This is a genomic window from Pseudomonas sp. IT-P258 (assembly GCF_949767825.1).
GTDB classification, from domain to species: domain Bacteria; phylum Pseudomonadota; class Gammaproteobacteria; order Pseudomonadales; family Pseudomonadaceae; genus Aquipseudomonas; species Aquipseudomonas monachiensis.
Map to the genome: position 1 here is coordinate 173,015 of NZ_CATKPU010000054.1, position 113,703 is coordinate 286,717.

A 113,703-nucleotide genomic window follows, 5' to 3' on the forward strand; every position below is an offset into this window, starting at 1 on the left:
GCGCCTGATCCGCTGGAGTTGTCTGATGCAGAGTACAAGAGTATTCGCCTGGTCTCGGCATATGAAAAAAATCCATTGCCAGAAGTCGGTGAGGGTGGCGTACCAGAGGGGGGGAAATGGTATGTCACTGAAACTGAAAATGGTTATAGGCCTCACCCGGATCTTGTCACCGCTCAACCAACGGGTGCAGGGCAAACGCGCGAGGCAAATATGTACATCAAAGAGTTCTTTGTCCAATGCCATAAAGTCGAGAACCTGATGGTCTCGGCCACCATTCGCAGTGATTCCAGAGAGACCTTTTATTCCAATCCCAGCAAGGATGATGGAGAACATAATCATAAGACACGCAACCTCATTGCAGTCGCACCGCCGGACGGAGGAGTTGGCGGTCAGGTCGTATTAACATTCGGAGATAATCCGGCGACTCGTGTGGAGGGTGGTGCAGACGAAGATGATATGAACACCACCGATTACTATTACTTGAAGTTGATGATCAAGGGTGTACAGGAAAAAATAAAAGACATTCAGTTTGTCGGTAATTCCAGCATGATCAAATGGGAAAGTGATACTCAGCTTGAGGATATTTACAGCATCACCGGCTATGCGTTACCCGATGTCAAAAATGCGCAGGGTCAGCAGATCCTGCACATTGACGATATTCTGTTGCGCCGATTGGGCGACAAGACACAAAGTCCACTTCCCTTTGTGAACCCAGGGTATCCGGTACCTGAAGGCCAGGTGTTGTTCAGCCTGCATCGCCGTGAATATTACCAATATGATCGTTATGCCAAAGCCGATTTCGATGCAGCCCTGCATGTGATTGTCATCGATGTTTATGGCAACAAGCACAGCGTGCGAATCGGCTTCGATGGTACTAATCGAAATAAGCTGAAAATCATCGGCTCATAACGCCGGCAGTTGATCAACAGTGCGGTCCGTTGCGGATCGCACTCGTTACTGAATTTTTTAAGGATGTGAGTCATGTCGACATCAACTTCCGTGCATTCCAACGCCTTCAATTTCATGAGTTTCATTCTCAGCCAGGTCGATCCGCGCACTGGGCAATACACCTGTGCCATTTCACTGCCTGAATTGAAAGCCAACAACCTGTGCGGCCCGGTCGTTCCGCTGCAACTGAACTTCAACCCGCTCAATGCCGCCGACAGCGGTTTCGGCAAGGGCTGGAACTTGCAACTGTCGCAGTTCAACCCCACCAACGGCGTGCTGTCGTTGTATACCGGTGAAACCTTCAAGGTCATCCTCGGCGGGCCCAATGGCCCGGTGATTCCGGAACAGAAAATCGACTCCTTTCATTTCCATGACCTGGGCAACAAGCGTTATCGCGTCGAGCACAAGGCCGGGCTGGTGGAGATCCTCGAGATCGGCCAGGGCGAGGTCGCGCTGCCGGTGCAGATGTTCTCGCCCCAGGGCCACGGTGTCACGCTCGAGTATGTGGCCTTCGGCACCGAACCGCTGCTCAGTCGTATCACCAACGCTACCGACAGCACCGCGTTGCTCAGCCTGGCGCGCACCACCAACCTGTTGAAGATCACGCTGCACCCCGGCAGTGCTTTCGAAGCGCTGTTCCAGATGAGCATTATCGATGGCGAGAGCAAGACCCTGGTCCTGCCGACCGACGACAAAGCCTCGTGGCGTTTCGACTACGTTGCCCAGAGCGGCCTGACCTGCCTCAAAGACGTCTACACCCCCACCGGCGGCCATGAAACCGTCACCTATGCCAGCCGCGCGCATTATTTTCCCGGCCAGGCCGGGCGCACCCTGCCGCGGGTGGCGAGCCACAAGCGCGACCCCGGTTTTGGCCAGCCCGCCATCGAAACCCGCTACGAGTACGATGCCCGGGACCATAACTTCCTGGGCTTCGGCAGCGGCCTGTCGTGGAGCGACGATGGCCTGGACAACCTGTACAAAGTGCGCTCGGCGTACGAGTACGAAACCCGGGAAATCCTCTGGGACGCCTTGGCGGGCAAGGCGGTCCGTGAAACCCGGCGGGTGTTCAATCGCTTTCACCTGATGACGCTGGAGCAAACCACCCAGTACAGCAGCGACCCGGCGAAAAACACCCTGCAGACCACCGACACCGAATACCACATCGATTCCGCCCTGGACTTCAAGGACCAGAAACCTTACTGCCAACTGCCGAAAAAGGTCACCCAGACCTGGCGCCTCGCCAGCGCCACGCTGCCCCGGCATGCGGAAATCGTCACCACCACCTTCGACGACTTCGGCAACCTGCTGACCCAGGTCAACGCCAATGGCGTGACCGAAACCAGCGAGTGGTACAAGGCCGAAGGCGAGGGTGATGACTGCCCGGCTGACCCGCAAGGGTTTGTGCGCACCCTCAAGAGCAAGACGGTCACCCCCGCCCGGTCCGCTTACGGCCAGGCCCCGACCCTGCAAACCCGCTACACCTACACGGCTGAACCGGGTTTGACCGGTTCCGGGCCATGGCTGGCGATCAGGGACGAGACCCTGGTGCCACTTGGTAGCGGTCAGGAGCAGTCATTACAACTGACGTCCTACAAATACTACAACGACCCGACAGATCCCTTCATTCACGGGCGCAAGTTGCAGGATGCGGTAACGCTCAACGACCTGACCACGACCACGGACTACAGCTACAGCATGACGCGCAACGCGCGCAACGGCGAAACGGTCCAGCACACCGTCAGCACATTGACTGGCTTCGACGGGGAGAAAAAAATCATCACGTTGCAGCACTCGCTGCTCAATGGCGAGCCTTTGCTCAATCGTGACGACAACGATGTTGAAATCGAATATGAGTATGACCTGCTCGGGCGTGTGACCAGGGAAACCGTGGCACCGAACACGCCTTATGTCGCTAGCCGCAACTACACCTATACGCTGAACAGTGCATCGGGCCAGCAGGCCATGCAAAGCGCCAGGGACGTCAAGGGCGTTGAAACCATCACCTACCTGGACGGGCACAACCGGGTCATCAGGGAAACCCGGCGTGATGCCGATGCCCTCGGTGGCGATGATATGCAGTACCGTGAGATTTACCGTGCGACTTACAACAACCGGGAGCAGATGACCAGCGAGACGGATATCGACTGGGAACGAGCAAAAGACGTAGCCTTGACCCGCTTTTTCAACTACGACGATTGGGGCGAGCAGCGCAGCGTTGTGCGGCCCGATGGTGTCGAGGAGTACGAGGTCAATGACCCGATCGCCCGCACAACCACGCATTGGCTGGAAGGCATGGGTAAAACCATCACCGTCAATAACCTGTTTGACAAGCCCGACAGCGTCAAGCGTATCGACCTGGGTGGCCGGCAGATCAGCGAGCATGTTTATCAGTATGACGGGCTAGGGCGTACCGCCGAGGAACAGGATGCGGCGGGCAATTGGACGCGTTATGAGTACGACGGTTTCGACCGGATGACCAAAACCGTGTTGCCGGACAGCAACGTCGTCGAGCGCCAATATGCCAGGCACAGTAGCGAAGACCTGCCGATTGAAATCAGCGTCAACGGCGTTGTATTGGGGAAGCAGGGCTTCGATGGGCTCGATCGCATGGTCCTTTCGACCACTGGCGGGCGGGAAAGTGTCTATACCTTCGACCCGGGTCAAAGCCAGCCGAAAAGCGTCAAGCGTCCCAGTGGGGTGGAAATCGGTTACGTTTATCGGCCGGAACTGGGTGAGGATCCAGAGCAACGCAGAGCGCTAGAGAGTACTGCGGTTTATACCTATGACGCCCAGAATGCGCGCCTGCGGACCACTGAAGAGGTGGATCCGTCGGGCATCACGCACAGTCTTGAACGCGAGTATTTCAGCACTGGCGAACTGAAAAGCGAAAGCCGCGGGCAGACCGGCGAAGTCACGCGCATCATGTATTACGAGTACAGCCGGCAAGCACGCTTGATGCGCTACACCGATGTCCTCGGGCAAACCCAGGAGTATGAATACAACCCCCGTGCGCAACTGACTGCAACCCGTCTGGGGGATACGCGCTCGACATTCACTTATGACGACCTGGCGCAACTCAAGACGATTGAAACCATCGACGGAGCGCAGCGGCTGCAGATCGATCTTGAATACGATGATTTCGGGCGGGAGGTGCTGCGTACGTTCGATCTGGGCAATCAGATAAAACAGACACTGAGCCAGACCTACGATGAGGTCGACCGGTTGACCCAGCGGACGTTGATGCAAGGCAGCGAGGAGCTGCGCGTCGAAACCTATACGTATGACGAGCGTGGGCGCCTGGTCGACTACAGATGCACTGGCAGTCAACGGCCGGAGGACCCTTATGGAAAAATCATCAAATGTCAGGTTTTCGGTTTTGATGCGCAGGACAACCTGGACTTCGTGGAGACGACCTTCGAGGGTGGGCGTCATGCGATCTATTTCGAATACACCAACGAGAAAGACCCGTGTCAATTGACCGGGCTCACCAATACGTTGATACCTGAGCGGCCGGACGATCCGCTTTATCCACCCAGAATTGATTTTACTTATGACGCGGACGGTAATCTGCTGCAGGACGAAGTGGGGCGTATTTTGCGGTATGACAGTCTGGGTCGTCTGATCAGTGTCAGTGCCCAGGCAGGCGAAAAAGCGACTGGCTATCACTATGACTCGCTGGACACCCTGAGTGGACTCGGCACCGCTGGCGGCAATGAACAGCGCTTTTATCAGGACGGTAATCTGGCCAATCTGATCACGGGTGCCAATAGCAGTACTTTCCTGCGAGCTGATGGCAAAGTGCTCGCCGAGCATCAGGCAGGTGCCGACCCAAAGTCCCTACTCCTTGTCAGCGATGACAAGAGCAGCGTGTTGTGTGAGGTGAGCCAGGACGGGCGCAATGAAGTCACGTATTCGGCGTATGGCCATCGTGCGGATGACGCGGCGCTCAGTGGGCATTTGGGCTACAACGGCGAACGACGGGAAGCGCAAACCGGATGGTATCTGTTGGGCAACGGGTATCGGGCGTTCAATCCGTTGTTGATGCGGTTTCACAGTCCGGATAGTTGGAGCCCGTTTGGGGATGGGGGGATGAATGGGTATGCGTATGTGTCGGGGAATCCGATTGGTTATACGGATCCGACGGGGCATTCGATGTTTAAGCTCTTCTTTGCAGCACTCATGGTTGGGGGTGATGACGTGCTAGAAACGGTAGCCAAACAGATTCCGAGATCGGTAGCTGGCTCTGCTGCAGGTACAAGTACAGGTAATTTGATTGACCTTGGCGCTAGAACCCGGTTCACACGTCCTTCAACAGCAGTTGGTGCGGTTGCGTCCGGCAATGCGCCAAAAATAAAACCCACAGCTCCAGCGGAAGTAGCGAGCACATCTGTAAGTCGATCCTCGAGACCTTCGACCGTATCCGCAGTGAAGCCACCGAAATTGAGAAAAGGGGCTTATGAGCAAAATAGAATTAACTTTCCCGATATGTACAAGAAAATCCAAGCCGAAAATGAGCCAGGTGTAGTGGTATCCAAAAAGCTGGAAAATGGTTTGGAGACTTTTAATCTAAAGGCAGTCGCAGGCGAGGATCCGTATTTTGGAGTGCAAACACGCATGAAAGGAATGCGCGAACCGAAGAAAAGAGAGCGAGTTGGTGGTCGCTTTCATTGGGAGCAAGAATAACGAATAGCCGGTCGATTCGTTTACCCGCACATGCGGGTATACGAATTTTTATTCGTCAACCCAATCCACTCACCCGCGCAAACTCCACCAACCCACCGTCATGGCCAAGCCCCAACTTGTCCATGGCGGTGCGTTTCTGTCGGCTGATGGTTTTTTCACTGCGGTTCAGTTGCGCCGCAATCTGCCGGCCTGACAAGCCCTGGACAAACAACCTGACCACCTCCAGCTCCCGCTCGGACAGTTTCATCGACGGCATGTCTGTACGGCTGGACGGCACGCTCCGGGCTTGCAGGATTTCTGCAATCGTCGGGCACAGGTGGCGCCGGCCTTTGATCACCGTCCGCACTGCCGATTTCAGCTCGGTCATGGGGCTGCGCTTGTCGAACAGGCCCCTGACGCCAATATTGAGCAACGCTTGCAGTAGCGAAGGGTTGCGCAACACGGTCATCACCATCAGCGGTATGTGGCTGAAATGACGCTGCAGGTAACCCATCAATGCCAGGCCATCGGGAAAGCGTCCGTCAGGCATCGAGTAGTCGCTGATCAGCAAATCACAGGGGGTGTTCTGCAAATGGGCGATCAGTTCATCCGCGTTATGTGCCAGGGCAACAATCCTGAATGCTGAACCGGGTTGCGCGCACAGGGTCATCTTGGCCCCGGTCAGCACCACGGGATGGTCATCGGCGAGGATAATGCGTAGCGCGTTGTCCGGGCGGTGCCTGCACGATACGGGCGTATCGTCACAGGCACGGGGGCGGGGGAAGGCATGAAGTGTCTGGTCCGGAATCATTGGGTGTCCCTAGGGCGCGATGACACGCGGCCCCTTGGGGACGGACTGGCTCAAGGCAATTGAATCAATCCCTGTTCCAGCGCCATGACCAAGGCGATCCAGCGTGATCTCACGCCGAATTTTCGGCGAATGTTGCAAAAGTGGTAATTCACACCGGCCTCGGAACAACTGACGATCTGGCCAATTTCCCAGGAAGACTTGCCCGCGGCGCTCCACTGCAAGACTTCTTTTTCCCGGGAGGTAAGCCTGATTTCTTTTGCCTGCCTACTCTCCACAGGTGGCAAATTGAGCGAGGCTGGCGATGAGCGAACTGAGGGGGTAGCGGACTGATGCATTTTGGATCTCCCATTCATCATCATTGACGGCGTGGGCGCGGCGGAATCCTCCTACTTCACAAAGGCATGGTTCGCGCGGCCGTCCTACAAAGCCCGGTGCAGGGCTGTAGGCGAGGTGTCGTTATAGCGCGAATCAACCGACTTGGAACCTGTCAGAAATTACAGGTGAGGAACTTTAATCAAGTGTTATGGAAAAGGCTGTCAGCCGAAGACTTCGGTGGTTGTAGGATGGATCTTTGAGTCATGACGTCCTGAGGAATGCGCGTTAATTTTTTGATTAGGCGAGATTTTGCGTGTTGAACGCAGGCGAGTGATTACGCAGATCTCCACCGGAAAAATGCCCGCGCAAGGGGCGGATTTCGATCAACACCGATATACCCGTTCGTCGCTTGAAAACGCCGGTGGCGCGCTTCTCGACGTAAGACAGGGTTGTGGCTGGGAATCCGCGCGACGGGAGAAGGATATGCGCTGTTCAGCCTTGACCCAACGCATCACCGGAGAAAGGGCGGCGGCCATGCAGATTCAAGGTCGAGTGCTGCTATTGCGCGAACAATAGAAACCGGCCGATCGCCACTATCAGTTCTGTCAGTGGTGCTGCACCCGCAAACGGTATTTAAATGAAAGCAGTCAAACCGTTGCTGGAGGCGTCTGAATGAGCGGGCATGAAAACGAATCCCCCCTGCCTGGGACGGCTTATGTGGTTCCGCCGATTACCATTACCGCGTCCGCTCAGTCGACCTCGGCCATACGCGTGATCTGGGGCTACCTGGCCGGAGGCGGGCATACCGGTTCGCGGGTGAAGTGGGGAGTGGCGGGTGGCGCCACGGAGGGCGAGTTCGATGTCCCCATCAGTTCCTTGACCTATATCGTCAGCGGGCTCAATCCGAACACGGAATATCTCATCCAGATTTTCGGGCTCAAGGGTGGCGAGGTGTCGCCAATCAGCAAGGACGCGCAAGCCAAGACCCATCCGGCGGCCGCTGTTCCGTCAAGCCCGACAAATCTCAGCGCCACACCCAGCAAAAACACCATGGCCTTGAGCTGGTCCGGACCCGCCGATGCTTCGAGCTACAAGATCAGCTACGGGCTTGCCCCCAGTGGAGCGGTGATCGGCTCCGCGACATCGGTGGCGGCGGCTCACACGGTCAGCGGCCTGAATGCCGGAACCCACTATTATTTCGATGTGCGCTCGTCCAATAATGTCGGCGATTCGGCACCGACACGTATCACCAGACAGACCTTGCAAGTGCCCGCGACGCCCGTTGGCTTGCGAGCGACGCCGACAATCTCCACGCTGGAGATTCAATGGTTTGCCGCCACGGCGGCCGACGATTATGTCATCCGTTACGGTATCGAACCCGGTGGGGCGGTCAATACGCTGACCACGCGACTACTGCGCGAGGCGCTGACCAACCTCAACAAAAATACCCTTTATTTCGTCGAAGTCAGCGCCCGCAATGCCAACGGCGAATCTTCTCCGTCGCGCATCACTCAACGAACACTGGATGGCCCACCGTTGCCACCCAAGCCAGGCCCGTTGGTTGTGCTGGACACCTTTGATACGGTGCGTGTCAGTTGGGCCACGATCAATCAGCCTGGATACGAGGTGGCCTATGGCGTGCTCAGTCAGTACCCGCAAGTCATCGCACGATATGAAACCGAGCACCTGACCTGGCTGTTGAGGTACCTGTCTCCTGATGTGACCTATTTCATCGAAGTGCGAGCCTTCAACGAGACTGGATATTCAGCACCGGCATATGCGACCGTCACCATCGGCCCGGACCGGACACAACCCAGAAACCTGAGCAATCCCGGCAGGACGTTCAACGAGGCGAGTCTGACCTGGGATGCGCCGCAGGACGCCTCTTATCTGATCGATTACGAAATCACCTGCCAGGGACGGCCGGTCGTTCGCACCAGTGTGCGTGAATACCTCGCCACGGGGTTGATAGCCGAACAGGAGTATCGGTTCACCGTTCAGCCCCGTCGGCCCGAAGGCCCCGTACCGGCCCTGTCGGCTGTGATTGGCGTGGTGACCCATGACTTCGTGCCGCCGATTCGCGTGACGGCCCTCAAGCTGACGCCCTCGACGCCTGGCAATGCACTGCTGAGCTGGAGCGCGTCGCAAGACAATGTCGGGGTCACCGGCTACGAGGTGCGGCGTAACGCAGGTAGCTGGATTTCGGTGAGCGGTACCAGTTACCCGGTTTCAGGCTTGGGGAGCTCGGACGTTTTTGACGTAAGGGCCAAAGATGCCGCAGGAAACCGTTCCTTGTCTGTAACGACGACGTTTACCAACGGCGCTGCAGCCGCGACGTCATCCTGATGGCGGTTGAAACTCGTTATGCACCGATGGGGCACATGGGGCATTCAGATCCAGACGCTTATCCACGTCGAACCCAGCAGCAAAAGCGCCATGCAACGATTGAAGCGTTGCATGGCGCGCGGCGTCCGCAGCCAGCGGCTCGAACCGGCGCCCAGCATTGCCCATGCGCCGAGGCATGGCAGGGACACCAGAAAAAACACCAACGACAGTAATGCCACCCGCAACCCACGCTGTTCGCCGCCTTCGGCGAACACACTGACCACCGCCAGCGCCATCATCCAGGTTTTCGGGTTGATCCATTGCAGGCTGGCGGCGCCCCACATTCCGAGGCGGCCTTCTCTAGTCTGAGTGCTGATGGCTTCGGCGGGGGTGCTGAAAATCTGCCAGGCCAGATAGCTCAGCCACCCTACACCGACCCATTGCATGACGGTTTGCAAGACCGGCCAAGCGGTCAACGTTGACCCGGCTCCGGTACCCACCAACAGCACAAGGATCGCCGCGCTGGCGCAGGCGCCGAAAATGATGGGCACGGCCGCCGCCACGCCAAACCGTGCGCTGTTGCTCAGCACCAGAATGTTGGTCGGGCCCGGTGTAATCGAGGCGACAAAGGCAAACAGCAAGAAGGGCAGCAAGGTCGGGAAAGTGGACAGCATCGCAGGCAGACTCCGGTGAAGATCAGTACGTTGATCTTCACCATCGCCGGTATTACCTGTCTGGAAGATTTGAGCAGCGCTTGCGGTACAACGCCGGCGTCAGGCCGTAGGCGCGCATGAACCAGCGGCCCAGATGGCTCTGATCGGAAAAGCCCAGCGCCATCGCCACCGCAGCCGGTTGTTCGCCACGGGCCAGCATCCGCCGCGCCGTGGCCAGGCGCAATTGCACCAGATAGGCGTGGGGCGCCATGCCATAGGCCGCCTTGAACGCGCGGGTCAGGCGGAAGCGGTCGACGCCGGTGACGGCGGCCAGTTGATCGAGGCCGATGTCGTATTGCGCGTTGGCATGCAGGTATTCCCGGGCCTTCTGCGCCACCTGTGGCAAACGCGGGTCCTGGCCATCGCGGGCGCGCCATTGCAAGTGGCTGGTCAGGCGTTCGAGCAAACCGTCGAGGGCGGTCTGGCGGACGATCTTCAGTTCACCGCGATGCAGGGTCTCAAACGCCAGGCTGGTGGCCTGGGCCAGGCGCGCATCGCTGGCCAGGGTGGCGGCGAAGCTCAGCTGGCTGTTGTCGGGGGCATGATCAAACACGGCGCTGAGTTCGCGCTGCAACCACTGCGGGTCGAGGTACAGCATGCGGTAGGTGAAGCCGTCGGCGGTTGGCGCGTCGCCATCATGGATGTCACCGGGCTCCAGCAGAAACACCTTGCCCGGCGTGCTCTGGTGCCTGGCCCGTCGGCAATTGAATTGCTGCACCCCTTGCTCGGTGACGCCCACCAGATAGCTGTCATGCCAGTGCGGGTCGTAGGCGTGACCTTCGAAATGCGCGCGCAGGGTCTCGATGCCGGTGTCGGCATCCTGGGCCAGGTCGATCCAGTTGTGAGCGCTCATGGGGCACCTGCGAAACGGTTTGCCGGGCTATTTAACGCCTTGACCGAGGGCCATGCCTAGAACGTTTGTGCAGTCATCAACCGAACAGGCCGGCGGCGATGTTGATCGAGAACCCGAGAATAGCGGTATTGAACAGAAAACCGATCAACGACTGCGCCAGCACGATCTTGCGCATGCCCCGCGTGGCCACGCCGACATCCGAGGTTTGCACCGCCACGCCGATGGTGAACGAGAAGTACAGGAAGTCCCAGTAGTTGGGGGTCGTCAGACCTTCGGCAAAACGCAGCGCCGGCTCCTTGCCGTCCCATATGTAATACAGCCGGGCGTAATGCAGGCTGAAGATGACCCCGATCAACAGCCATGAGCCGATGACGGTCAGGGCGGTGAAGCCGTAATGCAAAAGCTTGCGCGTGGTTTCCAGGTCTTTGCTGCCGGCCAGTTCGAAGGTGATGGTCGCCAGGCTGGCCAGCGCCGCAATGCATACGAGCGCCAGCACCAGCCCGGCGTTTTCGTCTTCGATTTCGGCGATGCGTTTCACGTCAGGCGCTTTCGAACGCACGGTGAGCCAAAGCATCAGCGACAGATAGATCCAGACGCCGGCATTCCAGCCGATGAGGATCTTGCTGATCGGCGAATCTGCTGGAGCCAGAAAGCCCGCCGCGATGCCCAGCAGGATGGCGGCGGACAGGCGAGGGTGGGTGCGTGCGAGGAAAATCATGGAGGCTCGAGGGGTTGGGGCTGTGCAATCACCTTAGCCCAGTTGACCCCGATCTTGAAGTCACCGAGATCCCCTTGTGGGAGCGGGCTTGCTCGCGAAGGCGCACGGTCAATCAACACGGATGTTGAATGTGACGGCCTCTTCGCGAGCAAGCCCGCTCCCACATTGGGACAGTGGTGTTGATCAGGTGTTTTTGTGTCGCTTGCGCACCAACTTCATTACCACCACAAAAAACACCGGCACGAACACCACGGCCAGGGTCGCCGTGATCATCCCGCCAATCACCCCGGTGCCGATGGCCTGCTGGCTCGCCGAGCTGGCGCCGGTCGCGATCGCCAAAGGCACCACGCCAAGGATGAACGCCAGGGAGGTCATGACAATCGGCCGCAACCGCAGGCGTGCCGCTTGCAGGGTGGCGTCGATCAGGTCGTGGCCTTCGTCGTACAGGCTCTTGGCGAATTCGATGATCAGGATCGCGTTCTTCGCCGACAGGCCGATGATGGTGATCAACCCGACCTTGAAGAACACGTCGTTGGGCATCCCGCGCAAGGTCACCGCCAGCACCGCACCGAGCACGCCCAGCGGCACCACCAGCAGCACCGAGGTCGGGATCGACCAGCTCTCGTACAACGCCGCCAGGCACAGGAACACGATCAACAACGACAGCCCCAGCAGGATCGGCGCCTGGCTGCCGGACAACCGTTCCTGCAACGACAACCCGGTCCATTCCTGGCCCAGGCCCGCCGGGCCTTGTGCCACCAGCCGCTCGATCTCGGCCATGGCCTCACCGGTGCTGTGGCCCGGGGTCGGTTCACCGGAAATACTGATCGCCGGATAGCCGTTGTAGCGGGTCAACTGCGCCGGTCCCTGGGTCCACTTGGCCTGCACGAAGGCCGACAGGGGCACCATTTTTTCGTGGGTGTTGCGCACGTGGATCTTCAGCAGGTCTTCCACCTGGCTGCGCTGGTCGCCCTCGGCCTGCACCACCACGCGCTGCATCCGCCCCTGATTGGGGAAGTCGTTGATGTAGGCCGAGCCCACGGCCGTGGACAGCACGTTGCCGACGTCGGCGAAGGACACCCCCAGCGCGTTGGCCTGCTTGCGGTCGACCACCAGTTGCACCTGCGGTGCCTCGGCCAGGGCGCTTTCGCGCACGTTCATCAGGATCGGGCTTTTTTGCGCCGCCGCGAGTAACTCGGTGCGGGCTTCCATCAACTTCTCATGGCCGAGACCACCACGATCCTGCAGGCGGAACTCGAATCCGCTGGACGTACCCAGGCCATCCACGGGCGGCGGCAGTACGGCAAAGGTCACCGCGTCCTTGATCTGGCTGAGGGCAACGTTGGCCCGGTCGGCAATCGACGCCGCCGAGTCTTCACTGCCGCGCTCGGACCAGTCTTTGAGCGTGCTGAACGCCAGCGCCGCGTTCTGCCCGCTGCCGGAGAAGCTGAAGCCGAGAATCACCACGCTGTCGCGAATGCCTGGCTCGCCAGCGTTGTGCGCTTCAACCTGCTCGGCGACCTGCACCGTGCGGTTCTTGCTTGCACCCGGCGGCAGCTGGATGTCGGTGATGGTGTAACCCTGGTCTTCCACCGGCAGGAACGAGGAGGGCAGGCGACTGAAGGCCAGGCCCAGACCGATCAACAGCACGCCGTAGATCAGCAAGTAGCGCCCGGTACGTTTCAACGCGTAGGCCACCCAGCCCTGGTAACGGTCGGTCAGTTGCTCGAAGCGACGGTTGAACCAGCCGAAGAACCCGGTCTTTTCATGGTGCTCGCCTTTGGCAATCGGCTTGAGCAACGTCGCGCACAGGGCCGGGGTCAAGGTCAGGGCGAGGAAGGCCGAGAACAGGATCGAGGTGGCCATCGACAGTGAGAACTGCTGGTAGATCACCCCGACCGAGCCCTGCATGAACGCCATCGGAATGAATACCGCGACCAGCACCAGGGTGATGCCGATGATGGCCCCGGTGATCTGTTGCATGGCCTTGCGCGTGGCTTCCTTGGGCGAAAGGCCTTCGGTGGCCATGATCCGCTCGACGTTCTCCACCACCACGATGGCGTCGTCCACCAGAATGCCGATGGCCAGCACCATGCCGAACATGGTCAGCACGTTGATCGAAAACCCGAGCGCCAGCATCGTCGCAAAGGTGCCCATCAACGCCACCGGCACCACCAGGGTCGGAATCAGCGTGTAGCGGATGTTCTGCAGGAACAGGAACATCACCGCGAACACCAGCAGCATCGCCTCAAAGAGGGTGTAGACCACCTTGGTGATCGAAACCTTGACGAAAGGCGAGGTGTCGTACGGTATCGAATACTCGACGTTCGCCGGGAAGTAGCGCTTGAGTTCATCCATCTTCGCCCGCACCAGGGTCGCGGTGTTCAGTGCGTTGGCGCCGGGCGACAGCTGCACGGCAACGGCAGTGGACGGCTTGCCGTTCAGGCGCGTGGAAAACTGGTATTCCTGGCTGCCGATCTCGACCCGCGCCACATCGCTGATGCGCACGGTCGAGCCGTCCGGGTTGGCCTTGAGGACGATGTCGGCAAACTCTTCGGGGGTCGACAACTGCCCCTTGACCAGAATGGTCGCGGTGATTTCCTGGGTGGTGCGGGTCGGCAGGTCGCCGATGCTGCCCGCCGACACCTGGGCGTTTTGCGCGACGATGGCGGTGTTGACGTCCGCCGGCGTCAGGTTGAAGGCGAGCAGTTTCCGCGGGTCGATCCAGATCCGCATCGCCCGCTCGGCGCCGTACAGCTGAGCCTTGCCGACGCCATCCAGACGCTTGACCTCGTTCATCACGTTGCGCGCCAGGTAATCGCTGAGCGCCACGTCGTCGAGTTTGCCGTCGCTGGACGTCAGGGTGATCAACAGCAAGAAGCCGGAGGAGACTTTCTCCACCTGCAAACCCTGCTGGATCACCGCTTGCGGCAGCCGTGATTCCACGGCTTTGAGGCGATTCTGCACATCCACCTGGGCCAGTTCCGGGTTGGTGCCCGGCTGGAAGGTGGCCTTGATGGTGGCGCTGCCCAGGCTGCTCTGGGATTCGAAATACAACAGGTGATCGGCGCCGTTGAGTTCTTCCTCGATCAGGCTGACCACGCTTTCGTCCACGGTTTGCGCCGAAGCGCCCGGGTACACGGCGTAGATTTCGATTTGTGGCGGCGCAACATCCGGGTATTGCGCCACCGGCAGTTGCGGAATGGCCAGCGCACCGGCCAGCAGGATGAACAGGGCAACCACCCAGGCGAACACCGGGCGGTCGATAAAGAACTGCGGCATAAAGAAGCGTCCTGCTTACTGACCAGTCGCCTGGGCAAGGGGAAGAGGGGTGTCGTCGATCTGCACTTTCTCGCCGGGGCGGGCGTGCTGCAGGCCCTCGATGACGATGCGGTCGCCTGCCTTCAGGCCGCCGGTGACGATCCAGCGATCGTTCTGCACGGTGCCCAGTTCGACCGATTGCTGCCCGACCCGCTGTTCGGCGTCGAGCAGCAGCACCTGGGCGATGCCGGCGCTGTCGCGCTGGATGGCCCGTTGCGGCACGCTGATGCCTTGCTGGTTGACCGCTTGTTCCAGGCGTACGCGCACGAAACTGCCGGGCAGCAAGTCGAGGTCGGGGTTGGGGAACTCGCTGCGCAGGATGATCTGGCCGGTGCCCGGGTCGACGGTGATGTCGCTGAACAGCAGTTTGCCTGGCAGCGGATAGAGGCTGCCGTCATCCTGAATCAACGTGACCTTGGCCTGGTCCTGGCCGACCTGCTGCAACTGGCCGGAACGGAAGGCGCGGCGCAGTTCGTTGAGTTCGCGGGTGGACTGGGTCAGGTCGGCATGAATCGGGTTCAGTTGCTGGATCAGCGCCAGCGGCGTGGTTTCGTTCTGCCCGACCAGCGCGCCTTCGGTGACCAATGCACGGCCGATACGCCCGGAGATAGGCGCGGTGACGGTGGCGTAGCCGAGGTTCAGTTTCGCCCGCTCCACAGCGGCTTTACTGGCGGCGACTTCGGCGGCGGTCTGCCGGGCGTTGGCGCGTGCGTTGTCATACTCCTGACCGCTGATGGCCTTGTCATCGATCAACTGGGCGTAGCGTTGTTCCTGCAACCGGGCCTGGAACGCATTGGCCTCGGCCTTGCGCAGTACGGCTTCGGCGCTGTCCAGGTCGGCCTTGAACGGCGCCGGGTCGATGCGGAACAACACATCGCCCTGTTTCACGTCGCTGCCTTCACGGAAGGTGCGCTGCAAGACCACGCCAGCCACGCGGGCACGCACTTCGGCCATGCGCGGCGCGGCAATCCGTCCGCTCAGTTCACTGCTGATGGTCAGTGGCCGCGCCTCGATGGTTTCGACGCGAACCGTGGCCAGCGGCGCCTGTTCCTCGGCATTCGAGGACTTGTCACACGCGGCCAGTGTCAACGCCAGTGCAATGAGGCTGAGCCTGGCAAGCAGATTTTTCGACATGTAATACCCCAATAAAGACACCCAGCATCCTACTGGGCGAAGGCGAGGGTAGCGGTGAAGCTTTGTTGGTGCTGTGTGAAATTGTGTAAGGGTTTTACTCAGGGACGAGTGAGGGCGTATATCCTTCAGTCCTTGATTTCTATTGCGCCTGATAGATTGCTATCGCGAGCAAGCTCGCTCCCACAGTGGTCGGTGGTGTTCATATCATTTGTGTTCACCTCAAATCTCTGTGGGAGCGGGCTTGCCCGCGAAGAGGCCGGAACAGACGCTAAAGCACTTTCTGGAAACACCCCATGCCCAACATCCTCCTGGTCGAAGACGACACCGCCCTCGCCGAACTGATTGCCAGCTACCTGGAACGCAACGGTTATTCCGTCAGCGTGATCGGTCGCGGTGACCATGTGCGCGAACGTGCGCGGCTCAATCCGCCGGACCTGGTGATCCTCGACCTGATGCTGCCCGGCCTCGACGGCTTGCAAGTCTGTCGCCTGCTGCGCGCCGATTCGGCGACCTTGCCGATCCTGATGCTCACCGCCCGCGACGACAGCCACGACCAGGTCCTGGGCCTGGAAATGGGGGCCGACGACTACGTCACCAAACCTTGCGAGCCGCGGGTGCTGCTGGCCCGGGTGCGGACCTTGCTGCGCCGCAGCAGCCTCAGCGAACCGCAGACCGCCAACGACCGCATTCTGATGGGCAACCTGTGCATCGACTTGTCCGAGCGCACCGTGACCTGGCGCGAGCAGTTGGTGGAACTGTCCAGCGGCGAGTACAACCTGCTGGTGGTGCTGGCCCGGCACGCCGGCGAAGTGTTGAGCCGCGACCAGATCCTGCAACGCCTGCGCGGTATCGAATTCAACGGCACCGACCGTTCGGTGGACGTGGCGATTTCCAAGCTGCGACGCAAGTTCGACGACCACGCCGGCGAGGCGCGCAAGATCAAGACCGTGTGGGGCAAGGGCTACCTGTTCAGCCGTTCCGAGTGGGAATGCTGAGTCGATGTTCAGAATCCTCTTTCGTTTGTACCTGGTGACTATCGTCTCGTTCAGCGCGGCGATCTATCTGGTGCCGGACCTGGTGGTCAAGGTGTTCCAGGAGCGCTTTGTCACCTACAACCTCGATTATTCCCGTGGGCTGCAAACGCTGATCGTCAAACAGTTTCACGGGGTCCCGGCCGAACAGTGGCCGGCCCTGGCCGCTGAAATGGACAAGGACTTCTCTCCTCTGCACATCGTGCTCAGCGGCAATGACGACGGCAGCCTGACCCCTGATGAACAGCAGCGCTTGCGCCGCGGCGAGAACATCGTGCGCGTGGGCGACTGGGGCTGGCGCACGCTGGCGGTCGCGCCGCTCAATGAGCGCACCGTGGTGCAAATGGTCGTGCCACCGGACCCGCTGGACGTCAACCTGTTGTACTGGAGCATCAACGTCCTGATCGGCGCGACCATGCTCGCGTGCCTGTTACTGTGGTTGCGCCCGCACTGGCGTGACCTGGAACGCCTCAAGGGCGCCGCCGAACGCTTTGGCAAGGGCCACTTGGGCGAGCGCACGCAAATCTCCCCAAGTTCCAACATCGGCAGCCTGGCCAGTGTGTTCGACACCATGGCCGGCGACATCGAGAACTTGCTCAACCAACAGCGGGACTTGCTCAATGCGGTGTCTCACGAATTGCGCACGCCGCTGACGCGCCTGGATTTCGGCCTGGCGCTGGCGCTGTCCGACGACTTGCCGGCGGCCAGTCGCGAGCGCCTGCAAAGCCTGGTGGCGCATATTCGAGAACTCGATGAATTGGTGCTGGAGCTGCTGTCCTACAGCCGCCTGCAAAACCCGGCGCGGCTACCGGAGCAGGTCGAAGTCTCGCTGGATGAATTCATCGACAGCATTCTCGGCAGCGTCGACGAAGAACAGCAATCTCCGGAAATCGTCATCGACGTGCTGCTCCACGGCCAGTTCGAACGCTTCAGCCTGGACCCGCGCCTGACTGCCCGTGCCTTGCAAAACCTGCTGCGCAATGCCATGCGCTATTGCGAGAAGCGTATTCAGATCGGTGTGCAGGCCTATGCCGGCGGTTGTGAAATCTGGGTCGACGATGACGGCATCGGCATTCCGGATGACGAGCGCGAGCGGATCTTCGAACCCTTCTACCGTCTCGACCGCAGCCGCGACCGCGCCACGGGTGGTTTCGGCCTGGGACTGGCGATCAGCCGCCGCGCACTGGAAGCCCAGGGCGGGACGCTGACGGTGGAAGCCTCGCCCCTGGGCGGAGCGCGGTTTCGCTTGTGGTTGCCGGCGTCGGCCTGACGCGCTTGGCAGGCGCTGGCGCAGCGCCTGCGTTGAACCGGGGTTTCTCAGGTACTCAGGCGCTCGCGCAACGTCTTCGCCATCTCCTCCAGGTCCGCCATCGGCTGATGCCCGATCAGCATCCAGGCGTGTTCCATATCGGCCCAATACACGATATTCAGCTCGCGTCGCTGTTCCCGGGCGAAATGGCGGCTGCCGCTGTTGGAGCGGGTGACGCACAGGGCCATGGGGCCGTGCGCCGGATCGAGGTAGGTGATCTGGGCAATGGGCGCACCGTCGTACTCGAGGATCTGTGCGCGCTTGAACTCGGCACGGGGCAGGCTCAGTTTTGCCGGCGCGAGGTTGAGGCCCAGGCGCGCATCGATGGTGCGCAGTTGTGCCCGTTGCGCGGCTTCATCGCCGGGCAAGTGATCCAGGGTTTCCGGTACGTAGAGCGCCATGTAATCGGCCACCAGGTCGCGCCAGTTATGTGTCTGCCGGCTCGCTTGCCAGCCGAGGAACAAACGGTCCGCCAATACACCGCCGGCCAACAGCCCGGCCGCGGCGGCCAGGAACCAGCGTCGACTGAGCCCGGGGCGGGCGGGTGAGGGCAGCGTGGCGAGCATGGCTTGCAGGCGATCCACCGGCGCCTGTCGGGCCAGTTCATCATAGGCGTCCTTGAACGGCAGGCTGCTGCGATCCAGCCATTGCAGGCGCAGGCCGAGCATCGGGTCGGCATTGATGGCCGCGTCGATGCGCGCGCGCTGCTCGGTATCGAGTTGGTTATCGAGGTAAGCCACCAGTTGTTCGTCCGAGGGTATCGTGTTCATCAATGTTCTCCTCGGTTAGGGGTGGGCACCGTGTGCAACGGTGGGTATTCGGCCAGTTTCGCCCGAGCGGTGGCCAGGCGGCTCATGACCGTGCCGATGGGCACTTGCAGCACCTCGGCGACTTCGCGGTAGGACAAGCCTTCGACATAGGCGAGAAACACCGTTTCGCGCTGGGCCTCGGGCAACGCATCGACTCGGCGGATGACCTGTGCCGCCAACACATGGGTCTGGGCCACGGATTCACCATCGAACGACAAAGCCTGATCGGCGTCTACCTGGCCCTGACCCTGGCGCACCCGCCGGGCACGGACTTCGTTGAGCCAGATCGAATGCAGAATGCTCAGCAGCCACCGGTCCATGCGCGTTCCCGGCACGTATTGCCCGGCCCGTTCCAGCGCCCGCACGCAGGTGGCTTGCACCAGGTCATCGGCGACATGCCGTTGCCGGGACAACAGCAGGCCGTAACGCCATAAACGCGCCAGATGCCGGTTCAGTTCCGTTCGTATTGCCTGATCGCTGGCGATGGCGACCTCCGTCCGCTCGGGTTGTCAGGTTTTCGATGAGCCGTTGATGGCTTCGGCCAGGTCCTGATACTCCTCGCATTGAGTGCTGCCACAGATGGATTCGATCTGTCGCAGTTGCTCCTGGGCAAGATCCAGCCGGCCTTTGATCACATAGGCCTCACCGAGATACTCGCGGACTTGCGCGTACTGCGGGTCGAGTTTTACCGATTGCAGGTAATAGCCGATGCCTTCGTCGGTACGTCCCAGTTTACGCGTGGCGTAGCCGCGATAGTTCAAAGCTTTTGCGGTATTTGGCTGTTTCAGTGTGTCGAGCAGGGCCAGGGCTTCTTCATAACGCCCGTCCTTGGCCAGTCGATAGGCATAGTTGGTGCGGTCTTCGTCCGGTACCAGGCTGCTGGTCTGCCGCACGCAACGCTGGGATTTGCTATCGAACACCTGGCCTTTGGGGCAGTTGGGCCTGATGGGTGCGTCGTCGTCGCCGCCACCGCCGTTGGCCAGGGCGAGGGAGCCGGACAACCCAATGGCCAGCAACAGAGGGGGCATCAGAACAGCAAAGCGAATATTCATGGGCATTGCTCCACAGGTTCACGGGGTTCGGATCAGATCGCGCCTGGCCAGGCGCAGTGCAAGGTTGATGTGATGAGAACACCGCAGCATGAACAATTATTCGTTGTGGGAGCCTTTCCTCTTCAACGCACGGGGTTGGTCTTGTTCAGCCAAGCGAGCAGGGCCTGGTGGAATTGTGCCGGTTCTTCCATCTGTGGCGCGTGGCCCATGCCAGGGAACTCGACCAGCGTGGACCGGGGAATCATCTTGGCCACTTGTTTGCCGAGGACGTCGTAGTGCCCGATCTTCGCCTTGACTTCGGGCGGGGCGATGTCACTGCCGATGGCGGTGGTGTCGGACGTACCGATCAACAGCAGGGTCGGCATCTTCAGATTGTGGAATTCGTAGTACACCGGTTGGGTGAAGATCATGTCGTAGATCAGCGCCGAGTTCCACGCGACTTGGGTATGCCCCGGGCCTTTGTTCAGGCCGGCGAGCATGTCGACCCAGCGATCGAATTCCGGCTTCCAGCGGCCGCCGTAATAGGTGGTGCGTTCGTAGTTGCGGATACCCTCGGCGCTGAGCTTGAGTTCGCGCTCGTACCATTGATCCACCGTGCGATAGGGTACGCCGAGGGCTTTCCAGTCTTCCAGGCCGATGGGGTTGACCAGCGCCAGTTGCTCGACCTGTTCGGGGTATTGCAAGGCATAGCGAGTGGCGAGCATGCCGCCGGTGGAATGCCCCAGCAGGGTGGCTTGCTGGATGCCCAGGGCCTTGAGCAATTGCTGGGTGTTCGTCGCCAGTTGCTGGAAGCTGTACTGATAGTGCGCCGGTTTGCTGGAGGTGCAGAAGCCGATCTGGTCCGGGGCGATGACCCGGTAGCCAGCGTCGCTGAGGGCTTTGATCGAACTGCCCCAGGTGGCGCCGCAGAAATTCTTGCCGTGCATCAGCACCACGCTGCGACCATTGGCCTTGCCGTGGGCGGAGACATCCATGTAACCCATTTGCAGGGATTGGCCCTGGGATTCAAAGGCGAAGTGCTTGAGCGTGTAGGGATAGTCGAAACCTTGCAGCTCGGGACCGTATCCCGGTCCTTCGGCGTGGGCGATGACGGGCAGGGCGGCGGTCAGTAAAAGGCTGGGCAACCAGCAGGAGAAGGGGCGTGACATGAAAGGGCTCCATGGTAAATCCGCCGATGCTGGATCGATTCGATTAGGGCGGCATTAAACACAGGCAACCGCCGCCCTTGATGGTTCAACCCATCCAGCCCAAAGTCGCCATGGCCAGCACGCCGTAGCGGGCACCCTTGGCCAGGGTGACGATCAACAGGAAACGCCCCGGCGGCTCGCGCATGACCCCGGCGACCAGCGTCAGCGGATCGCCGATCACCGGCAGCCAACTGAGCAGCAATGACCAATGGCCGTAGCGTTGGTAATGAAGCCGGGCTTTCTCCAGGTGCCGGGGGCTCACCGGAAACCAGCGTCGGTCACGGAACCGCTCGATCCCGCGCCCCAGCCACCAGTTAAGCAGCGAGCCCAGAACGTTGCCGAACGTTGCCACCGCCAGCAGTGCCCAGGGCCAGTACCGATCGCTGAGCAGCAGGCCGACCAGCACCGCTTCGGATTGCAACGGCAGCAGCGTGGCGGCACCGAATGCCGCGAAAAACAGCCCGAGGTACGCGCCCGACATCAATGGGCGGGGTAGTCCGCAACCACCACGTCAGTGCCGTCTTTTTTCAGGCCAATGACCTGATAGGCATCGCTCATGTCGTCCATTTCCATGCCGGGCGAGCCCATGGGCATGCCGGGGGCCGCGACGCCCAGCAGATCGTCGCGCTTGCTCAAGGCCAGGACCTGGTCGGCCGGGACATGACCTTCAACGAATTTGCCGTTGATCAACGCGGTGTGGCACGACGCCAGGCGCGGCGGCACGCCGTGCTGTTGCTTGAACTCGCTCATATTGGCTTCGACGTGGTCTTCGACCTTGAAGCCATTGGCCTCCAGGTGGGTGATCCATTTTTTGCAGCAACCACAATTGGCGTCGCGGTGAACCTCGATTGGAATGAGGTCGGCGGCCTGGGCCAGTGAAGACATCAACAGGGCGCTCAGGGCGATCAGGCGCAGAGGGTTTCGCATGGGATTCGCCTCGGGTAACGGGCAAAAAAACGCATTCTGACCATTTTATCCGGCCAGGCATTCAAGGAGTGTTTCCAATTACTACAAAGATCTGCCGTTCGATGATGGTAGATCAATGCTGTCAGGCAGATGAGGGGCACATTACAAAATCGTCAGGTTGAGATTCGAGGGTAAGTTTCGATGCTGATGAAAACCAACTAGCCGACATGTAAGAAAAGTCTGAAAGAGCATTCGTCAGGGCGATAAGTTCAAATAAACAAGAGGTTTTACAGCATGTATCTTAATTGTATGAGAGTTGTTAATGCTCTGAATTAAAGTTTGGTTGCCTCAGTGCTTCGGTCGATACTTCTGGCCACCCAACTTGGTCAAACAAGGAGTTTTCAATGACTATCGGATATACCGGCAACTGGACCGCGAAAGCGGGTCTATTGGTTCGAGATGCCGCCAGCAGATCAAAGCCTGTTCCCCAGAGCGTCAAGGTCAGGCAGATGCTTGACCTGGTGGGCAACAATCCGGTTGAGCTGGATACAGTCAAGATGGACAAGATGAAATTGCGCAAACAGATGAAGGGTTTTGACCCCACTGATATTTCTGTCAAGTCCATGGGGGCTCTCAGTGTCATGCTGAAAGAGCGTGGTCTGATCAGCGATGTAACAGCGGTCACACTGAGCAATGCCGGTGACAAGTTCGACCGGTTTGGCATCAAGGACCCTGACGCCAAGTTCAATGCGCTGGAATATTTCGCCACGCAACTGGAGAACATTCAGAACAACAATCTGAAGGGTAACAAGTACGCCAACTACCTGGTTCCCGAGTTCAAAAAAGCGATCTATGTGCTGCAAAACCTGGAAACCTACGGCAAGAACAACGGGCCCATGGTGAGGCCAGGCAGAATTCTCTCGGACGAGGCCTGACGCCATGTTGCACGGCCCGCCCGGTTCATCGAACGGGCCGGCAACCCTTAGCGGTCGAGCAGTTTCATGACTTCTTCCGGATAACGCAGGCCTGCGGTGGCATTGGCCGCAAAGATCGCTTCCAGCGCGTGCAGTTCTTCGCCACTCAGCGTCACCTCCAGTGCGGCCACGTTTTCTTCCAGGTATTTACGTTGCTTGGTACCCGGAATCGGAATCAGGTAGTCACCCTGGGCCAGCACCCACGCCAGCGCCAGTTGGCCCGCCGTCACGCCTTTTTCTGCCGCCAGCGCTTGTACCTGTTGCACCAGCAGCAGGTTTTTCGCGAAGTTTTCGCCCTGGAAGCGCGGGCTGAAACGACGATAATCGTCGGCCGCGAAATCATCCGGGCTTTTTAATGCGCCGGTCAGAAACCCTCGGCCCAACGGGCTATAAGGCACAAAGGCGACGCCCAGGCGCTGGCAGGTTGCCAGGCAAGCGTTTTCTTCCTGATCACGGCTCCACAACGAATACTCACTTTGCAACGCACTGATCGGGTGAACCTTGTGCGCTCGTTCCAGGGTCGCCGCCGAGGCCTCGCTCAATCCCAGGTAACGCACCTTGCCGGCACTGACCAGTTCGGCCATGGCACCGACGGTTTCTTCGATGGCCACCTGCGGGTCGATTCGGTGTTGGTAATACAGATCGAGGGTGTCCACGCCCAGGCGCTTCAAGCTGCCATCGATGGACTGGCGAATGTATTCCGGTCGGCCGTTGACGCCCCGGGCAGTGGGGTTGGCCGGGTCGCGGACGATCCCGAACTTGCTGGCCAGGAACACCTGGTCACGCTTGCCGGCGATGGCCTTGCCGATCAGTTCTTCATTGGTGTGCGGACCGTACATGTCGGCGGTATCGAGCAGGTTGACCCCCAGTTCCAGCGCGCGATGCAAGGTGGCCGTTGCTTCGCGGGTGTCCGTGCCGGTGGTGTAGAAGTCGGTCATGCCCATGCAGCCCAGGCCGATGGCCGATACCTGCGGACCGTTTTTTCCCAATTGACGTGTGTGCATGAAATCAGCTCCCTGTGAAGTGAATCGCCATTGTTCGCCTCGACAGAAACAAGATAAACCGGCTAAAACGGCTATCACTATTCGTAAAATCTAAATAATCAGCCGGTGGAGCCAGCAATGGACCGTTTCAACGCCATGCGCGTTTTTACCCGGATCGTCGAGTTGGGCGGCTTTGCCAAGGCCGCCGACAGCCTGCAATTGCCCCGGGCCTCGGTCACCATCCTGATCAAACAACTGGAGGCGCATCTTGGGGTGCAACTGCTGCAACGCACCACGCGGCAGATCAGCCTGACGCTCGATGGCGCGGCTTATTACCCGCGTTGCGTGCGCTTGCTGGCAGACCTGGAAGAGACCGAAGCGGTGCTCAGCGCCGCGCGCCACAATCCCAAGGGCTTGTTACGGGTGGATATGCCGGCGGGCGTGGGGCGCCTGATTGTGATTCCGGCACTGCCGCAGTTCACCGCCCGCTATCCGTTGATCGAGCTGGAAATCGGCCTGAATGACCGCCCGGTGGACCTGATACGCGAAGGTGTCGATTGTGTGCTGCGCGGTGGTTCGCCGCTGGACGAGTCGCTGGTGGCGCGGCCCCTGGTGGTGTTGGATCAGGTAACCTGTGCCAGCCCCGACTATCTGCAGCGGCACGCAGCGCCCCATACGCTGGATGACCTGCGCGGCCACCGGATGGTCGAGTACGTCTCCAGTAACAGTGGCAAACGCTATGGACTGGAGTTTGTCGTGGATGGCCAAGTGCGGTCGGTCGACCTGCCCAAGCAGGTGGCGGTCAACAGTGCCGATGGCTATCTGGCTGCGTGCGAGGCCGGATATGGCCTGGTGCAGACGCCGTACTATCACGTGGCGCGGCAACTGCAGGAGGGGCGTTTGTGTGAAGTACTGAGGGAAGTGCCGCCACCGGGCATGCCGATGACGGCGCTTTATCCGCCGCACCGCCAGTTGTCCCGGCGGGTGCGTGTGTTTGTCGATTGGCTGGTGGAACTGTGTACCCAGCCGGGCAATGACTTTTACCGCAAGGATTCAGGGCATTGAGTAGTGGTTAACGATGCTGGTAGTAACCTGGTCCGCCATGGTTGTCATAGGGTCAAGATGGCAAGCAGGGGAATCAGCAGTGTGATTCGACGCAACATTTGAAAGCCCTCATGGTTATCGCCGCAATGAAGCTAAAACTCTTCATCGGCTGTAACATGGGACCCCGCTTGTAGCGGCTTATCCCCGAAACCGGGTAAGCGCTTGGCATGCATGTCGATACAAACCGGATACAATTTCAGATTCAGGAACCCGCAATGACTCAGTCGCAACGTTTGAAATACTCGATTCTGATCTCCCTGGTGGTACTGGGGATCATGTTTGGCCTTTCCTGGTTGCAGAATACCGGCGTCATCAGCGAAAAACTGTTCCAGTACATCGCCATTGGCGTGGCGGTGGTCGTGGTGGTCATCAATGGCGTGATGCGCCGCAAGGTCAAGCCCTGATCAGTCGATCATCGGTTGCGCAAAATGGCGGCAGCCTGGGGATGCAGGCTGTAGCTTTTGTCGGGGTTGAGGACAATCACGCCTTCGCTGCACAAGCGCTTTAGCACTTCACGCACGCTGAGAAAGGACAGGGGAATATCCAGGTCCAGCAATTGGCTGTGCACGCCGCGCACGCCAAGGCTGCGGTCGTTTTCGGCGGCCGTCAGCAGGGCGTCGATGACTTTCAGGCGGATCAGGCTGGTTCGAAGGCCAAAGTTTTTGAGCAGGATCCGGATCCGCTCGTTGCCGTGACGATCGGTACGCGGCTCGAATACGCCGACTCCCATGGAAGTACCCTTTGGCGCGTTGCTACCGTCCGTTGGCAGTTGCGAGTTGTACATTGCAAAACTCCTTTCAGAGCCTGATCAAGAAAAAAATGGGCGCTCTTACAGGACTAGACGTATGAGCAGCCCGAATCATGAAGGTTCGAATGTAGAAATTTTGTCGCCATCGCGTGATCAACCTGTCAGACCATGGGTCGTTGCACAGTAAATCCCTAAATTTTTGTGGTGAGCTTCGTCCCTACAGGGAGGCACGGCGTGCGTGGATATGCGCAACCGTGGCCATCGTTTTTTCGATCAGGAGCGAGCGTGATTATTTCCAGCCAGTTAACCAGGTTGAGCCTGGCGGGTGTGGCTCTGGGGTTGAGCCTGGGGTTGAGCCTTGCGGCAAGCGCGAGCGCTACGCCCGCGCAAACGAGCGCGGATATCCGCCGAACCGGTTTCGGCGTGCCGCACATCCGCGCCGACAACGAGCGCGGGCTCGGCTACGGCATCGGCTATGCCTACGCCCAGGACAACCTGTGCCTGCTGGCCAACGAAATCACGACCGTCAACGGCGAACGTTCGCGGTACTTCGGGCCGGATCAGTTCACCGTCGAAGAGCGGGAGAACCTGGTCAGCGATGTGTTTTTCACCTGGCTGAACACTCCGCAAGCTGTCGCCGGTTTCTGGCAGGCCCAAACCCCCGAAGTGCGTGAACTGGTCGAAGGCTATGTGGCGGGGTACAACCGCTCCTTGAGCGAGCGTCGGGCCCAGGGTTTACCGCTGCAGTGTCAGGGCGATTGGGTGCGCGAGATCACCCCCTCGGATCTGGTCAAGCTGACCCGGCGCCTGTTGGTCGAAGGTGGCGTCGGCCAGTTTGCCGAAGCCCTGGCCGGTGCCACGCCACCCAACGCAGTGGCCCAGGCGTCGAGTGCACAGGAAGCGTTCCAGGTGGCCGCCACGCGGATGCAGCGCTTCGCTCTGGAGCGGGGCAGCAATGCCGTCGCGGTCGGCAGCGAGCGCTCCTTCAACGGACGCGGCATGTTGCTGGCCAATCCGCACTTTCCGTGGGTGGGCGGCATGCGCTTTTACCAGATGCACCTGACCATACCCGGCAAACTGGACGTGATGGGCGCGGCGTTACCCGGTCTGCCGGTGATCAACATCGGTTTCAATCAACATCTGGCCTGGACCCACACCGTGGATTCTTCCCGGCATTTCACGCTGTATCGCCTGCAACTGGACCCCAAGGATTCGACCCGTTACCTGCTCGACGGCCAGTCCTTGCCGATGGACAAGCAGACCGTGACCGTCAACATCAGGCAGGCGGATGGGCAGATCCGGGCGATTCCCCACGAGGTCTACAGCTCGAAATTCGGTCCGGTGGTGCAATGGCCGGGAAAACTGGATTGGGACCACCAGTACGCCTACAGCCTGCGTGACGCCAATCTGGACAACGACCGCGTTCTGCAGCAGTGGTACGCAATGAATCGCGCTGAAAGCCTCAAGGATTTCCAGGCCTCGGTGCACAAGATCCAGGGCATTCCGTGGGTCAACACCCTGGCGGCGGACGATCAGGGGCAGACGCTGTACATGAACCTCTCGGTGGTGCCCAACGTCAGCGTCGACAAGCTGGCGCAGTGCAGCGATCCGCGCGTTGGCTTGCAAATGATCACTCTCGACGGCTCCAACGGCGCCTGTGCCTGGGACATCGACCCGCAGGCGCCACAGCAGGGCATCTATGCAGCGGACAAGTTACCGCAATTGCTGCGCAAGGATTTTGTCCAGCACTCCAACGACTCGGCATGGCTGGCCAACCCGGCGCAACCGCTGACCGGCTATTCGCCGTTGATCAGCCAGGACAGCCAGCCATTGGGGCTGCGTTCACGCTTTGCCCTCGATAGTTTGAGCGCGCTGGCCAAGGCCGGCAAGGTCGGGGCAGCGGACTTGCAACGCATGGTCATGGACGATCAGGTTTATCAGGCGGATCAGGTGATGGCGGACCTGCTGCAATTCTGCGTGGCGGATCTCGGTGCCGATGCCAAAACCCTCGCGCCACTGTGCGCCAGCCTCAAGGCCTGGGACCGCAAGGCCAACCTGGGCAGCGGCCTGGGCTTTGTGCACTTCCAGAATGTCATGGCGGCATTGGAGCCAGTGCCGGACCTATGGCGCGTGGCATTCGATCCGCAGGATCCACAACATACCCCGCGCGGCTTGGCGGTTGAACGGCCACCAGTTGCACAGGCACTGCGCGACGCGATGCGGGCATCTGTCGATCAGGTCAAGGCGGCAGGCCTGAAAGCCGACAGCCGTTGGGGCGATATCCAGGTGGTCAGCAGCGGCGGGCAACAGACGCCAATCCACGGCGGACCGGGTGCACTGGGGGTCTACAACGCCATCCAGAGCGTGCCGCGCAGCGATGGCAAGCGTGAGGTGGTCAGCGGTACGAGTTACCTGCAGGTGGTGACCTTCGACGAAAACGGACCGCAGGCCAAAGGGCTGCTGGCGTTCTCGTTGTCCAGCGACCCGGCGTCGAAATATTCACGGGACCAGACGCAGGCCTTTTCGAGAAAGCAATGGAGCGTGCTGCCTTTCACCGAGCAACAGATCCTGTCCGATCCGGACTATCAGGTGCAGACGATCCGTCGGCAGGATGCGAAGGTGGCCGGGCAGTAAGGAACAGAAGTTCTGCATGAACACTGAAGGCCGCACCCCGCAAGGGGTGGCGGCCTTTTCAGCTTTTCGGAGAGGTTTGCGGAATCGCGTTGACCACCAGATTGCCGTTCTGATTGCGGGTCAGGTAGACCGGCAGGACCCGCGGCAAGGATTTCACCAGGCCGTTGATCTCGTTGATGTTGTAGATGCCGCCGATATGGATCGAGCCGGTGCTGTTGTCGGCCACCATCAGCGGTTTGTCGAGGTAGCGATTGATCAAGGGCAGCGCATCGCTCAGGGACAGATCGTCGAGCACCAGTTTGCCCTGGCGCCAGGCCAGCGAACTGTCATTGTCATAGGTCTGGCTGATGCGGGGGGTGAAGTCGCCGTGGCGATAACTGGCCTGCATCGCCGGGCTGAGGTGCAAACCGTCGCCATTCAGGTTGGCGTTGCTGCTGACCAGTACCGAACCCTCGATCAGGTTGACCTTGACCTGGTCTTCATACATCCAGACGTTGAATTGGGTGCCGGTCACGCGAATCCGGCCTTCGGCGGCCTTGACCACGAAGGGGTGACGGGTGTCATGGCTGACCCTGAAGAAGGCTTCGCCTTTTTCCAGCGTGACTTGCCGCTGATCCTTGTAGTTGCTGTACGTCAGCTCGCTGCCCAGGTTCAGTTCCACCTGGCTGCCGTCTTTCAAGGTGACCGTTCGGACATTGTCGGTCGCTTCGAAATGCTGGTACGCGTTTGGCACCCAGCCCAGATGCCAGCCGCCATAACCGGCCACCGGCAACGCCAGGGCGCAGACCGCCGCTGCGATCGCCAGGCGGCGCCACGGATTTTCCACTTTGGGGCGAACCAGCGGCACGACGGGCTCGGGACGGGGCAGGTCGCCAGCGACATCCCAGATCTCCAGCATCGCTTCGTACTCGATGGCATGGAGCGGATGCGCGTTACGCCATTGCTCGAACGCCTGACGCTCTTGCTCGGTGCAGTCATTGGCGTGCAGACGCATGCACCAATGCGCAGCGGCATCGGTGATGGCGTCGTATTCGGCTTCCGAGATCGTGTGGTCGGTCATTGGCCCTTCCTGATTTCCTGCATTCTAACCTTGGGGGGGAGTCTGCGAGAACATCAGTCATGGCATTTAACTATCAATGTGTGGTTTTTTTTCAACGCTTCGCCTCTGGAACATCTGCTCTCGGGTAGCAGTATCCATGGGATGCGTAAAAAAAAGATCAAATCAAACACCGCGATAGCGCACAGATCCGGGGATCTGCGCGTTATTTCGCCAGGATCAGGGTGTAGGGGGCGTAGCGACCGGTACCGGGTCCAGTTGCCGGCCCATTTCGCAGATCAAAAACGCGACCGAGTCGGCATTGTGCAAAATGACATTGGTTCGGAACTTCGAGTCCCGCACGTTAAAAAAAGCTTCCCGTGCCTTAGCCATGGTCTCGCTGCCCGTCAGTTGCAGAATTTTCTTGCCGATGTGGGAAGTGCTCGGTATGGAGTCCAGGTTGACCCATAATTGCCGCCCACTGTTCCAGCGTGCGAACAGTTCGTCCTTTGGCGTTTTCATCGACAAGGCTTCTCGCTGGAAATCCACTTGAGACTGTTTCTTTGCTGCGCCATAGCCGGTGACCGACGCGACCAGATCGCTGAACGGTAGCCTGGCCTCAAGGTAGGCGATGTCCACGGCCCCTGAAAACAAATGAGCGAACTCGTGTATCAGGGTCGCGGCCTGACTGTGGCCGTCGACATCGAAGGGCTGAGTCAGGCTGGATTTGTACCAGTCCAGTTGTTGATCGAAGAAGTTTTCCGTGAAATGCACATTGCGCTGTTGATCCTTGTCCACGACAAACGCGACAAGGTTGTCCTCCGGGTCCCGGCTTGAACCCACGATAAAACGTTGCGAGTTCATCCAGTCTTCATCGGGATCGACCAGCGCGTTGCAAATGGGAACGACGGCCTGCCTGATTTTGTCGAGCAGTGCTTTGTCGATCAGGTCAACATCAAAGAACTGTTTGAGGAAGGTATCGAGCCGTGTGCCCGGGACGAGTTCCCTGAGTTGCACCAGGTTGTGCAGGCTGTTGAACGCGTAATAGCGAGCCATGTCGATGGCCTGCACGATCATGCGGGCTTTTTCGGGATGTCTTGCGCGGATTTCCTCCATTCCCCGGGCCTCGATGTTCAGCACCTGCCTGGCAACATAGGCGTTGACATACTGATTGCGCATTTTCGAGACGGCTTTGCCGAAGTGAACGGTGTGGGCATCCGGGTCGATGACCAGTTGCTTGCCGGGTGTAGCCAGCAACACCGGGCCTTCTTGCTCGCCTTTGACCATTCGCCAGACCGCTCCGGTCTTGTTCACGCCGTACACTTTGCCGGCAATGGCGGCGAAGGTTTTCTTGCTGCCCGCTTCCAGATAGGTGCCGTCGGTGCTGCTTTTCGTCAGGTCCTTGAGTTCGGTGGTGGTTTCGAACCGTCGCAGCCGGGTACGCAGTTGCGCTGTCGACCGGACTTGCGACCAGGGTTGCGCGATCACGGCGGGGACGGCCGGTTGAGCAGCGGCTTCGCTGGTTGCCTGGGCGCTTTCGGCCCACCCTTCAAGCGACAAACGGCCCAATGACACGATTTGTGCCGCGCCGGCAATAAACTCGCGCAAGGCGGTCGTCCAGTGATGGTCCTGTAGGGCTTCGGCTGAGTTTTTGGCGTCCTTGTAGGCCCTCCAAAGAAACTGCACATACGCGAGTTTGCCCGGCAGCAGGCCTGAAATGCGCTCTATGCCGGAGCTGAACAGATGTTTGACAGCCTCCCAGTCAGACTGAGCGGTTGCGTTTGCCTGGCTGCCGAGCATCTTCTCCAGCAGCCTGGTGTTGTCATGGAACAAGTGGGTCAGCAGGTTGCCATTGATGGGGCTGGACGCCAGGGTGATTTCGCTAGACTGGCCAATGGTGGATTTGAGCAGGTTGCGAAACACTGTTTGCTGACTGGTCGGCAGGCGACGAAGCAGCATCTCCTGCAATGGCCCCGGTGTGTTGAGCGCCGCGACAACGCTGGCCTCATTGTCGAACTCAACGAACGGTGAGCCACTGGGGTGGTAAGGGGCATAGAGGATTTGCGGGCCTGCCTTGCCTTCGCCGGGACCGATCAGGTGCAGGCCCATTGCCTTGACGGCGGCGGCACCGGTTGTCTTGATCAGTTCCAGTGGTCGGGCAATGGCGTGCGCACCTGCTACGGTAGCCCGGGCGATGGCGTCCGGCATGTCGAATACTTGTCGAAGCAAATCGAAAGCGCTGTCGGACAGCCGTTGCTGCAGTTTCAGTTCGTGTGCGTGTTGCAGCAATTGCCAGGGCAGTTGCTTGACGAAGCGCAGGATCCGTTGTTCCACGTCCGCCGAATTGTTCGACAAGTTGTCGGTGATATGTTTGGTGTAGTTCTGCGCAATTTTCAGTAATAGCAGCAACTGGCGAACAGCCGCCTGGTCCAGCCCCGCGGGCAGGGTTTGCGTGGTTGCCGACCCGACCTTGAACCCGGTGCCTTGCGTAATGTTGACGTGGTGCAAGGCGAACTCGGTGAGGCTCCGGGCAGGGCCGACCAACGCCAGGTCCGGGGTGATTTGAATATTGTCGGGGTCCAGTGTTGTTGCCGGGAAGCGGTCGGCGAGCAACGATTTCAGTGTTTCATGCACATACGACTTGAGGGGCTTGATCCCGTGCAAATAGTCTTTGTCCTCAACAACGCTGTTGCGGTATTGCTCCAGCAGTTCAAGGTGCAGTCGCAGGTCTTGCAGCGGAGCCATTCCCAGCCAGGCGGGCAGGGATTGCTGCTGGCCGATCGCCAGGGCAATCGACCTGGCTCGTTGCAGGTTGGTGTCAAGCACCGTTGTGGTCAGGTCTTTAAGGGCTTTTTTGCGCTTTGTGTCGCTCAGCTTGAAAATGCGTACGTGTTCGCAGCGAGCCAGAAAGTGCTCGATGGATGATTGCGCGACCCGTTCCAATACAGACCCTTCGATCAGCCGCAACGGTCCCAGTGAGTAGCGTTGGTGAAGGAAGCGTTGGGCCGGGGTCAGGTTTTCCAGCAGCGCCAGGCGTTGTTGCGGTTCGAGCAGGCGTCTGTTCAGCTCCAGCCTTGCGCGACTGATATTGTCAAAGACTTCCAGGCCCTCGGCGGGTGTCCAAAGGATTGTCCGGCCGGAATGCGAGGGGTCGAGTCCGCCACGCTCGGTCAAAAGCAGACAATAGGCCAGGGGCAGGACATCGCGCTGACCGGAGCACTCCAGTGTCAATGAGTAGGCGTCGGGTCGGAAGCCGTTGAGGGCCGGACGGTTCTGCCGATCGGCCCGGTCCGGATTGAATACCGTTTCGACAATGGCCCGATCCGCATCCCGCAGTGTCGCGCCGAGCACTCGCATATTGGCCTCGCCACGCAGGCCAACGGATAGTGCATGGGCCAGGCGGGGTTTCATGTTTTCCAGATAGACCCGTTGCAGGGCCAGAGCAGCGACCGGTTGTGCTGCGAAATCCGTCTTGAACGGTGTCTCGATGTCGTTGAAGGACTTGGCGAAAGTGGCCGCCGTGTGGGCCAGCACCGTGGAGGGATGCTGAGCACCGGATAGCACGGGCCGCGTGCTCCAGCGCCCGTCGGTAGCCAGCGTCAGCAGGCGCTCGTTGATCATCGAGCGGATATCCAGCGCTTTGTCGAACAGGGCGTGGATGTCCACGGTGCCGTCACTGTGACGGAACACCTGCAGGGCATATTGCATGTTCTGCCGTTGCTTGCCGATGATCCCGTCGAAGAGCTTGGGGAAGATCTCGCCGGAAATTGCTTCCCCGGTCACATTCGGCTGGTCAAAGCCAATGAAACGCTGACGCTCGTCCAGGCTCAGCAGGCCATAGAGTTCATCCTCGCGACCGGCAGCGCTGAACTTGCTGCGCACCGTATCGCACAAGTCCTTATAGTCCTTGAGTACCTGCAGGCCTGCGGTGGGCGTGTAGAGAAACGCATTGCCGGTGCTGACCATCAGTGAGCCGGCCAGCTCCACATAATTGGCCTTGTACTCCCACAGGCGCACGGTTTCGACCGTCATTGCCTGGTTCGTCCGGCTGGCCGTAGAGATCAACGCGTGCAAATCCTGGCTTTGCTCCGGGGTGATGATCTCGGCTTCTCGCTTGAGCAGCAGTTGCACTCGCGCCTGATCGGCGATGGCCTGGCCGAAGAACTCTCGACGGGATGCGCCGTCGGCGCTCGGTGCAGCCCAGAAGCCTTCGAGCTGCCCGACCAGCAGGCTGATCAGTTGGCGCGAGATGGTCGTGACTGCGGCTTCCCACAGTGGCTGGTCGGCGTTTGCCGGGGACTTTTCCGGATGCAAAAATTCGTGGGACTGTCCGGCCGGCCAAAGCTGATGGCGATAATGCAGGAGGACGGCCTCACTCAAGGAAAGGGAGTTGACCCAGCGTCGCGCCGGATGGCTTTCGTCAGCATTCTCTGGCGTTGTTGCCTGGTAGAAATTCACTTGGGTCTGGCTCTGATCCAGACCGGGAAAGGACGCCGCCAGCTTCTGATTCAGCAATGTGTCGAGCAGCGAGGTCAGGGACGGCAGCACTTTCAATTCGTCGAGCAGGGCCTGGTCGTTGAGTTGCTGATGGGTGGAGAGGGTCATGCGCTGGTCTTCGAACACGTCGCCGTCGATGGGTTGAAAGTCCAACACGATTTCGTCGGCGTCCACCATGGCCTTGCGTTGAGACATCGCCATGAAGGCCAGCAGGTCGTCGTCTTCACTGGCGGCCTTGAGTTGCGTCACCAGATGGTCGGTCAGGGCCGTACGGTTGGCGAACTTTTTTATCCCGGCGTACGGGGTGTAGAGAATCAGGCCATTGTCATCGGGTGTCGCGGTCAACACAAAGCTGCCGGCCAGCGCCACAGGCTCCAGCCCCGGGATTTTCAGCAGCACGTTCTTCACCAGCATGGGCGGCGTCTGCTTATCGCGCAGTGCCTGGGTGGCCAGTTCGATATGGCTGAACCATTCGAAGTCCTTTTGCCTCAGTCCATGGGTTTTGCCAAGTTCTTTCCAGCGGCCGCGCAATGTCAGCGCCTCGGGGAAAAACAGCGGAGTTACGGGTGTAGACATCGTCGAGTCTCGTTCAAGGTGCCACTCACAGGCGCCTGTGGATTGAGTTTCGACACTAAAAGCCGGTGCGCTGGCACGGGTGGTAAATAGATAACGCACGGGGCCTGGGCATTCGTGAGAGGGATATCTCTGATCGACCCAGAGCGAAAGGTTGACAGGTCGCTCGCCGCGCGTTGTTAATCGGCGGGTCTTTGTACGCTGTTGTTCTCTCCAATAATCAGTCTGGAGCTTCAGATGTCTGCGCCACACGATCACGCCTCTACTGCTGTCCCGTCCCACCTTTCATTCGATGCGCTGAGCGCTTTGCTGGAGAAGATTTTTTTGCGTCACGGCACCTCGGCCGACGTTGCCCGGGTGCTGGCGCAAAACTGCGCCGGGGCCGAACGCGACGGCGCGCACAGTCACGGGGTATTCCGGATTCCAGGTTATGTTTCGACGCTGCAAAGCGGCTGGGTCAATGGCCAGGCGGTTCCGGTGGTCGAAGATGTGGCTTCAGGTTTTGTGCGGGTCGACGCCAATAACGGTTTTGCGCAACCGGCCCTGGCGGCGGCACGCGAACTACTGGTGCAAAAGGCCCGAAGTGCCGGCATCGCGGCACTGGCGATCCGTAACTCACATCATTTCGCGGCCTTGTGGCCGGATGTCGAACCCTTCGCGGATGAAGGCCTGGTGGCATTGAGCGTGGTCAACAGCATGACCTGCGTGGTGCCCCACGGTGCCGACCGGCCGTTGTTCGGCACCAACCCGATTGCCTTCGCTGCGCCACGGGCCGGTGGCGCACCGATTGTCTTCGACCTGGCCACCAGTGTCATTGCCCATGGCGATGTGCAAATTGCCGCTCGCGAGGGTGAACGCTTGCCGGAAGGGATGGGCGTGGACAGCCTCGGCCAGCCGACCACGGACCCGAAGGCGATTCTCGACGGCGGTGCGTTGCTGCCTTTCGGCGGGCACAAGGGCTCGGCGTTGTCGATGATGGTCGAGTTGCTCGCGGCGGCACTGACCGGCGGCAATTTTTCCTTCGAGTTCGACTGGAAGAACCACCCTGGCGCCAAGACACCCTGGACTGGCCAATTGCTTATCGTGATCGATCCGGGCAAAGCGGCGGGGCAGAGTTTTGCCGAGCGCAGCCAGGAACTGGTGCGGCAAATGCACGGGGTCGGCCTGAAGCGTTTGCCGGGGGATCGGCGTCATCATCAACGCGCCAGGTCGCAGGTCGATGGCATTGAACTGGATGCCCGGACGCTGGCGAATCTTCGGGAATTGGCGGGGGAGTGATCCTTTAGATACGCCGCAACCCCCTGTGGGAGCAAGCCCGCTCCCACAGGGTTCAGTGTTTGCCAGTGTTTATCGACGCCCCAACAACAATCCCACCACCAAACCAAACCCGGCGGAAATCGCCACGGTTTGCCATGGATGCCCGCCGATATAGGTTTCAGTGGCCTCGACCGCGGGCAGGGTGCGCTCGCGCACGCTGCTCACCGAATCCCTGGCCTGCTGGAGTTTCAGGGCGATCTGTCCACGAAGGGTTTCCGCTTCTTCCCCGACCAGCGAGGCGCTGCTTTTCAGCAGTTTTTCCGATTCTTCGATCAGCGTTTGAAGTTCGCTGAAGGCTTGATCCTTGATTTGATCTTCGGCGGCTTGCGCGGCGGTTTTGCGGGCCATTGAAGTACTCCTTGCAGGTAAGTGGACAGTGAACAATGGAGTCTGCCGCCGTCGGAAAAGTTGCAGCTATTTTGCCCGGGGAGGTCATCTTGCTGAAAAACCGGCGCAGGACCTTTCGTCCTACAGTGTAAGATGTCGCCTATTTTACGCAGCAGGAAATTCCCATGAGCTTCAATCTGGCCGACAAACCCCTCGCCGAGCGCGCTGCGCTTGAAGACGAGAAATCCCGTCTGTTCGAACTCTGGCAAAACAACCTGGGCAAGGCCAAGGGTGAGGCCGCGCGGTTGTTCGGCGAACGGGCCAAGCGCAAAGGCAAGTGGGCCGAATGGGTGCGCGCCGAGTTGGATGGCATGTCGCCACCGGAATACGCCAACATGGTGCGCAGTGAAGTCAATCGCCTGATGGCGGCCAACAAATAACATCGGTCGTCAGGCGAAGCTCGTGACGATCGCCTCGCGCACTTTCAATAGCACCGGGTCGAGCTGGGTGCTGGTCCGCCAGCCCAGTTCGATCGGGTAGCGCGGCAAGGCCAGGGGGCAGGGCAGCAGCGCCAGCCCGCTGAGCGTAGCGATGCTTTGGGCGGCATGGGCCGGAATGGTCGCCACCGCCCGGCTGCCTTTGAGCAAATGGGGCAACGCGGCAAAATGCGTGGTCGAGGCGCACACCCGTCGACTGAGCCCCAGCGCCGCCAAACCCTCGTCGGTAATCCCGATAAAACCGCCGGACGACACCAGAATGTGTTCGCGTGCCACAAACTCCTCAAGACCGATGCTCTGCTGACCCTCGACCAGGCTCGACGGGTCCGCCAGGCACAGATAACCACCTTCCCCCAGCACCTGACGGCTGAGCAGTCGCTCGGCAAACCCGCCCGCGCTAATCGCCAGGTCAATGCTGCGCTCCATCAACGCCTGGGCGACGATCTGGCTGTGGGTCTGGCGGAAAATCAGCCGCAGTTTCGGTGCAGTACGGGCGATCTCTTCGATCAGCCGCCGGCCGTAGGCAATCTCGAAATCATCCGACATTCCCACGGTGACCGAACGACCTTCGTACTGTTGCGCAGCCGGGTCGACCATCGCCAGGCTCTGCCGGCATTTGTTCAGGGCATCGCTGACCACCGGTTTGAGCTGATTGGCCTTGAGCGAGGGGGCCAGGCCGCGTCCGGTGCGTACGAACAGCTGATCGCCATACAGCTCGCGCAAGCGACGCAAGGCCGCGCTGACGGCCGATTGCGTCACGCCCAGGCGCAAGGCGGCACGGCTGGCGCTGGACTCTTCATGCAGCGCCTCGAAGACTTTGAGCAGGTTGAGGTCGACGTCGGTGATATTCATTTGGTTCATATCATTCAGCATTGAATCGGTCTTTATTGATGATTGCCTGGCGCCGGAGAATGAGCAACACCTGATGCGAATGGAGTTTCCAAGATGCCCAAATCAATCGTTGCGGCGCTGCAGATCGGCGCCTTGCCCGGCGGCAAGGCTGAAACCCTGGAACAGATCCTGTCCTATGAAAACGCAATCATCGAATCCGGCGCCGGGTTGGTGGTGATGCCGGAAGCGCTGCTGGGCGGTTATCCCAAGGGCGAGGGCTTTGGTACGCAATTGGGCTATCGCCTGCCGCAAGGGCGCGAAGCCTTTGCCCGCTATTTTGCCAATGCCATTGATGTACCCGGCGTGGAAACCGAGGCGCTGGCGGCGCTGTCCGCACGCACCGCAGCCAATCTGGTGATCGGCGTGATCGAGCGCGCCGGCAGCACCTTGTACTGCACCGCGCTGTACTTCGATCCGCAGGCCGGGCTGGTGGCCAAACACCGCAAGCTGATGCCCACCGGCACCGAGCGGCTGATCTGGGGCAAGGGCGATGGCTCGACCTTGCCGGTGATCGACAGTCAGGTCGGGCGCGTGGGGGCGCTGGTGTGTTGGGAAAACATGATGCCGCTGCTGCGCACGGCGATGTACGCCAAGGGTGTGGAGGTGTGGTGCGCGCCCACCGTGGACGAGCGGGAGATGTGGCAGGTCAGCATGCGCCACATTGCCCATGAAGGGCGCTGCTTCGTGGTCAGCGCCTGCCAGGTCCAGGCATCGCCCCAGGCCTTGGGCCTGGATATCGCCAACTGGCCGGCGGATCGGCCGTTGATTGCCGGTGGCAGTGTAATCGTAGGCCCCATGGGCGACATTCTTGCCGGACCGTTGCGCGACAGTGCCGGGCTACTCACCGCACAGATCGACACCGACGACCTGGTACGCGCCCGCTACGATTACGACGTGGTCGGCCACTACGCCCGGCCGGATGTGTTCGAGCTGACCGTGGACGAGCGGGCCAAACCCGGGGTGCGCTTCACTTCCTGATGACCCGCGGGCTTTGGCCAAAGCAGTCAGACAACTTGATAACTTTGACCATTGCCCGGTAACCCGCGCAGAGCGAGTATTTCCCTGTTGATTACGGTTCCCCCCAACCTTATAAAAAACACAGTGGGATTCTGGCAATGCGCGATTACTTGTCTGCTACTTCTCAGTTCAATTATCAGCACACCGTCGATGCCGCGCTCGCGGGCGATCTGACGGCCCTCAACGCCTGTGTCGAATGCTGTGACCGGCATGCCTTGCCGGGTCGCATCGCGCTGTTCTGGGAAGGACGCGACGGCACCGGTGCGACGTACACCTTCACCGACTTGCAGGACAAGGCCGCGCGTTTCGCCAACTACCTGCTGGCCCAGGGCGTGAAGAAAGGCGACAAGGTCGCCGGCCTGTTGCCGCGCAATATCGAACTGTTGATCACCGTGTTCGCCACCTGGCGCATCGGCGCGGTGTATCAACCGCTGTTTACCGCATTCGGCCCCAAGGCCATCGAGCACCGCCTGGTCTGCTCTGGCGCCAAAGTGGTGGTGACCGATGCAGTGAACCGGCCGAAACTCGCCGAAGTCGCCGATTGCCCGACCATCGTGACCGTCACCGGTGCCAAAGGGCAGGGCCTGGTGCATGGCGATTTCAGTTTCTGGGCCGAACTGGCCAACTACTCCGCCGACTGTGAACCGGTGCTGCTGACCGGCGAAGATCCGTTCCTGCTGATGTTCACCTCGGGCACCACCGGCCCGTCGAAAGCGTTGTCGGTGCCGCTCAAGGCCATCGTTGCATTCCAGAGCTACACCCGCGACGCGGTGGATCTGCGCCCGGAAGACGCCTTCTGGAACGTCGCCGACCCGGGTTGGGCCTACGGCATTTATTTCGGTGTCACGGGGCCGATGTCCATGGGCCATCCGATCACCTTTTACGATGGCCCGTTCACCCTCGAAAGCACCTGCCGGGTCATCAACAAGTACGGGATCAGCAACCTCACGGGTTCGCCGACGGCCTACCGCTTGCTGATTGCCGGCGGCGATGAATTCGCCAAGTCGATCAAGGGCAAGCTGCGTATCGTCAGCAGCGCCGGCGAGCCGCTGAACCCGGAAGTGATCCGCTGGTTCGCCGACAACCTCGACGTGGTCATCCACGATCACTACGGCCAGACCGAACTGGGCATGGTGCTGTGCAACCACCACGGCCTTGAGCACCCGATTCACATGGGCGCCGCCGGTTTTGCCTCGCCGGGCCACCGCATCGTGGTACTGGACGACCAGTACAAGGAGCTGGGTATCGGGCAGCCGGGCATCCTGGCGATCGACCGCAGCCAATCGCCGATGTGCTGGTTCGCCGGCTACGAAGGCGGGCCGACCAAGGCCTTTGTCGGCAACTATTACCTGAGTGGCGACACCGTCGAGTGGAACCCGGACGGCAGCATCAGCTTCGTCGGTCGCAGTGATGACGTGATCACCACTTCCGGCTACCGGGTTGGCCCGTTCGACGTGGAAAGTGCGCTGATCGAACACCCGGCCGTGGTCGAGGCCGCCGTGGTCGGCAAGCCCGATCCGGAGCGCACCGAACTGGTCAAGGCGTTCGTCGTGCTCAGCGCGCAATACCGCGCCGCCCCCGAGCTGGCCGAAGAGCTGCGCCAGCACGTGCGCAAGCGTCTGGCGGCGCACTCGTACCCCCGCGAAATCGAATTTGTCAGCGAATTGCCGAAAACCCCAAGCGGCAAATTGCAGCGCTTTATCTTGCGCAACCAGGAAATCGCCAAGGCTCAAGAGGCTGCGGCGAAGAACCTTCCAGCTTGAATCCAGGGAAACAATGATGCAGATCGAGAACAAGATTTTTATCGTCACCGGTGGCGCTTCCGGCCTCGGTGCAGCGACGGCCGAGGTGCTGGTCGCCGCTGGCGCGAAAGTGATGCTGGTGGACATGAACGCCGAAGCCGTTGCGGCCCAGGCCCAGCGCCTTGGTGCGCAGAGTGTTGTCGCCGACATCAGCAACGAAGCGGCGGCCGAAGCAGCGGTTCAAGCCACGGTCAAAGCCTTCGGTGGCCTCAACGGCCTGGTCAACTGCGCCGGTATCGTGCGCGGGGAGAAGATCCTCGGCAAAAACGGCCCGCATGCGCTGTCCAGTTTCAGCCAGGTGATCAACGTCAACCTGATCGGCAGCTTCAACATGCTGCGCCTTGCGGCAGCGGCGATTGCCGAGACCGAAGCGGATGCCAACGGCGAGCGCGGCGTGATCATCAACACCGCGTCTGCGGCTGCTTACGACGGCCAGATCGGCCAGGCGGCCTACTCGGCGTCCAAGGGTGCGATTGTCAGCCTGACCTTGCCGGCGGCCCGTGAACTGGCGCGTTTCGGCATCCGTGTCATGACGATCGCCCCCGGCATTTTCGAGACGCCGATGATGGCCGGCATGACCCAGGAAGTCCGTGATTCCCTGGCCGCTGGCGTGCCATTCCCGCCGCGCTTGGGCAAACCGGGCGAGTATGCCGGGCTGGTCAAGCATATTATTGAAAACAGCATGCTCAATGGCGAGGTGATCCGTCTCGACGGAGCCTTGCGCATGGCCGCCAAGTAAGGAGGATTTGTCATGACAATGTCCAACGATCCAATTGTTATCGTCAGCGCCGTCCGCACCCCGATGGGCGGTTTCCAGGGCGAGCTGAAAAGCCTGACCGCGCCGCAACTCGGTGCGGCCGCCATCAAGGCCGCCGTCGAACGTGCCGGTGTTGCCAGTGATGCCGTCGACGAGGTGTTGTTCGGTTGCGTACTGCCGGCCGGCCTTGGCCAGGCCCCTGCGCGTCAGGCGGCGCTGGGTGCGGGGCTGGATAAATCGACTCGCTGCACCACCCTGAACAAGATGTGCGGTTCCGGCATGGAAGCGGCGATCCTGGCCCATGACATGCTGGTGGCGGGCAGTGCCGATGTGGTGGTCGCCGGTGGCATGGAAAGCATGTCCAACGCGCCTTACCTGCTGGACCGCGCCCGTGCCGGCTACCGCATGGGCCATGGCCGGGTGCAGGACTCGATGTTCCTCGACGGCCTCGAAGACGCCTACGACAAAGGCCGCCTGATGGGCACTTTCGCCGAAGAGTGCGCCGAAACCAACAGCTTCAGCCGTGAAGCCCAGGACGCCTTCGCCATTGCCTCGACCACCCGCGCGCAGCAGGCGATCAAGGACGGCAGCTTCAAGGATGAAATCGTCCCGCTGACGGTGATGGTCGGCAAAGAGCAGGTGGTGATCAGCAATGACGAGCAGCCGCCAAAAGCCCGGCTGGACAAGATCGCTTCGTTGAAACCGGCGTTCCGCGAAGGCGGTACAGTGACGGCGGCCAACTCCAGTTCGATCTCCGACGGTGCGGCGGCATTGGTGCTGATGCGCCAGTCCCAGGCACAGAAGCAAGGCCTGAAGCCGCTGGCGGTGATTCATGGCCACGCTGCGTTCGCCGACACCCCGGGCCTGTTCCCGGTGGCGCCAATCGGTGCAATCAAGAAATTGATGAAGAAAACCGGCTGGTCGCTCAATGACGTCGATCTGGTGGAAGTCAACGAAGCCTTCGCCGTGGTCGGCATGGCCGCGATGACTCATCTGGAGATCCCCCACGAGAAGCTCAATGTGCACGGCGGCGCTTGCGCCCTCGGTCACCCGATCGGGGCTTCCGGTGCGCGGATTCTGGTGACCCTGCTTTCGGCCCTGCGCCAGAAAGGCCTGAAACGCGGGGTTGCGGCGATTTGTATCGGCGGCGGTGAAGCGACGGCCATGGCCGTGGAATGCCTCTATTAAGACCTGCGGCAGTTCCTGTAGGAGCTGCCGCAGGCTGCGATCTTTTGACCTTGATTTTTTAGCGATTTCAAGACTGCCAAAAATCAAAAGATCGCAGGCTTCGCCAGCTCCTACAGGGGGCGATTACATTTTTAAGGATTCACCATGATCCCCAATGACGACCAACAACAAATCCGCGACATGGCCCGGGACTTTGCCCAGGAACGGCTCAAACCGTTCGCCGCCGAGTGGGACCGTGAGCATCGCTTTCCCAAGGAAGCCATCGGCGAGATGGCCGGGCTGGGCTTCTTCGGCATGCTGGTGCCGGAGCAGTGGGGCGGATGCGATACCGGTTACCTGGCCTACGCCATGGCGCTGGAAGAAATCGCCGCCGGCGATGGTGCCTGCTCGACCATCATGAGCGTGCACAACTCCGTGGGCTGTGTGCCGATCCTCAACTACGGCACCGATGAGCAGAAAGAGCGCTTCCTCAAACCGCTGGCCAGCGGTGCGATGCTCGGCGCTTTCGCCCTGACCGAACCCCAGGCCGGTTCCGACGCCAGCGGCCTGAAAACCCGTGCGCGCCTGGAAGGCGATCACTATGTGCTCAACGGCTGCAAGCAGTTCATCACCTCCGGGCAGAATGCCGGGGTGGTGATCGTGTTTGCGGTGACCGATCCGAGCGCGGGCAAACGCGGCATCAGCGCTTTTATCGTGCCGACCGATTCGCCGGGCTACACCGTTGCGCGGGTCGAAGACAAGCTCGGCCAGCATGCGTCCGACACCTGCCAGATCCTCTTCGAAGACGTGAAGGTGCCGGTGGCCAACCGTTTGGGCGAGGAGGGCGAAGGCTACAGGATTGCCCTGGCCAACCTTGAAGGCGGTCGCGTCGGCATCGCTTCGCAATCGGTGGGCATGGCCCGTGCCGCCTTCGAAGCGGCGCGCGACTACGCCCGTGAGCGCCAGAGCTTCGGCAAGCCGATCATCGAGCACCAGGCCGTGGCCTTTCGCCTGGCGGACATGGCGACCCAGATCGCCGTGGCGCGGCAAATGGTTCACTACGCCGCCGCCCTGCGCGACAGCGGCAAACCGGCCCTGGTCGAAGCGTCGATGGCCAAACTGTTCGCCTCGGAAATGGCCGAGAAGGTATGCTCCTCGGCGCTGCAAACCCTGGGCGGTTACGGTTACCTCAACGATTTCCCGCTGGAGCGGATCTACCGCGACGTGCGGGTCTGCCAGATCTACGAAGGCACCAGCGATATTCAGCGCATGGTCATTTCGCGCAATTTATAAGAAGGAGAGAATCTGTGAACTACGAAACGATTTTGCTGGAAACCCACGGCCGCGTTGGCCTGATCACCCTCAACCGTCCACAGGCGCTGAACGCGTTGAACGCGCAGATCGTCAGCGAGCTGAACCAGGCCCTCGATGGCTTCGAGGCGGACTCGAACATCGGCTGCATCGTCCTGACCGGTTCGAAAAAAGCCTTCGCCGCCGGTGCCGACATCAAGGAAATGGCCGAGCTGACCTATCCGCAGATCTACATCGACGACCTGTTCAGCGACAGCGATCGCGTGGCCAACCGCCGCAAGCCGATCATCGCGGCGGTCAACGGTTTTGCTTTGGGCGGCGGCTGTGAGCTGGCGTTGATGTGCGACTTCATTCTGGCCGGCGACAACGCCCGGTTCGGTCAGCCGGAAATCAACCTCGGCGTGTTGCCGGGCATGGGCGGCACCCAGCGCCTGACCCGTGCGGTGGGCAAGGCCAAGGCCATGGAAATGTGCCTGAGCGGTCGTCTGATCGATGCCGTGGAAGCGGAGCGTTGCGGGATTGTGGCGCGGATCGTGCCGAGTGATGAGTTGCTGGACGAAGCGCTGAAAGTCGCGGCGCTGATCGCCAAAAAGTCGTTGCCGATTGCGATGATGGTCAAGGAAAGCGTCAACCGTGCCTTTGAAGTGAGCCTGGCCGAAGGCGTGCGCTTTGAGCGCCGGGTGTTCCATGCGGCGTTTGCGACGCAGGATCAGAAGGAAGGGATGGCGGCGTTTATTGCCAAGCGTGAGGCTGAGTTCCAAGGCAAGTAATAGGGTTGCATCAAAAGATCGCAGCCTTCGGCAGCTCCTACAGGTGTATGCAAAACTCTGTAGGAGCTGCCGAAGGCTGCGATCTTTTGCTTTTACACCAGGTAGTTTTTCAGTTCGCGGGCAATCACCATCCGCTGAATCTCGCTCGACCCTTCGTAGATCTGCGTAATCCGCGCATCCCGGTAGTACTTCTCCACCGGATAGTCTTCCAGATAGCCATAGCCGCCATGAATCTGAATGGCGGACGAGCAGACCTTTTCCGCCATTTCCGAGGCAAACAGCTTGGCTTGTGATGCCTCCGACAGGCAGGGTTTGCCGGCCGTGCGCAGGCGTGCGGCATGCAGGATCAGCAGTCGAGCGGCGTTCAACTGCATGTGCATGTCGGCCAGCAAATTGGCGATGCTCTGGTGCTCGTTGATCGTCTTGCCAAACTGCACACGATCACGGGAATAAGCCAGTGCCGCTTCGAACGCCGCGCGGGCGATGCCCAGCGCCTGGGCGGCGATGCCGATGCGGCCGCCTTCGAGGTTGGACAAGGCAATGGCCAGGCCCTTGCCGCGTTCGCCCAGCAGATTGGCTTCGGCGATGGTGCAGTTGTTCAGGGTCACCGCGCAGGTGTCGGACGCCCGGATGCCCATCTTGTGTTCAGTGCGATCAACGATAAAACCGGCAGTGTCGGTCGGTACCAGGAACGCCGAGATGCCACGTTTGCCCAGGTCCGGATCGGTCACGGCAAACACAATCGCCAGCTTGGCGCGTTTGCCGTTGCTGACGAACTGCTTGGCGCCGTTGATCACCCACTGGCCGTCGCGCAGTTCGGCGCGGGTGCGCAGGTTGTGCGCCTCGGAACCGGCCTGGGGTTCGGTCAGGCAAAAGCAGCCGATGACCTTCCCGCTGGCAAGGTCCGCCAGCCAGGTCTGTTTCTGTTCTTCGCTGCCGTAGTTCATCACCGGCCCGCAGCCCACGGAGTTGTGGATGCTCATGAAGGCGCCGGTAGCACCGTCGCCGGCGGAAATCTCTTCCACCGCCAGTGCGTAGGCCACGTAGTCGACATAGGTGCCGCCCCATTCTTCGGGGACCACCATGCCCAGCAGGCCCAGTTCGCCCATCTTCGCCACCAGACCGTCATCGATCCAGCCGGCCTTTTCCCAGGCCTGGGCATGGGGCGCGATTTCGCCGCGGGCAAAATCCCGGGCCATGTCGCGGATCATGACTTGCTCTTCGCTCAATTCGATATCGTGCATGGTTCAGCTCTCGCTCTGGTCAAACTCGCTGAAGAAGCTCGCCACGTGTTCGGCGTCCAGCGCCTGGAGGGTGGGCGGGTTCCAGCGCGGTGTCTTGTCTTTGTCGATCAGCAAGGCGCGCACGCCTTCGATCAGGTCGCCGCGCTCGAACCACTGGCGGTCCAGGTGCAGCTCCAGGGCAAAACATTGCTCCAGCGGCAGCTCGCGTCCGCGACGGAGCATTTCCAGGGTCACGGCCATGGCCAGCGGCGAGCGGGTTTCCAGCAGGTTGGCGGTGGTGACGGCCCACTCATGGCTGTCGGCGACCGTTACCTGACGCAGTTGCTCCACAATACTCGGCACGTCGGCTTGGGCGAAGAAGTGGTCGATGGCCGGGCGCAAAGCCGCCAATGGTGCATCGGGCAGTTGCTGCACGGCGTATTTCGCCAGCAGGCCTTGCAGGTCCTTGAGCGGCGTGTCGTGCCATTCGAGCTGATCGAGTTTTTCGTCCAGCGTGCCCAGCTTGTCGCTTTCGAGGTACCAGTCGGCCAGCCCGCAATACAGCGCATCGGCGGCGCGAATCTGTACGCCGCTGACGCCGAGGTAAATCCCCAGTTCACCGGGGATGCGTGGCAGGAAGTAACTGCCGCCGACGTCCGGGAAGTAGCCGATGCCGACTTCCGGCATGGCCAGGCGGCTTTTCTCGGTGACCACGCGCAGGTCTGCGCCTTGCACCAGGCCCATGCCGCCGCCGAGGACAAAACCGTCCATCAGGGCCAGCACCGGTTTGCGGTAGTGGTGGATCGCGAGGTCGAGGGCGTATTCCTCGACGAAGAAATCTTCGTGCAGGGTGTCACCGCTTTTGAAACTGTCATGCAGCGAGCGAATGTCGCCGCCGGCGCAGAAGGCTTTTTCCCCGGCACCGCGCAAGACCACGGCATGGACGTGCGGATCCTGGGCCCAGGCGTCGAGCTGGCGGTGCAGATTGCGCACCATGTCCAGGGTGAGGGCATTGAGGCCGGCGGGGCGGTTGAGGGTCAGGTGACCAATGTGGTTGCGAACCTCGGCCAGCACTTCGTTTTGCATGGCATCCATGGACTGGGTCCCGGGAGAAAAAACCTGAGCAGTCATCACTAACTCCCTGCTTTTATTGTTCTTTATCGAGATGCTCGCGCGCGAGCGATGGCGGATCGTATCAGCGCAAATTTGCCTTGTACAACCCGGATAAGTGCAGGTTGTCTGTGCATTTTTGCATGTTTGTGTCCGGTATTGTTACAGCGTAGACCAAGGCGATTTCAGGCAAACGCTGCGAGCAGATCCTCTTCGAACGCCTTCTGCGCCTCGCCGGCCACCTGCGCGCGGTGCCGGGCCAGATGAAACGCGACATCGAAACTCATGTCGCTTCGGCGCACGGCCCTGAGCAAACCCTTGTCCTCCCAGCCACGGGCGAAGTGGCTGGGCAAGTAACCGACATGCTTGCCGGAAAGGATGAAGGCGAGGGTGCCTTCGACTTGCTCCGAGCGCGCCGAACACAACTTGCCCTGGAAGGGTTCGTCGCTGCGCAGGAAACGGTAGGGGTGATCGACCCGGTCGCAGGCCTGCAGATCCTGATCCTTTGGGGCCGGGTTGGTGAACAGCGGATGGCCGGGGGCGCAATACAGATGCTGGGTTTCAATGAACAACTGGCGGTAGTCAAACGCGCTTTGCACTTGCGAGAAATAGCCGATGGCCAGGTCCAGCCGCTGTTGCAGCAGCAAACGCTCCATTTCACCAGGCATGGCGCTGATCAGTTCGATGCGCACGGACTCGTCCCGCTCACGGAAGCGCCGGATCGCCTCGGCCACCCGTTGCAGCACCGATTGATCCAGGGCTTCGGACAGGCCCAGGCGCACTTCGCCGATCAAGCGCCCGGCCACGCCGTTGGATTGATGACGGAAGGTTTCGATGGACTGGAACAATCCACGGGTGGCGTTGAGCAGCTGTTCACCCTTGGGCGTGACCCTGAACCCGCCCTTGCCGCGACTGCATAGCCGATAGCCCAGGCGGGTTTCCAGTTTGGCCATTTGCTGGCTGATGCTCGACTGGCTCAACCCCAACTCGCCCTGTGCGGCGCTGAAGCCGCCGCACTCCACCACGCTGACAAACAGACGCAACAATTGCAGATCCAGATCGTGGAGTTGGCCGAGCATCAAACATTACTCCGTTATAAAGTCAGGTTAATTAACTTGATATTTTACCAATGTATCCGACGACGCATCCTGCCACCACTTCCCCTGGTCAGGTGTTCGTCATGGCTCCCATGCTCAAGCTGTGTTTACCCGCGCTGTTCCTTGCCATGGCCGCATCGGCCCAGGCCGAAGACAAGGTGGTCAATCTGTACAGTTGGGCCGATTACGTGGCCCCCGAAACCCTGCAACGGTTCGAGCAGGAGACGGGTATCCATGTGCGCTATGACACCTTCGACTCTTCGGAAGTACTGGAGACCAAGTTGCTCACCGGCGGCAGCGGTTATGACGTGGTGGTGCCGTCCTCCAGCGTACTGGCCCGGGGGCTTGCGGCCGGGGCGTTGAAACCGATTCCCCACGAAGGACTCAAGGGTTACGCCAACCTCGATCCTGACTTGCTGGAAAAACTCGCCGCTGTCGATCCGGGCAACCGTTACGGCGTGCCTTACACCTGGGGCACCCTGGGTTTGGGCATGAACGTCGAGGCGCTCAGGCAGCGCTTGCCGGATGCGCCGCTCAACAGCCTGGATCTGCTGTTCAAACCCGAGTACGCGAGCAAGTTGAAAGACTGCGGCATCGCCATTCTCGACTCGCCCCAGGAGGTAATCGGACTGGCGTTGCATTACCTGGGTAAAGATCCCTGCAGCACGGACAAGAACGATCTGTCAGCCGCCGAGGCGTTGCTGCATCAGTTACAGCCGAATGTGCTGTACGTTGCCACCGGGCGGCAGATCAGCGACCTGGCCAATGGCAGCGTGTGCCTGGCGCTGACCTACAACGGCGACGCGAGCATGGCCGCCGACCAGGCACGCAAGGCCAACAAACCCTATGAAGTCGCCTACCGGATTCCCCGGGAAGGCACCCTCGTGTGGCAGGACAACCTGGCGATTCCCAAGGACGCGCCGCACCCCGAAGCCGCCCGCGCCTTTATCGAGTTCATGTTGCGCCCCGAGTCCGTCGCGGCACTGACCAACACCTTGTTCTTCGCCACCGCCAACCAGGCCGCCACGCCGCTGGTGGATGAAGCGGTGCGCACCGATCCGGACATCTACCCGCTGGCCGACGTGCGGGAGCGGCTGTACGCCGACCGCAGCATGAACCTCAAGGACATGCGCCAGCGCACCCGCCTGTGGACCACTTTCCGTAGCCGCCAATAAGAAAAGAGAAGGAGCCTTCAATGGACGTCCCGATGCAGAACGATCAAGCCCTTACCCGTGACAGCCTTTACGGCACGGCCGCCGAAAGTACCTACGCCGGTATCACCAGTTTCATGCGCCGGCGCTACAGTCGCGACCTGCGCGGCGTAGATGTGGCGGTCAGTGGCGTGCCGTTCGACACCGCGACCAGCAACCGCCCCGGCGCCCGCTTCGGACCACGGGGCATTCGTGCAGCCTCTGCCGGCATCGCCTGGGAACGCCACTGGCCGTGGACGTTTGATCCGTTCGATCACCTGGCGGTCATCGACTACGGCGATTGCGATTTCGATTACGGCTCGCCGCAGTCGACGCCGGAAATGATCGAGGCCCACGCCGAGCACATCCTCAATGCTGGCACGGCAATGCTGACCTTTGGCGGCGACCATTTCATCACCTATCCGCTGCTCAAGGCCCATGCCCGCAAGCACGGGGCGCTGTCGCTGATCCACTTCGACGCCCACAGTGACACTTGGCCGGACGAAGAGGGCAAGCGCATCGACCACGGCACCATGTTCTGGCACGCAGCCAAAGAAGGACTGGTGGATCCGTCGCGCTCGGTGCAAATCGGCTTGCGCACCACCAACGACGATCACCAGGGTTTTCAAGTGCTCGACGCGCGGCAGGTGCATCGACGTGGCTGCGAAGCGATTGTCGAGGCGATTCGGGCGCGGGTCGGCGACAACCCGGTGTACCTGACCTTCGACATCGACTGCCTCGATCCGGCGTTCGCTCCGGGCACCGGAACACCGGTGTGCGGCGGCTTGAGCACGGTTCAGGCGCTGGAGATTCTCGGTGGTCTGCGCGGGATCAACCTGGTGGGCATGGACGTGGTGGAAGTGGCCCCGGCCTATGACAGCGCGGAGATCACGTCATTGGCGGCGGCGACGCTGGCGATGGAGATGCTGTGTCTGTATGCGGCCAGACATAAGGTTGATAAGTAATACAAAACCCAATGTGGGAGCGAGCAAGTCGGATCGCCGCACCGCCGCTCCCACAATTATGATTTGTGTCAGGCCACTGGAACGATTGGCAGGTCGAGGACCTGGCCACCGCTGAACCGCGCGGACGAACCGGCAATGGATTCGTGCGGCACGCCCTTGGCCACGTCACTGACGCCGTCCAGTCGCGCCAGTTGCTCGGTGCTCAACTGCACATTCAGCGCGCCCAACGTCGCATCCAACTGTTCACGGGTCCGGGAGCCGAGGATCGGAATCAGCGCCGTGGTCGAGCGCCGGGACTTTTCCCGCAACCAGGCGATGGCCACGTGGGTCGGGCTGGCGCCCAGTTCTGCGGCGACATCGATCAAGGTGTCGAGCAGGGCGGTTTCCCGGGCGCTTTTTTCGGCGTGAATCAGCACGCCGAGCTTGTTCGCGCGATTGTCGCCCTCACTGTTGCGATATTTGCCAGTCAGGAAGCCGCCACCCAGCGGCGACCACAGGGTCGCGGCCAGACCCAGGGCTTCGGCCATCGGCAGTTGTTCACGCTCGGCGCTGCGTTCGGCGAGGCTGTACTCGACCTGGATCGCAGCAATCGGCGCAAAGCCACGCACCTCGGCCAGCAGGTCGGCGCGGGCGATGCGCCACGCGGGGAAGTTCGACAGCCCGGCATAATGAATCTTGCCGGCACTGACCAGATCGTCGAAGCCGCGCAGGATCTCTTCCATCGGCGTGACACCGTCACTCATGTGCGCCCAGAACAGGTCGATATGCTCGGTCTTCAGCCGTTTCAGGCTTTCTTCGACGGCACGCACCATATTCTTGCGGCTGTTGCCAGTGTGGGAAATGCCGGCCGCCGGCGTAGTCCCCAGGGTGTATTTGGTGGCGATGACCAGGCGATCCCGTTCTGCGGCGATGAATTCGCTGAGCATGGCCTCGGACTGCCCGCCCTGATAGCCATTGGCGGTATCGATGAAGTTGCCGCCGGCTTCCAGGTAGCCATCAAAAATCCGTATGGCTTCGTCACGCTCGGCGCCATGCCCCCAACCGGTACCGAAGTTACCGGCGCCCAGCGCCAGTTCGGAAACACGCAAGCCGGTTTTACGACCGAAAACTTTGTAATGCATGGGATGACTCCAGAGGGGGTGACGACAAGGCTTAATAGATTACATGAAACATGTATTAAATATGATGCTGGTAATCTAATTGGTCAAGGCGCTTTTCCTCGCAGCATAAAATCGCCGACCACTGGTCGCGTTATCCGTGCGCAATGGCATACTGCCGCCCATGACTATCGATTCCCCCTTAAGCGCCTGGCAGCATGCCATCGAGCAAAAGGGCTTCGTCCAGGACGAGGCCCAGGAACATGCCGTGTGGGCCCTGCAAAAATGCCACGAGGCTCTGCACGAAGGCCGCGCGCCCATTTCCGGCGTGTACCTGTGGGGGCCGGTGGGGCGGGGCAAGACCTGGTTGATGGACCAGTTCTACCAAAGCCTGCGGGTACCGGCGCGGCGCCAGCACTTTCACCACTTCATGGGCTGGGTGCACCAGCGCTCGTTTCGACTGACCGGCACCGCCGACCCGCTCAAGGCGCTGGCCCGTGAGCTGGCCGAAGAAGTGCGGGTGCTGTGTTTCGACGAACTGTTCGTCAACGACATCGGCGATGCGATCATTCTCGGGCGCCTGTTCCAGGTGATGTTCGAACAGGGCGTGGTAGTGGTCTGCACGTCCAATCTGCCGCCGGACCAGTTGTACGCCGACGGCTTCAATCGCGACCGTTTCATGCCCGCCATCGCGGCGATCAAGCAGCACATGCAGGTGATTGCGGTGGATGGTGGGGAAGACCATCGCCTGCATCCGGGGGCCGGTTCGCAACGCTATTGGGTGGCCGAGCCCGGCAGGCCTGGCGCGCTGGTTGAAGTGTTCCAGGTGTTGAGCGTCGGCCAGTCAGTATCGAGCGAGTCGATCCAGGTCGGTTACCGCACCCTTGAGGTGGTCAAGGCCAGCCCGAGCGTGCTCTGGACCCGTTACGCCGCGCTGTGCGAGCAACCCTTCGCCGCCATGGATTTCATCGCCCTGTGCGATACCTACGGCGCTATTCTGTTGAGTGACGTGCCCAACCTCAGCGCACAGAAACGCGCCGGGCGCATTGCCCGGGGCACCGAGGACGGTGTCGAGCGGGTGGACGCGGGGGATCGCGAGTTGCCGCAGTTGTCGGTGCATGACGACGGTGTGCGACGGTTCATTGCCCTGGTGGACGAATGCTACGACCGCAAGGTGCCGCTGTACCTTGAAGCGCAAGTGCCCATGGCGTCGCTTTACACCGAGGGTTATCTGGAATTCCCGTTCCGCCGCACCCTCAGTCGATTGCAGGAAATGCAACTGCAGCGGTTTGCCGAAGTTTGATCGGGATTTGATCGGGAGCAGCGAAGATGAATCAGCCCCTGGCGCACCATTTGCTGACCATGGCCTATCAGAACGCCTGGGCCAATCACCGGCTGGCCAAGGCCTGGCGTCAGTTGAGCCCGCAGGAACTGAGCGCACCCCGGGTCAGCTTCTTCCCGACGATCCGCGCCACCCTCAACCACATCCTCACCTGTGACTGGTTTTACGTGGACGCCCTGGAGCGCGAACTGCGCGGCGACGATCCGCATCCCGATTGCCGGGTGTTTTTCAAGGAAGACGAGCCCTGCCTCATGGCAACGGACCTGGTTGGCGAACAGGCCCACGTCGACCGCCGGCTGATCGCCTATTGCGAGCAGATGCGTGACGCCGACCTCGGCAAAATCGTGACCATCGCCCGTGACACCCCGCAACACGACAGTCGCTTGCGCCTGCTGTCTCACTTGTTTGAACACCAGATCCATCACCGCGGCCAGGTTCACGCCATGCTCAGCGGCACCTCGGTCCAGCCACCGCAACTCGACGAGTTTTTCTGCGCCGGTGAGTCGCACTTGCGGGCCGAGGATTTCGCCGAGCTGGGGTGGACGGAGGCGTTGATCTGGGGCGCTTGAACGCCAAAGATTTTCTCGGTTGCGATTGTCGGTACCACGGTGCTCGCGCTATGGTCTGCCGGCACTTCAGCGTGACTGCATGCTGGGGGCTACTTCATGTGTGATCGAGGATGGAAATGGACTCCGCAGAAATTCTTGTGCTTCAGGCCAGTTACACCAATCCGGTGCATGCCGAGGCTATTTGTCTGGTGTTGAACCACTACGCCGAGGACCCGATGGGGGGCGGCCAGCCATTACCGGCCAATGTACTGGAGCAACTTCCGGCAGAGCTTGCCCGGCGTCCCCACGCTTTCAGTGTGCTGGCCTTTGTCGGTGGCGAGCCGGCCGGGCTGGTCAATTGCTTCGAGGGGTTCTCGACCTTCGCCTGCCGGCCGTTGGTCAATGTGCACGATGTGGCGGTGGTGAAAAAATTTCGCAGCCTGGGCTTGAGCCAGAAAATGCTGCAAAAGGTCGAGGATATTGCCCGTCAGCGCGGCTGCTGCAAGCTCACCCTGGAGGTGCTGGAAGGCAACGCGGTGGCCCAGGGGGCCTATGAAAAAGCCGGTTTCGCTCCCGGCATGTTCGACCCTGCCCATGGGCGGATGCTATTCTGGACCAAGAGTCTCTGATTCGACAGGCCAAAAAAAGGGCGTCCATCAGGACGCCCGACAGTCTTGTGCAACCCAGGATCATTTTGGTCTGTAGGTTTCTGTCATTTGTGCGGTTTGATCGTCCGGAACCCGCAGCTCGGTGCTTTGGATAGGGTGGCCGAGGGCTTCTTGCTGGGCCAGTCGCAGGCTTTCGTAGTAATAGCGCATGCGTTCGGCTCCACCTTCGGCAAAAGCGCTGGTTGAGCCCAAGGCCATCAGGCCGGCGAGAATCATTGCGGTGCGTTTCATGGTTTGCCTCCCACTACAGATGTCGGATGCCTTTCGTCCATGAATCAATGAAGCAGTGTCGAAATGGCATTATCCGCCGATTCGGTTAAATGGGAATCAACTTCACCAGCATGAAAAAAGGGGCCGGAAGCGGCCCCTGAAAGGATTACTGCTGGACGACAGCCGGTGGCGTCCTCGGCTTCATCAGGCTGAAGTCGATCAACGCCCGTTGCTCACGCTCATACGGGTTGCCGATCATCAATGGCCGGGCCTTGAAGCTGTCGCTGACCAGGCTCTTGCTGCGATCGAGTTCGTCGAAACTCAGGCCTGCCAGGTCCGCCCAGGTGTGAATCAGGTGCGAGCTGCTGTAAGGCCGCGAGAGATCACCGGCGAGGTTCCAGTCATGGGCTGCGCGCCATTTCGGCGAAGCCCAGGCCATGAACGGAATGGTGTACATCGGTGCAGTCGGCTTGTTCTCGTTGCGCCCCAGGGTGGCGTGGCCCACGGAATCGAACACGTCTTCGCCATGGTCGGACAGGTACAGCAGGAAACCGTTGGGATCGGTCCGGGCGTAGTCCTTGATCAGGCTGGACACCACGAAATCGTTGTACAGCACGGCGTTGTCGTAGCTGTTGTACGTCGGCAACTGGTCATCGCGAATACCGGCAGGTACGCCTTCGCGGTCCTGGAATTTGTCGAAGGTCGACGGGTAGCGGTACTGGTAGCTCATGTGCGTGCCGAGCAAGTGCACGACGATGAGTTTGCGCGGTGCCCCGTCGGCCAGGGCCTTGTTGAACGGCTCGATCACGTCGCCATCGTACTGGGCAGCGTTCTGGTTGCGGTTGTTGTTCAGGTACACCTGCTCGTCGGCCTGTTCAGAGAAGGTCGTGAGCATGGTGTTGCGCTTGGTCATGGTCTGTTGGTTGGTGATCCAGAACGTCTTGTAACCCGCCTGTTTCATCATGCTGACCAGCGATGGCGTCGACAGGTACAGGTCGGGGTTTTCTTCGTCGGCGAAGGTCAGGACCTGCTGCAGCGCCTCAATGGTATAGGGGCGCGGGGTGATGACGTTGTCGAAAACGTCCAGTTGATCCTTGAGCTTGTCCAGTTCCGGCGTGGTTGGCCGGGGATAGCCGTACAGGCTCATGCGCTGGCGGTTGGTGGACTCGCCGATCACCAGTACCAGGGTAGCAGGCGTGTTGGCCATGGCGTCCTTGAGGTTGTGCAGCGGTGGAATCTTGCTGGCGCTTTCCAGCATGTCCTGCATTCCGGCCAGGGTGTCGAGGTATCGGTGATAGGCCACGGCCATCTGCCATGGCACCGCGGGTTCGATGCGGGTTTCGAACTTCTCGAAACCGGCGGCGAAACTGCCGGTGCGCTGGGTCTGCTTGATCAGCGGATAGGCGACCACGGCGAACAGGAGGGCTGTTGCCGCGACCAGCGCCTTGCCACGGGACAGGTACACCGGGCGCAGGCGTGTCCACAGGAACCAGGAAAAAGCGCTGTGGGCCAGGAACGCCGGGACCATCCACCAGGCAAAGTACTGGGTCATGTACTCGCCGGCTTCAGCCACGTTCGACTCGAACATGATGAAGATGACGCTCTGGGAAAATTCCTGCTGATAGATGAAGAAATAGCCCAGGCTCGCCATGGAGCAGGCCCACAGCACGACGCCGATCACGGCAGCCATGACACGGGTGTGCCGGGGGAACAGCAACATCGGCGCCAGCCAGATGGCGCTCATGACGAAGGCCTGGCGGAACCCGGTAAAGCCGGAGGTGCCAGTCAGCTGGATCAATAGTTGGGTAATGCCGGAAAAGTACCAGAAGAATACAAACAGCCAGACGAATCCGGCCCAATCGAAACCTGCCGCAGTGGTTTTACTGCGTTTAAACCAAGACATTCAGCGCTCCAGCCGAGAATTCACTACCACCGCCGGGACTTGGATATCGCGGACGACGAACGATGGCCGCGCGGAATCGGGCGACCTAAACGAGTAATTATCGTGGGGCAATTGTGAAAATTTTGTGAGATGCCAAAGGCGGCAGGGCGTGAGCCGGTGCGGAAGCAGTGCAGACTGCTCCCGCTTGAAAGGAGGGGGTCAGGCGAGTGGGGCGCGTTGCGTCACAGCCAGGGGCTGCGTCTGGCCGGTTTGCAGCAACAGCCGCAAGTGTGCCAGTTCCTGCTTCAACTGATCGCGTTCGTCTTTCAACTGGCGCAATTCATCGCGACGGATTGTGACGTAAAGGGTTTGTGCTGGCAGTGCGGTATGTACTGTGCCCATTGCTCACCTCGCAAATGGCGTGTCTCAACTGTAGGTACGCCTCGAAATCCGGGGCTGACCTACTATCGGCGCCAATTTTGATTTCTTTTGCCCCCAAAGGGAACTTTTTTATTTTTCATGGTCGTTGTGTCTTCGGTTTGATTCCCGACGTTAACCATCAGGATCGGGCACAATGCCCGGAAACTTCACGCCAACGCTCTGGACTAACCTCATGAGTCGCGTTGGGCTATAACCTTTGACACACTTTTATTTGTAGTAGGGAGCATCAGCACATGCAACTCGGGATTATTGGACTGGGCCGCATGGGCGGCAATATTGCGCGGCGCCTGATGCTCAACGGGCACACCACCGTTGTTTATGACCGCAATACCGCCTTTGTCGAAGCCCTGGCCACAGAGGGCTCCACCGGCGTCACCGACCTGCCAGCACTGGTCGCTGGCCTGGCCAAACCGCGTGCGGTCTGGGTCATGCTGCCGGCCGGCGCGCCGACCGAAGAAACTATCGACACCCTGAGCACCTTGCTCGAAGCCGGCGACACCATCATCGACGGCGGCAACACCTTCTATAAGGACGATATCCGCCGGGCGAAGACCCTGTCGGAAAAAGGCCTGCACTACATCGACGTCGGTACGTCCGGCGGCGTCTGGGGCCTGGAACGCGGTTACTGCATGATGATCGGCGGTGATGCCGAGACCGTTAAACGCCTCGACCCGCTGTTCGCAACCCTGGCCCCGGGCATGGGCGACATCCCGCGCACCAAGGACCGCAAGTCCGACGACGATCGTGCCGAGCGTGGTTACATTCACGCCGGTCCCGCTGGTGCCGGGCACTTCGTGAAGATGATCCACAACGGCATCGAATACGGGATGATGCAGGCGTTTGCAGAAGGCTTCGACATCCTCAAGACCAAAAACAGCGAGAGCCTGCCGCAAGACCAGCGTTTTGACCTGAACGTCGCCGATATCGCCGAAGTGTGGCGCCGTGGCAGCGTGGTGTCCTCGTGGTTGCTGGACCTGACAGCCGACGCCCTGGCCAGCGATCCGAAACTTGACGGTTTCTCCGGGTCCGTGGCCGACAGCGGTGAAGGTCAATGGACCATCGAAGCTGCCATGGAGCAAGCGGTGCCGGTGCCGGTGCTGTCGAACTCGCTGTTCTCCCGCTACCGTTCCCGTGGGCAAGGTACCTTTGGCGACAAGGTTCTCTCGGCCCAGCGCTTCGGCTTCGGCGGCCACGTGGAGACCTCGAAAAAATGACCCACGCGATCCGCAGAAAATCCAAGGCTGAACCCGCGCCGCCGACCACGCTGTTTCTGTTTGGCGCCCACGGTGACCTGGTCAAGCGTCTGTTGGTACCGGCGTTGTATAACCTCAAGCGCAACGGGTTACTCGGGGATGGACTGCGGATCATCGGCGTTGACCACAACGCCATCAGCGATGAAGGCTTTGCGCAAAAGCTCGAAGAATTCATTCGAAACGAGATGGCTGGCAAGGGTGACCACACCCTTGATCCAGCGGTCTGGTCCAGACTCGCCAAAGGCATCAGCTACGTCCAGGGCGATTTCCTGGACGACAGCACTTATCAAGCACTGGCGGCGAAAATCGCCGACAGTGGTACCGGCAATGCGGTGTTCTATCTGGCCACCGCACCGCGTTTCTTCAGTGAAGTGGCGCGTCGCCTCGGTTCGGCCGGCTTGCTGGAAGAAACCCCCGAGGCCTTCAGAAGGGTGGTGATCGAAAAACCCTTCGGCTCCGACCTGCATACGGCCGAAGCCTTGAACGCTTGCCTGCTCAAGGTGATGACGGAAAAGCAGATCTATCGCATTGACCATTACCTGGGCAAGGAGACCGTGCAGAACATCCTGGTCAGCCGGTTCTCCAATAGCCTGTTCGAAGCGTTCTGGAACAATCACTACATCGACCACGTGCAGATCACCGCCGCGGAAACCGTCGGCGTGGAAACCCGTGGCAGTTTCTACGAGCACACCGGCGCACTGCGGGACATGGTGCCCAATCACCTGTTCCAGTTGCTGGCGATGGTGGCGATGGAACCGCCCGCGGCGTTTGGTGCCGATGCGGTGCGCGGCGAGAAAGCCAAGGTCGTTGGCGCGATCCGTCCCTGGACGGTGGAGGAGGCCCGCGCCAACTCGGTGCGCGGCCAATACGCCGCGGGTGAGATCGACGGCAATGCACTGCCGGGCTACCGCGAGGAAAACAACGTCGCCCCCGACAGCAATACCGAAACCTATGTGGCCCTCAAGGTCATGATCGATAACTGGCGCTGGGTCGGCGTGCCGTTCTACCTGCGCACCGGCAAGCGCATGAGCGTGCGTGACACCGAGATCGTGATCTGTTTCAAGCCGGCGCCCTATGCACAGTTCCGCGATACTGAGGTCGATGAGCTGCAGCCGACCTATCTGCGCATTCAGATCCAGCCGAACGAAGGCATGTGGTTCGACCTGCTGGCCAAGCGTCCCGGTCAGGCCCTGAAAATGGACAACATCGAGCTGGGGTTCGCCTACAAGGACTTCTTCGAGATGCAGCCGTCCACCGGCTACGAGACCCTGATCTACGATTGCCTGACGGGCGACCAGACGCTGTTCCAGCGCGCCGACAACATCGAAAATGGTTGGCGCGCAGTGCAACCGTTCCTGGATGCCTGGCAGCAGGATTCCACCGTGCAGCAATATGCCGCCGGGGAAAACGGCCCCAAGGCCGGCGAAGAACTGCTGACTCGCGACGGCCGCGTCTGGCACCGTCTCGGATGAGCGAGCGTCAGTCTCATTGAGTCATGCAAAAAACTAATGAAATGGCTACCCCGCTGTCCCCTGTGTTCGCCCACTAAGCTTTCACAGGGGACCCCACCGGAGACCGTTGCCATGAAAAAAACAACTAATCTATTTGGATCAGTACGCCTTCCACCTGCATGCGCCCGATGATGTTTAGTATTCTGCTCAAATACCTTAGCCCGTCGGCTACGTAGCACTCAGAAATAGATGTTCACCTGCGTCGCAAGTAATTTTTGTTAGCCTCATTGTTATCTCGTGCATGATTAACAGAGGCGCTGAATAGATGTCGATCTTCGAACGAAATATTCATGGTGCGGGCCAGTGGAAAGACTGGCGCTGGCAGCAGAAGAATGCCGTGCGTGATGAACTTGCACTTCGCGTGGCATGCGGCGGCTGGAGTGAAGATATCACCGCTCATATTGAGCGAAACTTGCAAGACCGTAAGATGCAAATTACACCCTACTATATTGATCTGATCATGCGCTCGCTCGATAGCGGCCCGGTGACGGAACATCCACTGTGGAAACAGGTGGTGCCCTACTGGAATGAACATGTGCCGGGTGACTACGACGGCACTTCGGAGAATTGGGAGTTGCATCATGAGATGAAGACTCCTATCTGCCAACACAAGTACGATAATCGCGTCATCTTGCGGATGACTAATACCTGCAATGCGTATTGCCAGTTCTGCTTTGAAGCCTTGCGTACCTTGCAGGTCGACACCGAGAAGGCCAATGCCAATACCAACTCATTCCTGGAGTCGGTGGAGTACGTGCGCGACAACCCTGCCATCGAAGAGGTGATTCTCAGCGGTGGCGATCCCTTGATGTTGGCTGACCGCAGGCTGGAAGAGAACCTGGCGACGCTGCGCTCAATCAGCAACGACCTGCTTATCCGTATTCATTCGCGAGCCCCAAGCTTTAACCCGTTTCGCATCACCGATGAACTGGTCGCAATGCTGGAGAAGTACAACGTCAACGCCTTTGGTGTGCATGTATGCCACCCGCTTGAACTGAGTGCCGACTTTGCCGCCGCGATTAAACGCATTCAGAGTGTGGTGCCGATTGTCTTCTCTAACATGCCATTGTTGCGTGGCGTGAACGACGATGAAAAAACATTACATAAACTGTTCATCGATCTTTATCGCATGGGTGTAAAACCATATTACTTGTACCACTTCATGCCGTTCTCACCGGGTGCATCGGAATACAAGGCCTCAATCAGTCAGGTCATCGCTATTATGGACCGCCTGAAACGGCGTGTGTCCAACATTGCCATGCCCGAATATGTTCTGCCGCACGCACAAGGCAAGTTCACCGTGCCCTTGTTGGATTTTGAAAAACCTGAAAATTTACCGCATTTTGAAGTTCGCGATGGGCAGCGCCATTACCGTTTTCGTAACTGGGAAGGTCAATGGTGCAGTTGGCACGACGCGTGAATCCATTTACCGAATCAGGTAGTATCCATCATGAAACGAGATGCAATTATTTTTATTGATGTCGATGACAGTACTTCTGTTCGCTATAGTTATCGTGAGCCGCACTTTGCGGCTGCCCGCGAACAAGGTTTACTTTGTTTGACGGCGGGTGTGTTGGGGCGTCATCACCTGCAACGACTTCGGGATGATAGTGATGAAGTTTTCCTGCTTGATACGTTAAGCGAAGTATCAATTTTGAAACTGGTTGGCCAACTTGATGGGCAGTACAACATTCGCGCGATTTTCTGCCACGCAGGGCATCCGTCTGCTCAAGGGGAGGTGGGTTGTATTGTTGCACGGGCCTGTAAGCGGCTCGGCCTGGTTTACAGCTGCCCTGAGGCCATTGCCGCCTGCAATAACAAGTTCCTGATGCGTCGAGTACTGGATAAGCATGAGCTTCGCTCCGTGCCGTTCGCACTTTGCAATAATGAACAAGCCCTCAAGGAGGGTGCCGATCGAGTAGGTTATCCGCTCATTGCCAAACCCCCCTTTGGCGGTGCTTCTGTGTTTATCAAGAAGTGTTCCAGCTGGGAAGAGTTGCACAGCCATTACGCGCATTTTCTCAGTAATCACGGCACTGCCGCTTGCTCGGATTTCTATGGCTGCGCGCACACCCTACCTGACGAAAACGGGCGGCAGCACGAGAATATTCCAGGGCGCAGCATGCTGCTGGAGGGCTATATCTCAGGCATTGAAGGTAGTGTGGAATGTGCGATTGTCGGCAAGTTGATCCATCCGCTGCTGATCAACGAAAAATTGATGCTGACAGAGCGCAATGGCACCGTACTCGAAAACCTGCTGATTTCGCCACCGACGTCCTTTACTGAGGACCAGTGTGAGCAGATTCGCCAATACGCCGTGGATTGCCTGCGCGCGGTTGGCCTGACCAATGCAGTGGTGCATTTCGAGTTTCGGATGACCGATGAGGGGCCTGTGGTCATTGAGATCAACCCGCGTTTGGGTGGTCTCTACGTCAACGCAGCCTTCCGTGATCTGGCCGCCATCAATCCTTATCAGTTGTATATCTCGTTGCTGCTGGGCGGGCCGGGGATAAACGCCCAGCTCGATGCTGGAGCGCAAAAGATCGCCGACGCAGGGCAAAGCTACTCGATGTTGGCGATCTATCCGGAACACAGCGGCTATTTCAAGGGCATTGAAGGCATGCACTACCTGGATGATAACGAGTGTGTGCTGGAATATGCCCAGCAGGAAGCCGGTAGCTATATCGATGCGGATATCGAAGAGCACTACTTGCTCAAGTGCTGGACCAAGGTCGACGATGCCGAACACGCCCATGCCCTGCATGATGCGATCAGGCAAAACCTGCGTGTCATCCTCGATAACCCGGTTGCAGGATAGCGTTATGGGCATCTCACGGATTTCGGCGCATTTGCGCGAGCATCACTACTGCCACGTCCGGGACTTTCGGGAGTTGATCCCGATTGAGCCGGGTGAAGAGGAGAGCTTTCGAGCGTACTGGTCAAACCTGGTGCAAGACGAGGCGTTCATGGAGTACACCCACCGTAAACGCCGCATCCTGCGCTATCGTTTGTTGCCTTCGCGGCAGCTGCGGCTCGACAGGAATGCGGAGTTCAAATCATCCGTGACCTATGCCATCAAGTATCGCAAGGGCGTGAATCACTTGAGCTATTGCGAGGATGGCTTTATCAGGCATTCGCTCATGCAGAAACTACTGGCCACGGACCTTGCGGTGATCGGCCCGCACCTCGGAAAGCAGACTTATACGATTGATATCCACCAGTTTCGGGTCAGGGCTGATGCGCATTCCAGCAGTCCGACCACCTCGGGGATTCACCAGGATGGCTTGGACTGGGTATTTATGCACTTCATTGGCGAGTGCAATACAGTGCCGGTGGTCTCGGAGGTCTTTGCCAGTGAAACGGAGCAAAGTCGGGTATTGAACCTGGCGATGGAGCAATTTCTCGAAACCATCGTGATCAACGACCGTAGGATTTACCACCGGGCCAGCGATGTGCGCCCGCAGGCCGATTCGGCGCCGGCCTGGCGCGATTTGTTGCTGGTGAGCCTTCGCAGCCTGCCACCTGACGTAGAGGCGCAGCTTTCATGAGCCACGATCCGCAGTTGGCGCGCTCGACCCGAAACGCGCACCTGATCATCTTTGCCAGAGGCGTTTCGGACTTTGGCGCGTTCCTCAACATGGTGGCGCTGTCCACCTACGTTTACTGGCTCAGCGAAAGCGTGGTGTTCGTCAGTATCTTCCTGGCGTGCCGCGTCATCGGCGGGATTGTCGCCAGCGCGTTTGGCATTTCGTTTTTCCGGCGCTTTGCGGGGCGTGGCGCGTTGGCCGGGCTGGATTTGGCCAGGGCGCTATTATTGATGCCCCTGCTAGTGCTGATACCGACACATCAGCTGAGCATCCTACCCTTCATCGCTTTTGGGATCGGCGTGTGCAATTCGCTGTTTGCCATTGGCCTTAACAGTCAGTTACCCACCTGGGTAGCGCTTGAACAGCGGGTGAGTACCAATGCGTGGATCACCTCTGCCGCAGCCACCGGTGCGGTCTTTGGCAGTTTGCTGTCAGGGTTGCTGATCGCAACAGGGGGATTTGAAGCGGTGTTTACCGTCAACATCGGCACCTATGTCGTGGCCGCCAGTCTGATCCTGCCGTTGCGCGCGTTGTATTCAGTAGCCATTGTTGCGCATCGGGGGCTCTCTGCTGAGTGGCACGAACTGAGGAAAGGACTGCGCGGCGCGCCAGTGCTGGCCGCCATGTTGCTGATCAGCATGCTCGATACCCTCGGTAGCGCTGCCCATAACGTCGGTTGGCCTGTGCTGTCCCAGTACATTTCGCCGGACACGGCAAAAACGGTGATGGGTTATCTGCTGGCGGTCTGGGCCTGTGGCAAGTTCGTCGGTGCGCGCCTGGCCAGTGCGGTTTTGAAAGACCGTCGCACGCAAAGCATGGAACTCTTATTCATGATAGGTGTGGCGCTGATGTCCAGCGGCTTTATTCTGACCTTTCAACAAACCGAGTTGTGGCTGGCACTGGTGTTGGTCGTGTGGGCCGGCATAGGGGATGGTTTATCTGAGGTGGCCTTGATCTCCCGCGCGCAAGGTGAGCCCGATAGCTTGCGTCTGCCGCTGTTCAGTTTATTGACACTGATTCAGATGGCCGGCTTCGGAGTGGGGATGCTGGTGGTAGGACCATTCTATTTGGCGTGGACCCCGGCCCAAGTGATTGTTTTATTCCATGGCTTACCTTTAACCGCACTGGTCGTCATGGGGCTATGGATGAAAAAACTGCCGATCGACGTTGGCGCATGGAGGAAATATTGAGTTCAACGAAGGGGATGTATTTAGTGGGTGGCCCAACTGGCGGCACACCTCAGAGAGCCAGGCATTGTATAAATGATTTGCTCTCTGGGATCAGTTCTAGTTGGGGTGAATGGTACCCCGAGCGGAAAACCATTAGGGTGTTAGATCGAGCATTTACTAGTGAGGAATCGCTCCCTCGTCTTCCGCGGCCACGAGCACCTTCCTCCCAAAGTTCGTTCCGGGGTTACAGCCAGTAACTCACCGCATACCACCCGAGCAAGCCCATCACCACGGTGTACGGCAACGCCATCCAGACCATTCGCCCATAGGACAGGCGCACCAGCGGGGCAATCGCCGAGGTCAGCAGGAACAGGAACGCTGCCTGGCCGTTGGGCGTCGCCACGCTCGGCAGGTTGGTGCCGGTATTGATCGCGATGGCCAGGGTTTCGAAATGTTCGCGGGTCATCTCGCCCGCCATGAACGCGCGCTTCACTTCGGTGATGTAGATGGTTGCCACGAACACGTTGTCGCTGATGGCGGACAGCAGGCCGTTGGCGATGAACAGCATGCCCGGTTGCTGGTCTGCCGGCAGCGTCAGCACCCAGTGGATCAGCGGGGCGAACAGTTGCTGGTCGTGGATCACCGCGACCACGGCGAAAAACACCACCAGCAATGAGGTGAACGGCATGGCGTCCTTGAACGCTGTGCCCAGGCGGTGCTCGTCGGTGATGCCGGTAAAGGCGGTGATCAACACGATCACCATCAAGCCGATCAAACCCACTTCGGCAATGTGGAACGCCAGCCCGGCAATCAGAATCAATGCGGCAAAGCCTTGCACCAGAAGCGCTGCGCGTTGGCGCGTGGTGCGCTCGGCATTGTCTTCGGCGGCGTAGTTGGCCAGCACCGCACGGACGTTATCCGGCAGCAGCGTGCCGTATCCGAACCAGCGCAGCTTTTCCAGCAGGACGCAGGTTGTCAGCCCGGCAACCAGTACCGGCAGTGATACCGGCGCAACCCGGGTAAAGAACTCGGCGAAGTGCCAGCCCATTTCATGGCCAATCAGCAGGTTCTGCGGTTCGCCGACCAGCGTACAGACACCGCCCAGCGCGGTGCCGACGGCGCCGTGCATCAGCAGGCTACGCAGGAAGGCACGGAACTGTTCCAGATCGCCCTGATGCAGGGTCGGCAGATGTTGGTCGTCGCTGAACTCGCTGTCCTGGCGCGGATCGTTACCCGAGGCGACGCGGTGATACACCGAGTAAAAGCCTACGGCGGCACTGATGATCACGGCGGTCACGGTCAAGGCATCGAGGAACGCCGACAGAAAGGCCGACAGAAAGCAGAACATCAGGGCCAGCAGGGCCTTGGAGCGGACCCCGAGCAGCAGGCGCGAGAACAGGTACAGCAACAGGTCCTTCATGAAATAGATACCGGCCACCATGAACATCAGCAGCAGGATCACCGGGAAGTTGTGCAGCAACTCGTCATACAGCGCCTGGGGCGTGGTCATCTTCAGCAGCAGGGCTTCAATCATCAGCAGGCCGCCGGGCATCAGCGGATAGCATTTGAGCGCCATGGCCAGGGTGAAGATGAACTCCAGCACCATCAGCCAGCCTGCAGCCACCGGGCCTGCGGTCCACAGCACCAGGGCATTGAGAATCAGAAAGCCGACGATGCAGGCCTTGTACCAACGGGGCGAGTGCCCGAGAAAGTTGTGCGCGAACGCCTGGGCCATTGAACCGGACATCGGCTGCTCCTTGTCTTGAGAAGCGCGCAACTTGCCGCAAGCGCGCCAGAAGATCAAGCGAAGGAAAAATGCCGGTGGTTATCCCTGGAATCGAGCGATGATCGCCTTGTAGTTTCCGTGCAGCGAATAGCCTCCCACGACGATGTTGCCATCGGCTTGCGCGGCGACACAGGTGGCGGTATCCAGGCTGGGGCCGAGGCGGGTACGCGTATAGCCGCTGCCTTTGCCAAAACGGCGATCGGGAAGGCCGTTGGGCAGGCATCGCCCGAGAATGAAGTCTGCTTCGACACCGCCGATGGTAGCGCCCGCCGTGAGCACACTGCCATCAGGCTGTAACTGCGCGGCGGTCCACTGGCATCCGCTGTAACCGATTTCCCGCCGCTGCGGGTGTCCTCCATTGCAATGACTGTCGGGTCGTCCGTTGCTGTGCATTTTAAATGTCAGGCAGTGCATCGGCTCGCGACTGCAGCCAAAACACAGGATTTCGCCCTCGTTTTGCTGGATCACCCGGCTGACCCGGGCGCCACGCCCTTGCGCCTTGAAGGTCATGAATCCATCCACGGCAAAACGGTCGTCGAGGCGTCCGTCCGGGTGATAGCGGGCCAGCAAGCCTTCCTCGGGGAAATTGATCGATCCTCCGACCAGGATTCGGCCATCGCGTTGTATCGTCAGGCTACCGAGCCAGGTATTCATCAGCAGGTGTCTGACCATCACGAAGCCGCGGCCATTGAACGAACAGTCCAGCGAGCCTTCGACATCCAGTCGTATCAACATACCGACGTGATCGGCCAGTTCGAAGTGATGGTTGGCCAGGATCAGGATCCGGCCGTCTTGCTGTACGGCCACATCGCAGGCTTCTGCGCCCGGCACACCGGGAGGCAGCCATTTATCGCGCATCCCCAGGGACAGATCGCCAGGCAATCGCACGACACAGCGGCCATTATCGCCAAAGCCTTGCACCAGGCGACCATCCTGATCCAGTAATGCCAGGGCCGGGAGCGTGCGGTGTGCGTTTTCGTATTGCAGGCCGGCCAGCAGGATATTGCCGTCGGGCAGGATCAGGACCTTGGTGGCCATGGCTTCGAACCCCGGTTCGAATTGCCCGATGACACTGCCTTGTTTGCCGAACGTCAGGTCTGCGCAACCATCCGCGAGCAAGCGGGCCAGGCCAAAGCGGATACCATCGGCCATGCCGACTTTTGCGGCCACCAGCAAGCGACCTTGGGCATCTATCGCAATGCCATTGGCCAGGCTGAAAAGGCTGTCGGCGAAATAGACCTGGGTTTTGCCGTTGGCGGCAAACGACGTGTCGAGGGCCCCGGCGGTGTTTCGGGTGGCGGGGTAGGCAAAAGCGGAGTGGCTTGACATGCACCGCATCTCCTTGCGAGTCGTCATGATCCAGAAGTTTGGGTGGCGACCTTATAAGGAGAATATTCAATCCCTGAATGAAGGGATGCACAACGGTAAGAACTAACAGACGGAGGGTCGCTGTGTGCCACAACAGTGTCTTTTCGAACCAATGGCGAGCCTGCAATGTATCAGGCGCAAGCGAAGTTCGAATTAAACAGTGTCAAGTAGTGTGCGTGGCAAAAAAGACCTGCGAACCAAAGACAGGAAAAGGGCGCGGATTACTCCGGAGTAATCCGCAAAACGATCAGTGCGGCATCGACCACGACTGCAGTGTGTAACCTTCCTCGCTCAATTCGGCGCGAGCCTGTTCCAGCAGTAGTTCGAGTTGCGCAGGATCGGAATAGGCGCTGCTTGGGATCTGCTTGCGGCCAATGCTGGTGCTGGTGCGGTCGATAACGGTCAGGCTGAGTTCACCGTTACCGTCTTGTGGGGCCCAGGCCACGCACTTGAAAGGTTTGAATGCGCGGTCGGCAATCAGAAGTGCTTCGTTGATACGGAGCGGGGCGTTCATAGGGTCTTCTCTCTCTATGCCCAATCAAGTGACAGGCCGACGGTTGGGCTTACCGTTCAGCTGGTTACTTGTACTGATGCCCGCAACCGGGGTTTGGGTCACACACAATCAAAAGATTTTTCCACTTTATTTCACATAATCAAGAATGAGCCTGACATTGAAAGCTGAATGAAAGGAAAGAGTCGTTAGGTGACTAACATAATCGCAACTTATAACTGGTTTTATGACCCTCCTATAGTCAAACAGTACAAGGCCCTGTCAAATTCTTGCTAATGTTACAGTCAGGTCTGCCAAATGACTGTTTTTAATAAATTTTCGCAAATTTGGCGCCAAGGAACAGTCATGAGCGATGCGCCTGCCTTACGACGTTTGCTAGTGGTGGACCCCTGTGACGATTGCTATCGCCTGATTCCTGGGTTGCGCGATATCGGTTGGGACGTTGACAGCTGCACGCTGGAGAACGCCGCTGACCGAACCTGCGACGTGGGCTTGCTGCGCTTGCAGCCTTTTCACCTTGAGCACCCGGAGGCTGTCAAGGCGTTGATCAGCCGCAGCGGTACCGAGTGGATAGCCGTACTCAACCAGGAAGTACTGCGACTGCAAAATGTCGGCGACTTCGTCTGTGAGTGGTTTTTTGACTTTCATACCTTGCCGTTCGATGTGTCCCGGGTTCAGGTAACGCTGGGCCGGGCGTTTGGCATGGCGCGGTTGCGTGGGCAGGGTACTGTCCATGTTGACCAGCCCGAGCACGAATTGCTGGGCGACAGCAAACCTGTCCGTGAACTGCGAAAACTGTTGAGTAAACTGGCTCCGACCGAATCTCCGGTGTTGATTCGCGGTGAAAGCGGCACGGGCAAGGAACTGGTCGCACGAACTCTGCATCGTCTGTCCCAACGTCACAGCAAACCCTTTATCGCGATCAATTGTGGGGCGATCCCCGAACACTTGATCCAGTCCGAGCTGTTTGGCCATGAGAAAGGCGCATTTACCGGCGCGCACCAACGCAAGGTCGGACGGATAGAAGCCGCCAACGGTGGCACTCTGTTTCTCGACGAGATCGGTGACCTGCCGCTGGAGTTGCAGGCCAACCTGTTGCGGTTCCTCCAGGAAAAACATATCGAGCGGGTCGGCGGCAGTCAGCCGATTCCTGTGGATGTGCGGGTTCTGGCGGCGACGAACGTCGACCTTGAAGCCGCCATCGAGAAAAAACGCTTTCGCGAAGACTTGTACTACCGCTTGAACGTACTGCAAGTGGCGACTGTTCCGCTGCGCGAGCGCCATGGCGACCTGGCGGTGCTGGCCAACCACTTTTCCCATTTCTACAGCCATGAAACCGGGCGCCGCCCACGCAGTTTCAGCGACGACGCGTTGATTGCCATGGGCAAGCACGACTGGCCAGGCAATGTTCGCGAACTGGCCAACCGCGTCCGTCGCGGCCTGGTGTTGGCCGAAGGCCGCCAGATTGAGGCCCGAGATCTGGGATTGATCAGTCAGCATGCAATCGCCGCACCGATGGGTACCCTCGAAGAATACAAGTCCCGGGCCGAACGCCAGGCGTTGTGCGATGTATTGAATCGCCACAGCGATAATCTGAGTGTCGCGGCCAAAGTACTGGGTGTGTCGCGTCCGACCTTCTACCGGTTGTTGCACAAGCACCAGATTCGCTGAATCCCGGTGGTAAACCCAAAACCCGTTGCAATTGCAGCGGTTTTTTTTGTTCGGGTCAGAAGTAGTAAGGGAGTTTCAGGCTGAACTGGAAGTCCGGGGCATCGTCCGTCATGCCGATGGACAGGTTGGGCACGATGGTCAGGTTGTCGGTGGCCGCAATGGTCATGCCGATGTTGAAGTAACCGGCGTTGGCATCGCTGGAGACCACCGACTGCCAATCCCCGCCATCTTCCTTGAGCTTGCTTTTGCGTTGCACCAGGTCAGAGACCGAGAACGACATGCTCATCTTTTCGTTCAAGGCGAACGCAATACCGGCGCCAATCTGGAAGCTGTCGCCAATGCGAACTTTGCCCGGTGTCTTGAGCGCCGGGTTGGAGCTGATGTCGTCGAAAGACTCTTCCAGGTTGTAGGTGTAGGACAGGCTGCCGAACAACACTGCCGGATCGAACGTCTTGACCAGCGAGATCCCTGGCGTGATCGACCAGACGCCATTACCGGTAGGCAAGGATTCAGGCACGGCCAGGTTTGAGTTATCGGCCACCCGAACCAGCTTGATGCCGAACGGGTCTTTCCCGGTAGGCGCCTTGACGCGCAAGGTCATCACGGCATCCGGGGTGTTGGCCGATTCGTCGAGGAATTTGTAGGCGATACCGAAGTTGACATCACCTATGGTCGGGTCTTGCTTGACGGTATCTTCGGTCGTGACGTTTGCGGAGCCGCTATTGCCGCCACCGGACTGATACGTGGACTCACGGTAGACCACCGGCACGTTCAGGTCGAACTGCCAGCGATTGTTGAAGTTGTAACGGCCGGTGAGGTCAAGCGTCCAGGTGTCGGCCTTGATCCGGTCCAGGTTGATGGCGCCCAGGAAGATCGAGTCCAGGGCGAGAAAACCGTTGAGGACCAGTTGGCGAGTATCGTATCGGGAGTAGGTTATCCCCGTTTCGACGCTGAACTTGCCACCGCCGAAGAACCCGCTGGCTTCGTCATACAGGTTCGAAACACTTTGTGCCGGTTGTGAGTCATTGGCCAGCGATTGTCCATAAGAGCTGCCGCTGCCCCCGGCGACGCCCCCCGAGGCGGTGCCGATTCCTGGATTGCCCTTGAGGTCCGCTGGCGACTTGGCCAGGCGTTTGGGTGGGGGCGAAGCGGGCTGCTCTTCGACCTGGCGGACCCGTTGTTCGAGAACCGCCAGGGCTTTTTGCTGTACTTCGTATCGTTGCTTCAACTCCAGGAGCTCTTGTTTAAGAGCCTCCAGTTCCGGGTCAGGTGCTGCCTGCAACATCGCCGCCGGGAGTAGAGCACTCAAGCATGCAACTGCTAGCAGTGATACTGATCGGTACATGGAATAAGCCGTCCATTTGTGCCTAATGGTCCAGACTCAGCGTAGTTCAATAGCCCATGGTCCGTAATGCAGCGAGTTGATTGAGGTTGCAGTCCAGTGCACCCGCACTCGGGCCATTATTGTTAAGCACTACGTTGAGCTGGGTCATGTTGTCGACCATATTGCTGCTGCCCAGTAACCGGGTGTTTTGCAGCAACCCGCCTTGGGCGACTTGTTGCACGCTTGTACCCTGATTGTTGTTGGCGGTAATGGCCATCTGAACGCCACCACTGGTCGCGGATACCACGACACTGCCTGCGGCATTGCTGCCGGTGATGGTTTGACCGGCTATCAGCGCCTGGCCCTGGCTCGGCACCAGTGCAGGGGCCGTGCTGGCCTCCTTGACGTTGATGGCGATGTTGTTGTTTGAGCTGTTGCCATCGCCTGCTGCCCTTGTGACCTGGGTAATGCCCCGGGAAGTATTCAGCGCAGCGCCCCCCGTCACGTGGCCGCTACCCGATTTGGGCGAACCGCCATGACCGGACTGCTTGATGGTTGAAACATAGAACTGGGGTTTGACCGTTGCGGCTTGAAGCTGCATCGAGGTAGAGGCTCCGATCAGGTCACCACTGGCATTGCGCCAGGTACTGCTCATGACGACACCGAAGCTGATGACCCGCCCCGGCATCACATACCGGCCACGCAACTCGGCCAGTTCCTGGTCCTTGATTTCGATGGGTCTGAACTCATCAGCAAAACCTGAAGTGTTCGCTGCCAGACAGGCTGCGACCACCCAATACGAGGTTTTCATTTGCTGCTCCCGGAGCATCCTGCTCCCTATCATCTTATTGGCGCTTAAAAGAAGTCGCTCTGTATGAAACCAAAATCCATCAATTCGGCATCTTTGACCGGGTTGAAGTTATCCATCTTGTTCTTGGCTGTCAGCGGTTCCGGTGGGCTGCGTAAGGCATTGGTCTTGTCGTAACCAGGGCCGACGATGGCGAAGATAATGCCATTCCAGCCTTTGACAAAGTCATCATGGGAGTAGCGTTTGTGACCGAGTACCGGGTCGCCGATATAGACCCAGCTCTTGTCCGCCCGCTGCAACACCACGAAGTGCTTGTAGCCGCGAATTTCCATCAACACCACCACTGGAATCGTCACGGCTTCGAGTCTTTCCGGCGGGATCCTGTAGCCCCGGGCGCGCATGCCGATGCGTTCTATGTAGCGCTTCATGTCCAGCATGGAAAAACCCTGGGTACGCACAAGGTCCTGGTCTGCGGTGACCAGCATGCCTTTGATGATGTGCTCCTCATCGACGTCGAGCCAATAGGCCTGGCGCAGTATCGTTGCCAGCGCGGCGGCGCCGCAGCTGAAATCGGTTTTCTGTTCGACGATGTCGCTGAACTTGCGCTCGCGCAAACTCTGTACGTGCTTGTACACCAGCACGCCACCCGGCAGGGCGGCAACCGGCATCTGTGCAGCCTGGGTCAGGCCAGACAGGCAGAGCAGGGCGAAAAGGACAGTCTTACGCATGATCGATACGCCTTGGGACTGTGGGAAAGCCCCGTCGCCGGGGCTTTCATTGCAATCGCGATTACAGACAGGACTTGCAGCCCGCGGAGATGGACAGCGAGTTGTTTTGCTGGTTGCCCACGCCAGACGATACGTTCGCTCCGCCGTTGCCGGAGAAGTTGTTCATCGAGCCCGTTATCGAAGCGTTGTTGGTTACCGGGGGTTTCCAGCCCTCGGGCGTCATCACTTGTTGAGTGGTTACGCCCGCCAGACCGAATACACCCACGGCTACGAAATCAGTCGTGTTGCCGTTGTTGGTGACGTTCAGCCCGGACGTGCTTTGGTTGGCCGCCGCCGCCGCTTGCGCTACACGACCGCCCGCAACGGCAATCGCCAGGTTGTTTTTCTGTTGGTTGAAGTCGCCGGTGGTCACGTTGATGCCGATGTTGCCGGAACCGCTGTTACCTGCGTTGTTGAGCGTTGTGTTGTTGGTGTTGGAGTGGTTCCTGGCGGCGTTGCCGGCGCTCTTCTGAGTCGCACTGGAGACGGCGACCGCGGTGCCGAAGATGAAGCTTTCGTCAGCTGTGGCAAGGGCGGCGGCGTTGTCTTGCTGGTTGCCGTTACCGGCTGCAACGTTGGCGCCCATGTTGCCGTTGGAGTTGTTCAGGGAGTTATCGATTTTGGCGTCGTTCCTGGTGTCCCGGTTCAATACGCTGCTGTCACTGCTTTCCTGCGAGTCCATCACGACGGCCCCGGCGCCTGCTGTAATCTGCAGAATCTGTTCCAGCGTCGGGCCTTTGGGCTGGTGGTTGTTGCCATGCGCATTGCTCTGGCCGTTGCCTTGATCATCATCAAGACCGCCTGCTTGTGCTGCGAATGCCATCACTGCCGCCAGAGCGAAAGCCAGAGGTTTGAGAGCAGTTGTCGGGTTCATGGTGTTTCTCCGTGCTCATTAGTTGGTCAAGTGTTGGTTCGTCCTTAATCGCACTGTATCGGGGTCAGTCAGCGACCCGGATGCTCAAGGTGTTAGCCATTCGGTTCCCCACCCCGGCACTCTGGTTCACCTGGATCACTCCGCGGCTGCCGGTGAAGGCCTGGTCGCTTGTCACGACCTGGCGACTGCCGTTTGGGGCGCCAGTTGCTCCCGAGTTCGGTAACAACGCCACGTTCTGTTGAGAAAGGGCACTATCGTCGATGGCTTGCGGTGCAGCGCTGATGCTGATGCGCATGGCATTGGCCATCTGGTTGTTCGCCCCGGCACCCTGGTTGACACCCAGTACGCCGTTGCCATTACTGAAGGAGGGTCCGCCAATAGTGGCCGTCGCATCCATCGACGGATTGGCGGGCGTGGTGATTGTCTGCCGGACGCTGGTGGTTGCACCGGCATTCGTACCAATGGCGATCGCGCGGACGTTGGTTTGCTGCTGCTGATCGCCAGCCGCCTGGTTGACGTTGAAGTTGCCGCGGTATTGAGTAGCAGAATCCTGGAGGGTGGCGTTGTTCACCGAACTGACGCCCGGATCGGCCATCACGCCGGTGCAGCCGAACAGGGCAAGTAAAAGCAGGGACCGACTCATCTCATTGGCCTCCCGCCATTCTGCCCAGTGAGCCGAGGCCGCTGCTCATGGCGCGGTTGACGGTTCCGGAAATCGCGCTGCCACTGCCACCGCCGTGGCCGACAGACATGCCGGGCATACCATTGGGGTTGGTAACGGCGTTGAGCCCTTGCAGGCCACCCAGGCTTTGTCCGTTGCTGTGGCGAAGGGCTGTTCCGGTGGAGACCCCGGCAATGTCCGCGTCGCTGAGTTCGCCGGTGACGCGGGCCGATGGGTTGGCATTGAGGGTGTTGGGGTTCGGATCTCTGCCGCCGCTGCGACCGATAGGGGTTGGGTGAATGGTGCGGTCAAGCACGATGACGCCGTTGCCTTCGGCTAGAACGTCAAAACTGAAAAGCGTGCCTGCAGCGCTCGCGATCAGCAGCAGGCACGCCAAGACTCTTTTATCGAATATCCACACGACATTCTTACCTTCTCATGCAGGCTGGCTCTGGTCGGCTTTATGAAGGTAAGAGCGAAAGCTGTGCCGGTTTTTGATTATCTCGTTGATTCAATGGCTTATGGATATTGTCCGGATAGCTTTCGCCAAGAATGTTTCAAAGATGAGACGAAACCCTGCGCAGGTAGCCCTTAATTGCGGGTAAACCGTTCTAAAGCAAGGGTTTCAGGGGCGTTGTATCACCGGCTTGACAAATCCGATGATCAAACGACGAGGGGCGCTGAAATGGGCGGTTTGAGGCAAGGAGAGTGTTTCAGGACCGGACACTTTCCCTCGGAGCAGGGGGGATGGTGGGGGAATTACCCCGGACGCCACTCAGGCGTCGAGCAATCGGGTCACGGCGTGCAGTGCCAGGGATCGGCGTTCGGCCCAATCTCCGCGCAGTACTTGAACCGGTTGTGCGTGGCGCTCCAGCCAGGCCAGGGTCTGCTCGAAAAATGCCTGGCGCTCACTCAATCGGGGCTGGCAACGCTGGCCGTCATCCGTCCATTCGACGTGTTCCGGCGACAGCAGCAAGTGCAAGTCGTAATGCCGGGCCAATAGCGCTTGCTCGATCCAGGGGGGGCAGTCGCCAAACAGGGTTTGGCTCCAGAGGACATTGCTCAGCAGGTGCGTGTCGAGGATGAGCAAAGACGGTTGTTGCGCCCGTGCTTCGTCCTCCCACGCCAATTGACCGCGGGCGATGTCCGGAATGTCGGCCAAGGTGGTGTCCCGCGGATTCTGCTCGATGAACCAACGCACATACTCGTCGACCAGTACCCCGCCGAAACGCTGTTGCAATTCGGCCGCCAACCAGCTTTTACCGCTGGATTCCGGGCCTGTGAGTACCAGCACTTTCATGCGCGCAATGCCGGATCGGCGCGCCATTGGCGCCAGCCCTGCACGGCGATAACGGCGAACAGCCCGTACAGGGTGGCGGTCAGGTACAGGTCCTTATAGATGAACAGCCCGACGAAAATCACATCCAGGGCTATCCATAGCGGCCAGCACTGGACACGTTTTTGCGCCATCCAGACCTGCGCCACCAGGCTGAATCCGGTCAGCGCCGCATCGAGCCAGGGTTGTGCAGCGTCGGTCCAGTGGGCCATGGCCGCCCCCAGTAACAGGCTGCCGAGTGCGCCGATGGCCAGGCTCAACGCCACGGCGCGTGAGTTGAGCCAACTGACTTCGCGGCCATGGGTCGTTTCGCCAGCCCGCGTCCACTGCCACCAGCCGTAAAGCTGCAAGGCGGCATAGATGACTTGCAGCAGCATGTCCGAATACAGCTTCACCTCAAAAAAGATCCAGCTATAGAGCAGCACCATGACCAGACCGATGGGCCAGCACCAGGGGTTCTGTTTGACCGTCAGCCAGACGGCAATGACACCGAGGGCGGCGGCAAACAGTTCAAGCCCGGACATGGAGGCTCCTTGGGGAAATCGAAGAGGGGGCCGATTGTAACCGGATTGGCGTCGGGAATCCCGTGGCGCACGGGTGTACTTCATTGGTGCGCGATAACGCGGCAGCGCCAAGCGGACTTGTCTGATAGGATTTCGGCCCCGCGCGGGTAAACCCTGACCAGGATTGTTTTTTCACAGGATTTTGACGGTGCTGTGGTGATCCTTGACAGGCGGGGCTTCAGCTACGCTGATCGCAATTCAAGCTTTGGAAAAATACTAACGGGGCATGCCGGCGCGCATAGCCTTTTGGGGGATTGATGGATCTTTGGACCGCCTTTCAGGCATTGATTCTTGGGGTTGTAGAAGGGCTGACCGAGTTTTTGCCCATTTCCAGTACCGGCCACCAGATCATCGTGGCCGACATGCTCGGCTTCGGGGGCGAGCGGGCGATGGCGTTCAACATCATTATCCAGCTGGGTGCCATCCTGGCTGTGGTATGGGAGTTTCGACGCAAGATCTTCGACGTGGTCATCGGCCTGCCGACCCAGCCGGGCGCCCGGCGGTTTACCGCGAACCTGTTGATCGCGTTCTTGCCGGCCGTGGTGTTGGGCGTGATCTTCGCTGACCTGATCCACGAATACCTGTTCAATCCGATCACCGTGGCAACGGCGCTGGTCGTGGGCGGGTTCATCATGTTGTGGGCCGAGCGCCGCCAGCATGAAGTCCACGCCGAAACGGTGGATGACATTACCTGGAAAGACGCCCTGAAAGTCGGCTTCGCCCAATGCCTGGCGATGATTCCGGGTACTTCGCGTTCGGGCTCGACGATCATCGGCGGGTTACTGTTCGGCCTGTCGCGCAAGACCGCTACCGAGTTCTCGTTCTTCCTGGCGATGCCGACCATGGTCGGCGCGGCGGTGTACTCGGGCTATAAATACCGTCACCTGTTTGTCCCGTCTGATTTCCCGGTGTTCGCGATCGGTTTCGTCACGGCGTTCGTCTTCGCGATGATCGCGGTCCGCGGGCTGCTCAAGTTCATCGCCAACCATAGCTATGCGGCGTTTGCCTGGTATCGCATTGTGTTCGGCCTGATCATCCTGGCGACCTGGCAGTTCGGCTGGGTCGACTGGAGCGCGGTCAAGCCGTGAGTGACTCAAGCTCGCGCAATAACCCCGGGCGCCAGCCCGGGGGACATATCCGTCATCCACGGCTGAAGTGGCTGGTGTTTGCAATCCTGTGCGCGTTGCCGCTGTCGGGTTCGGTGTCGTCATGGCTGCACGGGGTGTCGCTGATTCCCCTGGCGGCCTACGGCATCGTCAGCGTCGTGACGTTTTTCCTGTACTGGAGCGACAAGCGCAAGGCCCGCGCCGAGCAATGGCGTACGCCGGAGAATGTCCTGCATGCGCTGGAACTCGCCGGAGGCTGGCCGGGTGCCTTGCTGGCCCAGCAAGCGTTCCGGCACAAAACCCGCAAAGTCTCGTACCAGTTGGTGCTCTGGATCATCGTGCTCATGCACCAGGTGTTCTGGATCGACCACCTGTTCCTCGGCGCACACCTGTTCGCCTTGTTCTGATCAACAACGCCTTATAGCAACAGGCTGACTTGAGTGCGCTTTGGCAGCCTGCTGACCACCAATTGGTGGGAACGCTGTAGCAGTCCCTGTAGTTCTTCGCTGCCGAGCGGGTAGGGCGTTTCCATGATGATCCACTGGGCGCGCGCCAGATAAGGCGCCGGATGAATCCCCGGGCGGTCGCAATGACCGAGAAACAGATCCTTGTCGACCTTGAAGGCCAGGGAGTCACCCCGCAGGCCCTGCAAGGCGAACATCTTGTTCCCGGCAATCGAAAACACCCGCACGCCGCCCCATTTATAGTCTTCGCGCGCTCCGGGCAGGCTAAGGCAGAATTTCGCGACATCCTCTTCGCTCATCCGTGCGGTTTTCATAACAATCGTTCCCCACAGGCATTGAATGACTCAACCAGATGGTCAATCCAGGCGCGTACCGCCGGCATGACTCCGCGTCGATGAGGATAGACCGCTTGCAGCCAGCCACCGGGCAACGACCAGTCGGGCAACAACTGCACCAGCGAACCGTTTGCCAGTTCCTGCTCGCAATACATCATGGGCAGCATGGTGAAGCCCAGGCCGGAGAGGGTGCTGGCCTTGCGCACGATAAAGTCATCGATGCCCAGCCGGGCCTCGAGCGCCAGTTCACAACTTTTGCCTTTTTGATCCAGCAGGCGGATGTGCACCAGGCGGTCGGCTTCCAGGGCACCGAGCACCGGCAGGCTTTTCAGATCTTCGGGATGGTTGATCTCACGGCCAACCAGGAAGCCGGGACTGGCGACCATCAGCATCTGCGCCTGACGCAGGCGGCGAGTGACCAGCAGCGGGTCTTCGTCGCCCAGTTCCCGCACACGCAGGGCTACGTCGATGCCTTCGTTCACCAGGTCGACCCGGCGGTTGAGCAACATCACCTCCAGCTGGACTTGCGGAAACCGTTCCAGAAAGTCGCTGATCACCCCCGGCAATATTTCGTGGGCCAGCCCGACGGGGCAGGACACCCGCAAGCGTCCGCGGGGCTCGCTGGACATGCTGGCCACGGCTTCGTCGGCCATTTCCGCCTCCAGCAGCATCGCCTGGCAGTGCCTGAGGTAACGTTCACCGACGGCCGTCAGCTTCAGTTGTCGGGTGGTGCGTTGCAGTAATCGTGCGCCAAGGCGTTCTTCCAGCTCGGCGATGCGCCGTGACAATCGGGACTTGGGGATGCCCAGCAAACGCCCGGCTGCGGCGAACCCCCCGGCTTCCACGACTTTGGCGAAGTAATACAGGTCGTTGAGGTCTTGCATGATGTGAATCCGATTGTTCTATCTGTGGGACGAACTATCGCATTGTTAGCGTCTAATCAGCTATTGGTTTCGTGTGTAGGATTAGTCCCATCAGATCGCCCTTGTGGGCGATCCTCACTTGGAGATCCCACATGAAATTGCTGCATATCGATTCGAGCATACTGGGCGACAACTCGGCTTCCCGTCAGTTGAGCGGCGAAGTCGTCAAGGCCTGGCAAGCCGCCGAGCCAACCGCCGTGGTGACCTACCGTGACCTGGCCGCCGACGCCATCAGCCATTTCTCCGCCACCACCCTGGTCGCCGCCGGCACCACCGCTGAACTGCGCAACGCCGCACAACAGCACGAAGCCGAACTGAGCGCCTCGACCCTGGCCGAATTCCTGGCTGCCGATGCCGTGGTGATTGCCGCACCGATGTACAACTTCACCATCCCGACTCAACTCAAAGCCTGGATCGACCGCATCGCCGTTGCCGGCCAGACCTTCCGTTACACCGAAGCCGGCCCTGAAGGCCTGTGCGGCGGCAAGAAAGTCGTGATCGTCTCGACTTCCGGTGGCATGCACGCCGGTCAGGCGACCGGTGTTGCCCACGAAGAGTATTTGAAGGTGCTGTTCGGTTTCATCGGCATCACCGATATCGAAATCGTGCGTGCCGAAGGACTGTCTTACGGTGACGACGTACGCAACAAGGCCATGAGCGCTGCCCACGCACAAATCAGCGAGCAATTGTTCGCCGCAGCGTAAGGCTTGCGTAAAAGTAGGCAGCCGTTCAGGTAAAGCCCAAAAAACTCTGTATTCTGGCTACGCAAGTACCAGTTACGGAGTTTTTTGTTTCTGGTCGTTTCAGACTGTGGCCCGACATATGCAGTCCAGGGTGTACGTCTCAAGTCCGGTAACAAGGTGGGGCATCCATGATGCGTCTTTGTGCAGCTTTACTGATTTGCCTGCTCAGCAGCCTGAATACAGTGCACGCCGCACCAGCACCGCATCCTCACTGGAGCGTCGGCTTCCATGAGATGACTTTTCTCGACCCGCTGGACCTGCAGCCGATGCGGGCCATCGCCTTCTATCCTTCCAGTGATCGGGAGCACACCAGCAAGCTTGAGGGTTACACCGTCGAAGCCGGGGAGGACACCAAGGTCGCCATCGGCCGGTTCCCGATGCTGATGCTGTCCCACGGCAACACCGGTACTCCCCTGGCCCTGCACGACCTTGCCACGTCGCTGGCGCGCAAAGGCTTTGTCGTGGTGGCGGTGATTCACCCCGGTGACAACTCCAGGGATCACAGCCGACTCGGTACTTTGAGTAACTTGTATGGCCGGCCGATCCAGATCTCCGAAGCCATTACCGCGACCTTGGGCGACCCTATGCTGTCGCCGTTCGTCAATGCCAACCAGGTAGGGGTCATCGGTTACTCGGCCGGTGGTGAGACTGCATTGATCCTGTCCGGCGCAACCCCGGACCTGGATCGTCTGCGCCGATACTGCCAGGAGCGTCCGGACGACCGCGATGCGTGCAACACCCAGGGCGAATTGATTGTCGACCGCGACGACCTGCAACCGGTGGCTGATCCTCGCGTCCACGCCTTGATGCTGATGGCGCCATTGAGCCTGAAGTTCGGCCGCCACACCCTGGCCGATGTGCATGTGCCGGTGCTGCTCTACAGCGGCGATGGCGACAAGTTGGTGGCTGTCGACAAGAACGCCGCGGCACTGGCGCGTAAACTGCCGACCGCGCCGGACTTCAAACTGCTGGCCGGGGCAGGGCACTTCGTCTTCATGGCGCCGTGCAATGACGAGCAGATCGTGATCATGCCCGCGCTGTGCACCGATGCCGATGGCGTCGACCGGCAAGACATTCACCGCAATCTGATCGCTGAAGCCGGAAGCTTTTTCTCGCGCACCCTGGGCAGAGCAACCCGGGCCGGGATGCAGACCGCCGATCAATAGATCCCTTTGTAGGAGCTGCCGAAGGCTGCGATCTTTTGATTTTAAGATCAAAAGATCGCAGCCTTCGGCAGCTCCTACAGGGATTCAAGCCATGGCGCGGTGTTTCAACAGCAGGGTCAGCCCCAGCCCCGTCACCGACAACAACGCCGCACTGAAGAAAATCCACGTATAACCCAGGTTCAACGCCACTGCGCCCATCAACGGGCCGGCGATGGCCAGCGCCAGGTCGAAAAACACAGCATAAGCACTCAGGCCTGCGCCCCGGCTGGAGTTGGGGACCTGTTTGATGGCCTCGACACCCAGCGCCGGATACACCAGGGACAGGCCAAATCCGGTCAGGCCGGCACCAATGAGCGCGTAACCGGTCGACGGTGCCAGCCACAGCAGCACCAGGCCAACGGTCTCAATGCACATGCAGGCAATGGCCGAGGTGAACCCGCCGAAACGGCTGATGGCGGAAATGAACAGCAGTCGCGACAGAATGAAACACGCGCCAAACACCGTCAGGCAGTAGGCCGCGCCGGACCAACCGCGATTGACGTAGTACAAGGTGATAAAGGTCGTCAGGGTGCCATAGCCAATGGACGCCAGGCTCAGGCTCGCGCCAAACGGCGCAATGCGTCCGAACACCGCCCAAAACGGCAAGCGTTCACCGCGCACCACCGGCACCGAGGGCTTTTTGCGAATCAACAGCAGTGCAGCCAGGGCCAGCAGCGACAGGGCAATGCCCAGGCTGGCGAAACCCAGTTGTTGCACCATGACCACGCCCAGCGGCGCGCCAATGGCAATCGCCCCATAGGATGCGATGCCGTTCCAGGAAATCGACCGCGCAGTATGCTCGGCGCCCACCTGGCCCATGCACCAACTGATGGTGCCGACGCCGATCAACCCTTGGGCGATCCCCAGCAACAGGCGCCCGGCAATCAGGATCAGCAGGCTGAGCAAGGGAAAACCTTGCAACAGGGTCGACAGCCAGGTCAGCACGCCGCTGAGCACAATCCCGCACAAGCCATAGATGATTGCGCGCTTGGTACCAACGCTGTCGGACACCCGCCCGGCCATGGGGCGGCTGAGCAGGGTGGCGAGGTATTGCGAGCCGATCGTCAACCCGGCCACGATGGCGCTGAACCCGAGTTGTTCATGGACATAACCCGGCAAAACGGCAATCGGCAATCCGATGCAGAGGAAGGCAATGAAGGTATAGAAGACGATAGAGACGATCTGCAGGGTGATCGCCATGGAGCTTTGCGCAGGCACTTGCGGCACAGACATGAGGGCTCGTTCGCGGGCGGCGGTGGGAGACCTGCATCATGGCGCGGTGTCGGGATAAATGAAAGCAGGCTAACTACTTTTGCCGTGACATTATCACTGTTCCTCATGGCCTCTTCGCGAGCAAGCCCGCTCCCAAAGGGGAACGCATTCCAAATGTGGGAGCGGGCTTGCTCGCGAAGGATTCTCCACCCAGAAAATCCCACCCATGAAACGCAAAAAGCCCCGTCACATGGACGGGGCTTTTCACTTGAGGCTTGCAGCTAAAGGCTTGTAGCTACCTTTAGAACACCACACCCTGGCTGCGCAGGTAGTCGTCGTAGGTGCCGCTGAAGTCGGTCACGCCGTTAGGGCTCAACTCGATGATGCGGGTGGCCAGGGACGATACGAACTCACGGTCGTGGCTGACGAAGATCAGCGTGCCCGGGTAGTTTTCCAGCGCCAGGTTCAGCGCTTCGATCGATTCCATGTCCAGGTGGTTGGTCGGTTCGTCCATCACCAGTACGTTCGGCTTTTGCAGGATCAGCTTGCCGAACAGCATGCGGCCTTGCTCACCACCGGAGATGACCTTGACTGACTTGAGGATTTCGTCGTTGGAGAACAGCATGCGGCCCAAAGTGCCGCGAATGATCTGCTCGCCCTGAGTCCACTGGCCCATCCAGTCGAACAGGCTGACGTCGTCTTCGAAGTCATGGGCGTGGTCCTGGGCGTAGTAGCCCAGTTCCGCGCTTTCAGTCCACTTCACGGAACCGGCGTCCGGGGTCAGCTCGCCCATCAGGGTGCGCAGCAGGGTGGTCTTGCCGATACCGTTCGGGCCGATGATCGCCACGCGCTCGCCGGCTTCGACGGTGAAGCTGAAGTTCTTGAACAGGGTCTTGCCGTCGAAGCCTTTGGACATCTGCTCGATGGTCACGGCCTGGCGGTGCAGCTTCTTGGTCTGTTCGAAGCGGATGAACGGGCTCACGCGGCTCGATGGCTTGACTTCGGCCAGCTGGATCTTGTCGATCTGCTTGGCGCGGGAAGTGGCCTGCTTGGCTTTCGAGGCGTTGGCCGAGAAGCGGCTGACGAAGGTTTGCAGTTCGGAGATCTGGGCTTTCTTCTTGGCGTTGTCCGACAGCAGTTGCTCGCGGGACTGGGTCGCCGCCGTCATGTACTCGTCGTAGTTGCCCGGGAACAGGCGCAGCTCGCCGTAGTCCAGGTCAGCCATGTGGGTGCAGACGCTGTTGAGGAAGTGACGGTCGTGGGAAATGATGATCATGGTGCTGTTACGCGCCTTGAGGATCGTTTCCAGCCAGCGAATGGTGTTGATGTCCAAGTGGTTGGTCGGTTCGTCGAGCAACAGCACTTCAGGATCGGAGAACAGTGCCTGGGCCAGCAATACCCGCAGTTTCCAGCCTGGAGCCACTTCGGACATCGGGCCGAAATGCTGTTCCAGGGGGATACCCAGGCCCAGCAGCAGTTCACCGGCGCGGGATTCAGCGGTGTAGCCGTCCATCTCTGCGAATTCGGTTTCCAGCTCGGCCACGGCCATGCCGTCCGCTTCGCTCATTTCCGGCAGCGAATAGATGCGGTCGCGCTCGGCCTTGACCTTCCACAGCTCTTCGTGACCCATGATCACGGTGTCGATCACGGTGAATTCTTCGTAGGCGAACTGGTCCTGGCGCAATTTACCCAGGCGCACGTTCGGCTCCAGCATGACCTGGCCGCCGGACGGCTCGAGGTCATTGCCGAGAATCTTCATGAAGGTCGACTTGCCGCAACCGTTGGCGCCGATCAGACCGTAACGGTTGCCACCGTTGAATTTGACCGAGACGTTTTCGAAGAGCGGCTTGGCGCCGAACTGCATCGTGATGTTAGCTGTAGAAATCAAAGGTTTTTCCTGCGAAGCATTCAGAGTAGCTAGGGGTGCGGCAGTACCGGTTCAGTACCCGTTCCACTGTCCGGACCCGGGGACATTCATCCCGATCGGCAGTGGAAGATCCATCTGGCATCAAGTGGACAGCAGCATGTGGCGCGCCTGGCCCGAGTCAATGTGCGCTGAAAGGGGGATTTTCCCGCTCTCAACCTGGGGGCGCGTAAAGTTTGGCGGCGATTGTACTGGTCTGGCTCTTTAAACGATAGGGCGATGAGGCCTCTGCAACGCTTTGACGGTTTTTGCGGACACATTTTCACAGTTACAGGTTAACTATTGGTTACAAACTGTGGCTAAAATGCCATCTAACAGCTGAACGGTGACCAATCGGCGTAGCTGGATGGCGCCAAGGGGCCGCTGTTTCGTATTCAACCGCTGCACAAGACCCGGGGACCGGCATGCCGGTAAAGGGCGCAGTTTGTATACTTCCGACCTGTGACGATTTCCGTGAAACTGATTATTGCCGTTATTTACATTGTCTCTATTGCGTACGTCCACCTGCGTGGCCGAGTGCGCCACAAGCTGGGCCGCCAGTTGAGTGATCACTCGACGTTCCTGGCGCCAATCAACTGCTTTCTTTATCTGTTCTCGAAAATCCCCAACAAGCCGTATCTCGATCCGGCTGATTTTCCCGACCTGAGCCCCTTGCAGGCACATTGGGAAGAAATTCGCGTCGAAGGCCAGAACTTGCTTCACGCCGGCGAGATCAAGCGTTCGAACCAATACGATGACGTCGGTTTCAACTCGTTTTTCAAGACCGGCTGGAAGCGCTTTTATCTCAAGTGGTATGGCGATAGCCACCCGTCGGCCATGAAGCTCTGCCCGCGCACCACCGAACTGGTGCAGGGCATCGGCTCGATCAAGGCGGCGATGTTCGCCGAGTTGCCACCGGGCTCCAGACTGGTGCGCCACCGCGACCCGTATGCCGGTTCGTACCGTTATCATCTCGGGCTGGACACACCCAACGCCGAAGGTTGCTACATCAATGTCGATGGCCAGAACTACCATTGGCGTGATGGCGAAGCGGTGATGTTCGATGAGACCTACATTCATTACGCAGAGAACACCACGCCACACAATCGCATCATCCTGTTCTGCGACGTCGAACGGCCCATGAAGTATCGGTGGGCGGCGGCTTTCAATCGCTGGTTCAGCCGTAATGTCATGTCGGCGGCAGGTGCACCGAACGAGGACGGAGACCACACCGGCGGGCTCAACCGGCTGTTCAGCAAGGTCTACAAGGTGCGCCTGCGCGCCAAGGAACTGAAAAAGCGCAACCGCAAGCTTTACTACCTGCAGAAGTGGTCGATCTTTGCCGGGTTGCTGGCGGTCTTCATTCTTATCTGATTTTCGGTGTGGCGTACCTGGGCTTCGCGAGCCTGCTCGCGAAGAAGCCGGGACATCCAGCGGATCACTTACTGACTTTCTTCCTGGCAACCGGTTTGCTGCCCGGCTTCGGCCTGGCCGCTGCTTTACCGGCACCTTTGCTGCCGAGGCTGCGCTTGAGCAGTTCGGTCAGGTCAATGACATCCGCCGTTTTGCGCTCCTCTTCACCAGAAGCGGTTTCGACGTCTTCGATCTTGCCTTCACGGGCCTTTTTGTCCACCAGGGCCATGATCTTGTCCTCAAAGCCGTCCCGATAGTCATCCGGCGTCCACTCGGCACTCATGTCCTCCACCAGGCGCCTGGCCATGTCCCGTTCGCCCTTGGCCAGTTCGGGGCTGGTCACTTCGCTGCCCAGCGCCAGTTCATCGAGACTTCGCACCTCGGCCGGCCAGCGCAGCATCACCAGGACCAGCGCCGACTCCAAAGGCATCAGCGCGGCCAGGTGCTGGCGGGTATGCAAGACCACGCGGGCGAGGGCAACCTTGCCGGTTTTGGTCAGGGTTTCGCGCAGCAGTGCATAGACTTTGCCGCCGCGCTTGTCGGGGGCCAGGTAGTAAGGCGTGTCGATGTTCTGCAAGGGAATCTGCTTGCCGTCGACAAAGGAAAAAATGTCGATGGTCTGGGTCGAGAGTGGGTGAGCGGAACGGATCTCCTCTTCACTGAGCACCACGTACCGGCCCTTTTCGTATTGCACACCCTTGACGATGTGCTCCCTGGTGACCTCCTTGCCCGTGACTTTGTTGACCCGCTTGTAGCCCACCGGGTCCATGCTGCGGCTGTCGAGCCAATCGAAATCGACGCCTCGGGAGGACGTTGCCGAGACCAGCGCCACGGGGATGTGCACCAGTCCGAAGCTGATTGCGCCTTTCCAGATTGTCCGTGCCATGGTCGTCTACTCGCAGGTGATGTTCAGGTGACCTGCGGTCCTGGGCAAAAGTTTCTGTGGGCTGCGCGCCGGCTCCCTGGCTGGATCAACCGGGGTGCAACCTCTTGCCGGGGAGTTTTTGGTTAACAAATCCGAACCTCGGGCGTAGCGTGGTATCGAAGTCCTTATCCACGCGGACGCAGAGAGGCACCCCATGAACCGATACGTGTCTGGCGCCATTGCACTGGCCTTGAGTGGCATATTGGGCCCCTTGGTCCAGGCCGACGACCCTGCTTCGTTGCAGTTGGCCCAGAACCTGCCGGGCAGCACCAGCAATAATCCTTACAACAGCCCGATCCGGCGGGCCAATCCCAACAGTATGCAAGGCACTCAACCCAGTGCCCCGGCCATTCGCGGACCCAATACCGTGCCGGTCCCGCGCCCGCCGACGCTGGACAACGGTGGCATCGGTAATCGCTATCCCGACCGGACAGCGCCCGCCAGCCCACCGAAATTCATTCCCAATCCACCCCCACGAGACACCGGCACCAGCAACCGTTGAGTGGCAGGCGTGACGTCTACCCGCTACTTTTCACCAAGTCTCATTTCCATCAGAAAAGGAATCCTGCATGTTGCGTAAAAACCTGTTGGCAACCCTTTGTGCCAGCGTACTGATGAGCGCCGGCCCTGTGCTTTCCGCGCCGGCCCAGACGATGAAAAGCGAAGACGGCACCCTTGAGGTCACCCCCGTCGTGACGGGGCTGGAGCACCCCTGGGCCCTGGCATTCCTGCCGGATAGCAAAGGCATGCTGGTGACCGAAAGGCCCGGCAATCTGCGACTGGTGACCGCCGAAGGCAAGTTGTCCGCACCGCTCAATGGCGTACCCACGGTCTGGGCCAAAGGGCAGGGTGGATTGCTCGACGTGGCACTGTCACCCGACTTCAAGCAGGACCGGATGGTCTATCTGTCCTATGCCGAAGGTGGCGGCCAGGGCGGCAAGGCCGGCACGGCGGTGGGCCGTGGCCGGCTCTCCGACGATATGACGGCACTCAAGGATTTCCAGGTGATCCTGCGTCAGGAGCCCAAGCTCTCGGTCGGCAACCATTTTGGCTCGCGGCTGGTGTTTGATCGCGACGGCTATCTGTTCGTGACCCTGGGGGAAAACAACGACCGCCCGACCGCCCAAGACCTCGACAAGCTGCAAGGCAAAGTGGTGCGCATCTACCCGGATGGCACGGTGCCCAAGGACAACCCCTTTGTCGGCCAGGCCAACGTACGGCCGGAGATCTGGTCCTACGGGCAGCGTAACCCGCAAGGCGCTGCGCTCAACCCGTGGAACGGCACGCTGTGGGAAAACGAACATGGCCCTCTGGGCGGTGATGAAGTCAACATCATCGAGCGCGGCAAGAATTACGGCTGGCCGCTGGCGACCCATGGCATCAATTACTCCGGTCAACCGATTCCCGAAGCCAAGGGTGAGACCGCTGAAGGTACCGTTGCCCCGAATCATGTCTGGGAAAAATCCCCGGGCCTGAGTGGCATGGCGTTCTACGATGCCGATCGTTTCAAGGCCTGGCAGCGCAACGTGTTTATCGGAGCGCTGATCAGCCAGGAACTGATCCGCCTGGAGTTCGATGGCGACAAGGTGATCCACGAGGAGCGCTTGCTCGGGGATTTTAAAAAACGCATCCGCGATGTGCGGCAGGGGCCGGACGGTTACTTGTATGTATTAACCGATGAGGAGAACGGTGGCGTTTACAAGGTGGGGTTGAAGTAGCCAACCGTTGGCGTGTTCTGCAGCCGCCATAGTGGGCGGCTGCAGGACGGGTATCGAGCGTCAGGGAATCTGTTTTTCCGGTCCCGCACAATGTAGGAACGAGCCTGTTCGCGATTGCAATTTCAACCTCACTACAGGATGTCGGTCAGACCTGCCGAGTCGCACCAACTAATTTCTTTCGGTCCTGAAATCCGCGCGCTACCAAATACAACAATGGCCCAATCGATACAAAAACAGCGGTGATCAATAGATAAGGTGCCACCGAAAGCGCCGATTGCCCACGCTTTCGCGCATCCTGGTACATCCAGAGCCCCGCAAGCGTTGCCAGCAGGTAAAGATCGATCACCACCTGTGCGGTATCGGGGCGTGACATCAGGCTGATGCCGAAATCGATCAGCGATTGTTCGGCCTGGAGCATCACCGAAACTGTGTAGCCGGCAAACGCGATCAAGGCGATAAGGGGCAGGGCGATGGCCTTCATGCTTTCCTTCCTTGAGTAATGAATAGAACCGGTAGCCTATAGCGACCGCCGCAAACTTGCCATTGACTTGCCATCAACCCCCGGCTAATTTCGAACCATGACTTCCACCGTATTGCGCTGCCAGCCAAGCATTATTACCGCCATTCCTCATTTGGCGGGCTAGCTCACGACTGCAGCACCCAACCCGCCCTGGAGGCGGGTTTTTACTTTCTGTCTCCCGGGCCCCGAACAATGTCAGGAGACGACCATGAGTTTTACGACCGACCAGCAAAGCCTGCTTGGACACTACGTCAAAAAAATCCTTGCCGCGCCGGTGTATGAACTGGCCGTGCGCACGCCGTTGCAACCGGCACCTGCCTTGTCCGAAGCCTTGGGTAACCAGGTCCTGCTCAAGCGCGAAGACCTGCAACCGACCTTTTCCTTCAAGATCCGCGGCGCCTACAACAAGCTGGTGCAATTGAGCGAGGCGCAAAAGGCTCGTGGCGTGGTCACCGCTTCTGCTGGTAATCATGCCCAAGGCGTGGCCCTGGCCGCGCGGGAGTTGGGCATCAGCGCTACCATCGTCATGCCCTGCACGACGCCGCAACTGAAAGTCATCGGGGTGCGCAGTCGCGGCGCCGAGGCGGTGTTGCACGGCGAAAGCTTTCCGTTCGCACTGGCTTATGCGCTGGATTTGGCCGAGGAAACCGGTCGCACCTTTGTATCGCCCTTCGACGACCCGGAGGTGATCGCGGGGCAAGGCACGGTGGCCATGGAGATCCTGCGCCAGCATCAGGGGCCGCTTGATGCGATCTTCGTTCCGGTAGGTGGCGGCGGGCTGATCGCGGGTATCGCCGCTTACGTGAAGTACCTGCGGCCGGAAGTTCGCATCATTGGCGTCGAGTCGGAACATTCCGCGTGCCTGCAAGCGGCGATGCATGCCGGCGAACGGGCCGTGCTGCCAAGCGTAGGTACCTTCGCCGATGGGGTGGCGGTGGCGCAGATCGGCGCATACGGTTTTGAGGTTTGCCGGTTCTGCGTCGATGACGTGGTGACGGTCAGCAACGATGAGCTTTGCGCCGCGATCAAGAATATCTACGACGATACCCGCTCGATCACCGAACCTTCCGGTGCGCTCGCCGTTGCCGGGATCAAGAAATACGTCGCGCAAACCGGTGCCTTGGGGCAGACCCTGGTGGCGATCGACTCGGGTGCCAATATCAACTTCGACAGCCTGGGGCATGTGGCCGAGCGCGCCAAGAGGGGCTGCAGTATGCCGTCGTAATATTGAAGGATGAACACTGTACCGATGGTGAGGGAGCTTGCTCCCGCTGGGGCGCGAAGCGACCCCAAAACTGCGACTGCTGCGCAGTCCAACGGAAGCAAGCTTCCTCGCCACAGGTTACTTATTGCACTCTCAATATCTCTTAAACGAACAGCATTACACCGGATGGCCGGGTTATTCCTGAACGGCTTTCTCGACCTTGGTCGACGCTGACCAGATCCGATAGCGCACTTCGATGTCCTTGGGCACGTACAGCACGAGCGGCAGTTTGCTGTTGTAACGCAGCAGGAAGCCGTCACCGACCACCGGTACAAAACCCTGCTTGCTCGTGCCCGCCGGGCAGGCCATCAGCGTGCTCATCGGGCCAATGACTTTTTCCAGGCGATAGAACGGATAGCCCCAGCCCTCGAGGTTCTTCTCCTCGAGAATGCCACCCAGACGCGGGTTGTTGCAGTCGACGGTCATCGTCTTGCCGGCCAGGATCTCGACCTGGAAGTCGTTTTCCCGGGGCTGTGGCACGAGGTGAATCACCTGGCGAGTAAACCCGCTTTCGGCCTTCGCAAAGGGTGCGGTGTCTTCGAGTTTGGCGGCATGCGCCACCCCGGCAAGCCCCAGTGCGAATAGCGCTGTGCAAGCGTTAACGGTCAAAGAATTCATGATGCCTCCTTGCTTGAAGTGAAGGGCGGCATTTTCACTGTCGTGCGCAGTGAATGCAAACCCGGGACATCCGGTGTGCAATATGCAGGGGCGCCAGGGTCTATAATTGTAAATTGCATGACAGGTTTTACAGGTAACCCGCCCGGACCCTTGAATTACCGATGAGCTGCACAACGAAGTTCAGGGTATGTTTTATGCTGTAGCTGTCCTTGAAGCTTGCCGGGATTTCAAATGAGCAAGCATCGGTTGTCAGGCAGTCTCACAAAGGAGGGAGTCGCCATGTTTCTTTCTGCCTTGGAAATTCGCAACATCATCGAAAGCAGTTTTCTGCCCAAGCGCTGCCAGTGCACGCTGTCACCGGATCTGTCAATGACCGTCAAGGTCTATGCAGACGGGCAAACCGATCAGCTCGATCTATTGGTCACCGGTATCGATGCCTCCGGGCTCAATGGTTGTCGGGAAATCAACGAGTTGATTGCCCAACTGCGTTCCAGGCAGCATCACGTCGAGGTCGAACCGCATTCCAGGCTGGGCAATGCACTCTAGCTTGCTGTTTCAGGTTCCACGGACACGCGCCGGGTCTGGAAGAACGCCAGGCCCAGCGCCAGTTCAAATCCGACCGCCAGTAGAATCCCCGGCCCGACATGGCCACTGAGCCATTCGGCAAAACCCAGCACGGCCAATCCCCAGCTGCCGACGACGAAGCCGAGGCTCAGGGCATTGCGGGTTGCGCAAGGGGGCGCGTTGCGAACCAGAAAAGAGAACACGCTCAACGCCCCAAACAGCACGGCGGTGCGTCGCGCGACCAATCCCACCGCGAATGAAAACTCGATGTCCCAGAACGACAACAACCATTGCGGTGTCAGGCCCCAGACCAGGCTCAGCAAAAGACATAAGGCTGCGGTAAACATCGACAGTGCGCGAAACGACAACTGCATGGCTAATCCTTGCGGGCAGAGAGGGGGGGGCGCTAAAGCATAGCGCCGCAACCCTCAAAGGAATACCGCCAAGTACCAAATCAGACCTTTCAGTCAGCCCTGGTTCTCGCAAGCGTCAGAAAGTTTACGGTAGGAAATTTCTGCGAGTTTCCCCGTGTCATCGATGTACTTCATTTCGGCCTTCACCACTTTGCACTCCAGGGTGTCCGGCTCGGTCAGTGAAATCACTTTGCTGACATGCAATGGCATGCCGTAGTGATAGGGCACGGCTTGGGAGGTTGTGGTGTCAGTGGCCTGAGCCAGGCCGGCAAACGCGGCGCAGCCGAGGGCGGCGGTAACCAGCAGGGTGCGAGTGTTCATCAGGGATCTCCGGTGCGGACGGAATGTCAGTTCGATATGTCGCTGGTCGAACTTGCCGCACTGGGCGTCAGAACAGTCTGAGGGCGTGCGGTCCAGTGAAGTGTTGGATCGCACGGTTAAGCGAGGGTTAACCCGGCTGAACGCCGCCTGTCGCGGGTGCGCGATCCTGTGTATCAGTTAAGACCATCGGGGGCCTGATGGAAAGGCATCGCGAACAAGGCTGGACACAAATGCTGTGAACGACCCGCAACCCTGTGGGAGCGAGCTTGCTCGCGATGAGGACGTCAGTGTCAGTGCAAATCCAACTGCTGCCGATAAGGCAAATCCGGCCCAGTCTTGCTGCACGTCAGCGCCGCAGCCTGCACCGCGAACTTCAGCATGCTGTCGATCTGTTCGCGGCCAAGTTGCTTCACGCCCTCTATCGAGTCCAGTTGCTGTTCGGTCAACCAGGTAATCAGCGCCGCCTGAAAGGTATCGCCCGCGCCCACGGTGTCGGCGATTTTTACCGCAGACGCAGGAGTCGACCACGAGCCGTGAGCCCGGCTGAACACGCTCGCACCTTCGCCACCCCGGGTCAGGAAGACCAGCTGGCAGCGATGCCGTAACCAGCCTTCGATCACCTGCGCGGGGTCCTGGTCGGGGTACAGCAGATGCAGGTCCTCGTCGCTAACCTTGATCAGGTCCGCCAGTTCCACCAGCGTCGCGATCCGGTTACGCCACAGGTTAATGTCCGGCTCCGGGTTCAGGCGCACGTTCGGGTCGAGACTGATCAGGCGCTTGCCGCATTCCCGGCGCACCAATGCCAATAGCGTGTCGGCAATCGGCTGCACCACCAGGGAAAACGAGCCAATATGCAGGCCGCGTACTTCAGGCGCGAGCGCCGGCAGGTGCTCCGGTTGCAATTGTCGATCCGCGCAGCCTTCGCCACGGAAGCTGTACTGCGGCGAACCATTGGCCCCCACGGCGACCATCGCCAGGGTGGTCGGCGCGGTAAAATCCAGCAGGTAGTCCTGGCGCACGCCTTCATCTTGCAAGACTTGCAGCAGGCGCCGGCCCAGGTAGTCGGTGGACAACCCGGCCAACAGCGCCGCGTCCACGCCCAATCGGCGCAAGCCCACCGCCACATTGAACGGCGAGCCACCGGCAATGGCCTTGAAACTCACTTTGGACGCCAACCCACTGGCGTCGTTTTCACTGAAAAAATCGAACAGCGCTTCGCCACACACCAGGTACATAGTTTGTTCACTCTTTAATTAGGGTTGCGACTTGCTGTCGATAGCGTTCATACGCCTGCTGGCAGGCTTGCACATTGTCGGCGACCGGCAGGGTTTCACTGGCCGGGTCGAGTTTTACGCAGCGCTTGCACCATTGCGCCAGGCTGTCTTCGCGACCGTTTGCCCGGGATACGCACCAGGCCGCCTGAATTGCCGCACCCAAGGCTGCGGCCTCGCTTTGTTCGGTGCAGATCACCGGCGTATTCATGGTGTCGGCGACAATTTGCCGCCAGACCGCACTTTTTGACCCGCCGCCAATCAGCCGAATGCTGCGGCTTTGTAAGCCATTGTGGCGCAGCAGGTCCAGTCCGTAACGCAAACCGAAGGTCGTGCCCTCGACCACCGCGCGACACAGGTTGGCCCGGGTCAGGTTGGTCATGGTCAGGCCCGACAGGCTGGCGCTGGCATGGGGCAGGGCAGGCACCCGCTCACCGTTGAAGAATGGCAGCATGCACACTCCGTCGGCACCGATCGGCGCCTGGGCAACCAGTTCGTTGAACTGATCGATGTCAAGGTCCAGCAGGTCACGAATCAGGCCGGTGGCATTGGTCAGGTTCATGGTGCAGATCAATGGCAACCAGCCGCCGCTTGAAGAGCAGAAGGTGGCGACCGCGGCATCTGCGGCAATGTTCGGCTGATTGGCATAGGCGTACACCGTGCCCGACGAGCCGAGGCTCATGGTGATTGCACCGGGCTGGATGTTGCCGGTGCCGATGGCCCCCATCATGTTGTCCCCACCACCGCTGGACACCAGTGCCTGGGGGTTGATGCCCAGGTGTTCGGCAATGCCTGGCAGAATGGTGCCGACCGCCTGGTGGGCATCGATCAATTCCGGCAACGCCGCTTGCAGGCGTCCGCTGGGGTCGATGTCACGCAACAATTGCACATCCCACTGGCGCCTACGCACATTGAAGTACCCGGTGCCCGAGGCATCGCCGTATTCGCTGCAACTGCGGCCGGTCAGCCAATGGTTGAGGTAATCGTGGGGCAGCAGGATGCGGGCGATCCGGGAGAACACCTCGGGATGCTGCTCTTTGGTCCATAACAGCTTGGATACGGTGTAGCCCGGCGCGATGACCACGCCGAGGCGCTCCAGAGAACCCTTTTCACCGCCCAAGTGGGCCAGCAGTCGGTCATTCTCCGCAGTGGTTTCGGTATCGCACCAGAGTTTCGCCGGTCGCAATACCTGCCCCTGTTCATCGAGCAGCACCAGGCCGTGTTGCTGGCCGGATACGCCGATGCCGAGAATCGACTGGCCATCGACTTTGGCCGCGAGCAAGGCGCGGCGGGTGGCGGTGGCGAAGGCTTCCAGCCACTGTTGGGTGTCCTGTTCGCGGCGGCCATCGGGGCCGCTGATCAGGCTGTGGCTGGCGACTCCCTGGCCGAGCACATCACCACTGCCCGCGTCGAGGATGATGGCTTTGGTGCCCTGGGTGCCGCAGTCGATGCCGAGGAAGCGTTGTCGGGTTGTCATGCAAGATCCTTGGTCGTCATCTCGATACAAGTCTGGATTCAGTATCCCTGGTGCCTGTCCGGGCGCCTTCGCGAGCAAGCCCGCTCCCACAGTCGATTTGTAGTGAACACCGAATTTGTGTTCGACAGCGCTTCAGTGTGGGAGCGGGCTTGCTCGCGAAGACGGACTCAGACTCACCGCCACATTTATGCCAACACTCGTTCCAGAGTCCGCGACACCCCAACCTCACGCAAACTGTTGCAGCACCACTCGAACGCCGCGACAAACTCCGGCGAACGCGCAATGGCCGTACCAAAAATCTCCTCGACCGCCAGCAAGCGCTGGGTAATCAGCACATCATCGACCACCAGTGCCTGGCAGAACGCCGCCCGCGGATCCGCAATCGAGTAGGTCTCGCCTTGCTCATCCACGCCCTTGAGGTACAGCGCCCACGCCGCCACCACCAACGCCGCGCGGCGGGTCTCGCGGCCATCGGCGATCAAGCGGTTGATGGTCGGTACGGTGAATTTCGGAAACTTCGACGAACCATCCGAACACACCCGTTCAAGCTGATCGGCAATCGCCTGATTGGAGAAGCGCGCCACCAGGGTGTTCTTGTATTCGGTCAGGTCGATTCCCGGCACCGCCGGCAGTTGCGGCGTCACGTCCAGGTCCATGTAGGCGCGCATGTAACGCACGAACAGCGGGTCGTTCATGGTCTCGTGGACGAAGCGGTACCCCTTCAGGAACCCCAGGTAGGTCAGCGCCAGATGACTGCCGTTGAGCAGCTTGATCTTCATTTCTTCGTAGGGCGTGACATCGTCGGTGAATTGCACGCCGACCTTTTCCCAGGCCGGGCGACCGTTGACGAACCGGTCTTCCAGCACCCACTGCGTGAAGGGTTCGCAAACCACCGGCCAGGTATCGTCCACGCCATGCAGGTCCGCCAATTGCAGGCGATGAGGGGGGCTGGTCATCGGCGTGATGCGGTCGACCATGGCGTTGGGGAAACTGACGTTGGCGTCGATCCAGTCGCGCAACTGGCTGTCGTGCAAGGCGGCGAAGGCCAGCAGGGCCTTGCGGGTGACGGCGCCGTTGTGGGGCAGGTTATCGCAGGACATCAGGGTGAAGGCCGCTGTGCCAGCGGCGCGGCGCCTGGCCAGTGCGGCACAGAGGAAACCGAACACGGTTTTCGGTGCATCCGGGTGCGCCAGGTCATGCTGGATCTGCGGCAGGTGCGCCATGAACTCGCCGCTGCTGTCGTCGATGCAGTAACCGCCTTCGGTGATGGTCAGCGAGACGATGCGAATCTCGGGGCTGGCCAGTTTGTCGATCACCGCCTGGGCACCGTCCTCGGCCAGCAGCATGTCGCGGATGGCGCCGATTACCCGCACTTCGGTGTCGTCGCTATCGCCGAGTTCGAACAGGGTGAACAGGTAGTCCTGGTCCTTGAGATCGTCACGGGCGCGGCGGTCTTCAGCGCGCAGGCCGACACCGCAGATGGCCCAGTCCAGGCCTTCGCCGGTATTCATCAGGGCGTCGGTGTAGTACGCCTGATGGGCACGGTGGAAACCGCCGACGCCGATGTGCGCGATGCCTTGGCGGGTCTCGCCCAGGGCGTAGGCGGGCAGGGCCACTTCAGGGGCGAGGCGGCTGAGGTTTTGTTTGTTCAGTTTCATCGCAGGCTCTCTGAAATCAGGCAGCAACGCGCAACGGACGGGTCAACGCCACGCCGTCGACATCGAATAAATGGCAGTGTTGCGCATCCAGATGCAGGCTCAGGGTTTCACCGTAGCGGCTGGCCAGATCGCCGCGAACACGCAGGGTCAGGGCTTCGCCGGATGCTGTGCGGACGTGGCAGAAGGTGTCGCTGCCCAGGCGTTCACTGACATCGGCGGTGACCTGCAAGGTGCAGTCTCCGGGTTTGGCCAGTTCCAGATGCTCCGGGCGAATGCCCAGTGTCACTGCACTCCCGACGCTCAGGTGCCTGCCGCTCAAGGGCAGGCTGATGCGGGGCCCGGCGTCCAGTTGCACTTCACAGCCCTTATTGTCGACGCGGGTGACCTTGCCGTTGAGGAAGCCCATTTTCGGCGTGCCCAGGAAACCGGCGACGAACAGGTTGGCCGGCTGGTGATAGAGGTCCAGTGGCGAGCCGACTTGCTCGATCTTGCCGCCATTGAGTACGACCACTTTGTCGGCCATGGTCATGGCTTCGACCTGATCGTGAGTCACGTAGATCATCGTGGCTTGCAGTTCCTTGTGCAGGCGCAACAGTTCCAGGCGCATCTGCACCCGCAGGGCGGCATCGAGGTTGGACAACGGTTCGTCGAACAGGAAGATTTTCGGGTTACGCACGATGGCCCGGCCAATCGCCACGCGCTGGCGCTGGCCACCGGACAGTTGCTTGGGCTTGCGCTCCAGCATCGGCCCCAGTTCGAGGATGCGCGCCGCTTCACCAACCTTTTTCTCCACTTCGGTTTTCGCCACGCCGGCCAGGTCGAGGGCGAACGACATGTTCTTGCGCACGCTCATGTGCGGGTACAGGGCGTAGGTCTGGAACACCATCGCCAGGTCGCGCTTGGCCGGGCTGACTTCGGTGATGTCGCGGCCGTCGAGTTCGATGGTGCCGCCGCTGACTTCCTCCAGCCCGGCGATAAGCCGCAGCAGTGTGGATTTACCGCAGCCCGAGGGGCCGACGAAGACCACGAACTCCTTGTCGTTCACTTCAAGGTCGATACCCTTGATGATGGAAAAGCCTTCGAAGCCTTTTTGCAGATTCTTGATTTTCAGGTTGGCCATGATGATGGGCCTCCGTTTGTTGTTTTTTTAGATCAAAAGATCGCAGCCTTCGGCAGCTCCTACACAGAGCCCCCAAGCACCGCGCCCCCCCCTGTAGGAGCTGCCGCAGGCTGCGATCTTTTGCTTTTGATTCATTTCACGGCGCCGAACGACAGGCCGCGCACCAGTTGTTTCTGGCTGATCCAGCCGAAGATCAGGATCGGCGCACAGGCCAGGGTCGACACCGCCGACAACTTGGCCCAGAACAACCCTTCGGGGCTGGAGTAGGACGCGATCAATGCAGTGAGCGGCGCGGCTTTCGACGAGGTCAGGTTCAGCGACCAGAAGGCCTCGTTCCAGCACAGGATCAGCGACAGCAGTACCGTGGATGCCAGGCCGCCCTTGGCGATGGGCAGCAACACGCGGAGCATCTCCTGGGCCAGCGTTGCGCCGTCCAGTCGTGCGGCTTCGAGGATGTCCCTGGGGATGTCCTTGAAGTAGGTGTAAATCATCCAGACCACGATCGGCAGGTTGATCAGCGTGTAGATCACGATCAGCGCGATCCGCGTGTCGAGCAGGCCGAAACTCTTGGCCAGCAGATAGATCGGCATCAGCACGCCCACTGGAGGCAGCATCTTGGTCGAGAGCATCCACAACAGCGTGCCCCTGGTGCGCCGGGTTTCATAGAACGCCATGGAGTAGGCCGCCGGCACCGCGATCAGCAGGCACAGGGCGGTGGCGCTGAAGGAAATCACCACCGAGTTCCAGGCGAAACTGAAATAGTCGCTGCGCTCGTTGATGTGCAGGTAGTTCTCCAGCGTCGGCATGAAGATGAACTGCGGCGGCGTGGCGAAGGCATCGATTTCGGTCTTGAAACTGGTCAGTACCATCCAGAAGATCGGGAAGAAAATCACGATGGCGATGGCCCAGGCCAATGTACCGAGCAGCAGGCTTTGCAGGCGACGGGATTGTTGAAGAGTCATGGCAGGCCTCAGGCTTTGTCGGTCAGGTTTTTGCCGATCATCCGCACCAGGATGATCGCGGCGATGTTGGCGATGACCACGGCGATCAGGCCGCCCGCCGAGGCCATGCCGACATCGAACTGCACCAGCGCCTGGTTGTAGATCAGGTAGGCGAGGTTGGTCGAGGCGTAGCCGGGGCCGCCGTTGGTGGTGGTGAAGATTTCGGCGAACACCGAGAGCAGGAAGATGGTTTCGATCATCACCACCACCGCAATCGGCCGCGCGAGGTGCGGCAGGGTCAGGTGCCAGAAAATCGCAATGGGCCCGGCACCGTCCAGGCGCGCGGCTTCTTTCTGTTCCTGGTCGAGGGACTGCATGGCGGTCATCAGGATCAGGATCGCGAAGGGCAGCCATTGCCACGAGACAATGATGATGATCGACAGCAGCGGGTAGTGCGCCAGCCAGTCCACCGGTTGCGCGCCGAACAGCTTCCAGACGTAGGCGAGAATCCCCGATACCGGATGGAAGATCAGGTTCTTCCAGATCAGTGCGCCTACCGTGGGCATGATGAAGAACGGCGAGATCAACATCACCCGCACGATGCCGCGACCGAAAAACTCACTGGCCTCCAGCAATGCACTGATCAGCACGCCGAGCACCACACTGATCAGCAGCACGCTGCCCACCAGCAACAGGGTGTTGGTGGCGCCGGGCAGGAAGCCCGAGTCGGTGAGGAAGTAGGTGAAGTTTTCCAGGCCGACGAACTCGTTTTCGCCGGGATTGAGCAAGTTGTAGCGAATCGTCGAGAAGTAGACGGTCATACCCAGCGGTACGATCATCCACAACAGCAGCAAGGCCACCGAAGGGCTGACCAGGAACCAGCCGGGATTGACCACACGGCTTTTGTGCTGCGGCTGGGCAATGTCCATGTGAGCTTTTGCAGTTGATGTATTCATGGTGATCACTTGCTCGTTATTCGGCGAGTTACTTGTGGCGAGGGAGCTTGCTCCCGTTCGACTGCGGAGCAGTCGTAAACCTGGCGAAGGTGTCCTGTCAGAAAAGACACTGCTGCTGGGTTTGGGGCCGCTTCGCAGCCCAGCGGGAGCAAGCTCCCTCGCCACAAAAATGAGTGCTGATGGGTTACTTGGGATAACCTGCGCGCTTCATTTCGCGTTCAGTGGTTTGCTGGGCCGCCGCCAACGCCTGGTCGACCGTGGTCTGGCCGATCAGCGCCGCCGAGAAGGATTTGCCGACTTGGGTACCAATGCCCTGGAACTCGGGAATGGTCACCAACTGGATGCCGATGTAAGGCACGGGTCTGGCGCCCGGCTTGCCCGGGTCCGCGGCCTTGAGCGATTCCAGCGTGACCTTGGCGAACGGCGCGGCGCTCATGTACGCCTCGCTGTAGGTCGAGGCGCGGGTGCCCGGTGGCACGTTGGCGATGCCGTCTTTTTGCGCGACCAGTGCGCCGTATTCCTTGGACGTGGCCCAGGCGCTGAAGGTTTTCGCCGCGTCCTTGGCCTTGGAACTGGTCGGAATGGCCAGCGCCCATGAGTACAACCAGGCCGAGCCCTTGTCAGTGACCTGATGCGGCGCATAGGTGAAGCCGACGTGATCGGTGACCTTGCTCTGGGACTTGTCGGTGACGAACGAGCCGGCGACGCTGGCATCGACCCAGATCGCGCATTTGCCGCTGTTGAACAACGCAAGGTTTTCATTGAAACCGTTGCTCGACGCCCCCGGCGGGCCGGATTTCTTCATGGTGTCGACATAGAAGTTCAGCGCGTTTTTCCATTCGGGACCGTTGAATTCCGGCTGCCACTTTTCATCGAACCAGCGCGCGCCATAGGCGTTGGCCACGGTGCTGATCAGCGCCATGTTCTCGCCCCAGCCAGCCTTGCCCCGCAGGCAGATGCCGTACTGTTCCTGCCCGGGTTTGTTCAGTTTGGCGGCGAATTCACCAATCTGCTCCCAGGTCGGGCGCTCGGGCATGGTCAGGCCGGCATCCTTGAACAGGTCGGTGCGGTAGTAGGTGATCGAGCTTTCGGCGTAGAACGGCAGGGCGTACAGCGTGCCTTTGACCGACAGGCCTTCGCGCACCGACGCAAACACATCGTCGAGGGCATAGCTGGCCGGCAAATCCTTCATCGGCTCCAGCCAGCCCTTGGCGCCCCAGAGTGCGGCTTCGTACATGCCAATGGTCAGCACGTCGAACTGTCCGCCCTGGGTGGCGATGTCGGTAGTCAGGCGCTGGCGCAGGACGTTTTCTTCGAGGACCACCCAATTGAGCTTGATGTCCGGATGCTCGGCCTCGAAGGTTTTCGAGAGTTTTTGCATGCGGATCATGTCGCTGTTGTTGACGGTGGCGATGGTCAGGGTCTGTGCGCCAAGGCTGACGCTGCTCAGGGTCATGCAGGTGAGGGCAAGCAGGGCTTTTACCGAAGGTTGCATCGTGCACTCCTTTTCTGCACCCGGCGGGAAACAGAAGGACAGTTATTGTTTTTGTGTCTTCCTGCGCAGGGAAGAATCTGTGCTGATTACATCCTTCAATGGCAGGCGAGACAAATCATCCATCGCACTTTGATCGATACTTTTCTGCACTGAGGTTTTGCGGGGTAGACGCAGGGAAGGGCTTTTCAGCGAAGGAGGGGTATTGAATCCGTACAGGTTTGAGGGGGTAACGCTGTACCTGTGGGAGCGAGCAAGCCCGCTCCCACAGGGATTTGAGGTGTGACTTCAGCCCAGGTTTTGCTCGGTCAACCGCTGCACCACCAAGCGCCGGTAGTGAGAAGGTGTCATGCCCTTGAGTTGCTGGAAGCGCCGGTTGAAGTTGGAAATATTGTTGAAGCCCGATTCGAAGCAGACATCGGTCACCGGCTTGTTGCCATCGGCCAGCAACTCGCAGGACTTGCTGATGCGCAGGCGATTGACGAACTCGATGAAATTGCGCCCGGTGGCCTGCTTGAATACCCGGCTGAAATACGTCGGTTTCATGCCCAGGTGCTCGGCGACTTCCTCCAGCGTCAAGTCCCGGGCGTAATGGGCGAAGATGTAATCCACCGCGCGGTTGGTGCGATCGATGTTGTGTTCGTCGGCCAGTTGCGGGGTCGTGGCGCCAGAGAGCAATTGGTAGTCGTCGGTGGCCGCGAGCAACTCCAGCAGAATGAAAAAATTCCCGAGACGGGTCACACCGCTCGTGTCGGCGATGCGCTGCATCAGATCCATCGCCTTGGCGATGGTGTGCTTGCAGCGAAACTCGATGCCGTACTGCGCACGCTCCAGCAGCGGTGCCAGGGCCTTGAGTTCGGCGAACACCTGATAGCCGCTGTCGAACAACTCGTCGGTGAAGTTGACCAGCATGTCGCGTTTTGGCACCACTTCATCCTCGGCCACCTGGCTGATCCAGTTGTGGGGCAGGTTGGGGCCGGTCAGGAACAGGGTTTGCGGATAGAAGTTGCCGATGTAGTCGCCGATGAACACCTTGCCGGAACTGGCGACGATCAGGTGCAGCTCGTATTCCTTGTGGAAATGCCAGCGCACCAACGGGCAGGGGAAACCGTGCTGGCGATAGATGATGGACAAGCCGTTGTGGTCGTCCATCAGCTCGTAGGAAGGATCGGTGACTCTGGCGGTGCGGGTCATGTCAGGGCGCTTTTGTAGTTATCCCGCCCGGATCATGCCTCTTGACGCAGGGCCAGCGCTACTACCGCCGGTGCGTCTGTTCATGCAAGGCACGGCCGTAAACCGCTTTCATGCTGGTGGCACTCCAGCAATAACGGACGATGTCGGACTCGTCGAAAAAGTCGGTGCTGATGATGCTGCAACGCGTCACCCAGTTTCCCGTGGTGTTGAACCAGTCGTTGATTTGCCGCTTGATATTCCCGGGCCCACCGAGCAGCGAGTAGGTGGTCGCGGACAGTGACCAGAGGAAAGTTTCGTAAGGCGCGTCTTCCAGGGTCTGCGCGATGTAGCGTTGCAGTTCGGCTGGGGCGGAGAACCTGTTGTCGCGCCATTTGTGCGGGATGCGTGGCCAGAAGTATTCGCCATCGAGTTCTGGCCCGGCGGGTGCCGCCATGATCACCCGGCGATGCTGGCTGGCGCTTTTCAGTTCTCCCACTGTTTTGAGTCCGTCGCCGGGTAGGACGGCTCGCAGCCCGAGACGACGCACGAGCCAGTCATTGAGCCGTTGATGATCGAAAGGTTTATTGCCATCGGCCAGTTGATGGAAGTCCAGCACGATGAATTCGTCCGGGTTGCGATCGAGGAACAGCAACACCGCGTCGATCAAGTCGTCCAGGACCCGATGCGAGCGATAGCCGTTGTGATGAAAGTGGAAGCCCGATCGAGCCGCTCCGGCCCTGTAGCCCAGACGGATGTCGAAGGCGCGGGCGCCGTTGGCCAGTTGCCAGGAAAACGTGTCGTTCTGACAGGCGGTCCAGTTGCCGGTCACGACGTCGTAGTTTGGCGCTTTCTTGTCCATGCCGGCGTTATGCACGCCAGGCCAGACGATATCGGTGAGTTTGAGTTGATCGATCTCGAGGGTGTTGCTCATCCAGCTTTGCTTGTCGAGCAAACCACGCGTGTTGCGGGTCATGGCCATTCCTTGTGCGAAACACCCCCGTACATGGGGTGTGAAGCGGTCAGGTTAACCGGTCGGGCACAGCAACGGCGGTAACTATGTATTGCACAAGAAAAGTGGGCTACTCCTGATTCAGCCGGTTCTTCGCCTCAATCCATTGCGCCATGTATTGAGTGCTCTTGTGCTGGTGGTGACGCAACATGCTGCCGGTAAAGTTATCTCGTCGTATGTTTGCCAAATCCCGCTGGCAATCGACCAGCCGCTGGATCAACGCCGGGCCATGAACGGATTTGCGGTAGCGGCCGGCCAGCAGGGTTTGCCCGTGCGCCTGGGCGTCAAGCCAGCGCGTCTTGTCGTTGTGCAGTTGCACGGCATGATCGGCGAACTCCTGTGCCGAACGGGTCACTGCGCCTGGCCATGCCTCTTCGCCATGCATCGCCTCGGCACCCACTGGCGTCGTCACATTCGGTGTGCCACAGAGCATCGCATCGACAATCTTGCCCTTGATTCCCGCGCCAAAACGCAGAGGCGCCATGCAGACCCGCGCCGACGACATGACTTGCAGGGCGTCTTCTGCCCAGTTCATCACATGAAAACCCTGTGCCGGGTTATGCAGGGCCGTCGCCTTGGGTGGTGTGTAGGCACCGTAGATATGCAATTGAGCGCCGGGTATCTGCTCGCGAATCAGCGGCCATATAGCGGTTTTCAACCAGAGCACGGCATCCCAGTTGGGCGCGTGGCGAAAGTTACCGATATGAAGAAAGTGTGCCCGGTTTTCAAAGGGTACCGGCGCACGGGTCGGAACATCGACCATCAACGGGCACCAGTGCAACAGGTTGCGCGCAAACCTGAACTGCTCGACCAGCAATTCGATTTCCACTTCGGAAACCATCAGCGTCAAATCACAACGATAGAACGAGGCGATCTCGCGCTTCGCCATATCGGTATCGGCCATGTGTTCGAACTCTTCACGCGACGCGGGGGCGAACAGATCGCTGAAGTCGTTGTTGTCGTCACTGGCCTTCAAACGCTCCTTGAGGCGTTGATGCCGGCCCTGCCTGAGGCTTTGCAGGTCGCAGCTTTCGAGTACGCGCAAGGCATCGGGGCAATGCTTCTCGACCCGCCAGCCGAACTGTTCCTCCATCATGAATTGATCGAACAGCACGATGTCCGGCGCCAGTTCGCTGATGAAAGCATCGAAACTGCTGTTGTTCAGTTCGATGGGGACTTCGCGGATACCCAACGCAGTAAGGTCTGCACGTTGCTCGCCGAAGCCTGCCGGGCTGCTGAATGTGATGTCCCAGCCTTGTTCCAGGAAAACCTCGAGAATCTGCATGACATGCCCACTGGCCGCCGAAGAGCGGGGCTCGGGCCAGACGTAACCAATGACCAGGACTTTGGTTGCGCGGGACTCAATCATGTACGGGCGTTCCTTGAAGCGAAGACAGGGCGGGGATGAAAAAGGCGCGCATTAAACCACAGCGCAGCCCAGGGTCACCCGAGTATGCTTTTGACCTTGTCGCGCAACTGATCAATGGAGAAGGGTTTGCCGATCACGTGCATGTCGACAGGGACTTCGATGCTTTCGGCATAGCCGCTGGCAAACAGGATGGGCAGGTTGGGACGTAACGTGCGGGCAAGGGTGGCCAGTTCACGTCCGTCCATGACCGGCAGGCCAACATCCGTCATCATCAGGTCAATGTGTAGGTTCACATCCTTGAGGGTCTCCAGCGCCTGTTCGCTGCCATCGGCTTCCAGCACCTTGAACTCCAGTTCCTCCAGTACATCGACGATCAGCATGCGCACGATGGCATCGTCTTCGACGACGAGGATGGTGGAGGCGTTGGCGGATGACATGGTCGAATTCCCGAAAAAGATTGGTATTGCCGGTCGCAGGAAATCACCGGCCTCTTGCATGAGTAAGTGGTGGGTCCCGACAAGTTCCCAGCACGTTGGAAAAAGCTTTCACGGCGCGAGAAAGGCAAGGATAGCGCGGACACAGCGTAATTAGGACCTTGCGCGCAAACATGTCAGATAATTGGATCGATGTGCCAGTTTTGGGGCAAACTCCTTGCATCCTGACAGTTCGACAAGGCCTGCCCCATGACCTCAGCGTCCTCGGTTGATGAGCAACGATTTCGTAAACTCCTGAGCCGTAACATCAGCCTGCCGTTGGGGCTGGGTTTCATCAGCGCCGTGTTCTTCGTGTCGCTGATCAGCTATTTGTTGTCGACGATCCAGTGGGTGGAGCACACCGACCGGGTGATCAATAACGCCAATGAAGCGGTCAAGCTGACCGTGGATCTGGAAACCGGGATGCGCGGTTTCCTGCTCAGTGGCGATGAACATTTCCTCGATCCCTACGAAACCGCCAAGCCGCGCATCGCCGTGGCGCTCAACACCTTGCTCGAACTGACTGACGACAACCCGGTGCAGACCGACCGCTTGTTGCGGTTGCAGGCCTTGCAGCAGGAGTGGGCGAGCTACGCACAATCGATGATCGATTTGCAGCGCAGCAGCGGCGATTATCGCGCCGTGGTCAAGGCCGGACGCGGCAAACGCCTGACCGATGAAATTCGCAAGCAGTTCGAGGCGGTGATCGACACCGAGCAACAGTTGCGCGCATCGCGCAATGATGAAGTGCGGCGCACCACGATCATGAGCATCAGCCTCTACCTGTTGCTCATAGCCGGGGTCAGCGGGTTGCTGGCGTATGTCGGACGTCGCGACTTGATGACCCTGTCGCAGAACTACAGCGTCAACCTTGCCGGCCAACAGGCCAGCGCCCATCGTCTGGAGCAACAGGCCTGGCTGCGCAACGGCCAGACCGAACTGGCCGAGCAGGTATTGGGGCAATTGAGCCTGGCCATGCTCGGTCGCAACATCCTGCAATTCTGTGCGCAGTACCTGGGCAGCGCCGTGGCGGCCATTTATGTGCGCGAAGACCACGGCGGCCTCAAGCGCATCGCCACCTACGGGTTTTCCCGTGAACAGGAAGAGCGTGAGCAGCAGATCTACAGCGACGAAGGTATTGTCGGCCAGGTGGCGCAACAGGCACGGCTGATTCGCCTGGACGAGGTGCCGGGGGATTATTTCAAGGTCAGCTCCGGCCTCGGTGACGGCTTGCCCCGCAGCGTGCTGGTGGTGCCCACCAGCGACGACGAGCGGGTCAATGGCGTGATCGAGTTGGGCTTCCTGCGTCCACTGACCGACCGTGACGTTGAATTGCTTGAGTTGATAGCCGGCAACATCGGCACCTCGATCGAGGCGGCACGCTATCGCCAGCGTTTGCAGGAGGTGTTGGCCCAAACCCAGCAACTCAACGAAGAATTGCAGGTTCAGCAGGAAGAACTCAAGACCGCCAACGAAGAACTCGAGGAGCAGTCGCGGATTCTCAAGGAGTCCCAGGCACACCTGGAAACCCAGCAGGTGGAGCTGGAGCAGACCAACGAACAACTCGCCGAGCAGGCAGAAATACTGGCCGAACAACGCGACGCCATGGACCTGAAGAATACCGAACTCAATCAGGCCCAGATCCAGCTCGAAGAGCGCGCGGTAGAACTGCAGCGATCGAGCAAATACAAGTCCGAATTCCTCGCCAACATGTCCCACGAGTTGCGCACGCCGCTCAACAGCTCGTTGATCCTGGCCAAGCTGCTGGCGGAAAACCCGGAAGAAAACCTCACCGCCGAGCAAGTGAAGTTCGCCGAGTCGATCTACTGCGCCGGCAATGACTTGCTCCACCTGATCAACGACATTCTGGACATTTCCAAAGTCGAGGCCGGCAAGCTGGAGATCCATCCGGAGAACACCAGCGTGGCGCGTCTGGTGGATGGCCTGCGCGGCCTGTTCCAGCCATTGGCCACGGACAAGCAGCTGGATTTCCAGGTGGATATTCAGGACGGCGCACCGCTGATGCTGTTCACCGACCGCCAGCGCCTGGAGCAAGTGCTCAAGAACCTGTTGTCCAACGCCGTGAAATTCACGGAAAGCGGCAGCGTCAGCCTGTCCGTCGCCTCGGCGCCGAGCGACGGCATCGCGTTCAGCATCGGCGATTCCGGGATCGGCATCGAGGTGGATCATCACGAAAGCATCTTCGAAGCGTTCCGTCAGGCCGATGGCACCACCAACCGGCGCTACGGCGGCACGGGGCTGGGTTTGTCGATCTCCCGAGACCTGGCGGCCTTGCTCGGCGGTTCCATCAGCGTGAGCAGCACGCCGGGGCAGGGCAGTGTATTTACCCTGGTCTTGCCGCGGCAATACGTGGAACCGGGCGAAGTGCCTGTCGAACCGATGCGAGCCGCTCCAGTGGTGGCGGCGTCGAGTGTGTCGACGCCCACGTTGTCGCCACGGGTGGCCGAAGTCGACATTCCGCGTTTCGATGACGATCGCCACAAGGGTCCGTTCACCACCCGCTGCATTCTGGTGGTGGAGGACGAGCCGAACTTTGCCCACATCCTCTACGATCTGGCCCATGAACTGGGTTATCAATGCCTGGTGGCCCACGGTGCCGATGAAGGCTACGAGCTGGCCAAGGCGTTCATCCCCGATGCGATCCTGCTGGATATGCGCCTGCCGGATCATTCCGGCCTGACCGTGCTGCAACGTTTGAAAGAGCACGCCGAAACCCGACACATTCCGGTGCATGTGATTTCAGTCGAAGATCGGGTCGAGGCGGCGATGCACATGGGTGCCATTGGCTATGCGGTCAAACCGACCAGCCGCGAGGAACTCAAGGAGGTGTTTGCACGCCTCGAGGCCAAGCTGACCCAGAAGGTAAAGCGCGTGCTGCTGGTCGAGGACGATGACCTGCAGCGCGACAGCATTGCCCGCCTGATCGGCGACGATGACATCGAGATCACCGCCGTTGGCCTGGCGCAGGAGGCGCTGGACCTGCTGCGCACGTCGGTCTTCGATTGCATGATCATCGACCTCAAGTTGCCGGACATGCTCGGCAACGACCTGCTCAAGCGCATGTCCACCGAAGACATCTGCTCCTTTCCGCCGGTCATCGTCTATACCGGGCGCAACCTGACCCGGGATGAAGAAGCCGAACTACGCAAGTATTCGCGTTCGATCATCATCAAGGGCGCACGCTCGCCAGAGCGGTTGCTGGATGAGGTGACGCTTTTTCTGCACAAAGTCGAATCACGGTTGTCCCATGATCGACAGAAGATGCTCAAGGTCGCCCGCAGCCGCGACAAGGTCTTTGAAGGCCGCAAGGTGCTGCTGGTGGATGACGATGTGCGCAACATTTTCGCCCTCACCAGTGCGCTGGAGCATAAGGGCGCAGTCGTGGTCATTGGCCGCAATGGCCGCGAAGCGATAGAACGACTCAATGAGGTGCAAGACATCGATCTGGTGTTGATGGACGTGATGATGCCGGAAATGGATGGATTTGAAGCCACCGTTGAAATCCGCAAGGACCCGCGCTGGCGCAAGCTGCCGATCATCGCGGTGACGGCCAAGGCCATGAAGGACGATCAGGAACGCTGCCTGCAGGCCGGCGCCAACGATTACCTGGCCAAGCCCATTGACCTCGATCGCCTGTTTTCGCTGATCCGTGTGTGGTTACCGAAGATGGAACGGATCTAGTGGAGCGCAATTTCCCAGTGGAGCGAAACAGCGAAATCGAACTGCGGTTGTTGATCGAGGCGATCTATCTCAAGTACAGCTACGATTTTCGCGATTACTCCGGCGCTTCGATCAAGCGCCGGGTCAACCATGCGTTGAGCCAGTTGGAGTGCAACACCATCTCGGCATTGCAGGATAAGGTCCTGCACGATCCCGCCGCGTTCATGCAACTGCTGCAATTGCTGACCATTCCGGTCAGCGAGATGTTTCGCGACCCCTCGCACTTCCTGGCCATCCGCAAGGAAGTGGTGCCGTTGCTGCGAACCTATCCCTCGATCAAGGTCTGGATCGCTGGATGCAGCACCGGAGAAGAGGTGTATTCAATGGCCATTCTGCTGCGCGAAGAAGGCCTGCTGGACCGCACGATCATCTATGCAACCGATATCAATCCGCGCTCGCTGGAAAAGGCCAAGCAAGGGATTTTCTCGATGGAGAACGTCCGCGCCTACACTGCTAATTATCAGCAGGCCGGTGGCCAGAGTTCGTTTGCCGACTACTATACGGCGGCCTATGGGTACGCGATTTTCGACAAGACACTGCGCGAGAACGTGACCTTCGCCGATCACAGCCTGGCGACGGACAGCGTATTCTCGGAAACTCAATTAATTTCATGTCGTAACGTATTGATTTATTTTAATAAAAAACTTCAGGATCGGGCATTCGGACTGTTTCATGAGTCCCTCTGTCATCGCGGTTTTTTGGTGCTGGGCAGTAAGGAAACCCCGGATTTCTCAGCCTTCGGCGATCAGTTCGAGCCGTTGGTCAAACAAGAACGGATTTATCGAAAAACATGAACAGTGCAAGGAAATTACCGGCGATCGAAGCGATCGTGATCGGTGCCTCCGCCGGTGGCGTCGAGGCGCTGTTGAGCATCCTCGGCCCGCTGCGCGAAGGCTTCGCACTGCCGATCATTGTCGTGCTGCACATGCCGGACGAGCGCCGCAGCCAGCTGGCGGACGTGTTTTCCCGCCGGGTTGCCCTGCCGGTGCTGGAAGCGTGCGACAAGACCCCGGTCGAGGCCGGCAAGCTGTATTTCGCCGCGCCCGGTTATCACCTGTCAGTGGAGCGGGACCGCAGCTTTTCGCTGAGCCTGGAGTCTCGTTTGCATCATTCGCGACCCGCCATCGATTACCTGTTCGAATCGGCCGCCGATGCGTACGGCGCCCATCTGGCTGCAGTGTTGCTTACCGGCGCCAACCGCGATGGCGCGCGCGGCCTGGCCCAGGTCAAGCAGCGCGGTGGCATGACCATCGTGCAGGACCCGCGGGAGGCTCAGGTTGCCACCATGCCCCAGGCCGCGCTGGACATGCACCAGCCGGACCACATACTTCCTGTACGCGGCATCGGCCGTTTGCTTGTCGAACTGGAACGAATCGCATGTTGAGTAATATCCAGGCCAAACTGCTGATCGTGGACGATCTGCCGGAGAATCTGCTGGCGCTCGAAGCGCTGATCAAGCGTGAAGACCGCATCGTGTACAAGGCGCTGTCCGCCGACGAAGCCTTGTCCCTGCTGTTGGAACACGAGTTCGCCTTGGCTATCCTCGATGTGCAGATGCCCGGCATGAATGGCTTCGAGCTGGCCGAGTTGATGCGCGGCACGGAAAAGACCAGGAACATCCCGATCGTTTTTGTCAGCGCCGCCGGGCGTGAACTGAACTATGCATTCAAGGGCTATGAAAGCGGAGCCGTGGACTTCCTGCACAAGCCGCTGGACGTCCAGGCGGTCAAGAGCAAGGTCAATGTGTTCGTCGACCTGTATCGCCAGAGCAAGGCGATGAAGGAACAAGTGCTGGCCCTTGAGCAAAGCCGCCGCGAACAGGAAGCGCTGCTCGAGCAACTGCAAAACACCCAGCTGGAACTGGAGCAGGCGGTGCGCATGCGCGATGACTTCATGTCCATCGTCGCCCATGAAGTGCGAACGCCGCTCAACGGTCTGATCCTTGAGACCCAGCTGCGCAAGATGCACCTGGCCCGGGACAACGCCGCCGCCTTCACCCTGGACAAGATGCATGCCATGGTCGACAGCGACGAGCGGCAGATCAAAAGCCTCATTCGCCTGATCGAAGACATGCTCGATGTCTCGCGCATCCGCACCGGCAAGTTGTCGATCCGGCCCAAGCGCGTTGATCTTTCGACGCTGGTTCGCGACGTGCTGCACAACTTTTCCCAGCAGATCGACGCCGCAGAGGCTTCGGTTTCGCTCGATGCCGCGCAACCGGTGATCGGAAACTGGGATGAGTTTCGTATTGAACAGGTCATTTCCAACCTGTTGACCAACGCCTTGCGCTACGGGGCCAAGAGTCCGATCGCGGTGAAGGTCTACAGTGAAGGTGGCCAGGCACTGGTGGATGTGCAGGATCAAGGGATCGGCATCAGCGAGGAAAACCAGAAGCGGATCTTCCAGCAGTTCGAGCGGGTATCGGCCAGGCATGCCGTCGCCGGACTGGGCTTGGGATTGTTTATTTCAGAACAGATTGTGGCCGCCCATGGCGGTACTATTACCGTCCAGAGCAGGATTGGCGAAGGCGCCTTGTTTCGCGTTTGTCTGCCGCTGTAGGAAAACAGCCAGGTAAACGCAACCTCTGATCGACACCACGGTCGTATCAGCAGCAATTGACCGAACAAAGGCTTCCCATGAGCGAAGATGCACAAGATGTAGTACTCGTCGTCGAGGACGATCCCTCGATTCTGATGGTGCTGTCCGCTTATCTGTCGGGCGAGGGTTACCGCGTGTTGCAGGCCGAAAACGGCGAGCAGGCTTTCGAGATCCTGGCGAGCAAACCGCACCTGGACATGATGATCACCGACTTCCGCCTGCCCGGGGGAATCTCCGGCGTGCAGATCGCCGAGCCCGCCGTGAAGCTGCGACCGGAGCTCAAGGTGATTTTCATCAGTGGCTATGCCCAGGAAATCCGTGAGACCGACAGCCCGATCACGCGCAAGGCGCCGATCCTCGACAAACCCTTCGATCTGGATAAATTGCAGGAACTGATGCAGGACATGCTTTCCTGAGCGCTCAGGCGCTGATCATCTCCCTGACCTTCGCCGTCAACAGGTCGAAGGTAAACGGCTTGGTGATCATCTGCATGCCCGGATCAAGGAACCCGCCGCGCACTGCGGCGTGCTCGGCGTAGCCGGTGATGAACAGCACCCTGAGGTCGGGTCGCAGTTGCCGGCCGATTTCCGCCAGTTGCCGGCCATTCATGCCGGGCAGGCCGACGTCGCTGATCAACAGGTCGATGCGTTGGGCCGAGTCGAGTATCGGCACCGCGCTATCGCCATCACAGGCCTCGACGTAGGCATACCCCAGGTCGCTCAATACCGTGCTGACCAGCATCCGCACCGCCGGGTCGTCCTCGACGATCAACACCGTCTCGCCACGCTTGGCCAAAGGTGAATGTTCGACGTCCAATGGACGCTCCAGGGGCAGGTCTCCACTAAAGCGTGGCAGGAACAGGCTCACCGTGGTGCCTTCGCCCACGACGCTGTGGATGGCGACGTGACCTCCCGACTGCTTGCTGAAACCATAGATCATCGATAACCCCAGCCCGGTGCCCTGGCCGATGGGCTTGGTGGTGAAGAAGGGGTCGAAGGCGCGGTTGATGGTGCTTTGCGGCATGCCACAGCCGGTGTCGGTGACGCTGAGCACCACGTAGTCACCCGCATCGAGACTGTTCTGGCCCTGGGTGAAGTCCTCGTCAAAGTGCTGGTTCGCGGTCGAGACCAGCAGCCGTCCGCCATTGGGCATGGCATCGCGTGCATTGATCACCAGGTTGAGCAGGGCGCTTTCCAGTTGATTGGGGTCGGCTTCGGCCACCCACAGTTGCTCGTCCAGTTGCATGTCCAGGCGAATGGTTTCGTTGATGCTGCGTTGCAGCAGTTCATCCATGGAGATCACCAGACTGTTCATCTCCACGGGTTTCGAATCCAGCGACTGGCGCCGGGAAAACGCCAGCAGGCGGTGGGTCAGGCCCGCCGCGCGGTTGGCCGACGTCACCCCCAGGTCGATCAGGCTGTCGAGGTCTTCGGTTCGCCCCCGGGCCAGGCGTCGGCGCAACAACTCCAGACTGCCGATGATACCGGTCAGCATGTTGTTGAAGTCATGGGCGATGCCGCCGGTGAGCTGGCCGACGGCTTCCATTTTCTGCGACTGACGCAATGCCTCTTCGTTGTGACGCAGTTGCGCCGTGCGCTCTTCCACCTGTTGCTCAAGGGTTTCGAGGGTATTCTGCAGGCGCAATTCGCTCTGGCTCAGGTCGATCAGCCGGTCCCTGGCTTCATACTGTCGTCGCCGCCCGCGCAGGGCCGTGGTGACCAGGCTGATCAGTGTGACCGGGTGAAACGGCCGCTCAAGGAAGGTGACGTTGCCCAATTGCGGGCCGAAGCGTGATGCCAGGTCCTGTTGCGGGCCACCGTGGTGCGTCATCACCACGATCGGCAGATCCGACCAGGCGGGCTGGTGTTCGATCAGGCGGATCAGCGGTTCCAGATCGGCACCCAATAGTGCCTCGGAGGAGATCAGCAGCAGGCCGGCCCCCTGTTCCAGTTCGGCGCACAATCCTGGCAGGTCGGAGCTGATCACCCCGTGAAACCCGGCCTCGTTGAGCATCATCAGGGCGATCTGGCCATCGCGCCCTCGCGGTGCAAGGATGATTGTGCGTTCGGGCGTGGCTAGCATGGCCGTCACCGGATTTCATCCGCGAGCAACGGGTTGCTGGCCCCGAGATAGGTGGGGACGCCACGCAATACGCCCTGGAAGGCTTCCAGCGGTTCGCCGATGGTCATGCCCAGGCCGCTGATGCGGTATTCACGGATGGTCGACTCATGGCTGCCGGTACGCTTCTTGATGATCGAAATGGCCCGGCGCACCTTGCCCAGGGCTTCGAAGTAACGCAGCAGAATGACCGTATCGGCCAGGTAAGTGATGTCCACCGGCGCCTGCATATCGCCGACCAGGCCGTGCTGGGCCACCGTCATGAAGGTCGCGGCGCCTTGGCGATTGAGGTACAGCAGCAACTCGTGCATGTGCAGCACCAGGGCGTTTTCTTCCGGCATCGCCGCCTGATAGCCGTTGATGCTGTCGATCACCACAGTCTTGATATTGCCTTCGTCGACGCAGCGCCGGACCCGGTGGGAGAACTCGCCGGGGGACAGTTCAGCCGCGTCCACTTGTTCGATCAGCAAATTGCCGCTGTCTTGCAGGGCCTGCAGGTCGATGCCGATGTTCTTCATGCGCTCGAACAGCAACCCCAACTCTTCATCGAAAATGAACAGCGCGGCTTTTTCGCCCCGGGCCACGGCTGCGGCGGCGAACACCATGGAGATCAGCGATTTGCCGGTCCCTGCCGGACCGAGGATCAAGGTGCTGGAACCGGTTTCGATACCACCGCCCAGCAGCGCATCCATTTCCCGGATGCCGCTGGTCAATTGCTGACGCAGGTATTGACCGCGATGTTCGGCAGCCACCAGGCGCGGGAATACATGCACGCCGTCGCCCATGATGGTGAAGTCATGGAAGCCGCCGCGGTACTTCTGGCCACGGTACTTGACCACGCGGATGCGACGTCGCTCGGCGCCGTAGTTTGGCGTCAGTTCTTCCAGGCGAATCACGCCGTGGGCCACGCTGTGCACGGTTTTGTCGAGGGACTCGGCGGTCAGGTCATCGAGCAGCAGCACTGTGGCGTCGTAACGCACGAAATAATGCTTGATGGCCAGAATCTGCCGGCGGTAGCGCAGCGAGCTTTGCGCCAGCAGGCGAATCTCCGAAAGGCTGTCCAGGACAACGCGGGTCGGCTTGAGCCGCTCGACCACTTCGAAGATCTGGCGGGTGGCTTCGCCAAGTTCCAGGTCGGAGGAGTAGAGCAGTGTCTGCTGCTGTTCGGCATTGAGCAGGCTTTCCGGGGGCGTCAGCTC

The 113,703-nt window shown here is 59.8% G+C and carries 102 protein-coding genes (2 of these 102 only partly in view); 43 read left to right on the forward strand and 59 right to left on the reverse strand.

Annotation, left to right across the window (positions count from 1 at the left end):
* Together ACM6G4_RS19380 and ACM6G4_RS19385 are read left to right on the forward strand one after the other, a co-directional pair.
* Positions 1–909, forward strand: partial view of a hypothetical protein gene (locus ACM6G4_RS19380; RefSeq protein ID WP_414914384.1) — the 3' end only. It extends 2,457 nt beyond the left edge of the window; 909 of the gene's 3,366 nt are visible here — the last part of the coding sequence; its start codon lies off the left edge, out of view; the stop codon is at positions 907–909.
* Positions 910–1,230: 321 nt separating this feature from the next.
* Positions 1,231–5,631, forward strand: a complete 4,401-nt coding sequence (locus ACM6G4_RS19385; protein ID WP_414914385.1) for an RHS repeat domain-containing protein — start codon at positions 1,231–1,233, stop codon at positions 5,629–5,631.
* Between the two features lie 55 nt (positions 5,632–5,686).
* Here the strand turns inward: ACM6G4_RS19385 and ACM6G4_RS19390 are convergent, their stop codons facing one another.
* On the reverse strand, positions 5,687–6,421 hold the full coding sequence (locus ACM6G4_RS19390) for a response regulator (RefSeq protein ID WP_414914386.1): 735 nt from the start codon (positions 6,419–6,421) through the stop codon (positions 5,687–5,689).
* A 50-nt stretch (positions 6,422–6,471) separates the two neighbouring features.
* Entirely contained in the window at positions 6,472–6,756 is a 285-nt protein-coding gene (locus tag ACM6G4_RS19395; protein ID WP_056725098.1) for a LuxR family transcriptional regulator, read from the reverse strand.
* Positions 6,757–7,408: 652 nt separating this feature from the next.
* Between ACM6G4_RS19395 and ACM6G4_RS19400 the strand changes: the two genes are divergently transcribed.
* Entirely contained in the window at positions 7,409–9,082 is a 1,674-nt protein-coding gene (locus ACM6G4_RS19400) for a fibronectin type III domain-containing protein (RefSeq protein WP_414914387.1), read from the forward strand.
* Between the two features lie 44 nt (positions 9,083–9,126).
* Here ACM6G4_RS19400 and ACM6G4_RS19405 read toward each other — a convergent pair whose 3' ends face one another.
* From ACM6G4_RS19405 to ACM6G4_RS19425, 5 genes are all read right to left on the reverse strand, one after another.
* Positions 9,127–9,735: a LysE family translocator gene (locus tag ACM6G4_RS19405; protein WP_414914388.1), complete on the reverse strand. Its 609-nt coding sequence runs from the start codon at positions 9,733–9,735 to the stop codon at positions 9,127–9,129.
* 52 nt (positions 9,736–9,787) lie between these two features.
* A complete protein-coding gene (locus ACM6G4_RS19410; RefSeq protein ID WP_414914389.1) occupies positions 9,788–10,627 on the reverse strand; it encodes an AraC family ligand binding domain-containing protein in 840 nt (279 codons plus the stop codon).
* 76 nt (positions 10,628–10,703) lie between these two features.
* Positions 10,704–11,345 carry a DUF1345 domain-containing protein gene (locus ACM6G4_RS19415; protein ID WP_223540921.1) on the reverse strand — a complete coding sequence of 214 codons (642 nt, stop codon included), beginning with the start codon at positions 11,343–11,345 and terminating at the stop codon, positions 10,704–10,706.
* Between the two features lie 183 nt (positions 11,346–11,528).
* On the reverse strand, positions 11,529–14,627 hold the full coding sequence (locus tag ACM6G4_RS19420) for an efflux RND transporter permease subunit (protein ID WP_223540922.1): 3,099 nt from the start codon (positions 14,625–14,627) through the stop codon (positions 11,529–11,531).
* 15 nt (positions 14,628–14,642) lie between these two features.
* Positions 14,643–15,800: an efflux RND transporter periplasmic adaptor subunit gene (locus ACM6G4_RS19425; RefSeq protein ID WP_414914390.1), complete on the reverse strand. Its 1,158-nt coding sequence runs from the start codon at positions 15,798–15,800 to the stop codon at positions 14,643–14,645.
* A gap of 293 nt (positions 15,801–16,093) precedes the next feature.
* Between ACM6G4_RS19425 and ACM6G4_RS19430 the strand changes: the two genes are divergently transcribed.
* Both ACM6G4_RS19430 and ACM6G4_RS19435 read left to right on the forward strand, forming a co-directional pair.
* Positions 16,094–16,795 (forward strand): response regulator transcription factor, encoded by a 702-nt coding sequence (locus ACM6G4_RS19430; protein WP_007985461.1) that lies wholly within the window; start codon positions 16,094–16,096, stop codon positions 16,793–16,795.
* 4 nt (positions 16,796–16,799) lie between these two features.
* A complete protein-coding gene (locus ACM6G4_RS19435; RefSeq protein WP_414914391.1) occupies positions 16,800–18,101 on the forward strand; it encodes an ATP-binding protein in 1,302 nt (433 codons plus the stop codon).
* 47 nt (positions 18,102–18,148) lie between these two features.
* Here ACM6G4_RS19435 and ACM6G4_RS19440 read toward each other — a convergent pair whose 3' ends face one another.
* The 6 genes from ACM6G4_RS19440 to ACM6G4_RS19465 all read right to left on the reverse strand — a co-directional run bounded on the left by ACM6G4_RS19440 (position 18,149) and on the right by ACM6G4_RS19465 (position 22,115).
* Complete coding sequence (locus tag ACM6G4_RS19440; RefSeq protein WP_414914392.1) at positions 18,149–18,910, reverse strand: anti-sigma factor family protein; 762 nt, start codon at positions 18,908–18,910, stop codon at positions 18,149–18,151.
* The gene (locus ACM6G4_RS19445; RefSeq protein ID WP_409079063.1) at positions 18,910–19,392 is read right to left on the reverse strand and encodes an RNA polymerase sigma factor; all 483 of its coding nucleotides are present in this window, start codon (positions 19,390–19,392) and stop codon (positions 18,910–18,912) included. Before ACM6G4_RS19445 ends, ACM6G4_RS19440 begins: the two co-directional genes overlap by 1 nt.
* 66 nt (positions 19,393–19,458) lie before the next feature.
* A complete protein-coding gene (locus ACM6G4_RS19450; RefSeq protein WP_414914393.1) occupies positions 19,459–20,001 on the reverse strand; it encodes a tetratricopeptide repeat protein in 543 nt (180 codons plus the stop codon).
* Between the two features lie 122 nt (positions 20,002–20,123).
* Positions 20,124–21,149 carry an alpha/beta fold hydrolase gene (locus ACM6G4_RS19455; protein WP_414914394.1) on the reverse strand — a complete coding sequence of 342 codons (1,026 nt, stop codon included), beginning with the start codon at positions 21,147–21,149 and terminating at the stop codon, positions 20,124–20,126.
* Between the two features lie 85 nt (positions 21,150–21,234).
* Complete coding sequence (locus ACM6G4_RS19460) at positions 21,235–21,669, reverse strand: YqaA family protein (RefSeq protein WP_414914395.1); 435 nt, start codon at positions 21,667–21,669, stop codon at positions 21,235–21,237.
* Positions 21,669–22,115 (reverse strand): DUF411 domain-containing protein, encoded by a 447-nt coding sequence (locus ACM6G4_RS19465; protein WP_414914396.1) that lies wholly within the window; start codon positions 22,113–22,115, stop codon positions 21,669–21,671. Before ACM6G4_RS19465 ends, ACM6G4_RS19460 begins: the two co-directional genes overlap by 1 nt.
* A 383-nt stretch (positions 22,116–22,498) precedes the next feature.
* On the opposite strand from ACM6G4_RS19465, the gene ACM6G4_RS19470 reads away from it, so the two are divergent.
* Entirely contained in the window at positions 22,499–23,029 is a 531-nt protein-coding gene (locus ACM6G4_RS19470) for a hypothetical protein (protein WP_414914397.1), read from the forward strand.
* A 47-nt stretch (positions 23,030–23,076) separates the two neighbouring features.
* Here ACM6G4_RS19470 and ACM6G4_RS19475 read toward each other — a convergent pair whose 3' ends face one another.
* A complete protein-coding gene (locus ACM6G4_RS19475) occupies positions 23,077–24,072 on the reverse strand; it encodes an aldo/keto reductase (protein ID WP_223540928.1) in 996 nt (331 codons plus the stop codon).
* A 117-nt stretch (positions 24,073–24,189) separates the two neighbouring features.
* Between ACM6G4_RS19475 and ACM6G4_RS19480 the strand changes: the two genes are divergently transcribed.
* The gene (locus tag ACM6G4_RS19480; RefSeq protein WP_414914398.1) at positions 24,190–25,116 is read left to right on the forward strand and encodes a LysR family transcriptional regulator; all 927 of its coding nucleotides are present in this window, start codon (positions 24,190–24,192) and stop codon (positions 25,114–25,116) included.
* A 254-nt stretch (positions 25,117–25,370) separates the two neighbouring features.
* Entirely contained in the window at positions 25,371–25,559 is a 189-nt protein-coding gene (locus ACM6G4_RS19485; RefSeq protein WP_056724563.1) for a hypothetical protein, read from the forward strand.
* Between the two features lie 8 nt (positions 25,560–25,567).
* On the opposite strand, the gene ACM6G4_RS19490 is transcribed toward ACM6G4_RS19485, so the two are convergent.
* A complete protein-coding gene (locus ACM6G4_RS19490; RefSeq protein ID WP_414914399.1) occupies positions 25,568–25,939 on the reverse strand; it encodes a fe2+ zn2+ uptake regulation protein in 372 nt (123 codons plus the stop codon).
* 249 nt (positions 25,940–26,188) lie between these two features.
* Between ACM6G4_RS19490 and ACM6G4_RS19495 the strand changes: the two genes are divergently transcribed.
* Positions 26,189–28,537, forward strand: a complete 2,349-nt coding sequence (locus tag ACM6G4_RS19495) for an acylase (RefSeq protein ID WP_414914400.1) — start codon at positions 26,189–26,191, stop codon at positions 28,535–28,537.
* 58 nt (positions 28,538–28,595) lie between these two features.
* Here the strand turns inward: ACM6G4_RS19495 and ACM6G4_RS19500 are convergent, their stop codons facing one another.
* The gene (locus ACM6G4_RS19500; RefSeq protein WP_414914401.1) at positions 28,596–29,597 is read right to left on the reverse strand and encodes a FecR family protein; all 1,002 of its coding nucleotides are present in this window, start codon (positions 29,595–29,597) and stop codon (positions 28,596–28,598) included.
* A gap of 216 nt (positions 29,598–29,813) precedes the next feature.
* Complete coding sequence (locus ACM6G4_RS19505) at positions 29,814–34,646, reverse strand: dermonecrotic toxin domain-containing protein (RefSeq protein ID WP_414914402.1); 4,833 nt, start codon at positions 34,644–34,646, stop codon at positions 29,814–29,816.
* Positions 34,647–34,880: 234 nt separating this feature from the next.
* Between ACM6G4_RS19505 and ACM6G4_RS19510 the strand changes: the two genes are divergently transcribed.
* Complete coding sequence (locus tag ACM6G4_RS19510) at positions 34,881–35,921, forward strand: Ldh family oxidoreductase (RefSeq protein WP_414914403.1); 1,041 nt, start codon at positions 34,881–34,883, stop codon at positions 35,919–35,921.
* Between the two features lie 69 nt (positions 35,922–35,990).
* Here the strand turns inward: ACM6G4_RS19510 and ACM6G4_RS19515 are convergent, their stop codons facing one another.
* Positions 35,991–36,308 carry a DUF883 family protein gene (locus ACM6G4_RS19515; RefSeq protein WP_056724576.1) on the reverse strand — a complete coding sequence of 106 codons (318 nt, stop codon included), beginning with the start codon at positions 36,306–36,308 and terminating at the stop codon, positions 35,991–35,993.
* A 164-nt stretch (positions 36,309–36,472) separates the two neighbouring features.
* On the opposite strand from ACM6G4_RS19515, the gene ACM6G4_RS19520 reads away from it, so the two are divergent.
* Complete coding sequence (locus ACM6G4_RS19520) at positions 36,473–36,727, forward strand: hypothetical protein (protein ID WP_007970091.1); 255 nt, start codon at positions 36,473–36,475, stop codon at positions 36,725–36,727.
* A 9-nt stretch (positions 36,728–36,736) separates the two neighbouring features.
* On the opposite strand, the gene ACM6G4_RS19525 is transcribed toward ACM6G4_RS19520, so the two are convergent.
* Positions 36,737–37,645 (reverse strand): LysR substrate-binding domain-containing protein, encoded by a 909-nt coding sequence (locus ACM6G4_RS19525; RefSeq protein WP_414914404.1) that lies wholly within the window; start codon positions 37,643–37,645, stop codon positions 36,737–36,739.
* A gap of 84 nt (positions 37,646–37,729) precedes the next feature.
* On the opposite strand from ACM6G4_RS19525, the gene ACM6G4_RS19530 reads away from it, so the two are divergent.
* From ACM6G4_RS19530 to ACM6G4_RS19555, 6 genes are all read left to right on the forward strand, one after another.
* Positions 37,730–38,653, forward strand: coding sequence for a carbon-nitrogen hydrolase family protein (locus ACM6G4_RS19530; RefSeq protein ID WP_414914405.1), 924 nt, complete (start codon positions 37,730–37,732; stop codon positions 38,651–38,653).
* A gap of 137 nt (positions 38,654–38,790) precedes the next feature.
* Positions 38,791–40,455: an AMP-binding protein gene (locus ACM6G4_RS19535; protein WP_414914406.1), complete on the forward strand. Its 1,665-nt coding sequence runs from the start codon at positions 38,791–38,793 to the stop codon at positions 40,453–40,455.
* Between the two features lie 16 nt (positions 40,456–40,471).
* Positions 40,472–41,233 carry an SDR family NAD(P)-dependent oxidoreductase gene (locus ACM6G4_RS19540; RefSeq protein WP_414914407.1) on the forward strand — a complete coding sequence of 254 codons (762 nt, stop codon included), beginning with the start codon at positions 40,472–40,474 and terminating at the stop codon, positions 41,231–41,233.
* Positions 41,234–41,245: 12 nt separating this feature from the next.
* The gene (locus tag ACM6G4_RS19545; RefSeq protein ID WP_056724584.1) at positions 41,246–42,439 is read left to right on the forward strand and encodes an acetyl-CoA C-acyltransferase; all 1,194 of its coding nucleotides are present in this window, start codon (positions 41,246–41,248) and stop codon (positions 42,437–42,439) included.
* Positions 42,440–42,583: 144 nt separating this feature from the next.
* On the forward strand, positions 42,584–43,711 hold the full coding sequence (locus ACM6G4_RS19550; RefSeq protein WP_056724585.1) for an acyl-CoA dehydrogenase: 1,128 nt from the start codon (positions 42,584–42,586) through the stop codon (positions 43,709–43,711).
* Positions 43,712–43,725: 14 nt separating this feature from the next.
* Positions 43,726–44,499, forward strand: a complete 774-nt coding sequence (locus ACM6G4_RS19555) for an enoyl-CoA hydratase (protein ID WP_056724587.1) — start codon at positions 43,726–43,728, stop codon at positions 44,497–44,499.
* Positions 44,500–44,591: 92 nt separating this feature from the next.
* On the opposite strand, the gene ACM6G4_RS19560 is transcribed toward ACM6G4_RS19555, so the two are convergent.
* The 3 genes from ACM6G4_RS19560 to ACM6G4_RS19570 form a co-directional block, all read right to left on the reverse strand.
* Positions 44,592–45,743: an acyl-CoA dehydrogenase family protein gene (locus ACM6G4_RS19560; RefSeq protein WP_414914408.1), complete on the reverse strand. Its 1,152-nt coding sequence runs from the start codon at positions 45,741–45,743 to the stop codon at positions 44,592–44,594.
* 3 nt (positions 45,744–45,746) lie between these two features.
* Positions 45,747–46,853: an enoyl-CoA hydratase/isomerase family protein gene (locus ACM6G4_RS19565; protein ID WP_414914409.1), complete on the reverse strand. Its 1,107-nt coding sequence runs from the start codon at positions 46,851–46,853 to the stop codon at positions 45,747–45,749.
* 164 nt (positions 46,854–47,017) lie between these two features.
* Positions 47,018–47,911, reverse strand: coding sequence for a LysR family transcriptional regulator (locus ACM6G4_RS19570; protein ID WP_414914410.1), 894 nt, complete (start codon positions 47,909–47,911; stop codon positions 47,018–47,020).
* A gap of 101 nt (positions 47,912–48,012) precedes the next feature.
* Between ACM6G4_RS19570 and ACM6G4_RS19575 the strand changes: the two genes are divergently transcribed.
* Complete coding sequence (locus tag ACM6G4_RS19575) at positions 48,013–49,104, forward strand: polyamine ABC transporter substrate-binding protein (protein WP_414914411.1); 1,092 nt, start codon at positions 48,013–48,015, stop codon at positions 49,102–49,104.
* 20 nt (positions 49,105–49,124) lie between these two features.
* Positions 49,125–50,084 carry an agmatinase gene (gene speB / locus ACM6G4_RS19580; RefSeq protein WP_056724599.1) on the forward strand — a complete coding sequence of 320 codons (960 nt, stop codon included), beginning with the start codon at positions 49,125–49,127 and terminating at the stop codon, positions 50,082–50,084.
* Positions 50,085–50,152: 68 nt separating this feature from the next.
* On the opposite strand, the gene ACM6G4_RS19585 is transcribed toward speB, so the two are convergent.
* Positions 50,153–51,205, reverse strand: a complete 1,053-nt coding sequence (locus ACM6G4_RS19585; RefSeq protein WP_223540938.1) for an aldo/keto reductase — start codon at positions 51,203–51,205, stop codon at positions 50,153–50,155.
* A 160-nt stretch (positions 51,206–51,365) separates the two neighbouring features.
* Between ACM6G4_RS19585 and zapE the strand changes: the two genes are divergently transcribed.
* The 3 genes from zapE to ACM6G4_RS19600 all read left to right on the forward strand — a co-directional run bounded on the left by zapE (position 51,366) and on the right by ACM6G4_RS19600 (position 53,700).
* Positions 51,366–52,484 carry a cell division protein ZapE gene (gene zapE, locus ACM6G4_RS19590; protein WP_414914412.1) on the forward strand — a complete coding sequence of 373 codons (1,119 nt, stop codon included), beginning with the start codon at positions 51,366–51,368 and terminating at the stop codon, positions 52,482–52,484.
* A gap of 26 nt (positions 52,485–52,510) precedes the next feature.
* On the forward strand, positions 52,511–53,092 hold the full coding sequence (locus ACM6G4_RS19595) for a DinB family protein (RefSeq protein WP_056724606.1): 582 nt from the start codon (positions 52,511–52,513) through the stop codon (positions 53,090–53,092).
* Between the two features lie 116 nt (positions 53,093–53,208).
* Entirely contained in the window at positions 53,209–53,700 is a 492-nt protein-coding gene (locus ACM6G4_RS19600) for a GNAT family N-acetyltransferase (RefSeq protein WP_223540939.1), read from the forward strand.
* 60 nt (positions 53,701–53,760) lie between these two features.
* Here the strand turns inward: ACM6G4_RS19600 and ACM6G4_RS19605 are convergent, their stop codons facing one another.
* The 3 genes from ACM6G4_RS19605 to ACM6G4_RS19615 form a co-directional block, all read right to left on the reverse strand.
* Positions 53,761–53,970, reverse strand: coding sequence for a hypothetical protein (locus tag ACM6G4_RS19605; RefSeq protein ID WP_008053741.1), 210 nt, complete (start codon positions 53,968–53,970; stop codon positions 53,761–53,763).
* A 145-nt stretch (positions 53,971–54,115) separates the two neighbouring features.
* Positions 54,116–55,852 (reverse strand): phosphoethanolamine transferase CptA, encoded by a 1,737-nt coding sequence (locus ACM6G4_RS19610; protein WP_409079048.1) that lies wholly within the window; start codon positions 55,850–55,852, stop codon positions 54,116–54,118.
* A gap of 198 nt (positions 55,853–56,050) precedes the next feature.
* Positions 56,051–56,233 carry a DUF6026 family protein gene (locus tag ACM6G4_RS19615; RefSeq protein ID WP_046042083.1) on the reverse strand — a complete coding sequence of 61 codons (183 nt, stop codon included), beginning with the start codon at positions 56,231–56,233 and terminating at the stop codon, positions 56,051–56,053.
* A 272-nt stretch (positions 56,234–56,505) separates the two neighbouring features.
* Here ACM6G4_RS19615 and gnd point away from each other — a divergent pair, with 272 nt between their 5' ends.
* The 6 genes from gnd (at position 56,506) to ACM6G4_RS19645 (ending at position 63,813) form a co-directional block, all read left to right on the forward strand.
* Entirely contained in the window at positions 56,506–57,486 is a 981-nt protein-coding gene (gene gnd, locus ACM6G4_RS19620; protein WP_414914413.1) for a phosphogluconate dehydrogenase (NAD(+)-dependent, decarboxylating), read from the forward strand.
* Entirely contained in the window at positions 57,483–58,997 is a 1,515-nt protein-coding gene (gene zwf, locus ACM6G4_RS19625; protein ID WP_414914414.1) for a glucose-6-phosphate dehydrogenase, read from the forward strand. Before gnd ends, zwf begins: the two co-directional genes overlap by 4 nt.
* A gap of 304 nt (positions 58,998–59,301) precedes the next feature.
* A complete protein-coding gene (locus ACM6G4_RS19630; RefSeq protein ID WP_414914415.1) occupies positions 59,302–60,456 on the forward strand; it encodes a KamA family radical SAM protein in 1,155 nt (384 codons plus the stop codon).
* A gap of 30 nt (positions 60,457–60,486) precedes the next feature.
* Complete coding sequence (locus ACM6G4_RS19635; protein WP_409079046.1) at positions 60,487–61,854, forward strand: acetyl-CoA carboxylase biotin carboxylase subunit family protein; 1,368 nt, start codon at positions 60,487–60,489, stop codon at positions 61,852–61,854.
* Positions 61,855–61,858: 4 nt separating this feature from the next.
* Complete coding sequence (locus ACM6G4_RS19640; protein WP_414914416.1) at positions 61,859–62,584, forward strand: 2OG-Fe dioxygenase family protein; 726 nt, start codon at positions 61,859–61,861, stop codon at positions 62,582–62,584.
* On the forward strand, positions 62,581–63,813 hold the full coding sequence (locus ACM6G4_RS19645; protein ID WP_414914417.1) for an MFS transporter: 1,233 nt from the start codon (positions 62,581–62,583) through the stop codon (positions 63,811–63,813). The genes ACM6G4_RS19640 and ACM6G4_RS19645 overlap by 4 nt, the downstream gene beginning before the upstream one ends.
* 223 nt (positions 63,814–64,036) lie before the next feature.
* Here ACM6G4_RS19645 and nhaB read toward each other — a convergent pair whose 3' ends face one another.
* The 3 genes from nhaB to ACM6G4_RS19660 all read right to left on the reverse strand — a co-directional run bounded on the left by nhaB (position 64,037) and on the right by ACM6G4_RS19660 (position 67,460).
* On the reverse strand, positions 64,037–65,539 hold the full coding sequence (gene nhaB / locus ACM6G4_RS19650; RefSeq protein WP_414914418.1) for a sodium/proton antiporter NhaB: 1,503 nt from the start codon (positions 65,537–65,539) through the stop codon (positions 64,037–64,039).
* Positions 65,540–65,617: 78 nt separating this feature from the next.
* Positions 65,618–66,907 (reverse strand): hypothetical protein, encoded by a 1,290-nt coding sequence (locus tag ACM6G4_RS19655; protein ID WP_414914419.1) that lies wholly within the window; start codon positions 66,905–66,907, stop codon positions 65,618–65,620.
* 286 nt (positions 66,908–67,193) lie between these two features.
* Positions 67,194–67,460: a hypothetical protein gene (locus tag ACM6G4_RS19660; protein WP_007970062.1), complete on the reverse strand. Its 267-nt coding sequence runs from the start codon at positions 67,458–67,460 to the stop codon at positions 67,194–67,196.
* Between the two features lie 342 nt (positions 67,461–67,802).
* Here ACM6G4_RS19660 and ACM6G4_RS19665 point away from each other — a divergent pair, with 342 nt between their 5' ends.
* Positions 67,803–69,128: a sigma-54 dependent transcriptional regulator gene (locus ACM6G4_RS19665; protein ID WP_056724627.1), complete on the forward strand. Its 1,326-nt coding sequence runs from the start codon at positions 67,803–67,805 to the stop codon at positions 69,126–69,128.
* A gap of 55 nt (positions 69,129–69,183) precedes the next feature.
* On the opposite strand, the gene ACM6G4_RS19670 is transcribed toward ACM6G4_RS19665, so the two are convergent.
* From ACM6G4_RS19670 to pnuC, 8 genes are all read right to left on the reverse strand, one after another.
* Positions 69,184–70,473, reverse strand: coding sequence for a hypothetical protein (locus tag ACM6G4_RS19670; protein ID WP_414914420.1), 1,290 nt, complete (start codon positions 70,471–70,473; stop codon positions 69,184–69,186).
* 46 nt (positions 70,474–70,519) lie between these two features.
* Entirely contained in the window at positions 70,520–71,281 is a 762-nt protein-coding gene (locus ACM6G4_RS19675) for a hypothetical protein (protein ID WP_414914421.1), read from the reverse strand.
* Positions 71,282–71,307: 26 nt separating this feature from the next.
* Positions 71,308–71,988 (reverse strand): C39 family peptidase, encoded by a 681-nt coding sequence (locus ACM6G4_RS19680; RefSeq protein ID WP_056724633.1) that lies wholly within the window; start codon positions 71,986–71,988, stop codon positions 71,308–71,310.
* Positions 71,989–72,049: 61 nt separating this feature from the next.
* A complete protein-coding gene (locus ACM6G4_RS19685) occupies positions 72,050–72,901 on the reverse strand; it encodes a hypothetical protein (RefSeq protein ID WP_056724635.1) in 852 nt (283 codons plus the stop codon).
* A gap of 64 nt (positions 72,902–72,965) precedes the next feature.
* Positions 72,966–73,544 (reverse strand): hypothetical protein, encoded by a 579-nt coding sequence (locus tag ACM6G4_RS19690; protein ID WP_056724638.1) that lies wholly within the window; start codon positions 73,542–73,544, stop codon positions 72,966–72,968.
* Position 73,545: 1 nt separating this feature from the next.
* Positions 73,546–73,983: a hypothetical protein gene (locus tag ACM6G4_RS19695; RefSeq protein ID WP_056724639.1), complete on the reverse strand. Its 438-nt coding sequence runs from the start codon at positions 73,981–73,983 to the stop codon at positions 73,546–73,548.
* Between the two features lie 354 nt (positions 73,984–74,337).
* The gene (locus ACM6G4_RS19700; protein WP_414914496.1) at positions 74,338–74,862 is read right to left on the reverse strand and encodes an AAA family ATPase; all 525 of its coding nucleotides are present in this window, start codon (positions 74,860–74,862) and stop codon (positions 74,338–74,340) included.
* Positions 74,859–75,422, reverse strand: coding sequence for a nicotinamide riboside transporter PnuC (pnuC, locus tag ACM6G4_RS19705; protein ID WP_414914422.1), 564 nt, complete (start codon positions 75,420–75,422; stop codon positions 74,859–74,861). The genes ACM6G4_RS19700 and pnuC overlap by 4 nt, the downstream gene beginning before the upstream one ends.
* Before the next feature lie 296 nt (positions 75,423–75,718).
* Between pnuC and ACM6G4_RS19710 the strand changes: the two genes are divergently transcribed.
* Together ACM6G4_RS19710 and ACM6G4_RS19715 are read left to right on the forward strand one after the other, a co-directional pair.
* Complete coding sequence (locus ACM6G4_RS19710; RefSeq protein ID WP_223540948.1) at positions 75,719–76,549, forward strand: undecaprenyl-diphosphate phosphatase; 831 nt, start codon at positions 75,719–75,721, stop codon at positions 76,547–76,549.
* Positions 76,546–76,974, forward strand: coding sequence for a DUF1294 domain-containing protein (locus tag ACM6G4_RS19715; protein ID WP_056724647.1), 429 nt, complete (start codon positions 76,546–76,548; stop codon positions 76,972–76,974). Before ACM6G4_RS19710 ends, ACM6G4_RS19715 begins: the two co-directional genes overlap by 4 nt.
* Positions 76,975–76,985: 11 nt before the next feature.
* Here ACM6G4_RS19715 and ACM6G4_RS19720 read toward each other — a convergent pair whose 3' ends face one another.
* Together ACM6G4_RS19720 and ACM6G4_RS19725 are read right to left on the reverse strand one after the other, a co-directional pair.
* Positions 76,986–77,345 (reverse strand): MmcQ/YjbR family DNA-binding protein, encoded by a 360-nt coding sequence (locus ACM6G4_RS19720; RefSeq protein ID WP_056724649.1) that lies wholly within the window; start codon positions 77,343–77,345, stop codon positions 76,986–76,988.
* The gene (locus ACM6G4_RS19725; RefSeq protein WP_223540949.1) at positions 77,342–78,250 is read right to left on the reverse strand and encodes a LysR substrate-binding domain-containing protein; all 909 of its coding nucleotides are present in this window, start codon (positions 78,248–78,250) and stop codon (positions 77,342–77,344) included. Before ACM6G4_RS19725 ends, ACM6G4_RS19720 begins: the two co-directional genes overlap by 4 nt.
* Positions 78,251–78,381: 131 nt before the next feature.
* On the opposite strand from ACM6G4_RS19725, the gene ACM6G4_RS19730 reads away from it, so the two are divergent.
* Together ACM6G4_RS19730 and ACM6G4_RS19735 are read left to right on the forward strand one after the other, a co-directional pair.
* Positions 78,382–78,993 (forward strand): FMN-dependent NADH-azoreductase, encoded by a 612-nt coding sequence (locus ACM6G4_RS19730; protein ID WP_056724653.1) that lies wholly within the window; start codon positions 78,382–78,384, stop codon positions 78,991–78,993.
* Between the two features lie 167 nt (positions 78,994–79,160).
* Positions 79,161–80,198, forward strand: a complete 1,038-nt coding sequence (locus ACM6G4_RS19735) for an alpha/beta hydrolase family protein (RefSeq protein WP_056724655.1) — start codon at positions 79,161–79,163, stop codon at positions 80,196–80,198.
* 84 nt (positions 80,199–80,282) lie between these two features.
* Here ACM6G4_RS19735 and ACM6G4_RS19740 read toward each other — a convergent pair whose 3' ends face one another.
* Both ACM6G4_RS19740 and ACM6G4_RS19745 read right to left on the reverse strand, forming a co-directional pair.
* Positions 80,283–81,470 (reverse strand): MFS transporter, encoded by a 1,188-nt coding sequence (locus ACM6G4_RS19740; protein WP_414914423.1) that lies wholly within the window; start codon positions 81,468–81,470, stop codon positions 80,283–80,285.
* A 280-nt stretch (positions 81,471–81,750) separates the two neighbouring features.
* Positions 81,751–83,337, reverse strand: a complete 1,587-nt coding sequence (locus tag ACM6G4_RS19745) for an ABC-F family ATPase (RefSeq protein ID WP_056724659.1) — start codon at positions 83,335–83,337, stop codon at positions 81,751–81,753.
* A gap of 489 nt (positions 83,338–83,826) precedes the next feature.
* Between ACM6G4_RS19745 and lpxO the strand changes: the two genes are divergently transcribed.
* Positions 83,827–84,726 (forward strand): lipid A hydroxylase LpxO, encoded by a 900-nt coding sequence (gene lpxO / locus ACM6G4_RS19750; RefSeq protein WP_056724661.1) that lies wholly within the window; start codon positions 83,827–83,829, stop codon positions 84,724–84,726.
* Positions 84,727–84,790: 64 nt separating this feature from the next.
* Here the strand turns inward: lpxO and ACM6G4_RS19755 are convergent, their stop codons facing one another.
* On the reverse strand, positions 84,791–85,651 hold the full coding sequence (locus ACM6G4_RS19755; protein ID WP_414914424.1) for a Ku protein: 861 nt from the start codon (positions 85,649–85,651) through the stop codon (positions 84,791–84,793).
* Between the two features lie 193 nt (positions 85,652–85,844).
* On the opposite strand from ACM6G4_RS19755, the gene ACM6G4_RS19760 reads away from it, so the two are divergent.
* Positions 85,845–86,192 carry a hypothetical protein gene (locus tag ACM6G4_RS19760; protein WP_056724664.1) on the forward strand — a complete coding sequence of 116 codons (348 nt, stop codon included), beginning with the start codon at positions 85,845–85,847 and terminating at the stop codon, positions 86,190–86,192.
* Between the two features lie 67 nt (positions 86,193–86,259).
* On the forward strand, positions 86,260–87,408 hold the full coding sequence (locus ACM6G4_RS19765) for a PQQ-dependent sugar dehydrogenase (RefSeq protein ID WP_414914425.1): 1,149 nt from the start codon (positions 86,260–86,262) through the stop codon (positions 87,406–87,408).
* A gap of 145 nt (positions 87,409–87,553) precedes the next feature.
* On the opposite strand, the gene ACM6G4_RS19770 is transcribed toward ACM6G4_RS19765, so the two are convergent.
* The gene (locus tag ACM6G4_RS19770; RefSeq protein ID WP_414914426.1) at positions 87,554–87,889 is read right to left on the reverse strand and encodes a DUF2834 domain-containing protein; all 336 of its coding nucleotides are present in this window, start codon (positions 87,887–87,889) and stop codon (positions 87,554–87,556) included.
* Positions 87,890–88,136: 247 nt separating this feature from the next.
* On the opposite strand from ACM6G4_RS19770, the gene ilvA reads away from it, so the two are divergent.
* Positions 88,137–89,153, forward strand: a complete 1,017-nt coding sequence (ilvA, locus tag ACM6G4_RS19775) for a threonine ammonia-lyase, biosynthetic (protein ID WP_414914427.1) — start codon at positions 88,137–88,139, stop codon at positions 89,151–89,153.
* A gap of 174 nt (positions 89,154–89,327) precedes the next feature.
* On the opposite strand, the gene eco is transcribed toward ilvA, so the two are convergent.
* On the reverse strand, positions 89,328–89,810 hold the full coding sequence (gene eco / locus ACM6G4_RS19780) for a serine protease inhibitor ecotin (protein ID WP_414914428.1): 483 nt from the start codon (positions 89,808–89,810) through the stop codon (positions 89,328–89,330).
* 279 nt (positions 89,811–90,089) lie between these two features.
* On the opposite strand from eco, the gene ACM6G4_RS19785 reads away from it, so the two are divergent.
* Complete coding sequence (locus tag ACM6G4_RS19785) at positions 90,090–90,356, forward strand: DUF1652 domain-containing protein (RefSeq protein ID WP_056724670.1); 267 nt, start codon at positions 90,090–90,092, stop codon at positions 90,354–90,356.
* Here ACM6G4_RS19785 and ACM6G4_RS19790 read toward each other — a convergent pair.
* The 13 genes from ACM6G4_RS19790 to ACM6G4_RS19850 all read right to left on the reverse strand — a co-directional run bounded on the left by ACM6G4_RS19790 (position 90,353) and on the right by ACM6G4_RS19850 (position 104,011).
* On the reverse strand, positions 90,353–90,748 hold the full coding sequence (locus ACM6G4_RS19790) for a hypothetical protein (protein WP_056724672.1): 396 nt from the start codon (positions 90,746–90,748) through the stop codon (positions 90,353–90,355). The genes ACM6G4_RS19785 and ACM6G4_RS19790 overlap by 4 nt on opposite strands.
* 93 nt (positions 90,749–90,841) lie before the next feature.
* Entirely contained in the window at positions 90,842–91,108 is a 267-nt protein-coding gene (locus ACM6G4_RS19795; RefSeq protein ID WP_056724674.1) for a DUF2790 domain-containing protein, read from the reverse strand.
* A gap of 290 nt (positions 91,109–91,398) precedes the next feature.
* The gene (locus tag ACM6G4_RS19800; RefSeq protein WP_414914429.1) at positions 91,399–92,343 is read right to left on the reverse strand and encodes a carbohydrate kinase family protein; all 945 of its coding nucleotides are present in this window, start codon (positions 92,341–92,343) and stop codon (positions 91,399–91,401) included.
* Between the two features lie 7 nt (positions 92,344–92,350).
* Positions 92,351–93,856: a xylulokinase gene (gene xylB / locus ACM6G4_RS19805; RefSeq protein WP_414914430.1), complete on the reverse strand. Its 1,506-nt coding sequence runs from the start codon at positions 93,854–93,856 to the stop codon at positions 92,351–92,353.
* A gap of 185 nt (positions 93,857–94,041) precedes the next feature.
* The gene (locus ACM6G4_RS19810; protein WP_414914431.1) at positions 94,042–95,514 is read right to left on the reverse strand and encodes a mannitol dehydrogenase family protein; all 1,473 of its coding nucleotides are present in this window, start codon (positions 95,512–95,514) and stop codon (positions 94,042–94,044) included.
* Positions 95,515–95,530: 16 nt separating this feature from the next.
* On the reverse strand, positions 95,531–96,634 hold the full coding sequence (locus tag ACM6G4_RS19815; RefSeq protein WP_414914432.1) for an ABC transporter ATP-binding protein: 1,104 nt from the start codon (positions 96,632–96,634) through the stop codon (positions 95,531–95,533).
* 131 nt (positions 96,635–96,765) lie between these two features.
* The gene (locus ACM6G4_RS19820) at positions 96,766–97,596 is read right to left on the reverse strand and encodes a carbohydrate ABC transporter permease (RefSeq protein WP_056724684.1); all 831 of its coding nucleotides are present in this window, start codon (positions 97,594–97,596) and stop codon (positions 96,766–96,768) included.
* Positions 97,597–97,604: 8 nt separating this feature from the next.
* Positions 97,605–98,504, reverse strand: coding sequence for a carbohydrate ABC transporter permease (locus ACM6G4_RS19825; RefSeq protein ID WP_223541245.1), 900 nt, complete (start codon positions 98,502–98,504; stop codon positions 97,605–97,607).
* 211 nt (positions 98,505–98,715) lie between these two features.
* Positions 98,716–100,026 (reverse strand): ABC transporter substrate-binding protein, encoded by a 1,311-nt coding sequence (locus ACM6G4_RS19830; RefSeq protein WP_414914433.1) that lies wholly within the window; start codon positions 100,024–100,026, stop codon positions 98,716–98,718.
* A gap of 285 nt (positions 100,027–100,311) precedes the next feature.
* Complete coding sequence (locus ACM6G4_RS19835) at positions 100,312–101,217, reverse strand: AraC family transcriptional regulator (RefSeq protein WP_414914434.1); 906 nt, start codon at positions 101,215–101,217, stop codon at positions 100,312–100,314.
* Between the two features lie 61 nt (positions 101,218–101,278).
* Positions 101,279–102,169, reverse strand: coding sequence for a phospholipase (locus ACM6G4_RS19840; RefSeq protein WP_414914435.1), 891 nt, complete (start codon positions 102,167–102,169; stop codon positions 101,279–101,281).
* A gap of 106 nt (positions 102,170–102,275) precedes the next feature.
* Complete coding sequence (locus ACM6G4_RS19845; RefSeq protein ID WP_414914436.1) at positions 102,276–103,574, reverse strand: glycosyltransferase; 1,299 nt, start codon at positions 103,572–103,574, stop codon at positions 102,276–102,278.
* 74 nt (positions 103,575–103,648) lie between these two features.
* Positions 103,649–104,011: a response regulator gene (locus ACM6G4_RS19850; protein WP_056724696.1), complete on the reverse strand. Its 363-nt coding sequence runs from the start codon at positions 104,009–104,011 to the stop codon at positions 103,649–103,651.
* Positions 104,012–104,257: 246 nt separating this feature from the next.
* Here ACM6G4_RS19850 and ACM6G4_RS19855 point away from each other — a divergent pair, with 246 nt between their 5' ends.
* The 5 genes from ACM6G4_RS19855 to ACM6G4_RS19875 all read left to right on the forward strand — a co-directional run bounded on the left by ACM6G4_RS19855 (position 104,258) and on the right by ACM6G4_RS19875 (position 110,802).
* A complete protein-coding gene (locus tag ACM6G4_RS19855; protein WP_414914437.1) occupies positions 104,258–107,749 on the forward strand; it encodes a response regulator in 3,492 nt (1,163 codons plus the stop codon).
* Positions 107,749–108,582 carry a CheR family methyltransferase gene (locus tag ACM6G4_RS19860; protein WP_056724701.1) on the forward strand — a complete coding sequence of 278 codons (834 nt, stop codon included), beginning with the start codon at positions 107,749–107,751 and terminating at the stop codon, positions 108,580–108,582. The genes ACM6G4_RS19855 and ACM6G4_RS19860 overlap by 1 nt, the downstream gene beginning before the upstream one ends.
* Complete coding sequence (locus ACM6G4_RS19865; RefSeq protein ID WP_414914438.1) at positions 108,579–109,172, forward strand: chemotaxis protein CheB; 594 nt, start codon at positions 108,579–108,581, stop codon at positions 109,170–109,172. Before ACM6G4_RS19860 ends, ACM6G4_RS19865 begins: the two co-directional genes overlap by 4 nt.
* Positions 109,166–110,347 (forward strand): ATP-binding protein, encoded by a 1,182-nt coding sequence (locus tag ACM6G4_RS19870; RefSeq protein ID WP_414914439.1) that lies wholly within the window; start codon positions 109,166–109,168, stop codon positions 110,345–110,347. The genes ACM6G4_RS19865 and ACM6G4_RS19870 overlap by 7 nt, the downstream gene beginning before the upstream one ends.
* Positions 110,348–110,424: 77 nt before the next feature.
* Positions 110,425–110,802, forward strand: a complete 378-nt coding sequence (locus ACM6G4_RS19875) for a response regulator (protein WP_007970583.1) — start codon at positions 110,425–110,427, stop codon at positions 110,800–110,802.
* Positions 110,803–110,806: 4 nt separating this feature from the next.
* On the opposite strand, the gene ACM6G4_RS19880 is transcribed toward ACM6G4_RS19875, so the two are convergent.
* Together ACM6G4_RS19880 and ACM6G4_RS19885 are read right to left on the reverse strand one after the other, a co-directional pair.
* Positions 110,807–112,477 carry a response regulator gene (locus ACM6G4_RS19880; protein ID WP_414914440.1) on the reverse strand — a complete coding sequence of 557 codons (1,671 nt, stop codon included), beginning with the start codon at positions 112,475–112,477 and terminating at the stop codon, positions 110,807–110,809.
* Positions 112,474–113,703: the 3' portion of an ATPase domain-containing protein gene (locus tag ACM6G4_RS19885; RefSeq protein WP_056724711.1), read on the reverse strand. It continues 273 nt past the right edge of the window; 1,230 of the gene's 1,503 nt are visible here — the last part of the coding sequence; its start codon lies off the right edge, out of view — the gene reads right to left on this strand; the stop codon is at positions 112,474–112,476. The genes ACM6G4_RS19880 and ACM6G4_RS19885 overlap by 4 nt, the downstream gene beginning before the upstream one ends.

Excerpts from the sequence above, each read along its gene's own strand:
- ACM6G4_RS19390 (WP_414914386.1), bottom strand. The coding sequence starts at position 6,421 with ATGATTCCGGACCAGACACTTCATGCCTTCCCCCGCCCCCGTGCCTGT.
- ACM6G4_RS19395 (WP_056725098.1), bottom strand. The coding sequence starts at position 6,756 with ATGCATCAGTCCGCTACCCCCTCAGTTCGCTCATCGCCAGCCTCGCTC.
- ACM6G4_RS19400 (WP_414914387.1), top strand. The coding sequence starts at position 7,409 with ATGAGCGGGCATGAAAACGAATCCCCCCTGCCTGGGACGGCTTATGTG.
- ACM6G4_RS19405 (WP_414914388.1), bottom strand. The coding sequence starts at position 9,735 with ATGCTGTCCACTTTCCCGACCTTGCTGCCCTTCTTGCTGTTTGCCTTT.
- ACM6G4_RS19410 (WP_414914389.1), bottom strand. The coding sequence starts at position 10,627 with ATGAGCGCTCACAACTGGATCGACCTGGCCCAGGATGCCGACACCGGC.
- ACM6G4_RS19415 (WP_223540921.1), bottom strand. The coding sequence starts at position 11,345 with ATGATTTTCCTCGCACGCACCCACCCTCGCCTGTCCGCCGCCATCCTG.
- ACM6G4_RS19420 (WP_223540922.1), bottom strand. The coding sequence starts at position 14,627 with ATGCCGCAGTTCTTTATCGACCGCCCGGTGTTCGCCTGGGTGGTTGCC.
- ACM6G4_RS19425 (WP_414914390.1), bottom strand. The coding sequence starts at position 15,800 with ATGTCGAAAAATCTGCTTGCCAGGCTCAGCCTCATTGCACTGGCGTTG.
- ACM6G4_RS19430 (WP_007985461.1), top strand. The coding sequence starts at position 16,094 with ATGCCCAACATCCTCCTGGTCGAAGACGACACCGCCCTCGCCGAACTG.
- ACM6G4_RS19435 (WP_414914391.1), top strand. The coding sequence starts at position 16,800 with ATGTTCAGAATCCTCTTTCGTTTGTACCTGGTGACTATCGTCTCGTTC.
- ACM6G4_RS19440 (WP_414914392.1), bottom strand. The coding sequence starts at position 18,910 with ATGAACACGATACCCTCGGACGAACAACTGGTGGCTTACCTCGATAAC.
- ACM6G4_RS19450 (WP_414914393.1), bottom strand. The coding sequence starts at position 20,001 with ATGAATATTCGCTTTGCTGTTCTGATGCCCCCTCTGTTGCTGGCCATT.
- ACM6G4_RS19455 (WP_414914394.1), bottom strand. The coding sequence starts at position 21,149 with ATGTCACGCCCCTTCTCCTGCTGGTTGCCCAGCCTTTTACTGACCGCC.
- ACM6G4_RS19460 (WP_414914395.1), bottom strand. The coding sequence starts at position 21,669 with ATGTCGGGCGCGTACCTCGGGCTGTTTTTCGCGGCATTCGGTGCCGCC.
- ACM6G4_RS19465 (WP_414914396.1), bottom strand. The coding sequence starts at position 22,115 with ATGCGAAACCCTCTGCGCCTGATCGCCCTGAGCGCCCTGTTGATGTCT.
- ACM6G4_RS19470 (WP_414914397.1), top strand. The coding sequence starts at position 22,499 with ATGACTATCGGATATACCGGCAACTGGACCGCGAAAGCGGGTCTATTG.
- ACM6G4_RS19475 (WP_223540928.1), bottom strand. The coding sequence starts at position 24,072 with ATGCACACACGTCAATTGGGAAAAAACGGTCCGCAGGTATCGGCCATC.
- ACM6G4_RS19480 (WP_414914398.1), top strand. The coding sequence starts at position 24,190 with ATGGACCGTTTCAACGCCATGCGCGTTTTTACCCGGATCGTCGAGTTG.
- ACM6G4_RS19485 (WP_056724563.1), top strand. The coding sequence starts at position 25,371 with ATGACTCAGTCGCAACGTTTGAAATACTCGATTCTGATCTCCCTGGTG.
- ACM6G4_RS19490 (WP_414914399.1), bottom strand. The coding sequence starts at position 25,939 with ATGTACAACTCGCAACTGCCAACGGACGGTAGCAACGCGCCAAAGGGT.
- ACM6G4_RS19500 (WP_414914401.1), bottom strand. The coding sequence starts at position 29,597 with ATGACCGACCACACGATCTCGGAAGCCGAATACGACGCCATCACCGAT.
- ACM6G4_RS19505 (WP_414914402.1), bottom strand. The coding sequence starts at position 34,646 with ATGTCTACACCCGTAACTCCGCTGTTTTTCCCCGAGGCGCTGACATTG.
- ACM6G4_RS19510 (WP_414914403.1), top strand. The coding sequence starts at position 34,881 with ATGTCTGCGCCACACGATCACGCCTCTACTGCTGTCCCGTCCCACCTT.
- ACM6G4_RS19515 (WP_056724576.1), bottom strand. The coding sequence starts at position 36,308 with ATGGCCCGCAAAACCGCCGCGCAAGCCGCCGAAGATCAAATCAAGGAT.
- ACM6G4_RS19520 (WP_007970091.1), top strand. The coding sequence starts at position 36,473 with ATGAGCTTCAATCTGGCCGACAAACCCCTCGCCGAGCGCGCTGCGCTT.
- ACM6G4_RS19525 (WP_414914404.1), bottom strand. The coding sequence starts at position 37,645 with ATGAACCAAATGAATATCACCGACGTCGACCTCAACCTGCTCAAAGTC.
- ACM6G4_RS19530 (WP_414914405.1), top strand. The coding sequence starts at position 37,730 with ATGCCCAAATCAATCGTTGCGGCGCTGCAGATCGGCGCCTTGCCCGGC.
- ACM6G4_RS19535 (WP_414914406.1), top strand. The coding sequence starts at position 38,791 with ATGCGCGATTACTTGTCTGCTACTTCTCAGTTCAATTATCAGCACACC.
- ACM6G4_RS19540 (WP_414914407.1), top strand. The coding sequence starts at position 40,472 with ATGCAGATCGAGAACAAGATTTTTATCGTCACCGGTGGCGCTTCCGGC.
- ACM6G4_RS19545 (WP_056724584.1), top strand. The coding sequence starts at position 41,246 with ATGACAATGTCCAACGATCCAATTGTTATCGTCAGCGCCGTCCGCACC.
- ACM6G4_RS19550 (WP_056724585.1), top strand. The coding sequence starts at position 42,584 with ATGATCCCCAATGACGACCAACAACAAATCCGCGACATGGCCCGGGAC.
- ACM6G4_RS19560 (WP_414914408.1), bottom strand. The coding sequence starts at position 45,743 with ATGCACGATATCGAATTGAGCGAAGAGCAAGTCATGATCCGCGACATG.
- ACM6G4_RS19565 (WP_414914409.1), bottom strand. The coding sequence starts at position 46,853 with ATGACTGCTCAGGTTTTTTCTCCCGGGACCCAGTCCATGGATGCCATG.
- ACM6G4_RS19570 (WP_414914410.1), bottom strand. The coding sequence starts at position 47,911 with ATGCTCGGCCAACTCCACGATCTGGATCTGCAATTGTTGCGTCTGTTT.
- ACM6G4_RS19575 (WP_414914411.1), top strand. The coding sequence starts at position 48,013 with ATGGCTCCCATGCTCAAGCTGTGTTTACCCGCGCTGTTCCTTGCCATG.
- speB (WP_056724599.1), top strand. The coding sequence starts at position 49,125 with ATGGACGTCCCGATGCAGAACGATCAAGCCCTTACCCGTGACAGCCTT.
- ACM6G4_RS19585 (WP_223540938.1), bottom strand. The coding sequence starts at position 51,205 with ATGCATTACAAAGTTTTCGGTCGTAAAACCGGCTTGCGTGTTTCCGAA.
- zapE (WP_414914412.1), top strand. The coding sequence starts at position 51,366 with ATGACTATCGATTCCCCCTTAAGCGCCTGGCAGCATGCCATCGAGCAA.
- ACM6G4_RS19595 (WP_056724606.1), top strand. The coding sequence starts at position 52,511 with ATGAATCAGCCCCTGGCGCACCATTTGCTGACCATGGCCTATCAGAAC.
- ACM6G4_RS19600 (WP_223540939.1), top strand. The coding sequence starts at position 53,209 with ATGGACTCCGCAGAAATTCTTGTGCTTCAGGCCAGTTACACCAATCCG.
- ACM6G4_RS19605 (WP_008053741.1), bottom strand. The coding sequence starts at position 53,970 with ATGAAACGCACCGCAATGATTCTCGCCGGCCTGATGGCCTTGGGCTCA.
- ACM6G4_RS19610 (WP_409079048.1), bottom strand. The coding sequence starts at position 55,852 with ATGTCTTGGTTTAAACGCAGTAAAACCACTGCGGCAGGTTTCGATTGG.
- ACM6G4_RS19615 (WP_046042083.1), bottom strand. The coding sequence starts at position 56,233 with ATGGGCACAGTACATACCGCACTGCCAGCACAAACCCTTTACGTCACA.
- gnd (WP_414914413.1), top strand. The coding sequence starts at position 56,506 with ATGCAACTCGGGATTATTGGACTGGGCCGCATGGGCGGCAATATTGCG.
- zwf (WP_414914414.1), top strand. The coding sequence starts at position 57,483 with ATGACCCACGCGATCCGCAGAAAATCCAAGGCTGAACCCGCGCCGCCG.
- ACM6G4_RS19630 (WP_414914415.1), top strand. The coding sequence starts at position 59,302 with ATGTCGATCTTCGAACGAAATATTCATGGTGCGGGCCAGTGGAAAGAC.
- ACM6G4_RS19635 (WP_409079046.1), top strand. The coding sequence starts at position 60,487 with ATGAAACGAGATGCAATTATTTTTATTGATGTCGATGACAGTACTTCT.
- ACM6G4_RS19640 (WP_414914416.1), top strand. The coding sequence starts at position 61,859 with ATGGGCATCTCACGGATTTCGGCGCATTTGCGCGAGCATCACTACTGC.
- ACM6G4_RS19645 (WP_414914417.1), top strand. The coding sequence starts at position 62,581 with ATGAGCCACGATCCGCAGTTGGCGCGCTCGACCCGAAACGCGCACCTG.
- nhaB (WP_414914418.1), bottom strand. The coding sequence starts at position 65,539 with ATGTCCGGTTCAATGGCCCAGGCGTTCGCGCACAACTTTCTCGGGCAC.
- ACM6G4_RS19655 (WP_414914419.1), bottom strand. The coding sequence starts at position 66,907 with ATGTCAAGCCACTCCGCTTTTGCCTACCCCGCCACCCGAAACACCGCC.
- ACM6G4_RS19660 (WP_007970062.1), bottom strand. The coding sequence starts at position 67,460 with ATGAACGCCCCGCTCCGTATCAACGAAGCACTTCTGATTGCCGACCGC.
- ACM6G4_RS19665 (WP_056724627.1), top strand. The coding sequence starts at position 67,803 with ATGAGCGATGCGCCTGCCTTACGACGTTTGCTAGTGGTGGACCCCTGT.
- ACM6G4_RS19670 (WP_414914420.1), bottom strand. The coding sequence starts at position 70,473 with ATGTACCGATCAGTATCACTGCTAGCAGTTGCATGCTTGAGTGCTCTA.
- ACM6G4_RS19675 (WP_414914421.1), bottom strand. The coding sequence starts at position 71,281 with ATGCTCCGGGAGCAGCAAATGAAAACCTCGTATTGGGTGGTCGCAGCC.
- ACM6G4_RS19680 (WP_056724633.1), bottom strand. The coding sequence starts at position 71,988 with ATGCGTAAGACTGTCCTTTTCGCCCTGCTCTGCCTGTCTGGCCTGACC.
- ACM6G4_RS19685 (WP_056724635.1), bottom strand. The coding sequence starts at position 72,901 with ATGAACCCGACAACTGCTCTCAAACCTCTGGCTTTCGCTCTGGCGGCA.
- ACM6G4_RS19690 (WP_056724638.1), bottom strand. The coding sequence starts at position 73,544 with ATGAGTCGGTCCCTGCTTTTACTTGCCCTGTTCGGCTGCACCGGCGTG.
- ACM6G4_RS19700 (WP_414914496.1), bottom strand. The coding sequence starts at position 74,862 with ATGAAAGTGCTGGTACTCACAGGCCCGGAATCCAGCGGTAAAAGCTGG.
- pnuC (WP_414914422.1), bottom strand. The coding sequence starts at position 75,422 with ATGTCCGGGCTTGAACTGTTTGCCGCCGCCCTCGGTGTCATTGCCGTC.
- ACM6G4_RS19710 (WP_223540948.1), top strand. The coding sequence starts at position 75,719 with ATGGATCTTTGGACCGCCTTTCAGGCATTGATTCTTGGGGTTGTAGAA.
- ACM6G4_RS19720 (WP_056724649.1), bottom strand. The coding sequence starts at position 77,345 with ATGAAAACCGCACGGATGAGCGAAGAGGATGTCGCGAAATTCTGCCTT.
- ACM6G4_RS19725 (WP_223540949.1), bottom strand. The coding sequence starts at position 78,250 with ATGCAAGACCTCAACGACCTGTATTACTTCGCCAAAGTCGTGGAAGCC.
- ACM6G4_RS19730 (WP_056724653.1), top strand. The coding sequence starts at position 78,382 with ATGAAATTGCTGCATATCGATTCGAGCATACTGGGCGACAACTCGGCT.
- ACM6G4_RS19735 (WP_056724655.1), top strand. The coding sequence starts at position 79,161 with ATGATGCGTCTTTGTGCAGCTTTACTGATTTGCCTGCTCAGCAGCCTG.
- ACM6G4_RS19740 (WP_414914423.1), bottom strand. The coding sequence starts at position 81,470 with ATGTCTGTGCCGCAAGTGCCTGCGCAAAGCTCCATGGCGATCACCCTG.
- ACM6G4_RS19755 (WP_414914424.1), bottom strand. The coding sequence starts at position 85,651 with ATGGCACGGACAATCTGGAAAGGCGCAATCAGCTTCGGACTGGTGCAC.
- ACM6G4_RS19760 (WP_056724664.1), top strand. The coding sequence starts at position 85,845 with ATGAACCGATACGTGTCTGGCGCCATTGCACTGGCCTTGAGTGGCATA.
- ACM6G4_RS19765 (WP_414914425.1), top strand. The coding sequence starts at position 86,260 with ATGTTGCGTAAAAACCTGTTGGCAACCCTTTGTGCCAGCGTACTGATG.
- ACM6G4_RS19770 (WP_414914426.1), bottom strand. The coding sequence starts at position 87,889 with ATGAAGGCCATCGCCCTGCCCCTTATCGCCTTGATCGCGTTTGCCGGC.
- ilvA (WP_414914427.1), top strand. The coding sequence starts at position 88,137 with ATGAGTTTTACGACCGACCAGCAAAGCCTGCTTGGACACTACGTCAAA.
- eco (WP_414914428.1), bottom strand. The coding sequence starts at position 89,810 with ATGAATTCTTTGACCGTTAACGCTTGCACAGCGCTATTCGCACTGGGG.
- ACM6G4_RS19785 (WP_056724670.1), top strand. The coding sequence starts at position 90,090 with ATGTTTCTTTCTGCCTTGGAAATTCGCAACATCATCGAAAGCAGTTTT.
- ACM6G4_RS19790 (WP_056724672.1), bottom strand. The coding sequence starts at position 90,748 with ATGCAGTTGTCGTTTCGCGCACTGTCGATGTTTACCGCAGCCTTATGT.
- ACM6G4_RS19795 (WP_056724674.1), bottom strand. The coding sequence starts at position 91,108 with ATGAACACTCGCACCCTGCTGGTTACCGCCGCCCTCGGCTGCGCCGCG.
- ACM6G4_RS19800 (WP_414914429.1), bottom strand. The coding sequence starts at position 92,343 with ATGTACCTGGTGTGTGGCGAAGCGCTGTTCGATTTTTTCAGTGAAAAC.
- xylB (WP_414914430.1), bottom strand. The coding sequence starts at position 93,856 with ATGACAACCCGACAACGCTTCCTCGGCATCGACTGCGGCACCCAGGGC.
- ACM6G4_RS19810 (WP_414914431.1), bottom strand. The coding sequence starts at position 95,514 with ATGAAACTGAACAAACAAAACCTCAGCCGCCTCGCCCCTGAAGTGGCC.
- ACM6G4_RS19815 (WP_414914432.1), bottom strand. The coding sequence starts at position 96,634 with ATGGCCAACCTGAAAATCAAGAATCTGCAAAAAGGCTTCGAAGGCTTT.
- ACM6G4_RS19820 (WP_056724684.1), bottom strand. The coding sequence starts at position 97,596 with ATGACTCTTCAACAATCCCGTCGCCTGCAAAGCCTGCTGCTCGGTACA.
- ACM6G4_RS19825 (WP_223541245.1), bottom strand. The coding sequence starts at position 98,504 with ATGGACATTGCCCAGCCGCAGCACAAAAGCCGTGTGGTCAATCCCGGC.
- ACM6G4_RS19830 (WP_414914433.1), bottom strand. The coding sequence starts at position 100,026 with ATGCAACCTTCGGTAAAAGCCCTGCTTGCCCTCACCTGCATGACCCTG.
- ACM6G4_RS19835 (WP_414914434.1), bottom strand. The coding sequence starts at position 101,217 with ATGACCCGCACCGCCAGAGTCACCGATCCTTCCTACGAGCTGATGGAC.
- ACM6G4_RS19840 (WP_414914435.1), bottom strand. The coding sequence starts at position 102,169 with ATGACCCGCAACACGCGTGGTTTGCTCGACAAGCAAAGCTGGATGAGC.
- ACM6G4_RS19845 (WP_414914436.1), bottom strand. The coding sequence starts at position 103,574 with ATGATTGAGTCCCGCGCAACCAAAGTCCTGGTCATTGGTTACGTCTGG.
- ACM6G4_RS19850 (WP_056724696.1), bottom strand. The coding sequence starts at position 104,011 with ATGTCATCCGCCAACGCCTCCACCATCCTCGTCGTCGAAGACGATGCC.
- ACM6G4_RS19855 (WP_414914437.1), top strand. The coding sequence starts at position 104,258 with ATGACCTCAGCGTCCTCGGTTGATGAGCAACGATTTCGTAAACTCCTG.
- ACM6G4_RS19865 (WP_414914438.1), top strand. The coding sequence starts at position 108,579 with ATGAACAGTGCAAGGAAATTACCGGCGATCGAAGCGATCGTGATCGGT.
- ACM6G4_RS19870 (WP_414914439.1), top strand. The coding sequence starts at position 109,166 with ATGTTGAGTAATATCCAGGCCAAACTGCTGATCGTGGACGATCTGCCG.
- ACM6G4_RS19875 (WP_007970583.1), top strand. The coding sequence starts at position 110,425 with ATGAGCGAAGATGCACAAGATGTAGTACTCGTCGTCGAGGACGATCCC.